109 protein-coding genes and 2 pseudogenes (1 of these 111 running past the window's edge) are annotated in these 111,806 nt (G+C 67.5%); 53 read left to right on the top strand and 58 right to left on the bottom strand.

Annotated elements, in window-relative coordinates:
- Positions 1-815: the 5' portion of a magnesium chelatase ATPase subunit I gene (gene bchI / locus VLK31_RS30540; protein ID WP_409172234.1), read on the bottom strand. It extends 208 nt beyond the left edge of the window; only the first 815 of its 1,023 coding nucleotides appear in the window; it begins with the start codon at positions 813-815; the stop codon falls past the left edge of the window.
- 121 nt (positions 816-936) lie between these two features.
- Between bchI and VLK31_RS30535 the strand changes: the two genes are divergently transcribed.
- Positions 937-1,248 carry a high-potential iron-sulfur protein gene (locus VLK31_RS30535; protein WP_409172233.1) on the top strand — a complete coding sequence of 104 codons (312 nt, stop codon included), beginning with the start codon at positions 937-939 and terminating at the stop codon, positions 1,246-1,248.
- Here VLK31_RS30535 and VLK31_RS30530 read toward each other — a convergent pair.
- Positions 1,235-2,209 (bottom strand): LysR family transcriptional regulator, encoded by a 975-nt coding sequence (locus VLK31_RS30530; protein WP_409172232.1) that lies wholly within the window; start codon positions 2,207-2,209, stop codon positions 1,235-1,237. The two genes, VLK31_RS30535 and VLK31_RS30530, sit on opposite strands and share 14 nt — an antisense overlap.
- A gap of 172 nt (positions 2,210-2,381) precedes the next feature.
- On the opposite strand from VLK31_RS30530, the gene VLK31_RS30525 reads away from it, so the two are divergent.
- A complete protein-coding gene (locus VLK31_RS30525; RefSeq protein WP_409172231.1) occupies positions 2,382-3,161 on the top strand; it encodes an HAD-IA family hydrolase in 780 nt (259 codons plus the stop codon).
- Positions 3,162-3,391: 230 nt separating this feature from the next.
- On the opposite strand, the gene VLK31_RS30520 is transcribed toward VLK31_RS30525, so the two are convergent.
- The 5 genes from VLK31_RS30520 to nikR form a co-directional block, all read right to left on the bottom strand.
- The gene (locus VLK31_RS30520) at positions 3,392-4,708 is read right to left on the bottom strand and encodes an Nramp family divalent metal transporter (RefSeq protein ID WP_409172230.1); all 1,317 of its coding nucleotides are present in this window, start codon (positions 4,706-4,708) and stop codon (positions 3,392-3,394) included.
- Between the two features lie 314 nt (positions 4,709-5,022).
- The gene (locus VLK31_RS30515) at positions 5,023-6,018 is read right to left on the bottom strand and encodes a ferritin-like domain-containing protein (RefSeq protein WP_409172229.1); all 996 of its coding nucleotides are present in this window, start codon (positions 6,016-6,018) and stop codon (positions 5,023-5,025) included.
- A gap of 354 nt (positions 6,019-6,372) precedes the next feature.
- Entirely contained in the window at positions 6,373-6,930 is a 558-nt protein-coding gene (locus VLK31_RS30510) for a fasciclin domain-containing protein (RefSeq protein ID WP_409172228.1), read from the bottom strand.
- A gap of 111 nt (positions 6,931-7,041) precedes the next feature.
- Entirely contained in the window at positions 7,042-9,120 is a 2,079-nt protein-coding gene (locus VLK31_RS30505; protein ID WP_409172227.1) for a TonB-dependent receptor, read from the bottom strand.
- Between the two features lie 91 nt (positions 9,121-9,211).
- On the bottom strand, positions 9,212-9,709 hold the full coding sequence (gene nikR, locus VLK31_RS30500) for a nickel-responsive transcriptional regulator NikR (RefSeq protein ID WP_409172226.1): 498 nt from the start codon (positions 9,707-9,709) through the stop codon (positions 9,212-9,214).
- A 128-nt stretch (positions 9,710-9,837) separates the two neighbouring features.
- On the opposite strand from nikR, the gene VLK31_RS30495 reads away from it, so the two are divergent.
- Complete coding sequence (locus VLK31_RS30495) at positions 9,838-10,818, top strand: hypothetical protein (RefSeq protein ID WP_409172225.1); 981 nt, start codon at positions 9,838-9,840, stop codon at positions 10,816-10,818.
- Here the strand turns inward: VLK31_RS30495 and VLK31_RS30490 are convergent.
- Complete coding sequence (locus VLK31_RS30490; RefSeq protein ID WP_409172224.1) at positions 10,809-11,105, bottom strand: transposase; 297 nt, start codon at positions 11,103-11,105, stop codon at positions 10,809-10,811. The genes VLK31_RS30495 and VLK31_RS30490 overlap by 10 nt on opposite strands.
- A 229-nt stretch (positions 11,106-11,334) precedes the next feature.
- On the opposite strand from VLK31_RS30490, the gene VLK31_RS30485 reads away from it, so the two are divergent.
- A complete protein-coding gene (locus VLK31_RS30485) occupies positions 11,335-12,912 on the top strand; it encodes a c-type cytochrome (protein ID WP_409172223.1) in 1,578 nt (525 codons plus the stop codon).
- On the opposite strand, the gene VLK31_RS30480 is transcribed toward VLK31_RS30485, so the two are convergent.
- From VLK31_RS30480 to VLK31_RS30450, 7 genes and pseudogenes are all read right to left on the bottom strand, one after another.
- Entirely contained in the window at positions 12,881-13,171 is a 291-nt protein-coding gene (locus tag VLK31_RS30480) for a hypothetical protein (RefSeq protein ID WP_409172222.1), read from the bottom strand. The two genes, VLK31_RS30485 and VLK31_RS30480, sit on opposite strands and share 32 nt — an antisense overlap.
- Positions 13,172-13,181: 10 nt before the next feature.
- Positions 13,182-13,676: a TspO/MBR family protein gene (locus tag VLK31_RS30475; RefSeq protein ID WP_409172221.1), complete on the bottom strand. Its 495-nt coding sequence runs from the start codon at positions 13,674-13,676 to the stop codon at positions 13,182-13,184.
- A complete protein-coding gene (locus VLK31_RS30470; RefSeq protein WP_409172220.1) occupies positions 13,673-14,890 on the bottom strand; it encodes a geranylgeranyl diphosphate reductase in 1,218 nt (405 codons plus the stop codon). The genes VLK31_RS30475 and VLK31_RS30470 overlap by 4 nt, the downstream gene beginning before the upstream one ends.
- Positions 14,891-14,894: 4 nt before the next feature.
- Positions 14,895-16,277: pseudogene (locus VLK31_RS30465) on the bottom strand (BCD family MFS transporter).
- Positions 16,274-17,158, bottom strand: coding sequence for a chlorophyll synthase ChlG (gene chlG, locus VLK31_RS30460; RefSeq protein ID WP_409172219.1), 885 nt, complete (start codon positions 17,156-17,158; stop codon positions 16,274-16,276). The pseudogene VLK31_RS30465 and the gene chlG overlap by 4 nt, the downstream one beginning before the upstream one ends.
- Positions 17,159-17,223: 65 nt before the next feature.
- A complete protein-coding gene (gene ppsR, locus VLK31_RS30455) occupies positions 17,224-18,663 on the bottom strand; it encodes a transcriptional regulator PpsR (RefSeq protein ID WP_409172218.1) in 1,440 nt (479 codons plus the stop codon).
- A gap of 60 nt (positions 18,664-18,723) precedes the next feature.
- Positions 18,724-19,515: a B12-binding domain-containing protein gene (locus VLK31_RS30450; RefSeq protein WP_409172217.1), complete on the bottom strand. Its 792-nt coding sequence runs from the start codon at positions 19,513-19,515 to the stop codon at positions 18,724-18,726.
- Between the two features lie 494 nt (positions 19,516-20,009).
- On the opposite strand from VLK31_RS30450, the gene bchF reads away from it, so the two are divergent.
- The 14 genes from bchF (at position 20,010) to VLK31_RS30380 (ending at position 37,865) form a co-directional block, all read left to right on the top strand.
- Positions 20,010-20,546 (top strand): 2-vinyl bacteriochlorophyllide hydratase, encoded by a 537-nt coding sequence (gene bchF / locus VLK31_RS30445; protein ID WP_409172216.1) that lies wholly within the window; start codon positions 20,010-20,012, stop codon positions 20,544-20,546.
- Positions 20,543-21,787 carry a ferredoxin:protochlorophyllide reductase (ATP-dependent) subunit N gene (locus tag VLK31_RS30440; RefSeq protein WP_409172215.1) on the top strand — a complete coding sequence of 415 codons (1,245 nt, stop codon included), beginning with the start codon at positions 20,543-20,545 and terminating at the stop codon, positions 21,785-21,787. Before bchF ends, VLK31_RS30440 begins: the two co-directional genes overlap by 4 nt.
- A gap of 21 nt (positions 21,788-21,808) precedes the next feature.
- Positions 21,809-23,362: a ferredoxin:protochlorophyllide reductase (ATP-dependent) subunit B gene (gene bchB / locus VLK31_RS30435; RefSeq protein ID WP_409172214.1), complete on the top strand. Its 1,554-nt coding sequence runs from the start codon at positions 21,809-21,811 to the stop codon at positions 23,360-23,362.
- Between the two features lie 22 nt (positions 23,363-23,384).
- Positions 23,385-27,131, top strand: a complete 3,747-nt coding sequence (locus VLK31_RS30430) for a magnesium chelatase subunit H (RefSeq protein WP_409172213.1) — start codon at positions 23,385-23,387, stop codon at positions 27,129-27,131.
- On the top strand, positions 27,128-28,045 hold the full coding sequence (bchL, locus tag VLK31_RS30425; RefSeq protein WP_409172212.1) for a ferredoxin:protochlorophyllide reductase (ATP-dependent) iron-sulfur ATP-binding protein: 918 nt from the start codon (positions 27,128-27,130) through the stop codon (positions 28,043-28,045). Before VLK31_RS30430 ends, bchL begins: the two co-directional genes overlap by 4 nt.
- 19 nt (positions 28,046-28,064) lie before the next feature.
- Positions 28,065-28,793 carry a magnesium protoporphyrin IX methyltransferase gene (gene bchM / locus VLK31_RS30420; RefSeq protein WP_409172211.1) on the top strand — a complete coding sequence of 243 codons (729 nt, stop codon included), beginning with the start codon at positions 28,065-28,067 and terminating at the stop codon, positions 28,791-28,793.
- Positions 28,790-30,286, top strand: coding sequence for a PucC family protein (locus tag VLK31_RS30415; protein WP_409172210.1), 1,497 nt, complete (start codon positions 28,790-28,792; stop codon positions 30,284-30,286). Before bchM ends, VLK31_RS30415 begins: the two co-directional genes overlap by 4 nt.
- A gap of 46 nt (positions 30,287-30,332) precedes the next feature.
- Positions 30,333-31,103: a photosynthetic reaction center subunit H gene (gene puhA, locus VLK31_RS30410; protein WP_409172209.1), complete on the top strand. Its 771-nt coding sequence runs from the start codon at positions 30,333-30,335 to the stop codon at positions 31,101-31,103.
- Entirely contained in the window at positions 31,100-31,792 is a 693-nt protein-coding gene (gene puhB, locus VLK31_RS30405) for a photosynthetic complex putative assembly protein PuhB (RefSeq protein WP_409172208.1), read from the top strand. The genes puhA and puhB overlap by 4 nt, the downstream gene beginning before the upstream one ends.
- Before the next feature lie 9 nt (positions 31,793-31,801).
- A complete protein-coding gene (puhC, locus tag VLK31_RS30400) occupies positions 31,802-32,302 on the top strand; it encodes a photosynthetic complex assembly protein PuhC (protein WP_409172207.1) in 501 nt (166 codons plus the stop codon).
- Between the two features lie 10 nt (positions 32,303-32,312).
- The gene (acsF, locus tag VLK31_RS30395) at positions 32,313-33,383 is read left to right on the top strand and encodes a magnesium-protoporphyrin IX monomethyl ester (oxidative) cyclase (RefSeq protein WP_409172206.1); all 1,071 of its coding nucleotides are present in this window, start codon (positions 32,313-32,315) and stop codon (positions 33,381-33,383) included.
- A gap of 16 nt (positions 33,384-33,399) precedes the next feature.
- The gene (gene puhE / locus VLK31_RS30390; protein WP_409172205.1) at positions 33,400-34,197 is read left to right on the top strand and encodes a putative photosynthetic complex assembly protein PuhE; all 798 of its coding nucleotides are present in this window, start codon (positions 33,400-33,402) and stop codon (positions 34,195-34,197) included.
- Between the two features lie 75 nt (positions 34,198-34,272).
- A complete protein-coding gene (gene ppsR / locus VLK31_RS30385) occupies positions 34,273-35,691 on the top strand; it encodes a transcriptional regulator PpsR (RefSeq protein ID WP_409172204.1) in 1,419 nt (472 codons plus the stop codon).
- Entirely contained in the window at positions 35,691-37,865 is a 2,175-nt protein-coding gene (locus tag VLK31_RS30380) for a GAF domain-containing protein (RefSeq protein ID WP_409172203.1), read from the top strand. Before ppsR (VLK31_RS30385) ends, VLK31_RS30380 begins: the two co-directional genes overlap by 1 nt.
- Before the next feature lie 39 nt (positions 37,866-37,904).
- Here the strand turns inward: VLK31_RS30380 and VLK31_RS30375 are convergent, their stop codons facing one another.
- From VLK31_RS30375 to VLK31_RS30315, 13 genes are all read right to left on the bottom strand, one after another.
- A complete protein-coding gene (locus VLK31_RS30375) occupies positions 37,905-38,297 on the bottom strand; it encodes a DUF86 domain-containing protein (RefSeq protein WP_409172202.1) in 393 nt (130 codons plus the stop codon).
- Positions 38,294-38,584: a nucleotidyltransferase family protein gene (locus VLK31_RS30370; protein ID WP_409172201.1), complete on the bottom strand. Its 291-nt coding sequence runs from the start codon at positions 38,582-38,584 to the stop codon at positions 38,294-38,296. Before VLK31_RS30370 ends, VLK31_RS30375 begins: the two co-directional genes overlap by 4 nt.
- Before the next feature lie 71 nt (positions 38,585-38,655).
- Positions 38,656-40,080, bottom strand: a complete 1,425-nt coding sequence (gene pufC, locus VLK31_RS30365; protein WP_409172200.1) for a photosynthetic reaction center cytochrome PufC — start codon at positions 40,078-40,080, stop codon at positions 38,656-38,658.
- A complete protein-coding gene (gene pufM / locus VLK31_RS30360; protein WP_409172199.1) occupies positions 40,077-41,111 on the bottom strand; it encodes a photosynthetic reaction center subunit M in 1,035 nt (344 codons plus the stop codon). The genes pufC and pufM overlap by 4 nt, the downstream gene beginning before the upstream one ends.
- On the bottom strand, positions 41,084-41,908 hold the full coding sequence (gene pufL / locus VLK31_RS30355) for a photosynthetic reaction center subunit L (RefSeq protein ID WP_409172198.1): 825 nt from the start codon (positions 41,906-41,908) through the stop codon (positions 41,084-41,086). Before pufL ends, pufM begins: the two co-directional genes overlap by 28 nt.
- 103 nt (positions 41,909-42,011) lie before the next feature.
- Positions 42,012-42,215: a light-harvesting antenna LH1, alpha subunit gene (pufA, locus tag VLK31_RS30350; protein ID WP_409172197.1), complete on the bottom strand. Its 204-nt coding sequence runs from the start codon at positions 42,213-42,215 to the stop codon at positions 42,012-42,014.
- Between the two features lie 12 nt (positions 42,216-42,227).
- Positions 42,228-42,461 (bottom strand): light-harvesting antenna LH1, beta subunit, encoded by a 234-nt coding sequence (gene pufB / locus VLK31_RS30345; RefSeq protein WP_409172196.1) that lies wholly within the window; start codon positions 42,459-42,461, stop codon positions 42,228-42,230.
- Between the two features lie 141 nt (positions 42,462-42,602).
- On the bottom strand, positions 42,603-44,084 hold the full coding sequence (gene bchZ / locus VLK31_RS30340; protein WP_409172195.1) for a chlorophyllide a reductase subunit Z: 1,482 nt from the start codon (positions 44,082-44,084) through the stop codon (positions 42,603-42,605).
- The gene (gene bchY, locus VLK31_RS30335) at positions 44,084-45,637 is read right to left on the bottom strand and encodes a chlorophyllide a reductase subunit Y (RefSeq protein ID WP_409172194.1); all 1,554 of its coding nucleotides are present in this window, start codon (positions 45,635-45,637) and stop codon (positions 44,084-44,086) included. Before bchY ends, bchZ begins: the two co-directional genes overlap by 1 nt.
- 13 nt (positions 45,638-45,650) lie before the next feature.
- The gene (locus VLK31_RS30330; RefSeq protein ID WP_409172193.1) at positions 45,651-46,670 is read right to left on the bottom strand and encodes a chlorophyllide a reductase iron protein subunit X; all 1,020 of its coding nucleotides are present in this window, start codon (positions 46,668-46,670) and stop codon (positions 45,651-45,653) included.
- Positions 46,667-47,614, bottom strand: coding sequence for a chlorophyll synthesis pathway protein BchC (gene bchC, locus VLK31_RS30325; RefSeq protein ID WP_409172192.1), 948 nt, complete (start codon positions 47,612-47,614; stop codon positions 46,667-46,669). The genes VLK31_RS30330 and bchC overlap by 4 nt, the downstream gene beginning before the upstream one ends.
- A gap of 72 nt (positions 47,615-47,686) precedes the next feature.
- A complete protein-coding gene (locus tag VLK31_RS30320; protein ID WP_409172191.1) occupies positions 47,687-48,844 on the bottom strand; it encodes a methyltransferase in 1,158 nt (385 codons plus the stop codon).
- Positions 48,845-48,887: 43 nt separating this feature from the next.
- Positions 48,888-49,769 (bottom strand): polyprenyl synthetase family protein, encoded by an 882-nt coding sequence (locus tag VLK31_RS30315; protein ID WP_409172190.1) that lies wholly within the window; start codon positions 49,767-49,769, stop codon positions 48,888-48,890.
- 84 nt (positions 49,770-49,853) lie between these two features.
- On the opposite strand from VLK31_RS30315, the gene crtD reads away from it, so the two are divergent.
- From crtD to VLK31_RS30295, 4 genes are read left to right on the top strand one after another with little or no spacing between them, the layout of a single operon-like run.
- The gene (gene crtD, locus VLK31_RS30310) at positions 49,854-51,395 is read left to right on the top strand and encodes a 1-hydroxycarotenoid 3,4-desaturase CrtD (RefSeq protein ID WP_409172189.1); all 1,542 of its coding nucleotides are present in this window, start codon (positions 49,854-49,856) and stop codon (positions 51,393-51,395) included.
- 47 nt (positions 51,396-51,442) lie between these two features.
- Complete coding sequence (locus tag VLK31_RS30305) at positions 51,443-52,276, top strand: carotenoid 1,2-hydratase (protein WP_409172188.1); 834 nt, start codon at positions 51,443-51,445, stop codon at positions 52,274-52,276.
- A gap of 11 nt (positions 52,277-52,287) precedes the next feature.
- On the top strand, positions 52,288-52,641 hold the full coding sequence (locus VLK31_RS30300; RefSeq protein WP_409172187.1) for a hypothetical protein: 354 nt from the start codon (positions 52,288-52,290) through the stop codon (positions 52,639-52,641).
- Positions 52,638-53,627: an NAD(P)H-binding protein gene (locus tag VLK31_RS30295; RefSeq protein WP_409172186.1), complete on the top strand. Its 990-nt coding sequence runs from the start codon at positions 52,638-52,640 to the stop codon at positions 53,625-53,627. The genes VLK31_RS30300 and VLK31_RS30295 overlap by 4 nt, the downstream gene beginning before the upstream one ends.
- 10 nt (positions 53,628-53,637) lie before the next feature.
- Here VLK31_RS30295 and VLK31_RS30290 read toward each other — a convergent pair whose 3' ends face one another.
- The 3 genes from VLK31_RS30290 to VLK31_RS30280 are packed head-to-tail and all read right to left on the bottom strand — an operon-like array spanning position 53,638 to position 56,427.
- Positions 53,638-53,766 carry a hypothetical protein gene (locus VLK31_RS30290; RefSeq protein WP_409172185.1) on the bottom strand — a complete coding sequence of 43 codons (129 nt, stop codon included), beginning with the start codon at positions 53,764-53,766 and terminating at the stop codon, positions 53,638-53,640.
- An 11-nt stretch (positions 53,767-53,777) separates the two neighbouring features.
- Entirely contained in the window at positions 53,778-54,893 is a 1,116-nt protein-coding gene (locus VLK31_RS30285; RefSeq protein ID WP_409172184.1) for a phytoene/squalene synthase family protein, read from the bottom strand.
- Positions 54,859-56,427, bottom strand: coding sequence for a phytoene desaturase (locus tag VLK31_RS30280; RefSeq protein ID WP_409172183.1), 1,569 nt, complete (start codon positions 56,425-56,427; stop codon positions 54,859-54,861). The genes VLK31_RS30285 and VLK31_RS30280 overlap by 35 nt, the downstream gene beginning before the upstream one ends.
- Before the next feature lie 37 nt (positions 56,428-56,464).
- Here VLK31_RS30280 and ccmA point away from each other — a divergent pair, with 37 nt between their 5' ends.
- From ccmA to VLK31_RS30220, 12 genes are all read left to right on the top strand, one after another.
- Positions 56,465-57,097, top strand: coding sequence for a cytochrome c biogenesis heme-transporting ATPase CcmA (gene ccmA / locus VLK31_RS30275; RefSeq protein WP_409172182.1), 633 nt, complete (start codon positions 56,465-56,467; stop codon positions 57,095-57,097).
- Entirely contained in the window at positions 57,094-57,807 is a 714-nt protein-coding gene (gene ccmB, locus VLK31_RS30270) for a heme exporter protein CcmB (protein WP_409172181.1), read from the top strand. Before ccmA ends, ccmB begins: the two co-directional genes overlap by 4 nt.
- An 11-nt stretch (positions 57,808-57,818) precedes the next feature.
- On the top strand, positions 57,819-58,592 hold the full coding sequence (locus VLK31_RS30265; protein ID WP_409172180.1) for a heme ABC transporter permease: 774 nt from the start codon (positions 57,819-57,821) through the stop codon (positions 58,590-58,592).
- The gene (ccmD, locus tag VLK31_RS30260; RefSeq protein ID WP_409172179.1) at positions 58,589-58,750 is read left to right on the top strand and encodes a heme exporter protein CcmD; all 162 of its coding nucleotides are present in this window, start codon (positions 58,589-58,591) and stop codon (positions 58,748-58,750) included. The genes VLK31_RS30265 and ccmD overlap by 4 nt, the downstream gene beginning before the upstream one ends.
- The gene (gene ccmE, locus VLK31_RS30255; RefSeq protein ID WP_409172178.1) at positions 58,747-59,196 is read left to right on the top strand and encodes a cytochrome c maturation protein CcmE; all 450 of its coding nucleotides are present in this window, start codon (positions 58,747-58,749) and stop codon (positions 59,194-59,196) included. Before ccmD ends, ccmE begins: the two co-directional genes overlap by 4 nt.
- Positions 59,193-61,220 carry a heme lyase CcmF/NrfE family subunit gene (locus VLK31_RS30250; protein ID WP_409172177.1) on the top strand — a complete coding sequence of 676 codons (2,028 nt, stop codon included), beginning with the start codon at positions 59,193-59,195 and terminating at the stop codon, positions 61,218-61,220. Before ccmE ends, VLK31_RS30250 begins: the two co-directional genes overlap by 4 nt.
- On the top strand, positions 61,217-61,741 hold the full coding sequence (locus VLK31_RS30245; protein ID WP_409172176.1) for a DsbE family thiol:disulfide interchange protein: 525 nt from the start codon (positions 61,217-61,219) through the stop codon (positions 61,739-61,741). The genes VLK31_RS30250 and VLK31_RS30245 overlap by 4 nt, the downstream gene beginning before the upstream one ends.
- Before the next feature lie 61 nt (positions 61,742-61,802).
- On the top strand, positions 61,803-62,216 hold the full coding sequence (locus VLK31_RS30240) for a cytochrome c-type biogenesis protein (RefSeq protein ID WP_409172248.1): 414 nt from the start codon (positions 61,803-61,805) through the stop codon (positions 62,214-62,216).
- Positions 62,213-63,076, top strand: a complete 864-nt coding sequence (locus VLK31_RS30235) for a tetratricopeptide repeat protein (RefSeq protein WP_409172175.1) — start codon at positions 62,213-62,215, stop codon at positions 63,074-63,076. Before VLK31_RS30240 ends, VLK31_RS30235 begins: the two co-directional genes overlap by 4 nt.
- Positions 63,077-63,285: 209 nt before the next feature.
- The gene (locus tag VLK31_RS30230; RefSeq protein ID WP_409172174.1) at positions 63,286-64,311 is read left to right on the top strand and encodes a tyrosine-type recombinase/integrase; all 1,026 of its coding nucleotides are present in this window, start codon (positions 63,286-63,288) and stop codon (positions 64,309-64,311) included.
- Positions 64,312-64,519: 208 nt separating this feature from the next.
- Positions 64,520-64,924 (top strand): hypothetical protein, encoded by a 405-nt coding sequence (locus VLK31_RS30225; protein ID WP_409172173.1) that lies wholly within the window; start codon positions 64,520-64,522, stop codon positions 64,922-64,924.
- 156 nt (positions 64,925-65,080) lie between these two features.
- Positions 65,081-65,245 (top strand): hypothetical protein, encoded by a 165-nt coding sequence (locus tag VLK31_RS30220; protein WP_409172172.1) that lies wholly within the window; start codon positions 65,081-65,083, stop codon positions 65,243-65,245.
- Positions 65,246-65,262: 17 nt separating this feature from the next.
- Here VLK31_RS30220 and VLK31_RS30215 read toward each other — a convergent pair whose 3' ends face one another.
- The 4 genes from VLK31_RS30215 to VLK31_RS30200 all read right to left on the bottom strand — a co-directional run bounded on the left by VLK31_RS30215 (position 65,263) and on the right by VLK31_RS30200 (position 66,697).
- Positions 65,263-65,910 (bottom strand): AAA family ATPase, encoded by a 648-nt coding sequence (locus tag VLK31_RS30215; RefSeq protein ID WP_409172171.1) that lies wholly within the window; start codon positions 65,908-65,910, stop codon positions 65,263-65,265.
- Positions 65,911-65,936: 26 nt separating this feature from the next.
- On the bottom strand, positions 65,937-66,284 hold the full coding sequence (locus tag VLK31_RS30210) for a type II toxin-antitoxin system prevent-host-death family antitoxin (protein ID WP_409172170.1): 348 nt from the start codon (positions 66,282-66,284) through the stop codon (positions 65,937-65,939).
- A gap of 81 nt (positions 66,285-66,365) precedes the next feature.
- Positions 66,366-66,560: a hypothetical protein gene (locus VLK31_RS30205; protein WP_409172169.1), complete on the bottom strand. Its 195-nt coding sequence runs from the start codon at positions 66,558-66,560 to the stop codon at positions 66,366-66,368.
- Between the two features lie 11 nt (positions 66,561-66,571).
- Positions 66,572-66,697 carry a hypothetical protein gene (locus tag VLK31_RS30200; protein ID WP_409172168.1) on the bottom strand — a complete coding sequence of 42 codons (126 nt, stop codon included), beginning with the start codon at positions 66,695-66,697 and terminating at the stop codon, positions 66,572-66,574.
- Positions 66,698-66,748: 51 nt separating this feature from the next.
- Here VLK31_RS30200 and VLK31_RS30195 point away from each other — a divergent pair, with 51 nt between their 5' ends.
- The gene (locus VLK31_RS30195; protein ID WP_409172167.1) at positions 66,749-67,123 is read left to right on the top strand and encodes a glutathione S-transferase C-terminal domain-containing protein; all 375 of its coding nucleotides are present in this window, start codon (positions 66,749-66,751) and stop codon (positions 67,121-67,123) included.
- A gap of 116 nt (positions 67,124-67,239) precedes the next feature.
- Positions 67,240-67,476, top strand: coding sequence for a hypothetical protein (locus VLK31_RS30190; protein ID WP_409172166.1), 237 nt, complete (start codon positions 67,240-67,242; stop codon positions 67,474-67,476).
- A 16-nt stretch (positions 67,477-67,492) separates the two neighbouring features.
- Here VLK31_RS30190 and VLK31_RS30185 read toward each other — a convergent pair whose 3' ends face one another.
- The 7 genes from VLK31_RS30185 to VLK31_RS30155 all read right to left on the bottom strand — a co-directional run bounded on the left by VLK31_RS30185 (position 67,493) and on the right by VLK31_RS30155 (position 76,689).
- The gene (locus VLK31_RS30185) at positions 67,493-68,284 is read right to left on the bottom strand and encodes an ABC transporter permease (RefSeq protein WP_409172165.1); all 792 of its coding nucleotides are present in this window, start codon (positions 68,282-68,284) and stop codon (positions 67,493-67,495) included.
- The gene (locus VLK31_RS30180; RefSeq protein WP_409172164.1) at positions 68,281-68,922 is read right to left on the bottom strand and encodes an ATP-binding cassette domain-containing protein; all 642 of its coding nucleotides are present in this window, start codon (positions 68,920-68,922) and stop codon (positions 68,281-68,283) included. The genes VLK31_RS30185 and VLK31_RS30180 overlap by 4 nt, the downstream gene beginning before the upstream one ends.
- Before the next feature lie 109 nt (positions 68,923-69,031).
- Complete coding sequence (locus tag VLK31_RS30175; RefSeq protein ID WP_409172163.1) at positions 69,032-71,485, bottom strand: PepSY domain-containing protein; 2,454 nt, start codon at positions 71,483-71,485, stop codon at positions 69,032-69,034.
- A gap of 17 nt (positions 71,486-71,502) precedes the next feature.
- Positions 71,503-72,207, bottom strand: coding sequence for a hypothetical protein (locus tag VLK31_RS30170; RefSeq protein ID WP_409172162.1), 705 nt, complete (start codon positions 72,205-72,207; stop codon positions 71,503-71,505).
- 324 nt (positions 72,208-72,531) lie between these two features.
- Entirely contained in the window at positions 72,532-75,021 is a 2,490-nt protein-coding gene (locus tag VLK31_RS30165; protein WP_409172161.1) for a TonB-dependent siderophore receptor, read from the bottom strand.
- Positions 75,022-75,154: 133 nt separating this feature from the next.
- Positions 75,155-76,186, bottom strand: a complete 1,032-nt coding sequence (locus tag VLK31_RS30160) for a FecR domain-containing protein (RefSeq protein WP_409172160.1) — start codon at positions 76,184-76,186, stop codon at positions 75,155-75,157.
- Positions 76,183-76,689 carry a sigma-70 family RNA polymerase sigma factor gene (locus VLK31_RS30155; protein WP_409172159.1) on the bottom strand — a complete coding sequence of 169 codons (507 nt, stop codon included), beginning with the start codon at positions 76,687-76,689 and terminating at the stop codon, positions 76,183-76,185. Before VLK31_RS30155 ends, VLK31_RS30160 begins: the two co-directional genes overlap by 4 nt.
- 265 nt (positions 76,690-76,954) lie before the next feature.
- Here VLK31_RS30155 and VLK31_RS30150 point away from each other — a divergent pair.
- A pseudogene (locus VLK31_RS30150) lies at positions 76,955-77,257 on the top strand (hypothetical protein); the annotation flags it as partial.
- 101 nt (positions 77,258-77,358) lie between these two features.
- Complete coding sequence (locus VLK31_RS30145) at positions 77,359-77,580, top strand: hypothetical protein (RefSeq protein ID WP_409172158.1); 222 nt, start codon at positions 77,359-77,361, stop codon at positions 77,578-77,580.
- Between the two features lie 13 nt (positions 77,581-77,593).
- On the opposite strand, the gene VLK31_RS30140 is transcribed toward VLK31_RS30145, so the two are convergent.
- Complete coding sequence (locus tag VLK31_RS30140; protein WP_409172157.1) at positions 77,594-78,034, bottom strand: hypothetical protein; 441 nt, start codon at positions 78,032-78,034, stop codon at positions 77,594-77,596.
- A gap of 184 nt (positions 78,035-78,218) precedes the next feature.
- Between VLK31_RS30140 and VLK31_RS30135 the strand changes: the two genes are divergently transcribed.
- Positions 78,219-78,872 carry a nucleoside/nucleotide kinase family protein gene (locus tag VLK31_RS30135; protein ID WP_409172156.1) on the top strand — a complete coding sequence of 218 codons (654 nt, stop codon included), beginning with the start codon at positions 78,219-78,221 and terminating at the stop codon, positions 78,870-78,872.
- 24 nt (positions 78,873-78,896) lie between these two features.
- On the opposite strand, the gene VLK31_RS30130 is transcribed toward VLK31_RS30135, so the two are convergent.
- Both VLK31_RS30130 and VLK31_RS30125 read right to left on the bottom strand, forming a co-directional pair.
- Positions 78,897-79,847: an AraC family transcriptional regulator gene (locus tag VLK31_RS30130; protein ID WP_409172155.1), complete on the bottom strand. Its 951-nt coding sequence runs from the start codon at positions 79,845-79,847 to the stop codon at positions 78,897-78,899.
- Between the two features lie 43 nt (positions 79,848-79,890).
- Positions 79,891-81,219 carry an ABC transporter substrate-binding protein gene (locus VLK31_RS30125; protein ID WP_409172154.1) on the bottom strand — a complete coding sequence of 443 codons (1,329 nt, stop codon included), beginning with the start codon at positions 81,217-81,219 and terminating at the stop codon, positions 79,891-79,893.
- A 197-nt stretch (positions 81,220-81,416) separates the two neighbouring features.
- On the opposite strand from VLK31_RS30125, the gene VLK31_RS30120 reads away from it, so the two are divergent.
- Positions 81,417-82,346, top strand: coding sequence for an SMP-30/gluconolactonase/LRE family protein (locus VLK31_RS30120; RefSeq protein ID WP_409172153.1), 930 nt, complete (start codon positions 81,417-81,419; stop codon positions 82,344-82,346).
- Between the two features lie 70 nt (positions 82,347-82,416).
- On the opposite strand, the gene VLK31_RS30115 is transcribed toward VLK31_RS30120, so the two are convergent.
- The 6 genes from VLK31_RS30115 to VLK31_RS30090 all read right to left on the bottom strand — a co-directional run bounded on the left by VLK31_RS30115 (position 82,417) and on the right by VLK31_RS30090 (position 87,361).
- On the bottom strand, positions 82,417-83,421 hold the full coding sequence (locus VLK31_RS30115; protein WP_409172152.1) for a zinc-dependent alcohol dehydrogenase family protein: 1,005 nt from the start codon (positions 83,419-83,421) through the stop codon (positions 82,417-82,419).
- Between the two features lie 10 nt (positions 83,422-83,431).
- Positions 83,432-84,010, bottom strand: coding sequence for an amino acid synthesis family protein (locus VLK31_RS30110; RefSeq protein WP_409172151.1), 579 nt, complete (start codon positions 84,008-84,010; stop codon positions 83,432-83,434).
- Between the two features lie 15 nt (positions 84,011-84,025).
- Positions 84,026-85,000: a tripartite tricarboxylate transporter substrate binding protein gene (locus tag VLK31_RS30105; protein ID WP_409172150.1), complete on the bottom strand. Its 975-nt coding sequence runs from the start codon at positions 84,998-85,000 to the stop codon at positions 84,026-84,028.
- A gap of 90 nt (positions 85,001-85,090) precedes the next feature.
- On the bottom strand, positions 85,091-85,957 hold the full coding sequence (locus VLK31_RS30100) for a fumarylacetoacetate hydrolase family protein (protein ID WP_409172149.1): 867 nt from the start codon (positions 85,955-85,957) through the stop codon (positions 85,091-85,093).
- 46 nt (positions 85,958-86,003) lie between these two features.
- Entirely contained in the window at positions 86,004-86,585 is a 582-nt protein-coding gene (locus VLK31_RS30095; RefSeq protein ID WP_409172148.1) for a VOC family protein, read from the bottom strand.
- A 62-nt stretch (positions 86,586-86,647) separates the two neighbouring features.
- Positions 86,648-87,361 carry a GntR family transcriptional regulator gene (locus VLK31_RS30090; protein ID WP_409172147.1) on the bottom strand — a complete coding sequence of 238 codons (714 nt, stop codon included), beginning with the start codon at positions 87,359-87,361 and terminating at the stop codon, positions 86,648-86,650.
- Positions 87,362-87,386: 25 nt separating this feature from the next.
- On the opposite strand from VLK31_RS30090, the gene VLK31_RS30085 reads away from it, so the two are divergent.
- Positions 87,387-87,998 (top strand): NADPH-dependent FMN reductase, encoded by a 612-nt coding sequence (locus VLK31_RS30085; protein ID WP_409172146.1) that lies wholly within the window; start codon positions 87,387-87,389, stop codon positions 87,996-87,998.
- A gap of 36 nt (positions 87,999-88,034) precedes the next feature.
- On the opposite strand, the gene VLK31_RS30080 is transcribed toward VLK31_RS30085, so the two are convergent.
- Positions 88,035-88,580 (bottom strand): cupin domain-containing protein, encoded by a 546-nt coding sequence (locus tag VLK31_RS30080; RefSeq protein ID WP_409172145.1) that lies wholly within the window; start codon positions 88,578-88,580, stop codon positions 88,035-88,037.
- Positions 88,581-88,591: 11 nt separating this feature from the next.
- Positions 88,592-89,701 carry an alcohol dehydrogenase catalytic domain-containing protein gene (locus tag VLK31_RS30075; RefSeq protein ID WP_409172144.1) on the bottom strand — a complete coding sequence of 370 codons (1,110 nt, stop codon included), beginning with the start codon at positions 89,699-89,701 and terminating at the stop codon, positions 88,592-88,594.
- 141 nt (positions 89,702-89,842) lie between these two features.
- Between VLK31_RS30075 and VLK31_RS30070 the strand changes: the two genes are divergently transcribed.
- Both VLK31_RS30070 and VLK31_RS30065 read left to right on the top strand, forming a co-directional pair.
- Positions 89,843-91,465, top strand: a complete 1,623-nt coding sequence (locus tag VLK31_RS30070; protein WP_409172143.1) for a bifunctional 3-(3-hydroxy-phenyl)propionate/3-hydroxycinnamic acid hydroxylase — start codon at positions 89,843-89,845, stop codon at positions 91,463-91,465.
- 37 nt (positions 91,466-91,502) lie between these two features.
- A complete protein-coding gene (locus VLK31_RS30065; RefSeq protein WP_409172142.1) occupies positions 91,503-91,928 on the top strand; it encodes a nuclear transport factor 2 family protein in 426 nt (141 codons plus the stop codon).
- A 428-nt stretch (positions 91,929-92,356) separates the two neighbouring features.
- Here VLK31_RS30065 and VLK31_RS30060 read toward each other — a convergent pair whose 3' ends face one another.
- From VLK31_RS30060 to VLK31_RS30050, 3 genes are all read right to left on the bottom strand, one after another.
- Positions 92,357-93,289, bottom strand: a complete 933-nt coding sequence (locus VLK31_RS30060) for a dimethyl sulfoxide reductase anchor subunit family protein (RefSeq protein ID WP_409172141.1) — start codon at positions 93,287-93,289, stop codon at positions 92,357-92,359.
- Positions 93,290-93,293: 4 nt separating this feature from the next.
- On the bottom strand, positions 93,294-94,022 hold the full coding sequence (locus VLK31_RS30055; protein WP_409172140.1) for a 4Fe-4S dicluster domain-containing protein: 729 nt from the start codon (positions 94,020-94,022) through the stop codon (positions 93,294-93,296).
- Between the two features lie 334 nt (positions 94,023-94,356).
- On the bottom strand, positions 94,357-97,299 hold the full coding sequence (locus VLK31_RS30050) for a molybdopterin-dependent oxidoreductase (protein ID WP_409172139.1): 2,943 nt from the start codon (positions 97,297-97,299) through the stop codon (positions 94,357-94,359).
- Positions 97,300-97,381: 82 nt separating this feature from the next.
- Between VLK31_RS30050 and VLK31_RS30045 the strand changes: the two genes are divergently transcribed.
- A complete protein-coding gene (locus VLK31_RS30045) occupies positions 97,382-98,314 on the top strand; it encodes a LysR family transcriptional regulator (RefSeq protein ID WP_409172138.1) in 933 nt (310 codons plus the stop codon).
- Between the two features lie 47 nt (positions 98,315-98,361).
- Here the strand turns inward: VLK31_RS30045 and VLK31_RS30040 are convergent, their stop codons facing one another.
- Positions 98,362-99,573, bottom strand: coding sequence for an acetate/propionate family kinase (locus VLK31_RS30040; RefSeq protein ID WP_409172137.1), 1,212 nt, complete (start codon positions 99,571-99,573; stop codon positions 98,362-98,364).
- A 4-nt stretch (positions 99,574-99,577) separates the two neighbouring features.
- The gene (xsc, locus tag VLK31_RS30035; RefSeq protein ID WP_409172136.1) at positions 99,578-101,410 is read right to left on the bottom strand and encodes a sulfoacetaldehyde acetyltransferase; all 1,833 of its coding nucleotides are present in this window, start codon (positions 101,408-101,410) and stop codon (positions 99,578-99,580) included.
- Positions 101,411-101,582: 172 nt separating this feature from the next.
- On the opposite strand from xsc, the gene VLK31_RS30030 reads away from it, so the two are divergent.
- From VLK31_RS30030 to VLK31_RS29990, 9 genes are all read left to right on the top strand, one after another.
- Positions 101,583-102,413: an IclR family transcriptional regulator gene (locus VLK31_RS30030; RefSeq protein WP_409172135.1), complete on the top strand. Its 831-nt coding sequence runs from the start codon at positions 101,583-101,585 to the stop codon at positions 102,411-102,413.
- Positions 102,414-102,441: 28 nt separating this feature from the next.
- Positions 102,442-103,449 (top strand): AAA family ATPase, encoded by a 1,008-nt coding sequence (locus VLK31_RS30025; RefSeq protein ID WP_409172134.1) that lies wholly within the window; start codon positions 102,442-102,444, stop codon positions 103,447-103,449.
- Positions 103,446-105,185: a cobaltochelatase CobT-related protein gene (locus VLK31_RS30020; protein WP_409172133.1), complete on the top strand. Its 1,740-nt coding sequence runs from the start codon at positions 103,446-103,448 to the stop codon at positions 105,183-105,185. Before VLK31_RS30025 ends, VLK31_RS30020 begins: the two co-directional genes overlap by 4 nt.
- Before the next feature lie 452 nt (positions 105,186-105,637).
- A complete protein-coding gene (locus tag VLK31_RS30015) occupies positions 105,638-106,483 on the top strand; it encodes an IclR family transcriptional regulator (protein ID WP_409172132.1) in 846 nt (281 codons plus the stop codon).
- A complete protein-coding gene (locus VLK31_RS30010; protein ID WP_409172131.1) occupies positions 106,480-107,475 on the top strand; it encodes a tripartite tricarboxylate transporter substrate binding protein in 996 nt (331 codons plus the stop codon). The genes VLK31_RS30015 and VLK31_RS30010 overlap by 4 nt, the downstream gene beginning before the upstream one ends.
- A gap of 16 nt (positions 107,476-107,491) precedes the next feature.
- Complete coding sequence (gene sauS, locus VLK31_RS30005; RefSeq protein WP_409172130.1) at positions 107,492-108,943, top strand: acylating sulfoacetaldehyde dehydrogenase; 1,452 nt, start codon at positions 107,492-107,494, stop codon at positions 108,941-108,943.
- 8 nt (positions 108,944-108,951) lie between these two features.
- Positions 108,952-110,472 (top strand): AMP-binding protein, encoded by a 1,521-nt coding sequence (locus VLK31_RS30000; RefSeq protein ID WP_409172247.1) that lies wholly within the window; start codon positions 108,952-108,954, stop codon positions 110,470-110,472.
- The gene (locus VLK31_RS29995; protein WP_409172129.1) at positions 110,469-111,266 is read left to right on the top strand and encodes a sulfite exporter TauE/SafE family protein; all 798 of its coding nucleotides are present in this window, start codon (positions 110,469-110,471) and stop codon (positions 111,264-111,266) included. Before VLK31_RS30000 ends, VLK31_RS29995 begins: the two co-directional genes overlap by 4 nt.
- A 205-nt stretch (positions 111,267-111,471) precedes the next feature.
- Positions 111,472-111,806, top strand: a 335-nt coding sequence (locus tag VLK31_RS29990; protein WP_409172128.1) for a cysteine peptidase family C39 domain-containing protein, incomplete at its 3' end; no start/stop codon positions are given.

Genomic DNA, 111,806 nt, shown 5'->3' with positions numbered 1-111,806 from the left:
AGGCTGATGCACAGGCGCGCCGCACATTCGAGCAACGCATCGGGCACCTGCACGCGGGCGAGACATGCCTTGGCCGCGACGATGCGACGGCGCACCTTCGCGTCCTGCGGCGACCAGTGCCGCAGAAATGCAGCCTCGTCGCGGTCGAAGGCGTCGCGCCGGCGGATCACCTCCACGCGCACGGCCAGGTCGCGCGGCGTGGTCACTTCGACCGACAGGCCGAATCGGTCGAGCAGTTGCGGGCGCAGTTCGCCCTCCTCCGGATTGCCGCTGCCGACCAGCACAAAACGCGCGGGGTGCCGCACGCTGAGCCCTTCGCGCTCCAGCACGTTCTCGCCCGACGATGCGACGTCGATCAGCAGGTCGACGAGGTGGTCTTCGAGCAGGTTCACTTCGTCGATGTAGAGAAAGCCGCGATGCGCGCGCGCCAGCAGGCCGGGCTCGAAGGCCTTCACGCCTCGCGACAGCGCGCGCTCCAGGTCGAGCGCGCCGACCACCCGGTCTTCGGTCGCGCCCAGGGGCAGGTCGACCACGGGCACGGGCACGCGCTCGGTGCGCCTTGCGCCGTTCAGTTTTTTCTGTGCGGCGCAATGCGCGCACGACGTGTTCGCCGAGGCGGGGTCGCAGTGATAGGGGCAGCCGACCACCGCGCGCATTGGCGGCAACAACGCGGCCAGTGCACGCACGGCGGTCGATTTTCCGGTGCCCCGGTCGCCGAACACGAGCACTCCGCCTACAGACGGATCGACCGCCGCGATCAGGATCGCAGTCTTCATCTCGTCCTGGCCGACGATGGCCGAGAAAGGAAAAACCATGACTGGGCTCCAAACCTGAATCAATTGCTCCAGTACCCGATGTGTCAATATTAATTGACATCAATACGTGTCAGACTATACAACGGTTCATCTTTAACTGGTCGACAAAAAAGGAAACCCCATGAGCAACCCAAGTCGAAGGACATTCGTGATCGGCGTGGTCGCAGGCAGCGCTGGCCTCGTCGCGTCGCACGCCTCGGCCCAGGCAGCTACCTTGACCGAAACCGACCCGCAGGCCGCCGCCCTTGGCTACAAAGCCGACGCGACCAAGGTCGACGCGGCCAAGTACCCGCAGCACCAGGCCTCGCAGGTGTGCAGCGGCTGCCAGCTTTTTCAGGGCAAGGCCACCGACGCCACGGGGCCGTGCCAGCTCTATGCGGGCAAGACCGTGTCGGCCAAGGGCTGGTGCAGCGCCTGGGTCAAGAAGGCTTGACGGCGCGCCTTGGCGGCCGCACAGAGCCGGGCGTGATGCGGGTGATGCGCGCGTCCACCTGGCGCTGACCGTCGGCGCACAGGAAGGCCTCGAAGGCGTTTGCCACCTGCGACAGCTGGCAGGTGGTCAGGTGCATCACATGCCAGTCGCGCTCGATCGGGTTGTTGTCGATCGGCAGCAGCGCGAGCAACCCGGCTTTCATCTCCAGCACGCAGGTGTGCAGCGACACGAAGGCAATGCCGAAGCCGGCGGCGCACATCTGCTTGATGGCCTCGTTGCTCGACAGCTCGGAGCCGATACGCAACGGCAGCCCGGCGTCCTTGAACAAGCGCTCGACCGTGGCCCGCGTGCCGGAGCCGCGCTCGCGCACGAGCAGGCGTTCGTCGGCCAGGCGTTCGATGCCGCGCCGCCTGTCCTTCATGAGCGGATGCGCCGGGGCGGCCACGAAGGCCATCGGATGCTTGGCGAAGGGTTGCGAGACGGTCTTCAACTCGGCCGGTGGCCGGCCCATGATCGCAAGATCGACCTCCTGCGCAGCCAGCATACGCACGATGGCGTCGCGGTTGCCCACCTGCAGCTTCACCTTGACCTTCGGGTTGGCATTCGCAAAGTCGACCAGCAGCGGCGGCAACAGGTACTCGGCGGTGGTCACGGCGCCCACGCGCAAGGTGCCTGAAAACACACCCTGCAAGGTCGCCATCTCGTCGCCCGCCTCCTGCCACAGTGCGAGCAGGCGCGCCGCGTAATGGGCCAGCAGCTCGCCCGCCTCGGTGAGCCGAATGCCGCGCCCAGAGCGCTGCACCAGCGGCGTGCCGGCCGAGGCTTCGAGCCCGCCGATCTGGATGGACACCGCGGGCGAGGTGAGATGCATCTCGGCGGCGGCCAGAGACACGCTGCCCAGCCGCGCCACCGCATCGAATGTGGCCAGCTGGCGAAACGTGGCATTGCGTGCAAGCGTCATCGATTCATATTAGTAAAAGCTTATGGGTTCGTAAATAGATTTAACTTTTCGTGATGGGTTCGCTTGCCTACATTGGCTTCTCTTTTCCAAGGAGCAGCCGGATGGGTCACATGAAAGAGCCGACGCATGTCACCGACGCTGTCAAAAACGCGACCCGCTCCGGGAGCCCGACATGCGGATCGATGCCTTGATCTTCGACGTGGACGGCACCCTTGCCGATACCGAGGAGGCGCACCGTGTCGCCTTCAACCTGGCCTTCGAATGGCATGGGCTGGCCTGGCACTGGCAGGCGGCCGAATACCGCGAGTTGCTGAAAGTGGGCGGCGGCAAGGAGCGCATCCGCAGCTACATCGACACGCTGACCGTGGCCGGTGCCGAGCGCGAGCGCCTGAATTTGATGGTGCGCGACATCCACTTCGACAAGATGCGGCTCTACAGCTCGGTGCTGCGCAACGGCACGGTGCCGTTGCGCGCAGGCGTCGCGCGCCTGCTCGACGAGGCGCTGGCGCAGGGCTGCAAGCTCGCCATTGCGAGCACCACCACGGCGGTCAACATCGACCTGCTGCTGCGCTCGACACTCGGGCCGCGGGGACTCGACATGTTCACGGTGATCGCCTGCGGCGACCATGTGGCGCACAAGAAACCTGCGCCTGACATCTACCAGCTTGCGCTGCGTGAGCTCGACATGCTGCCTGCGCACGCGGTCGCCTTCGAAGACTCGGCCAGCGGCTTGCACGCCGCCACGGCGGCCGGTCTGTGCACCATCGTCACGCCCAACTTCTGGACCGAGGACCACGATTTCAGCGACGCGGCCCTGGTGCTGCCCCACCTCGGCAGCCCCGACGTGCCGTTGCCCCGCGAGCCGGGCCGGCGCCTGCAGGCCGCCGCGTGGCTCACCTGCCAGGACATCGAGCGCGTTGCGGCGCGACACGCCAATTTCGCGACGCAATGAGCATTTGCGCTTCATGCCATCAGGCGCGCCCATGTCGACCGGCGGCAGGCTGTCCCTGGTGATGAAGCTGATCTTCACCCCGACGACCATGCGGCTGGTCTAGCGGCGGCGCAAACAGCTGGAGAGGGTAATAGTCCGGCCAATCCCATCGTTGTCATGAAGCTCGTGATCGTAGGGCAGTGATACCTGGCAAGCCCATCGCAGGCAGCGAGCAAGCACATGAGGCCCGCTCATGATGCCCACAGTCGCCATAGGAGCACGCCATTCAGCGCGATGATGAAGCTTGCAATAGCAATGGCGAGTGCAAGCACCGCAGGCCTGTTGGCAAAGCGGCCCATGACCTTGCGGCTGCTGGTGAACCGGATGAGCGGCACCATCGCAAACGGCAACTGCAAGCTCAGGACGACCTGACTGAGCAACAACAGCTTGGTGACTCCCGCCTCCCCGTACAAAAGGGCTACGAAGAAGGCTGGCACGATCGCGAGCGAGCGCGTGAGCAACCGCCGCGCCCAAGGCGGCATCCGCAAGCGAACGAAGCCTTCCATCACGATCTGTCCAGCCAGGGTAGCCGTGACCGCGGAGCTGAGTCCTGATGCAAGCAACGCGATGCCGAATACCGTACTCGCCAGCGCCACGCCCGTAATCGGTCCAAGCAGTTCGCTCGCATCCTGCAGGTCGGCAACGTCATGATGGCCGTTGACATGAAAGATCGCTGCGGCCGAAATCAGGATGGCTGCATTGATGAAGAAGGCGATCACCAGCGCGCCCACGATGTCGACCGTGGCGAATCCCATGGCCTGGCGCTTGCCCGCGTCGTCACGCACGTAGTCGCGCGACTGGACGATGGATGAGTGCAGATACAGGTTGTGCGGCATCACCGTGGCGCCCACGATCCCGATGGCCACGTAGAGCATGCCCGGGTTGGTGATCGTCTCCTTCGACGGCACGAAGCCGGCCAGCACACCGGCCAGTTGCGGCTGGGCGACCACAAGGCTCAGCCCGAAGCATGCGGTGACCACGGCCAGCAGGCTCACGATGACGCACTCCAGGTAACGAAAGCCTCGCCGCTGCAGCCAGAGCACCAGGAAAACGTCCAGCACCGTCAACGCCACACCCCAGGTCAATGGGATGCCGAACAGCAGCTTGAAAGCAATGGCGGTGCCGATGACTTCCGCCAGGTCGCATGCACAGATAGCGACTTCGCAAAGTAGCCACTGTGGCACCACCGTGCGAGGCGCGGAGTGGGCGCGGCACGCCTGCGCAAGATCGAGTCCGGATGCGATGCCGAGTCGCGCCGCGAGCACCTGCAGAAATATTGCCATGACGCTCGATAGCGCCACGATCCAGAGCAGCGTGTAGCCGTAAGCCGAGCCACCTGCCAGATCGGTCGCCCAGTTGCCGGGGTCCATGTAGCCGACGGCCACCAGGTACCCCGGTCCCGCGAAGCGAAGCATGCGTTTGAGCCACGAGCTGCGCGATAACGGCACTGCGCTTGGGGCAGCGTGCGAGACGGGGAAGGACTCCTGAACTGCGGAGGGCGGTGGCATATATCTTCTCCAGAACTGTCTTGAGCTCGTGCCCGGTCCGCAGGGCCGCAGGCGGCCCTGCGGTGCTTCGTCTATCTGGAAATTCCCTCGACGACATGGGCATACGCGACGACCATGCCCAGGAAGACGATGGCGAACCCTGTCCATCGCCGGGCCTGGCGCCGTCCGAGATGCCACGCAACGTTCGCGCGAGCAGCAGCAGCGGGTGTGCTCTTGAATTGCATCGTGCTTACCTCTTGGAAAATGATTTCAAAGGAGGTCCGAAGCTGCGACGCGACAGATCGATGCCGCGTCGCAAGACGGATCAAGAGCGATCAGGCAAATGCGCTGCTCATGCTCAGCACGCCATTGACCCCGGCGGGAAAGAAGCCGCCCTTGTTCACTGCGTCCTTGGTGAGGTAGACGATGTTGAGCACATCGCCCGGCGAACGACTGAAGGCAATGCCGTTGCTGTCCAGCGGAACGATGTTCGACGTGTCGGCCGTACCGGTGATTCCCTGGTCGTCGTCGGCGGAGTTGTCGAGGCTGTCGCGTGCATCGGAGATCGCGTCCGCGCTCGTGCGCAGCGAAGGCGTCTGGATGCCCTTGGCGTACAGCACCGTGCGAACCAGCCCCGCGTGATAGGCCTCGGCCGCCAGAATGCCAGCTGCTGCCTCCAGATAGGCCTTGCTGGTGATCAGCGGCGCGGCGCCCTTGTAGGCGGTCACGCCTACGTCTTCGAAGATGAACGCGCCCAACAGGAAGGCCTCGTCGCTCGCATACGGATCGAAGGACTCGCCCGCCTTGATCAGGCCCGCCGCGCGCGCTGCGGTCGAGAACGCACCGTTCGGGTCGGTGCCCACATCGATCTGCGGCTGCGCGACCGCCGAGGCGCCCAGCGCAGCGCGCAAGAAGCGCACGTGATCCGCTTCATCCTTGGCGATCTCGCGTGCGTACTGCGCAACCACCGGGTCCTTGAACGGAACCTGGTGGCCGCCAATCACATTGCCGCGCGTGCCGGTGCCACCGAGCTGGTCGTCGCTAAGGCCCTTGCCGAAAACAGCGTACTGGTAGAACTGCGCCTCCAGGTACTCGAGGTTCAGCGCGAAGTTGAGGATGTCGCCGTCGGAGAGCGTTGACGCGGGCGGCGTGACAGGAGGAGGGATGCCTTGCCCGATGGCGTTGCCGCCACCGCCGCCGCAGGCCGCAAGGATCGTGCCGCCGGCCACGCCGACTGCGAAGCCGGTGCTCTTGCGAAAGAAGTTTCGTCGCTCCGCACGCTTCTCACCGTGCTTCTGCAACATGTCCAAAGTCAGGATATTACCGAGCATGAGTTTCTCCTTGGCTGGGCGCATGTCCCTCGGGCAACGCGCCTTCACCGGTGCCGAAGATCGCCGCACGCCAACACCCCGGCCGCGCGACACGATGGACTTCATTCGCAAACTCAGACCCGCTCGGGGCAAGAGCCCAACATTCGATGTCCGCGGCAAGTACGTCGAAGAACGTTCATCTGGATTGACTTAAGACGTCCTTAATTTATTTCTTACATCTCTGTCGTAGATCTACCTTCCGACATCAATGCGCATTCACAGAGCGTGAGGGACAACGACGAAATGAGCCCGGGCGTTTGCCGGGGCTCACAGTGATGCGATGGTGACGCGCGCCCAAGGCGCGCGGGTGCAGGTTTACTTGGGCAGCAGCACCTTGTCGACCACGTGGATCACGCCGTTCGATTGATAGACGTCAGCGATGGTGACCGTGGCCGTACCGCCCTTTTCGTCAGTGATCATGACCTTGCCGCCACTCGACTTTGCCGTGAGGCTGCCGCCGGCCACCGTCTTGAGCGACGCCATGCCGTTGCCGTCCTTGATCATCTTGGTGAGGGCTGCGGCATCGACCTTGCCCGGCACCACGTGATAGGTGAGCACACCGGTCAGCGCGGCCTTGTTCTCGGGCTTGAGCAGCGTGTCCACCGTGCCGGCCGGCAACGCCGCGAAGGCCTCGTTGGTCGGCGCAAAGACCGTGAAGGGGCCGGGGCCCTTGAGCGTGTCGACCAGGCCCGCGGCCTTCACTGCGGCCACGAGCGTCGTGTGGTCCTTCGAGTTCACTGCGTTGTCGATGATGTCCTTGGTCGGATACATCGGCGCACCACCCACGGTGACCTGCGCAATGGCTGCGAAAGAGCCCGCGGTGAGGGCCACGGCCAGTGCTGCGGTGGCAAGGCGGTTGAGTCTGCTTTTCATGTCGAGAGTCTCCAGGTGTGAATGCCGGCGCAGGATGTGCATCGACTGCAACCAATACGCCCGCACCCGGTGCCTGGATTCGAACTTCTCGCAACGACGGCAATGCGACGCTCAGAACGTCCAGCGCGCGCTGACCCGCGCGGTGCGCGGCTCCATCGGGTGCACATGCCGGTCGTCCACCCCGCCGTTGCAGGCGCCGCTCACCACTTCGCCCGCCGTGCATGAAGCGTAGTAGTACTCGATGTCGTTGCCCTTCTTGCCCGCGAGGTTGAACACGTCCAGGCCCAAGGTCAGGTTCTTGTTCACGGCATAGCGCGTGCCGAAGTTCAGCAAGGTGGTCGAGCGCGAACGCACGGTGTTGGTCGTGTCCAGCGCACGTGGCCCCAGGTAGCGCAGCCGCAGCGACGTGGTCCATGGCCCGTCGATGTAGGTGAGCCCGGCTGCGAACACGCGCTCGACCGCGTTGTCGACGTAGTTGCCTTCGCCTTCGGGCGCCAGGCCGCGAAAGCGGGCGCGCGACAGCGCGGCGTCGGCTTCGAGTCGCCAGGCGCGGTCGATCTTCCAGCGCAGCGTGGCCTCGAAGCCGCGCCGGCTGCTCGCCCGCCCCGGCTCGGTGGAGCCCGCATCGCCCACGTAGACCAGCTCGGAGTCGAGCTTGAGTTGCCACAGCGCGGCTGTGACCGTGAGGTTTTCGTTGGGCTGAAAGCGCCAGCCGATCTCCGCGCCGCGCCCCTTCACCAGCGCGGGCACGCGGTCGGCCGGCAGGCCGCTCTGCGGGTCGAGCGTGATGGCGGCGCCACGCACGTCGTTGCTGTGAAAGCCCACGCCCGCGTTCAGGTACAGCTCGTGGGCCGGCGTGACGGTGAAGGCCAGCCCGGCCTTCGGGCTCGCGATGGCGTCATGCCCCTTGCCGCTGTTGACGGGGCCGTACACCGGCTCGCGGCCCTGAACGTCGTAGCGCAGCATGTCGCCGCGCACGCCCACATAACCGCGCCAACGCTCGCTGAAGTTCAGCAACTGCTGGCCATACACCGAGAACAGGTCTTGCGTAACCTTGTCGTTGCGAACAGTAGAAAGCCGCTGGCGCGCCTCGGTCTGGTAGAGCCCGACCTCGCCAATGCGGTCGCCGCGCCATTGCGCGCCGAAGCTCAACAGGCCGTCCAGCCCGCCGATCTTGTTGACCATCGAGCGCGAGGCCTGCGCGCCGAACACACGGCGGCGGTCTGTCTGCTCGAACTGGTCGCCGTTCACCGGGTTGTTCAGAAAGTAGGTGAAGTCGGAGAACAGGTCGAAGCGGTAGTCGATGGCGTAGGCGCTGATCTGCGTGTCGCCGTCGGCGCTCTTGTCGAACCATTTGCCCGACAGGCTGATGCGTTGGGTCTTGCCGCCATCGGTGGGGTTGAGGCTGCCGAAGCGACGCAGCTCGCCGCTGTCGATGGCGCGCTCGGGCACCTGGTCGGTCGAGGTCCAGCTGCTCTTGTAGGCCATGCCGGTGATGCTGAAGCCGCGCGTGGGCGAGCCCTGTGAATAGCGCAGCACGGCATTGACCTTCTTGAGGTGCTCGGGCACGTCCCACGGCCCGTTGTTACCCTCGACTTCGATGGCACCCAGCCAGGTCTGGTCCTGCACGGTGCGCGAGCCGGCGGCCAGCAGGCGCTTGAAGCCGTGGCCACCGAGCGTGACCTCGGCAAAGGGCGCGTCGAGCACACCGAAGTAGTCGAGCGACGCACTGCCCGCGAGCGAAAAGTCGCCCGACTCCGCAAAGTAGGGTCCCTTGCGGTAGCGCACCCCGGACACCAGTTCGGGAATCAGGAAGTTCAGGTCGGCATACCCCTGGCCATGGCCGTGCGTGGGCATGTTGACGGGCATGCCGTCGACCGTCACCGCAAAGTCGGTGCCGTGGTCCAGGTTGAAGCCACGCAGAAAGTACTGGTTGGCCTTGCCGTCGCCCGAATGCTGCGTGGCCACCACGCCCGGCACGGCTTCGACGATGTCGCCCGGCCGCAGCTTGGGCCTGGACTGGAAGGACTCACGCTCGGCAGCACCTTCGCTGGCACTGTCTGCGGAGCCGATGGCCGCGTCACGCGGGCCCCTGACCTGCACTTCTGGAAGGTGGTAGTCCTGGGCGTAAACGGCGGTGCTGCCCAACAAGGCGGTGTAAAGAAGTCGATGGCGGATTCGGATGGGCATAGGGCCTCCAGTTCTTTTTTGTAGGAACAAATTGATATTGTTCTTACATCGAACGAAACTGGCCATACGCCAATCGGCGAAGCGTTGTTTTTCAGTTTCGCGGCTTCAAGTGGGTGTGGACGTCGCCGGCGCCATGCGCATGGCTGTGGCTGTGCCCCCCGGCATCCAACGGGACCAAGTGCACGCTGCCGTGGCGCACACCGCGCAATGCCACCAGGTGCTCTGCGCATGTGCGTACCGCCTCGGTCGGACCCCGGAGCACCACGGTTTCCATGCAGTTGTCGTGGTCCAGGTGGGTGTGCAGACTCGTGATCACCAAGTCGTGATGGTCGTGCTGCAGGCCCAGCACCCGGGAGGCGACGGTTTGCTCGTGGTGGTTGTACACGTAGCTGACGCTCGCAACGCACCAGGGTTTTTCCTTTGCGCGCTTCTTTGAGGGGGCCTCGTCCTGCCCCAGGGTTGCGCTGCCAAGGCTAGAGCGGATCAGGTCTCGTACCGCTTCAGAGCGGTTGACGTAGCCCTTGTTGGCGATGAATTCATCGAACTGGAGCGCCAGATCGTCGTCGAGCGAAATCGTAAAGCGTTGCATGAGCCTGGTTTCCTGAGAGAGCTTCGCGCCATCATAGGCAGCCAGCGGGCCGCGTTCCTTGAGGCGTAGTACAGGACCGCCCCGCGTGCGTTTGCTTTATTAAGAGCAATCCGGCAGAGTTCATACACATGAGCACCGCGGCGGCCCTAAAACATCAAGCGTTAACCAGCGTCGAGGCTGCTTGCAGTGCGCTGACGCAGGAGGAAGCTCAGGAGATTGGCAGGTGCCTGGGTCATGACTTGGCGAAGCACGGAGTACGAGACCATTCGGCAGCTTGGCCACCCAGCGTCATGGAGGGCTATGCGGCAGCGAAAGCAGTCGCCCCAAAGCGTCTGTCTGACCGGTTCGTGCGCAAGTGGCTTCAGTTGCGGCTGAACGCCTTCACACGCGGTCGTGCGGTGGATGAGGCCGTGACGCCCGAGTTTCTGACGAAGATTGATACGCCGTTTTGCCCAGTCACCCGCCAAGCTCTCACGCACGCGGAATTGCTGCCGACTGACTGGTCCATCGACCGGCTGAACAACGATGGCGCCTATGCGCAGAGCAATTTGGTCGTGATGAGCACAGCTGCCAACCGCAGCAAGGGCGACCTCAGTCATGCGCAGGTCATGGCGCTGGCTCGAGGAGAAGAGGTGCAATTTGGCTTGTCGCCTGGCGACTGGCTTCGCCTTGCGGCGTTGATGCTCGGTCCTTGCCATGCGATGGACCCGAAGAGTGCGCCGTTCGTGCCTATGGTTGTAGCGGCGCCGCCTTATGTTCCGATGCTGGTGATGCAGCAAGTCCAGCATGTGCTGGCACAAAATTCCAGAAGCAATGCTGTAAGGAATGCCCTCTTGAAAGATCTACGTGTTGCCTGCAAGAGCGAGCGGGCGCAGAACCTCTTGGCACTGCTGTCCGAGCGGGTGTATTTCGGCGTCAAGGGATTGGAGTTTTCTTCCGACGTATGGCTGCAATCGGGCGCGGTATCCGCATTGCACGCTTGGCGCGAGTCTCTCGACGACCCGTCCTGGGGCGCTGTCGGAGAGATCACACGCCACTGGGCGGGTGGGCATAAAGTAGGAAACGCGCAATTGGAAAAGTGGAAACTGGAGAGATTCGGCTACTTTTGACTCGTCTTTCTTCTCTTGTCGCGCGAGAAGTCTGTTTGGGGAAAACGCAACGAGATTCCATTCCACTGATGTTGACCAAAGCGCAGCTCGCGTTCTGCAGCCGTTGCCGCACAGTGACAGCCTTTTGACTCCCTGCGCCACTTGAACAGCATGTTGGCGTTGACCCCCGTGCGCAGCGCTATTGCCGACAAGGACGCTTCCGGCTTCAAGCTTTGCCGTACCGGCTCCTGTTTGAACGCCCGGTCGTGATTTCGTCGGCTGGCCTTCAAGGCTTGCTCACTGTTCATGGTGTGCACCATCTCCTTCAGCGCACACCTCAAACCGGATCTGCGACCGAGGTCAGATGCTTCCTGCAGACCTCGCTTCAGGCAAGGACGGCCTTTGTCGGACTATTGCGGTAGGGCCGACACGCGGCTGCGCCTGCGTGTGCATTCCTACCCGGCGGCAGGAAAACGGCGTACAGCGGGCGCGGTCCGCCGGGCGAAAAATCGTGCATCGAGACATTCCGGAGCCACGATGTCAAACGCCCCCAAGACCCCGCAACCACCCCGGTGGGCGCTGCTTGCGGGCGTTGTGCTCGCTGCCTTTTCGGCGTTGGTTCCGCCGCCCGCCGCTGCCGCCGGCAACCCGGTGACGGACCAGGTCCAGCGCGGCGCCTACCTCACCAACGCCGGCGACTGCATGGCGTGCCACACCAGCAAGGGTGGTCAACCCTTTGCGGGCGGGCTCTACATGAACACGCCCTTCGGCCAGATCTCCACACCCAACATCACGCCGGACAAGCAGACCGGCATCGGCAACTGGAGCGACGACGAGTTCTACCGCGTCATGCATGAAGGCATCGGCCGTCACGCGGAGTACCTCTACCCCGTCATGCCCTTCCCCTGGTACACCACGGTCACCCGCGACGACGTACTGGCCATCAAGGCTTTTCTGATGACGCAACCTGCGGTGAACAAGGCGCGACCGCCCAACAAGCTCTCGTTTCCGTTCAGCGTACGCGAGTCATTGCTCGCATGGCGCGAGGTGTTCTTCAAGCCCGGTACCTTCGTGCCCGACCCTGCGGCCACCGACGAAGTGAACCGCGGCCGCTACCTGGCCGAAGGGCTGGCCCACTGCGGCGAATGCCACAACGCGCAGCCGGTGGCCGGTACGTCGAAGTTCAAAGGATCGCTGCAGGGCGGCGTCATCGATTCCTGGTACGCGCCCAACATCACTTCCGATGCACGCGACGGCATCGGCAGCTGGAGCAACACCGACATCGCGACCTATCTGAAAACCGGCGTCGCCCCCGGCAAGAGCATTGCGCTCGGGCCAATGGCGCAAACCGTGCACAGCCTGAGCAAGCTCAGCGACGCGGACCTCTCAGCCCTGGCCGCCTACCTCAAGGCCACGCCGCCGTCGGCAGTCAAGGGCAACGACCAGAAGCTGGCCTTGTTCAAGGGCCGCGACGCGCGCGGCGGCCAGACCTATCTCAACTTCTGCGCGTCATGCCACGCCATCGACGGCAAGGGTCTGAAGGGCGTGATACCCCCGCTGGACGGCAACGGTGCCGTTACCTCCAAAGGGCCGCAGAACGTGATCAACGTCATCGTCGGCGGCCTGGAGGCACGCGAAAGATATGCGCCGATGCCGGCCATCGGCGCCGGGATGACCGACCAGGAGATTGCCGACGTCACCAACTACGTGCGCCAGACCTGGGCCAACGGTGCGCCCGCCACGGCGCAGGCCGGCATGGCCGCCGAGGCGCGCCGCAAGGCCGACACGCTGATGAGCGCAGGCGCGTTGAGCGGCTGTCCGAAGATCGACACGCCGACGCTCGGCAAGGCCTTCGACAGCCAGCGCGCGAGCATCGACGCGCAGCTTGCGGGCATGACGGACGAGACCATGCCGGACAAGGCCCAGCGGCTGGTAGCGCAGTTGCGCGCGCGTGCGCCAAAAGCCGCCAATGCGGAGCTGATCAACGGCTTGTCGGGCGCCTACTGCAACGTGGTGCGCAACGACGCGAAGATCGAGCCCAACGAGAAATCGCTGCGCCTGGGTCGCTTCAGCCAACTTGTGTTCATGGCCGCGGATGGGCAGCGGCTGCACTAGCAAAGCGCTTGCTGATGTCGGCACCATGCGCGATGCCGGCGGCGAGCAGCCACGCTGCGACCCACAGCGCACCTGTGTCGTGAACCGCGCATCGCAGCGCCGCCATCAGGCACAACCCCGAGACCATGTTGAGCAGGTAGGCACCCGGCCTCGGCCCGTTGCCGGTAAGGCGGTGATGCACCACGAGCGCGATGCCTTCGACAACGGTGAACGCGATCACGCCGTCGACCAGCCAGGGAAGGTTCAGGTTCGCGTCCACGGTGCCCCGTTCAGCCGAACGGACCATTGAGCCGCACGGTTTCCCAGTTCAGCACTGCAGCAATGGTGACCCACACCAGGTACGGCAACATCAAGGCCGATGCCAACCTTGCGATGGGCCGCAGAACCGCCACCAGCGCCAGCACCGAGAGCCAGAGAAACGGCACTTCGATCAACGACCAGTCCGGCCGGTGCAGCCGAAAATACAGCAGGCTCCACAGCACGTTGAGAAAGCCGTTGAGCGCAAACAGCACGAGCATGCGTTCGCGCCCGATGCGGGTAGCCGCGCGGCGCCAGCCAATCACGCCCGCCGCCGCCGCCAGCGCGAAGATCGTGGTCCAGATCAGGCCGAAGGCCGCGTCCGGCGGTTTCCAGGAGGGCTGCGCGAGGTTGCGATACCACGGGCCCAGGTCGGTCATCAACGCACCCAGCATCGCCACCAGCAAGGCCGCGAGCGCGGCCACCGCCACCGGCTTCCACAGGCGGGCGCGGTGCAACGCCGTCATACACGTGCCAACCCCAGCAGATGCGCAACGTCCTTGAAGAAGATGCGCACATGGGCCATGGGTTTCTTGCGCGCCAGTGACTTGTTCATGTACGACTCGAAGGTCAACTGCTGCACGTCGCGGTCTTCGCAGATCTTCACGAAGCGCTCGCGGCGCCGGTCGGTGCTGTACCAGAACCACTGCATCACGCCAAGCACGCGAAAGACCGTGCCGTGCGCCTTCATGAAACGGCGGCGCGCCTGCTTCAGGCAACGTGCGTCGCCGCTGTCCAGCAACAGATGCACCGCCTCGGCCGCAAAACGCCCACCGGCCATCGCGTAGTAGATGCCTTCGCCCGACGCCGGTGCGACCACGCCCGCCGCATCGCCCGCTAGCACCACATCGCGCCCGTTGTCCCAGCGCGCCAAGGGCTTCATTGGCAGCGGCGCGCCTTCGCGGCGCAGCGTGGCGGCGTCGGCCAGGCCGGCGTCGGCACGCAGCCGGCCGACCGCGCCGCGCAGAGAGAAGCCCTTGTCGGCGCTGCCGGTGCCGATGCTCAGCGTGTCGCCGTGCGGGAACACCCAGCCGTAGAAGTCGGGCGACAGCTGGCCCTGGTAGTAGACGTCGCAGCGCTGTCCGTCGTAGCCCTCGGGCTTGACGGCCGGCGCCTGCACGATTTCGTGGTACGCGAACACATAGCGCACGGCGCGTGCGCGCGGCATGGCTGCCGCAGCCACGCGCGAGCAGGCACCGTCGGCACCGATCACGCTGCGCGCGCGCACGCAGCCGGGGTGCGCGTCGGCCTTGTGGCGGTCGGTGCGGGCGCCATAGTGCACCACGCTCACGCCGTCCGCATCGCGCGTGAGCCGCTCGAAGCTGCCGATGCGTCGCACCGCGCCGGCCTGCGCTGCCCGCTCGCGCAGCCATTCGTCGAACACCTCGCGGTCGACCATGCCGACGAAGCCGTTGTCGATGGGAATGTCGACGCACTTTCGGCTCGGCGCCACCATGCGCGCCGACCGCGCCCTGGCAACAAGCAAGGCATCGGGGATCTCGAAGTCCTGAATCAGGCGCGGCGGGATGGCGCCGCCGCACGGCTTCACGCGCCCGGCCCGGTCCAGCAGCAGCACCGAGCGGCCTTGTCGGGCAAGGTCGTGCGCCGCCGTGGCACCGGCCGGGCCGCCGCCGACGACCACCACGTCGAAGGTCTCTATCGTCGCCTGCGTGTCGTTCATGGCATCACCTCGCTTTCAGGCCGGCATCGCCGACGTTCAGGGACAGGGGGCGGGGAACGGGAACGGGAACGGGCACCGGCGCGGGAACGGGCACCGCCGCATGGGCGACTTTTCCCGCCAGTGCGGCCGCAACGACGAACAGCGCCGCTTCAGCCGCGAACACGGCCGCGTAGGCCAGGCCGGGTGAGCCGATCAGCGCGCGCGCCAGGTCGCTGGCGGCCGTGCCGAGCAAGCCGCCGAGCCCGAAGGCGACGGCCTGTGCCGCCCCCCACAGCCCCATGCGCACGCCTTCGCGCGACGCGCGCCCTTCACTGGCCAGCGCCATCATCGCGGCGATGGCGGCGATCGAGAATGCGCCGTTGGCCACGCCCAGCACGAACACATTGGCCTTGAACGGCCACGCCGTGCCGACCACACCGGCCGCCACCAGGCCGAGCAACGCGACGGCCTACACCAGGCAGCCGCCGACCTGCCACGCACGCAGCGAACCGAAGCGCTGCCCATTGCGGCCACGGCCCGCGAACGCCGCCACCAGCATGCCGACCAGCACACCGCCGTGCTGCGTGCCCGACAGCCGTGTGGATTCGCCCGGCGTGAAGCCCAGCGCCGAGCCCGCGAAGGGTTCGAGGATGAGGTCTTGCGCGCTGTACGCGAGCATCGAGATGAAGACGAACAGCGTGAAGCGCCGCGCCGCCGGTTCGGCCCACACCTGCGCCAGCGCCTCGCGAAACCGGATGGCCGCCGCCGCAGGCTTCGGCGCCGCCGCATCGTCGTTGCGCGACGGCACGGCCCGACCTTCGATGCCGAACATCGCGATGCACGTCAGCAGCAGAGCCGCAACCGATACCGCCGCGCTGACCGCCACCAGACGCGCGGGCGAAAACGGATCGAGCAACGACCCCGCCGCCCCGGCCGTGACCGCGAAGCCCGCGATCATCATGAGCCAGACGACCGTGGCCGCCGACGCGCGTTGCGACGCCTGCACGCGCTGCGCCAACAGCACCAGCAACGACGTTCCCGCCGCGCTCACGCCCACGCCGAGCACTGCAAAGGCCAGCACCGCGGCAACGATGCCTGCGACCGGATGCGTCGCCATCAGCGCCGTGGCGCAGGCCGCGCCAAAACCGCCGGCCGCCAGCATCGCCATGCCGCCGACGATCCACGGCGTGCGCCGCCGCCCGCTGTCCGAACCATGGCCCATGCGCGGGCGCAACACCTGCACCAGGTAATGCATTGCGACCAGGCAGCCGGGCAGCAGCGCGGGCAAGGCCAGCTCGACCACCATCACGCGGTTCAGCGTGGAGGTGGTCAGCACGACCACCGCGCCCAGCGAAGCCTGCACGAGCCCGAGCCGCACGATGGCCGGCCAGCCGAAGTCTGCTTTCATAGGGTGCTCCCTGCGCCGCGCAACGCGAAGGCGCTGATCATCATGCCGCTCACGAACACCGGCACGCCGAAGCCGCTGTACCAGAGCGCCCGCCCGATCACGTCCTGCATGAAGCGGTCCATCAACACGATCTGCAGCAGGATCAGCAATCCGATTGCCACCGCGTGCCCCGGCCGCTGCCAGTGCACCAGCAGCAGCACCACCGCCCATTGCGGCAGTGCCATGAACCAGCACGCCACGCGGCCCGCGCGCTGCGCGCCGAGCTGCACCGGCAGCGAACGCACGCCCATCTGGCGGTCGCCCTCAATGGACTTGAAGTCGTTGAGCGTCATGATGCCGTGCGCGCCGATGCTGTACAGCAGCGCCAGCCACAACGAGCGGCCGTTGGGCATCGCACCACCGGCCATCACCGCGGCGCCCGTGATCCAGGCCAGGCCTTCGTAGCAAAGGCCGCAGGCGGCGTTGCCCCACCAGCCGTTCTCCTTGAGGCGCAACGGCGGCGCGCTGTAGGCCCACGCCAGCACCAGCCCGACGACCGCCGCCAGGAAGGCCCAGCGGCCGAGCAACGAGGCCCATGCCAGCGACAGCAGCGTCCAGCCGATGGCCACGTACAGGCCCCATCGGCCCGGCATGCGGCCCGACGGAATGGGCCGTTGCGGCTCGTTGATCGCGTCCACGTGCCGGTCGAACCAGTCGTTGACCGCCTGGCTGCTGGCGCACACCAGCGGGCCGGCCAGCACGATGCCCATGACCGCGACCATCCAGCGCCCGTTCAGGCTCACGCCCGAGCCGACCACCCCGCAGGCAAAGGCCCACATCGGCGGGAACCACGTGATTGGCTTGAGCAACTCGGTGACCGCTGACAGCGCTGGGCGGGGCATGCCGGCAAGTTTCCAGCCTGACGCCCTGCACTGTCAATCAAGATTTACACTTGCGCGGTCAACGGCTACTGTTTTTCGCTTTCGGCCACAGCTTCTCCGAGGCCGTAGCGACGCAGCTTGACGTACAGGCTCTGGCGCGAAACGCCGAGCAGTTCGGCCGCCGCGGCGCGGTTGTCGCGCGTGAGGTCGAGCGCGGCTTCGATGCACAGTTGCTCGATCAGGTCGGTGGTCTCGCCCACGATGTCCTTCATGGGCATGCGGCCGACCAGCTCCGACATCTGGCCCGCCGAATGCGGCAGCTCCTTGACCACGCGCACGTCGCCGCCCTGGCGACGGCTCACGTCGCGGATCGTGAAGCCCAGGTAAGCCTCGTCGCTGTCGCGCACGAGGGTGGCGGAGATTTCGACGTTGGACACCAGGCCGTGCTCGCAGCGCAGGCTGGTGGGAAAGAGCCGCAGCGAACCACGCTGGCGCAGGGTCGAGATCAGCACGCTCAGCTCGACGCCGGTGCGCCCGATCCAGCGGCCGAGCGACTCACCGCGCACCTGCTCCTCATTGGCCAGTTGCACCAGTGCGACAAAAGCTTCATTGGCGGAGATGATCTGGCCGTTGATGTCGGTGACGACGATGCCGTCCGGCGCGCTCTGCACGATCTTGAGCAACACGTTGTTGGCGTTGGCCCGATCGGGTGCAACGGCCTGAACGGCCACGCGCGACAGGCGTATGACCATCAGCACGCCGTTCTCCTGCCGGAACACCGAGCCCGACACCGTGACTTCCCCGCCGCCTTCGGCCACGTGGGCCTGCATGTCCTCGGCCCGGCCCGTGGTGCGCAGTGCGGCCACCAGCGACTGCACCTCGGCGTGGCTGCGCGGGTCGAGCCCGGCCGGAAAATTGGCGCCGACGAGGCGCCGCACGCTGTCGCCGAACAGCTGCACCGCCGCCGGATTGGCCTCGACGATCTTCTGCGTGGCGGCGTCGACGATGAGCACCGCGTCCGACACCGTCATGAACAGTTGGCGGTAACGCGATTGCGCGTCGCGCAGCTTCCAGTGGTCGTGCAAGTTCTCTTGCTGGGCATCGACCACGCTCTGCTGCAATGCGGTCATGCCGCGGAGGTCGCGGCCGAAGATCACGGTGCGCCCCACATTGCGCAGTCGCGCGGAGCCGCGCAACTGGAGGGCCGCGCAACTCAGATGCAGGTCGCCGTGGTTGCCGTTGCGCACGACCAGCTGGCGCCACGCAAGCGGCTCGGCGGCGTCCGCATTGCGCAGCATGGATTCGGCATGGGGGCGTGAGTCGCGCGCTAGGCTGTCGAGCCAGGATTTGCCGATCCAGTCGCCGCAGCCCTGGTCATCGAGGCTGGAGCCTCCGAGCGCCAGGTCGCGCACGATGCCGTCGGCATCGAGGATCAGCACCACATCGGAAGAGGCGGCAATGAGCTGCCCCATCGGGCCGGGCTGCAGGTCGCCCAGGTGCTTGGCGGGAGCCGCAAAACTCTTCATGGCTGAAAAGCAGTTCTCGCATCGTTCTTCAAGGATGACCTTCTGGTTCCGGCGCGTTTGTCAATGGTTTCGCAGGCGCAATGCAATCAGTCGTTCGGCATGGACAGGGGCCTTTTTCCCGTCGAGCCCGCATGCATCGGCGCCGACGAACTTTACACGCTCGGGATGCCCCGCAAAGATCGGGCCACCCACCATCACGCGCACCTCCTTGTTGCGCGACAGGCGCCGTATGTCGAGGATGCTGCGCCGCAGCGGCTCCAGCCGCGTCTCGCTGCCGGCCGCCAGGCCAATGACGTCGAACCATTCGGACTGGGCGAACTCGACGGCCTGGGTGTCGAGCGGACCGTGGCCGCGGTCGACCTCCCAGCCCGCGTGATGAAAGAACTCGGCCACCATCGACAGGCCGAAGGTCTGCTTCTCGCCGCAGGCAGGCAGCAGCAGCACGCGCCGGGCGTTGCCGCGAAACGGCCGCTGGCCGCCGCCGCCAAGCGACGGGCTCAGCTCGTGCAGCAGGCGCTGCAGCCGCGCCAGGCCGAGCGTGACCTGCGTGAACTCGCACAGGTCTTGCGCCCACAGGTAGTTCAGGTGCTGGGCTGCCGGTGCCAGCAGGTCGAGGTAGATGGTTTCGACCGACATGCCGCGCTGGCCCAGCGCATCCACGAAGGCTTGGGCTGGCAGGTGCTCGCGCGCCAGCACGAGCTGAACGAAGTCTTCGACATCGCGGGTGCTGGGCCGGTGGTCGGTGCTGCCGAGTGCGTCTTCGACGTCGGCGTGGGGGTGGCCCGGTGGAAACGGCGCGCGATGCACGTCGACCAGGCGCGGAATGATGTCGAACTCAAGCGTGCGGCTCAAGCGGGTCTGTCGATCCGCCGCGGCGACCCGGTCATTCGGCGCGCGATTCCAGTCGGGCCGCGACGCTGCGGCCGGTTCCCAGTCGCTGGCTGCATCGGGCAGCCGGCTCGAACCTTCGAGATCCAGAGCTTGTCTAGCCAATCGGGGCATGGCTTGTCTCCTGGTGGGTTTGTCTCTTCGCTGTGTTGTTCTGGCCTGCACCTGCGCTTGCGGCGACGAATCATGGCGCACGTTCCCCTCGCTGTCGACCTTTGGAAACAGTGCAAGCACATTGCTGCGGCGCAGCACCTCGCCCTCTGGGCGGCCGGGTCGGCCGGGTCGGCCGGGGCGGAGGCGGGGTCGGGGACGTTGTTGCGGGTGTCCGTCATGGTGGGCGCGCGTGGTGCTTCAGGCTTGGCTTCGGCGCGATGATTCCGCTGCGCGGCGCATCTGTCAATTTATATTTACGTCCAATTTAGTTGACACTTTTTGAAGCGCGATCTAGATTGCCGGTCATGCGCAATTCACGTCCCCTGCAAAGCGCCCCCCGGCCCCCCCTCTACACGCCGCATCAGCGGCAGCGCCGCGACGCATCGGGCTGGACGCTGGTACAGGGGGTGCTGGCGCCGGTTCAGTTTTTGATCTTCGCGGTGAGCCTGTGCCTTGTGCTGCGCTACCTGTGGCGCGGTGAGGGGCACGAGGCCGCGGTCGTCTCGGTGGTGGTGAAGACGCTGGCGCTGTACGCCATCATGGTGACGGGCGCCATCTGGGAGAAGGTGGTGTTCGGCCGCTACCTCTTCGCGCCGGCCTTTTTCTGGGAAGACGTGTTCAGCATGGCCGTGCTCGCGCTGCACACCGCCTACCTTGCGGCGCTGGCGACCGGCGCACTGGGCGACAGGCCGCTCATGTACCTCGCGCTTGCGGCCTATGCGAGCTACGTGGTCAACGCGACGCAGTTCATCCTGAAGCTGCGTGCGGCACGGCTGGACATGGCGCGGTTGGACATGGCGCGGCAGGCCCCCCCCGCACGGGCCGACGGAGCGGTGGCATGAGCACGGTGATCCCCATCCGCGAACGCGGCCAGCGCGAAGTGTTCTGCGGGCTCACCGGCATCATCTGGCTGCATCGCAAAGTGCAGGATGCGTTCTTCCTCGTGGTGGGCTCGCGCACCTGTGCGCATCTGATCCAGTCGGCGGCGGGCGTGATGATCTTTGCCGAGCCGCGCTTTGCGACGGCCATCATCGACGAGCGCGACCTGTCGGGCCTGGCCGACGTGAACGACGAACTCGACCGCGTGGTCTCGCGGCTGCTGGAGCGCCGACCCGACATTCGGCTGCTGTTTCTGGTGGGCTCGTGCCCGTCTGAAGTGATCAAGCTCGACCTGTCGCGCGCGGCGTTGCGGCTGTCGAAGGCCTACACATCGCGTGTGCGCGTGCTGAACTATTCGGGCAGCGGCATCGAGACCACATTCACGCAGGGCGAGGACGCCTGCCTCGCGTCGATGGTGCCCGTGTTGCCGGCCCGCCCCGCGCCGGCCCCGGCCGAACTGCTGGTGGTCGGCACGCTGGCCGACGTGGTCGAAGACCAGTTCGCGCGCCTGTTCGCGCAGCTTGGCATTGCGGCGCGCTTTTTTCCGCCCAGGCGCGCGGATGCCATGCCACCCATCGGGCCGGGAACGCGCTTCTTGCTGGCCCAGCCTTTTCTTGCCGACACGGCGCGCGCGCTCGAAGAACGCGGCGCCCAGCGCATCGCGGCGCCCTTCCCTCTCGGCGTGGAAGGCACCACGCGGTGGCTCGGCGCGGCGGCCGAGGCCTTTGGCGTCGATCGCGCCGCTTTCGATCGCATCACCGCACCGGCGTGCGAGCGCGCCACGCAGGCGCTGTCGCGGCATCGTGCGCAGCTCAGCGGCAAGCGCGTGTTCTTCTTCCCCGATTCGCAGCTCGAAATTCCCATTGCCCGCTTTCTGTCGCGCGAGCTGGGCATGGTGCTGACCGAGGTCGGCACGCCCTACCTGCATCGCCAGCACCTCGCGCAGGAACTCGCGCTGCTGCCAGACGGCGTGACCCTGTCCGAAGGCCAGCACGTCGATCGCCAGCTCGACCGTTGCCGCGCTCTGCGCCCCGACATCGTGGTCTGCGGGCTCGGGCTGGCCAATCCGCTGGAGGCCGAGGGTCTGACCACCAAGTGGTCGATCGAGCTGGTCTTCACGCCCATCCAGGGCTACGAACAGGCCGCCGACCTGGCCGAACTCTTCACGCGTCCGCTGGTCCGCCGCCTGCGGCTGGCCGCATAGAGAAAGAGAACGGAACCCGCCATGCAGCTCACGCTCTGGACTTACGAAGGACCGCCGCACGTGGGCGCCATGCGCATAGCCACCGCGATGAAAGACGTGCACTACGTGTTGCACGCACCGCAGGGCGACACCTACGCGGACCTGCTCTTCACGATGATCGAGCGCCTGCCGCGCCGCCCACCCGTCACCTACACGACCTTCCAGGCGCGCGACCTGGGCGGCGACACCGCCGAGCTTTTCAAGCGCGCCGCCAGCGAAGCCTTCGAACGCTTCAAGCCGGCCGCGATGATGGTCGGCGCGTCGTGCACGGCGGAACTGATTCAGGACGACCCGGGCGGCCTCGCCCGCGCGCTGAACCTGCCGATTCCCGTCGTCGCGCTCGAACTGCCGTCCTACCAGCGCAAGGAAAACTGGGGCGCCTCGGAAACGCTCTACCAGATGGTGCGCGCCCTGGCCGGCCCGCAGGTGCCACCGCCCGGCACTGAACGCGCGCCACGGCCTGCACACCAGCGCCCGAGCTGCAACCTGCTCGGCGCCACGGCGCTGGGGTTTCGCCACCGCGACGATGTGCATGAAATCAGCGGCCTGCTCGACAGCCTGGGCATCGACATCCGCGTGACCGCGCCGCTGCAGGCCAGCGCCGCAGACCTGTCGCGCCTGGGCGAGGCCGATTTCAACATCGTGCTCTACCCCGAGATAGCGACGCTCACGGCGCAGTGGCTGCAACGCAGCTTCGGCCAGCCCTGCACGAAGACCGTGCCCATCGGTGCGGGGGCGACACGCGACTTCATCGCCGAGGTGGCGCAGCTTGCCGGCATCGACCCCGCCAAGGCCCTGGCCGACGCCACATCCCGCGCACCCTGGTATGCACGCTCGGTCGATTCGACCTACCTCACGGGCAAGCGCGTCTTCATCTTCGGCGACGCCACGCATGCGGTGGCTGCGGCGCGCATTGCGGCCACCGAACTCGGCTTTACCGTGGTGGGCCTGGGCACCTACAGCCGCGAGTTCGCGCGCGAAGTGCGCGAGGCGGCCAAGCTCTACGACGTCGTGCCGCTCATCAGCGACGACTACCTGGAGATCGAGGCCGCCATTGCAGCGCTGCAACCCGAGCTGGTGCTCGGCACGCAGATGGAGCGCCACATCGCCAAGCGGCTCGGCGTGCCCTGCGCGGTGATCTCCGCGCCCGTGCATGTGCAGGACTACCCGGCGCGATATTCGCCGCAGATGGGTTTCGAAGGCGCCAACGTGCTGTTCGACACCTGGGTCCATCCGTTGATGATGGGCCTCGAAGAACACCTCATCGGCATGTTCCGTGGTGACTTCGAATTCCATGAAGACGCCGCACCTTCGCACCTCGGTCACGCCACCGCTGCCGCACAGGTCGTTGCCGAATCCGCCGCCGCGGAGGCCGTCGCCGCCTGGGCGTCGGACGCGGAAAAGGAGCTGCGCAAGATTCCGTTTTTCGTGCGCGGCAAGGCGCGTCGGAACACCGAGCGCTATGCGCTCGATCGCGGTGTGCCGCTCATCACCATCGAGACCCTCTATGACGCCAAAGCCCATTTCAGTCGCTGAGCGCGGCGGCACGAAGCAAACGATGCGCGTCGTCATCGTGACCATGGACAGTCATCTGGCCAGCGCCACCGAGCGCGCCTGGCTCGGCCTGCGCAAGAGCCTGCCGGACCTGCGCCTGAGTGTGCATGCCGCGGCCGAATGGGGTGACCGGCCCGAGGCGCTGGCGCGTTGCCAGGCCGACATTGCGCAGGGCGACATCGTTATCGCGACCATGCTGTTCATGGAAGACCATTTCCTGCCGGTGCTGCCCGCGCTGCAGGCGCGGCGCGACCATTGCGACGCCATGGTCTGCGCCATGTCCGCCGCCGAGGTGACCAAGCTCACGCGCATGGGCAAGTTCGACATGTCCGCGCCCAGCACCGGCCCGCTGGCCTTCCTCAAGCGCCTGCGCGGCAAGCCGGCCGACGGTGCCGACGCGGCCGCCCGCACCAGCGCCGGCGCGCGCCAGATGAAGACGCTGCGCCGTCTGCCGAAGATCCTGCGCTTCATTCCCGGCACCGCGCAGGACGTGCGTGCCTATTTCCTCACGCTGCAGTACTGGCTCGCGGGCTCCGAGGACAACATCGCGAACATGGTCCACTTTCTCGTGGACCGCTACGCCGAAGGCCCTCGGCGTGCGCTGCGCGGCATTGCAAAGACCCACGAGCCCGTCGACTACCCCGAGGTCGGCGTCTACCACCCGCGCATGAAGCCGCGCCTGGCCGACCACATCGACAGCCTGCCGCGCGTCGCCCAGAGCGGGCAGCGTGGCACCGTCGGTCTGCTGCTCATGCGCTCCTATCTGCTGGCCGGCAACACCGACCACTACGACGGCGTGATCACCGCGCTGGAGGCACGCGGCCTGCGCGTGATTCCGGCCTTTGCGACCGGACTCGATGCGCGCCCGGCCATAGAGGCATTCTTCCGCCGCGAGGGCCGCAGCACCATCGATGCGCTGGTGTCGCTCACGGGCTTCTCGCTGGTCGGCGGGCCCGCGTACAACGACGCCAAGGCGGCCGAAGACATGCTGGCGGAACTCGACGTGCCGTACATCGCCGTCACGCCGGTGGAGTTTCAGTCGCTCGACCAGTGGGGCGAATCGTCGCGCGGCCTGTTGCCTGTCGAGGCCACGATGATGGTCGCGATTCCCGAGCTCGACGGCGCCACCGGCTCGATGGTGTTCGGCGGGCGCGGCAGCGCAACCCACATCGCCTGCACCGGCTGCGCGCATGGCTGCACCTTCAGGAACGAGACCGGCGTGCACGACATGCACAGCTGCATCGAGCGTGCCGACATGCTGGCCGCGCGCGTGGGCAAGCTGGTGGACCTGCGCCGCAGCGAGCGCGCAGAGCGCAAGGTGGCGGCGGTCATCTTCAACTTTCCGCCCAACGCGGGAAACACCGGAACGGCCGCGTTCCTGGCGGTGTTCGAGTCGCTGTTCAACACCATGAAGGCCATGCGCGACGCGGGCTACGACGTGGCGATGCCGGCCAGCGTCGATGCGTTGCGCCAGCGCGTGATAGAGGGCAACGCCACCAACTTTGGCGCCATGGCCAACGTGCACGCCCGCATTGCCACCGACGACCATGTGCGGCGCGAAAAGCACCTGCAGGAGATCGAGGCGCAGTGGGGTCCCGCGCCTGGCAAGCAGCAGAGCGACGGCGCCAGCCTCTTCGTGCTGGGCGAGCGCTTCGGCAAGCTGTTCGTCGGCATCCAGCCGGCCTTCGGCTATGAGGGCGACCCGATGCGGCTGCTGTTCGAAAAGGGCTTCGCGCCCACGCATGCCTTCTCGGCCTTCTACCGCTGGCTGCGCGAAGACTTCGGCGCGCATGCGGTGCTGCATTTCGGCACGCACGGCGCGCTCGAATTCATGCCCGGCAAGCAGAACGGCATGTCAGCCAGGTGCTGGCCCGACCGGCTCATCGGCGACCTGCCCAACTTCTACCTCTATGCATCGAACAACCCGTCCGAAGGCACCATCGCCAAGCGGCGCGCGGCCGCCACGTTGATCAGCTACCTGACGCCGCCGGTCGCGGCGGCCGGCCTCTACAAGGGACTGGTGGAACTGAAAAACATGCTGGAGCGCTATCGCAGCCTGGAGAGCGACGAGGGCGAGGGCAAGGAGCTGGCCCGCATGGTCCAGGCGCAGGCCGCTTTGCTCGACCTTGCCGCGCCGGAGCCGGCATGGGCCGACAGCACCCCCGCGCGCATCGTCGCGCTGAACAACGCGGTGCTCGAACTCGAATACACGCTCATTCCCTGCGGCCTGCATGTGGTGGGCGAGGCGCCGAACGCGGCCGAGCGCGCCGACCTGCTGATGTCCATGGCCGAGGCCTCGCACGGCCTGCGCCCGCCGCGCGCGATGGTCGAGGCCATCGTCGCCGGCCGCACGGCCGAAGAGGTTCTGGCCGGCCCCGACGGCCAGGCCGTGCCCGAGCCCTTGCTGCGCCAACTTGCAGCGCTGGCCCCGCTGCTGGCGGTCGACCATGAACTGGCCGCCATCGTGCGCGCGCTCGACGGCCGCTTTCTGCGCCCCGCGCCCGGCGGCGACCTGCTGCGCACGCCGGCCATTCTGCCCACGGGCCGCAACCTGCACGGCTTCGATCCCTTCCGCATCCCGAGCGCCTACGCGGTGAAGGACGGCGCACGCCAGGCCGCGCGCCTGCTGGAGCGCCACATGGCCGACGGTCATGCCTTCCCCGAATCGATCGCGCTCGTGCTCTGGGGCACCGACAACCTGAAGACCGAAGGCGGCCCCATCGGCCAGGCACTGGCGCTGATGGGCGCACGCCCGCGCTTCGACGGCTACGGCCGGCTGGCCGGCGCCGAGCTCATGACGCTGACGGAGCTCGGCCATCCCCGCATCGACGTGGTGATCACGCTGTCGGGCATCTTCCGGGATCTGTTGCCCTTGCAGATCAAGCTGCTGGCCGAGGCCGCGTTCATGGCCGCGAGTGCCGACGAAGCGCCCGACCAGAACTTCATTCGCAAGCATGCGCTGGCCTACCAGGCCGAGCATGGCGGCGACCTGGAGACCGCGTCGCTGCGCGTGTTCGGCAATGCCGAGGGTGCCTATGGCGCCAACGTCAACAGCCTGATCGACAACAGCCGCTGGGACGATGGCGACGAAATTGCCGAAACCTACAGCCGGCGCAAGGGCTTTGCCTACGGCCGCGCGGGCCGGCCGGTGCAGCAGGCACAGCTGCTGCGCAGCGTGCTGTCCGGCGTGGAGCTGGCCTACCAGAACCTCGACTCGGTGGAGTTGGGCGTGACCACCATCGACACCTATTTCGACACGCTCGGCGGCGTGAGCCGCGCCATCAAGCGGGCCAAGGGCGCCGATGCCGCCATGGCACCGGTCTACATCGGCGACCAGACGCAGGACGGCGGCAGCGGCATCGTGCGCACGCTGAGCGAACAGGTCGCGCTTGAAACGCGCACGCGCATGCTCAACCCGAAATGGTACGAGGGCATGCTCAAGCACGGCTACGAAGGCGTGCGGCAGCTGGAGGTGCACGTGACCAACACGATGGGCTGGTCGGCCACCACCAGCCAGGTTCAGCCGTGGGTCTACCAGCAGCTCAGCGAGACCTTCGTGCTCGACCCTGCGATGCGCGAGCGCCTCTCGGGGCTCAATCCGAGTGCTTCAGCGCGCGTGGCCAGCCGCTTGCTCGAAGCCTCGGACCGAAATTTCTGGAAGCCGGACGACGCCATGCTCGAGGCGCTGCGGCGCGCGGGCGAGGAACTCGAAGACCGGCTTGAAGGTGTGTACGAAGGAGCCCTCGCATGAACGCCGTTACCGTGCCTTTTCCCAACATCAAGACGCCCGGCATTCGCTCGCGCGCCGACGGCGAGGGCAGCGTGCAGGTGCAGCTCGACCCCGACCTGAAGATCGGCAACGCCAAGGTGTTCGCCATCTACGGCAAGGGCGGCATCGGCAAGAGCACCACGTCGAGCAACCTGTCGGTCGCGTTCTCCAGGCTCGGCAAACGCGTGCTGCAGATCGGCTGCGACCCCAAGCACGACTCGACCTTCACGCTCACCAAGAAGCTCATGCCGACCGTGATCGACGTGCTGGAAACGGTCGACTTCCACGCCGAGGAACTGCGCGTGGAGGACTTCGTCTTTCCGGGCTACAACGGCGTGATGTGCGTGGAGGCCGGCGGCCCGCCCGCGGGCACCGGTTGCGGCGGCTATGTGGTCGGGCAGACGGTAAAGCTGTTGAAGGAACACCACCTGCTCGAAGAGACCGACGTCGTGATCTTCGATGTGCTCGGCGACGTGGTGTGCGGTGGCTTTGCGGCGCCGCTGCAGCATGCCGACCGCGCACTCATCGTCACGGCCAACGACTTCGATTCGATCTTCGCGATGAACCGCATCGTGCAAGCCATTGGCGCCAAAGCCAAGAACTACAACGTGCGCCTGGGCGGCGTCATAGCCAACCGCAGCGCGGAGACCGACCAGATCGACAAGTTCAACGCGCAGATAGGCCTGAAGCTCATGGCGCACTTTCCCGACCTTGACGTGATCCGCCGCAGCCGGCTGAAGAAGTCGACGCTGTTCGAGATGGAGCCTTCGCCCGAGCTCGAAGCGGTGCAGAACGAGTACATGCGCCTGGCGGCGGCACTGTGGCTTGGCGCGGAGCCGCTGCACGCGGTGGCCATGAAGGACCGCGACATCTTCGACCTGCTCGGCTTCGACTGAGCCCTTACCTGCACACACCATGGCACCCCTCAGCTACCTGCAAAGACGCGGCGAGATCGAAACGTATTTCGACCGCACAGCCGCGCAAGCCTGGGCACGGCTCACCTCGGACGCGCCCGTGGGCCGCATCCGCGCCAGCGTGCGCGCGGGGCGCGAGCGCATGCGCGCGACGCTGCTCGGCTGGCTGCCCGAAGACCTGCACGGCATGCGGCTGCTGGATGCCGGCTGCGGCACCGGCGCGCTCGCGGTGGAGGCTGCACGGCGCGGCGCGCAGGTGGTGGCCATCGACCTGTCGCCCACACTGATCGAACTCGCGCGCGAGCGTCAGCCGGCGGAACTGGGGCAACTGGCGCAACTGGGGCAGCTGGCCGGTGGGCGCATCGACTTTCGCGCGGGCGACATGCTCGACCCCGCGCTGGGCCGCTTCGACTACATCGTCGGCATGGACTCGCTGATTCACTACCGCACGCCCGATGCGGTGCGCGTGCTCGCGGGCCTGGCGCAGCGCGCCGACCGCTCGCTGCTGTTCACCTTCGCGCCGAGCAACCCGGCGCTGATCCTGTTCCGTGCGGCGGGGCGGCTGTTTCCGCGCGGCAACCGCGCACCGTGGATCGAGCCCGTGGCCGAGCGGTCGTTGCACCGCCATCTGGCGGCCGACCCGACGCTGGCCGGCTGGCAGCGCGGTCGCACGCAGCGCGTGTCCAGCGGCTTCTACACATCGCAAGCCCTGGAAATGGTGCGCCCATGAACACAGTCACCCGCCTCAACGACAGCATGGCCCGCAAGTGGGGGCTCATCGCCACGCGGTTCCTGCCTTTTGCCGACGTGGCCACGCGCGAGCTGCCGCTGTCGCGGCTGCTGCGGCTGTCGCTGTTTCAGGTGACGGTGGGCATGGCGCTCGCGCTGCTCAACGGCACGCTCAACCGCGTGATGATCGTCGAGCTGCATGTGCCCGCCTGGCTGGTGTCCAGCATGATCGCGCTGCCGCTGGTGTTTGCGCCGTTCCGGGCGCTGGTCGGCTTTCGCTCCGACCACCACCGCTCCGCGCTCGGCTGGAAACGCGTGCCCTACATCTGGATGGGCACGCTCATGCAGTTCGGCGGCCTGGCGATCATGCCGTTCGCGCTCATCGTGCTGTCGGGCGACACCAACGGGCCGGTGCTCTACGGGCAGATCGGCGCGGCCATTGCGTTCCTGCTCGTGGGTGCGGGCCTGCACACCACGCAGACCGGCGGCCTTGCGCTCGCGACCGACCTGGCCACGCCCGAGAACCGGCCGCGCGTGGTGGCGCTGCTCTACGTGATGCTGCTGGTGGGCACGATGGTGAGCGCGCTCGGCTTTGGCGCGCTGCTGGAAGAGTTCAAACAGGTCAAGCTGATCCAGGTGATTCAGGGTGCGGCGCTGCTGACCATGGTGCTGAACCTCATCGCGCTGTGGAAGCAGGAGGCGCGCAACCCCAGCCGAACCGCCGCCGCGCCCGGTGAAGCAAGGCCGTCGTTTCGCGAATCGTGGCGTGCCTTCATGCACGGCGGTCGCTCGGCGCGGCTGCTGGTCGCCGTGGGCCTTGGCAGCGCTGGCTTCAGCATGCAGGACGTGCTGCTCGAACCCTACGGCGGCGAGATCATGCACATGGCCGTGGCGTCGACCACGCAGCTCACCGCAATGATCGCCTGCGGCGCTCTGGCGGCCTTTGTGCTGGCGGCGCGCTGGTTTCTGCACGGCGGTGAACCGCACCGGCTGGCGGCCATCGGCGCGGTGATCGGCATCTTCGCCTTTGCGGCCGTGGTTTTTGCGGACCCGGTGGGCTCGCAACTGCTGTTTCGCGTTGGCGCGTTGTTGATCGGCTTTGGCGGCGGCCTGTTTTCGGTTGCCACGCTCACTGCGGCCATGGCCCATGACACGGGCGCGCGCAACGGCCTGGCGCTCGGCGCATGGGGGGCGGTGCAGGCCTCGGCCGGCGGCCTGGCCATCGGCCTGGGCGGTGCGCTGCGCGACGGCGTGGCGTACCTGGCAGCACACGGCACGCTGGGCGCCGTGGTGTCGGGGCCATCGGTCGGCTACAGCGTCGTTTACTACATCGAGATCGTGTTGCTGTTCGCCACGCTCATCGCCATTGGCCCGCTGGTGCGTACGCCGCGCGAGCGGCGCGGCGCAACGCTGGGCACGACACCGGGCATGACACCGGGCACGCGCCAGACAACCCTGCCCGGCAAGTTCGGGCTGACAGAGTTTCCGGGCTGAGGCCGCAAGCCCGCCCCACGCACCCTCATATCCAAGGAGACCCGCCATGGGAAACGGAGCCATCACCAGCTACATCGACGTGGCGCAGGTCGTGCTGTACCTGTTCTGGGCCTTCTTTGCAGGGCTCATCTACTACCTGCACCGCGAGAACAAACGAGAGGGGTACCCGCTCGAAAGCGACCGGTCGGGGCGCATCGAGGTGCAGGGCTTTCCGGCGATTCCCAGCCCAAAGACCTACCTGCTGCGCGACGGCCGCCAGGTGCAGGCGCCCAACCGTCTGCGCGAGGAACGCGAGATTGCCGCCGAGCCCAGCGGCGGCTGGCTCGGTGCACCGCTCGAACCCACGGGAGATCCGATGCGCGACGGCGTCGGCCCCGGTGCCTGGGCGCAACGTGCGGACATTGCAGACACCACCATCGACGGTGAACTGCGCATCGTGCCGCTTCGCCAGGCGCCCGGCTTCGGGCTGTCGAAGAAAGACCCGAACCCGATCGGCATGCCGGTGTTCGGTGCCGACAACCTGGTGGGCGGCGATGTGGTCGACCTCTGGGTGGACCGCGCCGAAGCCGTGTTCCGCTACCTCGAACTCGAGGTGCGCACCGAAGCCGGACCGCGCCGGGTGCTGCTGCCGATGAACTTCTCCAAGGTCGACAGGCACCGCGTGCATGTGCGCTCCATTCTCAGCACGCAGTTTGCTTTTGTGCCGGCCACGCGGCTGCCCGAACAGATCACGCTGCTCGAAGAGGACATGGTGATGGCCTACTACGGCGGCGGCACGCTCTACGCGACGCCGCAGCGCCAGGAGCCGCTGCTGTGAAGGCCGCCAACTTCACCCCGGCCGGCGACGACCACGACTTCGAGGCGGCCTGGGGCCTGCCTGAAAAGCTGCCGGCTGCCGAGCGCCTGCTGTGGCAGGGCTCGCCCGATTGGCAACGCCTTACGCGCAGCGCGCTGCATGTGCGCGGGCTGGCGGCCTACTTTGCGGTGCTCATCGTCTGGCGCGGCGCCAACGCGCTGGCAAGCGGCGGGCATGCCGTGGATGCGCTGGTCGCCATGGCCTGGCTGCTGCCGCTCGCGGTGATGGCCATTGCCACGCTCGTCGGGCTGGGCTGGCTGTCGGCACGCACCAGCGTCTACACCATCACCGACCGGCGCATCGTGATGCGTGTGGGCATCGTGCTGACCGTGACTTTCAACCTGCCCTACAGCGCCATCGACTCGGCCTCTCTGCATGCCAACGCCGACGGCACCGGCGACGTGGCGCTGGCCCTGCGCGACGACGCACAGATTGCGTATGTGCACCTGTGGCCGCACGCGCGGCCATGGCATGTCAAGCGTACCCAGCCCATGCTGCGCGCCTTGCCCAACGCGCGCGAAGTGGCGGCGCTGCTGGCCGGTGCGCTGGCGGCATCGGCCGGCATTCCGCGGCGCGGTCTGCATGCGGTGGCGCCTGCCGTTGGCACGCGCGAACGCGGCGATGCGGCACCTGAAGCTCTCACGGCCTGAGCGCACGCCATGAACACCGTCAACGCCCCGCATCGCTCGCCCGATGCCATTCCGCGCGGCATGCTGATCGCCCTGGGCGCCGTGGTGCTCAGCACGCTTGTCGGCGTGAGCTTTGTGCGCTTCACCGGCATCGGCGTGGTGCATGTGCCGCAGGCGCGGGCCGTGAGCGTGCGCGAGTTTCGCTTCGAGGATCTGGCCAGCGGCGGCATCGAAGTGCGCGACGCACGCACCGGCCGCGTGGTGCACGAGGTGGCGCCAGAAACCAACGGCTTTCTGCGCGGCACCATGCGCGGCCTGGCGCGCGAGCGGCATCGGCGCGGCATTGGGCCGGAGACGCCGTTTGTCATGACCGGGCACGCCGACGGCAAGCTCACGCTCGAAGACCCGACCACCGGCCGCTCGGTCGACCTGGGTTCTTTCGGCCCCACCAACGCAGCCGCGTTTGCCGCGCTGATGACCAGCGGCCAGCCCGGCCAGTCCAGCGACATGGCCGCACCGGTCACCCGATAAGGATTCCCCCATGTCCACCCCGGCCTCCGCGGCGCTGCACGCGCCCAACACCTCGACCGAAACGGCGCTGCGCGACACCATGCTCACGCCGCGCTTCTACACCACCGACTTCAAGGCGATGGACCGCATCGACGTCGAGCCAATTCGCGCGCAATGGAACGCGCTCATGCAGGAATTTCAGGCCGACATCAATACCGACCATTTCCAGCGGCCGGCCGACATGGCGGGCAATTACTCGCAATTGCCGGCACCGCTGTACAAGGAGTTTTCGGACTTTCTGATCAGCTCGATCACGTCGGAATTCTCGGGCTGCGTGCTCTACGCAGAAATCAGAAAGCGCGTGACCAACCCCGACATGAAGGAGCTGTTCGGCTACATGGCACGCGACGAAAGCCGGCATGCGGGCTTCATCAACCAGTGGCTGAAAGACTTCGGCATTGGCGTCGACCTGGGCTTTCTGGCGCGGGCCAAGAAGTACACCTACTTCAGGCCGAAGTTCATCTTCTATGCCACCTACCTGTCGGAGAAGATCGGCTATGCGCGCTACATCGCGATCTACCGTCAGGTAGAGCGCCATCCCGAGCTGTGCTTTCATCCGATATTCCAGTGGTTCGAACGCTGGTGCAACGACGAGTTCAGGCACGGCGAGGCGTTTGCGCTGCTGCTGCGCGCCAACCCCCAACTGCTCAAGGGCGTGAACAAGCTGTGGATCCGCTTCTTCGTGCTGGCGGTGTTCGCGACCATGTACGTGCGCGACCATCAGCGCCCTGAAATGCACGCGGCCATGGGCCTCGACCCCACGGCCTACGACTTCACGGTGTTCCGCATCACCTCCGACATCACACGCCAGGTGTTTCCGCTGACGCTCGACATCGAAGCGCCGGCCTTTCGCACCGGGCTCGAAACGCTGCGGCGCATTTCGCTCGCGACCGAGGCCGCGAAAGCGCGCGGCGGCCTGGTCGGCACGCTGCAACGCGTGGGTCTGGCCGCGCAGGGCGCCGTTGCGTTCGGGCGGCTCTTTCTGATGCGCGCACACCCCAATGCCTTGCCGGACAACCCGCGCATGGCGCCGACCTGGTGAACAGGTAAAAAAAGCCATGTCCCAATACCTGCTGCCCATGCTCTACACGGTCTTCGTGTGGTGGTTCAGCACGGGCGTGATCCTCTACCTGAACGGCCTGCCCCGCTGGACCTTCGGCTGGACGCTGGGCGGCGCCACCGTGCTGCTGGCGCTGGCGCTCATCGGCCTGCACGTCACGCGCAACGACATGCGCGTGAGCGGTGCCTATGTGTCGTTCACCTGCGCGTTGCTGGTCTGGGGCTGGCAGGAAATTGCCTTTCTGCTGGGCTTTGTGACGGGCCCGCGCCGCACGCCCTGCCCGCCCGGCGCACGGCGCTGGCGCCGCGCGGGCTATGCGTTGCAGACGCTGCTGCACCATGAATTCGCGCTCATCGTGCTGGGCGTTGCGGTGGTGGCCACCACGTGGAACGGCAGCAACCCGACGGGCCTCTTCACCTTTGCCATCCTGTGGGTCATGCGCCAGAGCGCCAAGCTCAACGTGTTTCTGGGCGTGCGCAACCTCAACGAGGGCTTTCTCCCCGTGCATCTGAAGTACCTGCAGACCTACTTCACCCGCAAGCCGATGAACTCGCTGTTCCCGGTGTCCGTGGCGGTGTCGACCTGGCTGGCCGTGCTGGTCTGGCAGGCGGCGCTGGCCGACGGCGTGCGCAGCTTCGACGCCACCGCGCTGACCTTTGCCGGCACGCTGCTGTCGCTGGCGATCCTGGAGCATTGGTTCCTGGTGCTGCCGCTGCCGTCCGAAGCGCTGTGGAGCTGGGGCCGCAGTTCACGCGCGCTGACACCCGGCGAAGGGGCTGGCCCTGATCGTTTGTAAGGATGGCGCTGCGCATGAAGACGTGTCTAGAATCCGCCCGTTGACGGCCCCCACCCGCCGTTCAGGAGATGCGACGTGAGTTCCAGTGCCGGCGAACCACCCGATCTGGCTGCCCTGGCAGCCTGGGCGCCTGAACTCGCCAGAACGCTGGTCTCGCTGTCCAGCGACATCGCCCTGGTGATCGACAAGGGCGGCGTGATCCGCAACGTTGCGCAGGGCGAGATCGATCCGATGGCGCCACAGGCACACGACTGGGTCGGCCGCGCGTGGGTCGACACGGTGAGCGGCGACACCCGCGCCAAGATCGAGAACCTGCTGCACGAAGTCACCACCACCGGCATCGCTCGCCGGAGAGAAGTAACCCATCCGTTCCAGCAAGGCGGCAGCATTCCGGTCGCCTACTGCGCGATCCGCTTCGGCAGCGATGGCCCGGTGCTGGCCACGGGCCGAGACCTGCGCACCATCGCCGCCATCCAGCAACGCTTTCTGGATTCGCAGCAGGAGCTGGAGCGCGGCTACTGGCAGGCACGCCAGGCCGAAACGCGTTACCGCCTGCTGTTCCAGGTTGCGACCGATGCCGTGCTGGTGGTCGACGGCCACACGCTCGCCATTCTCGAAGTCAACCAGGCCGCCTCGCAGATGTTCGACATCGCGGGCGAACAGATGGTCGGGCGCGCGGTAACCACGGGGTTCGAGGAGCGCTCGCGCATCGGCGTGGAGGAGCTGCTGCTGACGGCACGTGCGTCGGGCTGCAGCGGAGAAATACGCGCGCGGCTGCTGGGCAAGATGGCGCTCACCAGCGTGGCCGCCACGCCGTTCAGGGCCGAAGACGCCATGCGTCTGCTGGTGCGCGTGCGCGCGGTCGACGCCACCAATCCGTTGCCCGCACTCAGCGAGTCGCTGGCGCGGCTGGTCGACGAAACCACGGACGGCGTGGTCGTGACCGATGCCAGCGGCCGCGTGATGATGGCCAACACGGCCTTCCTCAAGCTGGTGCGGCTCACCGACGAGGCCCAGCTGCGGGGCCGGCCCATCGTCGACTGGCTGGGCACGCCCGATCACCCGATGGCCACGCTGTTGCCGCAGGTGCGGCGCGACGGCGTGGCGCACCGCGTGCCGTCGTGGATCAAGGGGCTGAATGCGCCCGCCGTACAGGCCGAGGTGTCGGCCGCGCTGCTGACCGAAGGCGACCAGGAATGCATCGGCTTCACGATTCATCTGCTGCCTTCGAACGACGACGCCCAACACGCACGCCATGCGCTCGACCAAGGCATGCAGCAGGTCACCGGCCGGCTTGGCCAGGTGCCCGTGGAGCAGCTGATGGCCGAGGCCGCCGCGCTCTCGGAGCGCCATTTCGTGGCGGCAGCGCTGGCGCAGGCCGACAACGACGCGCCCGGCGCGGCGCGCTTGCTGGGCCTGAGTGACGAGGCCTTCGCTTCGATGCGCCGGCGCGCCGAAGGCACCCCCGTGCCACCTGCCGCGGAAAGCACCTGATGCTCGGCAGCCCCGCCTTCGGCAAGGCCGACCTCACCAACTGCGAGCGCGAACTGATTCACCTGGCAGGTTCCGTGCAGCCGCACGGGGTGCTTCTGGCGCTGCAGGAACCCGGGCTGCGCGTGCTGCAATGCAGCGCGAACGTGCACACGCTGCTCGGCATGCCGGCGCAGCAACTGCTCGAAGCGCCGGTGGATCGCCTGGGCGGCGACATCGAACGCTGCGTGCGGCGTATCGCGTCGCAGGGCCGGCTGGCCGACCCCGAGGCACTGCGTTGCCGCGTGTCGGTGGGCGGCGTCGAGCGCGAATTCGAGGGAACCCTGCACCGCATTCCCGGCGACGTGCTGCTGGTCGAGATCGAGCCCGTAGGCCATGGCAGCACGATCGACACGGTCAACGTGCCGAGCCCGCAGCTGTTGAGCCTGCTGGGCGAAGCGGTGAACCGCATCAGCAGCGCGTCGAACATCAACGCGCTGTCGGACACCGTGGTCAAGTGCTGCCGCGACATGCTCGGCTACGACCGCGTGATGGTCTACAAGTTCGACCCCGACGGCCACGGCAAGATCATCGCCGAGGCGCGCGACCCGCGGCTCGACTCGCTGCTGGGCCATCACTACCCGGCCACCGACATTCCGCAGCGCGCGCGCGAACTGTACCTGCGCACCCGGCTGCGCGTGCTGGCCGATGTGCACTACGAGGCCTCCCCGCTGATACCGCAACGCCTGCCGGGGCGGGAGGAAGAACTCGACATGTCGCTGTGCTATCTGCGCAGCATGTCGCCGTTGCATCTGCAGTACCTGAAGAACATGGGCGTCACGGCCACGCTGGTGGTGTCGCTGGTGCGCGAGGGGCGGCTGTGGGGCCTCATCGCCTGCCACCACTACTCAGCACGCAACCTGCGCTTTGCGATGCGCGCCGCGGCCGATCTGCTGGCCGAGGTGGTGTCCACGCGCATTGCGGCCATCGAAAACTACGCCTATGCGCAGGTCGCGATCCAGGTGCGCCGCCTGGAGCAACGGCTGGTCGAGGCCACGTCGACCGAGGGCGACTGGCGCCTGGCGCTGTTCCGCAATCCGCGCACATTGCTGCAGCCGCTGGATGCCACGGGCGCCGCGCTGTTCCAGGACGGCGAAGTGCTCACGGCCGGCGAAACGCCCAGCCACGCAGAGCTGCGCGAGCTGATGCAATGGATCGACGGCCAACGCTTCGAGGGCCTGTTCAGCTGCGCATCGGTGGAGCGTGCCAACCCGTTGCTCGCCTCGCTCACGCCCACCGCCAGCGGCGTGGCGGCGGTGCGGCTTTCGTCGTCACGGCCCGACTACCTGATGTGGTTCCGCAAGGAGCAACTCACCAGCGTGACCTGGGCCGGCGACCCGTCCAAGCCGTTGCTGAACAACGACCCGCTGACCTTGTCGCCGCGACGCTCTTTCGCCGCCTGGTCGGAGATCGTGCGTGGCACGGCGCTGCCGTGGTCGGTGACTGAACTGGCGCTTGCCCGGGCCTTTGGCGCGGCGCTGATCGACATCATCGTGCAGGTGAATGCGGTGCGCTTTCTGATTGCCGAGCACCAGCTCGCACAGATCCGCGCCACCGTATCGAACGCCAACGAGCCGGTGATGATCGCCGACCCGCAGGGACGCGCACTGTTTGCCAACCGCTGCTTCTTCGAGATGATTGGCCGCGCGGACCCCGGCACGGCCGACGCGGGCGGGCTGGGTGATGCGGCGCAATGGTTCCAGGACCCCGGCCGCATGCGCGACATGCTGCGCAGCGTGGGGCAAGACCGCCAGTCATGGCGCGGAGAGGCGTTGCTCGACCTGGGCAATGGCGCCAGCCTGCCGGCAGCCCTGCGTGCCGAGCCAGTGGCCGCGCGCGATGGATCGGTGCTGGGTTTCTTCTTGATCTTCACCGACCTGAGCGACAGCCGCCGCGCGGCTGCGGCGCGCGAACAACTGGAGAAGTCGCTGTCGAACGCCGTGCGAGAAGAAGCGCTGTCGCGCCAGGCCGATGCCGCCGACGTGATCGGCGCCATCGTCTCGAACGCGAGCCTGGCCGCCATGGACATCGCCGACGGCAACATGGGGCCGACGGTGGTGCCGCTGCTTGAAGAGCTGGAGGCTTCTACGCGCCGCGCGGCTGCGCTTTATGACCGGATGAAAGCGTTCGTCGGTTGAGCGGCTTGAATGAAACAGACAAGAGACGCTACCGGACTCTTACTTGGGTTGCGGGTCAGCCTCTGGGTCGCTGCGCTCGTCACCGGCACCACGGCGCACGGCAGGCAATTGCCCCAATAATTCCGGCAGGGCCGTCTGCACGGTGTCCCACACCATATCGAGGTTGATGGCGAAATAGCCATGCGCGATTCGATTGCGCATGCCGCGCATGCTGCGCCAGAGCACTTGGGGATGCGCCCCGACGAACTCGGGATATTCATCCATGACCTTCGTCGCCGCCTCACCAATGATGACAAGGCTCATGACGACGGCCTGCTGGGTACGCTTGTCTTCAAGGAAATCGGCTTTCTCCAAGCCTCCGATAAAGCTGCACGCATCGGTCGCGGCCTGCTGGATGTGGTCGAGATAGTCGGGAAGGCGGTTCTGCTTCATACCGGCTGCGCTTCTGCCAGCACCTGAGCCCGGAACTTCGGCGGCAGGTCGGCAGGGGTCAGCAGATCGACATGCACGCCGAGCAGCGCCTCCAATTCGACTTGCAGACCGCCCAGGTCGAACAGCGTTGCGCCTGGCAGCGCATCGACCAGCAGATCGAGGTCGCTGCCGTCTTGGTCGGTGCCGTGCAGCACCGAACCAAAAACGCGTGGGTTCGCCGTGCGAAAGCGGCTGGCCGCTTCACGGACGGCACCGCGTCTGAGATCGAGCACGACGGAGGGTCGCATGGTTTCCTTCTTACCGAAATTCCTTGAAATGGTAAGCGATCCAACGAAACACCCTACGGCGGGCAGCCTGACTACTTCATCACCGCCAACTGCACACGCCGTGCCTTCGGGTCTTCACCCGCCACATTCGCCTCCGCCGATTGCGGCTTGTCCAGCACGATGCGATCGGTGGCAATGCCGGCGGCCACCAGCGCGTCACGCACGGCCATTGCGCGCTGCTTGGCCAGTTCTTCGTTCTGCGCCGCATCGCCGCTGGCGGAGTGGAAGCCCGACAGGCTCACCTTGGCGGTGGCATCGGCCTTGAGCGCGTCGATGGTCGGCATGAGCGCCTGCGTGGCCTCTGGTGTGAGCGCGCTCGAGCCGACGGCGAAGAGCACATCGACGCCGGCTGCGGGCGCACCGGCGGCCGCGGCCGGCGTGGCGGTGGCCGCTTCTGCCGCAGGGGCCGATGCGCTTTGAATCACCGCACGCACCTTGGCCAGCTCCGGATGGTTGGGCAACATGCTCGCGCCATACAGCGGCTTGAACGCACCCTGATGGCAGGTGGCGCAGTTGACCTTGGGCCCGTCGCCCATCGGCCCGAGCCGCGCCGCCGGAAACACCGGTGTGAGCGGATCGAGGTACTGCGTGTTCAGGTCGCGCACCATGCGAATGCCGTACCACGCCACGGCCCGCGGCGGCGCGCTGGTTTCCCAGTCGGCGAACGAGCGCGTGTTGTGGCAATAGGTGCAGTTCACGCCCAGCGATTGCGACATGTGCATCATGAGACCGTAGGTCCATTCGGCCTGCTTGATCGATTGCCGGTTGCCGGTCTGCAAGGCCGTGGGGCCGACCACGCGGATGTTGTTGCCCTGCTCCAGGAAGGGCGAGAACGGGTCGTTGGGCAATGACGCCATCGCCACGCTGGGCGCGGGCGCATTCTGGCCGGCCTTGTTGCCCGCATAGCCCGGCCTCTGCGCTGGCGCCATCGTCCATGTGTTGAGCGGCACCGGGTTGCCGCGATGGCAGGTGTAGCAGGTGACGCCGGTGTCGGCGACGTGCGTCTTCCAGTCGGCGTTGAGATGCTGCGTCATCTGCAGCATGCGCCGCGCGACCACCTTGGAATACAGCGCATCGGACGCCATGTTGTCGCCCTGGTGGCAATAGGTGCAGCCCTGCTGCGGCGCGACCCACGCGGTCATCGACACCATGAGCCGCGTGAACTCGCCCACGCTCAGGTCGTTGAGCACCTTGACGTTCTGGAACACCTGGCCGGCCGTGCGCCCGACGGCGGGTGCGGGCGGCGTGTCGGGCGGCAGCGCGTTCTTCACGGCCTGCGCGCCGACACTGCGAGGGTTGTAGACCTGCTCCATGCCGGTGCCGCGATAGCCGCGTTGCACCACATCGACGGGCGGCCGCTCGCAGCCTGCGAGCAGCATCGACGCAATGGCCGCAATGCAAACGGCGATGCCCGCGCGGGCCCTGCGTGCGGCGTGTGCGGCGCGTGCGGCGCTCATGGCCGTACCCCGGAAGGCAGCGTCGACGGATCGATCACGGGCGCGAACACCGCCGGATAGATCGGCGCCACATGGTGCTTGACCGCCCACAGGTACCAGTTGTCGACCACCGTGCCGGTCAGCAGAATGCCGATGCCGCCCACCAGCGGGCACAGCACCGCGAACCACCAGGCCCAGCGATGGATCGATTCCATCGTCGCGTTGAAGCCCATGCACCAGCGCCAGAACAAGGCCGCGCGCTCGGAGGCCGTGCCGCGATCGACGATCTGCTCGATCTCGCGCTCACCCCCGAAGCGGCTCACCGCAAGAATGGTGGCGCCGTGCATCGCAAACAGCAGCGTCGAACCGTAGAGGAACGCGATCGACAGCATGTGGAACGGGTTGTAGAACAGGTTGCCATAGCGGATCGAGAAGGCCGCCGTCCAGTCCAGGTGCGGAAAGATGCCGAACGGCACCGCCTCGCCCCAGCTGCCCATGAGCAACGGCCGGATGAAGCCCAGCACCAGCATCAACCAGATTGCCGACGCGAAGGCCCAGGCCACGTGCGTGCCGATCTTCAGCGCGCGTGCGCGGCGGTACATGCGCGCCCACCACAGCAGCACCGAGCTGGTCATGAAGAAGCCCGCCATTAACCACCAGCCGCCCTCGTTCAGCGGTGGAAAGAGTTTCAGCCCGATGGCCGGCGACGGCGGCTCCAGCGCCAGCCAGGGCAACTGGCGCACGAACTGCACCGGGTCCCAGTTGACCGACGCGAGCATGTTGAGCCCGACGATCTCGAACGCGATGAAGCCGCACAGCAGCGACGCCAGCCCGAACCAGCCGAGGTAGATGGGCCCGACCTGCGCATCGCCGATGCGACCGAGCAGGTGCACGTGCAGGGGCGGCCCTTCGCGCTCCTTGTTGCCGCGTTCCAGCGGCACGCCCGCATACGACGGTGCAACGGCCTGCACGCGGGTGAAGATGTTCTGGTATTCGGCCATCGATGTCTCCTCGTGGATCTTCTTCAGCGCCAGATGGGCAGGTTGAGCCACCACGTCCACCATTCAGGCCAGCCACGGGTCCAGAAGGGGCCGCTGATGACGATGCATACGGCGCTCCAGAACGCGGCCGACAGCGCCAGGAACAGACCCAGGCGGTGAATGCCCAGCGTGCCGATCGAGTAGCCGATGGTGTCGCGGAAAAAGGTGTTCTCGTGCTCTGCGGTCTTCACCGTTTCACCCGCGCCGGGGTTGGTTGCGGCCAGCACCAGGCCGCCATGCATCGACAGCGCGAGCACGGTCGTGAAGAAGAAACTCACGGCCAGCATGTGGGCCGGGTTGTAGTGAAAGTGCAGGTACTGGTAGCCGGTGTTCGACACCCAGTCCAGGTGGCTCATGATCCCGTACGGAAAGCCGTTGCCCCAGGCACCCATGAGCACCGGGCGCACGATCTCCAGCGTGACGTACGCCAGAATCGCGAACGAGAACGCGAAGGGCACGTGATACCCGATGCCCAGCTTGCGGCATATCTCCACCTGCCGCAGCGCCCACGACACGAAGGCGCCGGTGGCAAACACCGTGATGAGCTGCCACAGCCCGCCCTCTTTCAGCGGCGCCAGGCGCAGCCCGTATTTGAGATCGGGCGGCGCGATGTTGATTTGCCAGAGGTTCCAGGTCGGCCCCTGTGAGGCGCCCCACACGATGAGCAGCGTGCCCACCAGCGAGCAGAAGATCGTGGTGACGCCGAAGAAGCCGACGTAGAACGGCCCGACCCAGAAGTCGAACAGATCCCCGCCGGTGAGGGTGCCCCCGCGGATGCGGTACTTTCGCTCGAAGCTCAGCATGGCCATGACAGTCCCCTGGTCAGAACGCGACGGCACACGGCCGCCCCGAATGGCGATCGGTGCGCGGGCTGCAAGCCCGCGCGCCAACCGCACGTGGACAACGAGCGGGCTACTTGCCCGCCGGTGCCGTCGCGGGCGCAGGCATGGGTGCCATCTGCGCCGCCACCGCCACGCTCTTGCGCGGACCTTCGAGCCAGTTGAACCGGTCGGTGCTCAGCAGAATGAAATGAATCACCAGTGCCAGCACGAACAGGAACGTGAACAGCGCGATCAGCGTCCTGCGCGGGTCGAACAACATCCAGATTCGCCACATGTCGTGTCTCCTCTAGGCGTTGAAGCCGATGGACAGCGCGGCAAGCGCGACATCCTTGGCGTCGTTGAAGATCGACGCATAACCGCCGGCACCCGGAAGCCAGGGCCTCCATTGCCATGCCAGGAAATGGGCGACCACGGCAATCAACGTGAAGATGATGAAGCTCGTCATGAAGATGCCGTGAAACTCTTTCGCTTCCTGCTCGGTCAGACCGGACAGTGAGCCGTCTCTTTCTCTAGGAACCATGGTAGTTACTCCGTATCGGCCTGTTGGCCACGCACCGCGCACTTCCCCCGCGGCGGGGATTGAAGCGGCCATGGGCCGCCACAAGTTCTGTGGCGGACCGCTGGGCCCGCCGGGTTCTTGCCAGAACGATCGGCAGACGTTTCATGCCGGCTCTCCCTGGCGCAACGCGTCGCGCGACTGCACGACGCGCGCAACGGTGATGCGCGCTTCTCCGGCACGCCGCGCGTCGCGCTCGACGCGGTCGCGCAGGCGCTTGGCCGCGGAGATCTGCACCAGCACCGGCTGCGCCTGCACGAAGTCATCGAGCAGTTGCCTTGCGTCGTCGTTCCATGGACTGTCGGCCTGCGGCGCATCGGTGCGCGCGGGCGTGGCGTCGACGCGGTCGAGCTCGGTGCCCAGCGGCAGGATGTGGAACAGCGCATCGAACAGCGCGTTGCACAGCTCCTGCATCAGATAGGTTGCGCCCGCATAGCCCATGAAGGGCGTGCCGGTGTGGCGCCGGATGATCGGCAGCGGAAACGAGGCGGGAATGAAGGTCGACTTCATCATGCCGCCGCCGCCACACTCGGCCAGGTACATGCGCTCGTTGTAGCTGCCGTACAGCACGAGCGGCGTCTTCTCGTGCACGAGCCGGCGCGTCTCTACGTTGTCGGTCTTCGCGCCCGCCACGCGCGCTACCGCGAAGTGGCACGGCAGCCCCATTTCGTCTTCGAGAAAATGCCGGATGCCGCGCGTGTAGGTCTCGTTGGCCACCACGCCGAAGCTCGCGGTGCCGAAAAAGTCCTGCGTCACCGAACGCCACAGGTCCCACACGGGCTTGAGCGTGCTGTGCTTCTCGCGCTCGATGAAGGGCTCGGGGTCGAGCTGCAGCAAGGCGCCGAGCGTGCGCAGAAAGCTGGTGGTGCTGTGCAGGCCGATGGGCGCCTGCAGATAGGGCCGCTCCAGCGCCTCGCACAGCATGCGGCCGAACTCGCGGTACATGCAGATGTTGACGTCGGCTTCGTCCAGCCGCGACACATCGGCCAGGTGGCTGCCGAGCGGAAACACAAGGTTCACCTCGGCGCCTATGCCTTGCACGAGCCGCCTTATCTCGGCCAGGTCGCTGGGCGCATTGAACGTGCCGTAGCTCGGGCCGATGATGTTCACGCGCGGCTTTTCGCCCGCGGGGCGTTGGTCGAAGGGCTTGCGCACCGACGGCTTTTTCAGTCCGTACTCGGACCACAGCCAGTACATTGCGCGGTTGGCGCATTGCCATTGGTCTTCGTCGATGGTGCGCGGCAGAAATCGCTGGATCGTCGTGCCAGAAGGCGTGACGCCGCCACCGATCATCTCGGCGATGGAGCCGGTCACCACCACCGACGGCAGGTCGGGGTCGAGCGCGGCGTGCGCACGGCGCATCGAGGCCTCGGTGCCTTCGCGGCCCAGCTGTTCTTCGGCCAGGCCGGTGACAACGATGGGCAGCTCGTGCGGCGGCAGCGCGTCGGTGTAGTGCAGCACCGACGTGACCGGCAGGTTCTCGCAGCCCACCGGGCCGTCGATCACCACCTGCAGGCCCTTGATGGCGGTGAACACGTACACGGCACCCCAGTAGCCGCCCGCACGATCGTGGTCGAGCACAAGCATCAGATCATCTCCTCGGCCTTGCGCTTCTTCGCGGCCTTCAGGGCCTGGCGGCGCGTGTCGGCCTTGAAGTCGGGGCGGTCCTGCGGCACGCCGGCGGCGCTTTCCCACACGCCCGCCGCATGACCGGTTCCGGCATTGCCGAAGAACGCTTTCATCTGTTCGAAGCGTGCCTTGTTGCCGATGGCCGCGTTGATGACGGTCGCGAGCGAGCCGGCACCGGCCGGCCCCATCAAGGGCCGCGCCGAAATCAGGTTGGTGAAATACAGCGCCGGTGTGCATTGCTCCTTGGCCGCCTGCACGACGGGCGTGGTGCCGATGGCCAGGTCGGGCTGCCATTCGTGCATTGCCGCCAGGTCTTGTTCGAGCGAGGCGCGGAACTGCACATGCACGCCCTTGGCTTCGAGCCACTGACGGTCGGCGTCGCTCCATGCGGTGCGCGGGCAGGCGGTGCCCACATAGCGCAGGTCGGCGCCGCTTTCGACCAGCAGGCGCCCCACCAGCAGCTCCGAGCCCTCGTAGCCGCTGAGCGTGATGCGGCCCCGGATCGGCATCTTCGACAGCGCGCCGCGGATCGCCGGCAGCATCATGTTCTTGACCGCATCGACCTGGGCCTGCGGCACGTTGGCCGCCAGGCCGATGGCCTGCAACCACGCCTCGGTGCCGTCATGGCCGACCGGCGCGGAGCCCACGATGGGGCGGCCCGCTGCCTCGAACTCGCGCAGGCTCGCGGTGTAGAACGGATGGATTGCGGCCACGGCCACGCAGTCAAGTGCTGCATACAGCTCGCGCCATTCGCGCGTCGGCACGGCCGGCCCGGCCACGAGGCCCATGGGCTCCAGCATGCGGCCGATGATCATTGGGTCGGCCGGGAACATCTCGCCCATCAACGCGATAGCGGGCTTGTCGGCCCTGCCCGTGCGCGGCGCCTGCACGGGCCCGGCCAGCACCTCGGTGCGTGCGTACTTCAGCATGGCGCCGGCCAGCACGTCCTTGGCCTCGGCATGCGTGGGCACGCCGAAGCCGGGCACGTCGATGCCGATGATGCGCACGCCGTTGATCTCCTTCGGCAGGATCTGCAGCGGCACGCCGCTGGCCGTCGGCACGCAGAGGTTGATGATGACGATGGCGTCGTACAGCGCCGGGTCGGCCTGTCCGTGCACGGCCTCGCGGATGTCCTCGAACAGCTTGCCCGTGACCAGCGTCTCGGAGTTGAACGGCACATAACCCACGCTGCGCCGCGCACCGTAGAAATGCGAGGTGAAGGTGAGCCCGTAGACGCAGCAGGCCGAGCCGGAAAGAATGGTCGACGTGCGCCGCATGCGCAGCCCCACGCGCAACGCACCAAAGGCCGGACACATGCTCTGCGGCTGGTCGTGCGGGCCGGCCTGGGGCGCGCGCGGATAGTCCTTCGCGTACTGGTCGAGCGTGTCCGACTTGCCCGCCGCGCGCGCTGCCTCGCGCATGGCATCGGCGCCCGAATGGCAACCCATGCCGTCGCCTTCGGTGGCCTTCGGCACCGGCAGCGCAACAATGGGAATGATGGTCGAGGTCATGGCGCGTGTCGTCTCAGACTTCGTCGTAGACGACTTCGAGCGACGGCTTCACCACATCGCGCTTGCCGCACATGTCGAACTGCGTCGCGGGTTCGAGCACCACATGGCGCCCCACCGACTCGGCCGAGAAAAGACCCAGCAGCTGGTCCTGCGTCATGGGGCGCGGCCGCATGGGTTGCGAGCTGCCGACGTTCTCGGCCAGTTGCTCGAACAGCGGGCCCCAGGTGGTGCCGGGCACGCCGATGATTTCGTAGCTCGCGCTCTTGCGCCGGATGTCGTCGTTGGCCGGAATGACCGACAGCACCGGAATGCCGACCTGCTGCGCGAAGGCCGTGGCCTCGCCCGTGCCGTCGTCGCGGTTGATCACCATGCCGGCCACGCCGACGTTGCCGCCCAGCTTGCGGAAATACTCGACCGCCGAGCACACGTTGTTGGCCACGTAGAGAGACTGCAGGTCGTTGCTTGCGACCACGATCACCTTCTGGCACATGTCGCGCGCAATCGGCAGGCCAAAGCCGCCGCACACCACGTCGCCCAGAAAGTCGAGCAGCACGTAGTCGAAACCCCAGTCGTGGAAGCCGAGCTTTTCGAGCAGCTCGAAGCCGTGGATGATGCCGCGCCCGCCGCAGCCGCGGCCAACCTCCGGGCCGCCGAGTTCCATCGCATACACGCCGTCGCGCTTGAAGCACACGTCGCCGATGGCCACGGCCTCGCCGGCCAGCTTTTTCCTGGAGGAGGTTTCGATGATGGTCGGGCAGGCGCGTCCGCCGAACAGCAGCGACGTGGTGTCGCTCTTCGGGTCGCACCCGATGAGCAGCACCTTCTTGCCCTGCTGCGCCAGCATGTAGCTGAGGTTGGCGAGCGTGAAGCTCTTGCCGATGCCGCCCTTGCCGTAGATGGCGATGATCTGCGTTTCCTTGGTGGCGGGTGCGCTCGACACCGCGTCGGGCTCGATGGCGGCCTCGGCGCGCAGGGCCTGCTGCTGCATGAAGCGCACCGGCGTGCCCTCGGCAATGGCGTGGGTGGATGTCATTTGCAGCTTCTCCAGTCGAGCACCATCTTCAGGCAGGCGGCGTCGCCGAATGCGGTGCGGTAGGCGCTGTCGGCCTCGGTGGCCTCGGCGCGGTGGGTGATGAGGCCGTCGAGCGACAGCCGATGCGTCTGCATGAGCGTTCTCACGGCGGCCAGGTCGTGCGGCTGCCATTGCGCCGCCACGCGGATGCGGGCCTCGCGCATGAAGGCCGGCGGGAAGGCGAAAGACAGCTGCTGGTCGTAAAAGCCCGCCAGCACAATCTCGCCGCCCGGCCCCAGGCGGCCGATGAGCGCGTCGAGCAGCGACGCGTCGCCGCTCACGTCGCAAATGCTGCGGTAGTCGCGGCGCGTGTCGGTGGCGGGGTCGATCACGTCATAGCCGGTGGCGCCCTCGCGGCGCTGCGCATTCGTTTCCCAGACCACGGGCGCGGCGCCCGCGGCCACCGCGATGCGCGCCACCATGCGGCCAAGCACGCCGTGGCCCACGATCAGGTCGGGCTGCACACCGCCGCCGGCCGAACTGACGTGATGCGCCGTAGCCGCCAGCGCAAGCAGCACGCCCTGCTCCGCGCTCGCGTCGTCCGCCGCGTCGAAAGCCAGCGTGCGCGCACCCGGCAGCACGACCGTGGATGCCGCACCGCCGAACAGGCCGCGCACGTCGCCAAAGCACTTGGCGCCCGGCACGAACACGCGCGCCCCGACCGTGCCGCCCGAGTGCCTGCCTGCGCTGCGCACAACGCCGACCGATTCATAGCCCGGCACCAGCGGATAGCCCATGCCCGGAAAGTCGGGCATGCGGCCCGACCACAGCAGGCGCTCTGTACCGGTGCTGATGCCGCTCCATTCGATGTCGACCACCACGTCTTCGTCGGTCGGCTCGCTCAGGGCCAGCCGGGTCAGCGCCAGTTGGCGGGGCTGTTGCAGCACCACGGCCAGGGTGTTCATGGGACGGGCTGAATGTGTCATTGTTTTAAGACTACTTGTGGTGTCTAGTTTGTATTACACATCTCGAAGGTGTCATGGCGCAAGCGTTGTTCGCGCCACCAGCAGGCCGACCTGCAGCGGCATGCGGGTTCGCACCTCACGCACCGCCTCGAAGCCTGCCATTTGCAGCAAGGCCTGCAGGCCCGCGGCGCTGCGCGGCTTGCCCTTGCCCATGGCCAGCAGGTAGAAGCCGAAATAGGCGTCGCCCATGGCCTCGGCGCCCGGTGTGACGGCCATCGGCTCGGCCAGCAGCAAGGTGCCGCCCGGCGGCAGCGCCTGGCGCACGGCGCGCAGGATGCACAGCGCCGACGCATCGTCATGGTCGTGAATCACGCGCACGAGCGACGCGATGTCGGCGCCGCGCGGCAATGCGTCCGTCAGAAAGCTGCCGCCTTCGAGGCGCAACCGCTCTTCACCGATGCCCGCCGCCGCGCAACGCAGGCGCGCACGTTCGACGACGGCGGGCAGGTCGAACAGCATGAGCCGCAACGAAGGCACGCGCGACGCCGCGCTGATAAGGAACCCGCCCTCGCCGCCGCCCACGTCGAGCAGGCAGTGGTGCTTGTGCAGGGGATAGGCATCGAGGATCTCTTCGCAGACCAGCGGCTGAGACGCGGCCATGAGGGCCGAATAGCCAGCGACGCTGTCGCCGCGCAGACCGTCGGGTTGCGATGCGCCCGCATAGGGCCAGAACTTCGCCAAGGCCGCGCTACGCGCTTCTCCGCGCAGCAGCGCCACGGGATCGGCCAGGTCGGCATAGAGCGCGCCGTGATGCGCCACCATTGCCGCGACCGCCGTGTTGCCAACCATCGGTGCGCCCAGTTCGCCGAGCCCGAAGCGCTCGCCGCTGCGCACTTCGACCAGGCGCAAGGCGACTGCGGCAGCCAGCAGCCGATCAGCGGACGCAACCGGCAGGGCCATGCGAGTCGCCAACTCGTTCAAGGCCAACGGCCCTTGCGACAGCATGTCGAAGAGCCGCAACTGCACGCACGCCAGCAACACCTGCGAATAGACAAACCCCGCCACCAGGTCGAACAGCGCGCCGGCGCGTTGCCGCGCGATGGGCCGCGTCGGCGCGAAAGCCGCCGCGCGCCGCTGGAACGTCGGGCTCGCGAGCAAACGGTCGCGCAGCGCCAGCCAGCGGTCGCTCCATGCCGCACGCCACGCAGGCGGCGGGTTGCGAGGGGACACGGGCAAGGTCTGCACGTTGCGAGCATTCGATGGATGAACGCGCTCAGGCCGCGGCGCGCAGGCGTTCGGCCAGCTCGGCCTTCGGCACCAGGCGCTCGGCTTCGTGGCGCACCAGCGCGCGCAGGCTCTCCGCGCCCGCGCAATCGGGAACGGACTCGATCGCGCGTGCGACCAGCTGGTCGAAGTACTGGGCGGCGCCTTCCAGCCCGAGTTCGGTCGCGGCGCTGGGGCGCAGCAACGCCAGGTCGCGCCCCGTCGGCTTGCCCAGCACGCTGGGGTCGCCCGTGACATCGCGGATGTCGTCGGCCGCCTGGTAGGCCTCGCCGAGCCAGTCGCCAAAGGCGCGCCAGATTTCCGGATCGCTGCCTGCGGCCTGCGCGCCGCCCATGGTGGCGGCGGCAAACAGCGCGCCCGTCTTGGCGCGCTGGTAGTCGCGCAGGTTGACGCGCGGCTCCGACTCCCACGCCTGCCCCGCAACGGCGCCGAAGGGCATGCCCACACTGCTCGCCACCATCGTGAGCAACGCCGGCAGGCGCAGCGGCGACTTCACCGCGCCCAGCGTCAGCGTTTGAAAGGCCAGGATGATCAAGGCGTCGCCGGCCAGCACGGCCAGGCTTTGCCCATAGGCGTAATGCACCGAGGCGCGCCCGCGCCGCGTGGGCGCGTTGTCGAAGCAAGGCAGGTCGTCGTGCACCAGCGATGCGCAGTGCAGCAGCTCGATGGCGCTCGCCGTCGCACTCGACAGTTCGGGGTCGTCGTCGCCGCAGGCGGCGGCCACCGCCAGGCACAGCTGGGGGCGCACGCGCGCGCCGCCGGGAAACACCGCGTGCCGTATGGCGCCGGCCAGCTTGGAGGGGCAACCGGGCGCCTCGCCCTGCGAGACGGCCATGGCCAGCGAATGTTCGATGCGTGTGAGCGGCTTCATCGGGCACCTCTGTAATTTTATTTGGTCACTATGGAGTGTCACGTAGAATAGACACATGTGCACGTACCGTCAACAGAGCAAGCGATGAGCGGCAGCCCCGTGGTCGTTGTCGGGGCGGGTGTGGGCGGCTTGTGCGCCGCGCTGGACCTGGCATCGCGCGGGCTGGAGGTGCTGGTGCTCGAACGCGGGCCGGCGCCGGGCGGCAAGATGCGCGAGGTCGAAATAGACGGCGCGCGAATGGACGCCGGCCCGACCGTCTTCACGATGCGCTGGGTGTTCGACGAACTGCTGGCGCAGGCCGGTACGCAGCTCGAAGACCACCTCACGCTGAAGCGCGCCGAGGTGCTGGCGCGGCACGCATGGGACGACGGATCGCGGCTCGACCTGTTCGCCGACATAGAGCGCAGCGCCGACGCCATCGGCGTCTTCGCGGGTGCCGACGCGGCCCGGGGCTACCGCGCGTTCTGCCTGCGCGCGCAACAGATCCACGACACGCTGGAGGGGCCCTTCCTGCGCAGCACGCGCCCCACGCCACTGTCGCTGGTCGCGCGGGCCGGGCTGCGCGGCATGCCCGCGCTTGCGCGCATCTCGCCGTTCGGCAACCTCTGGAAAGAGCTTGGCCCCTACTTCCGCGACGCGCGCCTGCACCAGCTCTTTGGCCGCTATGCCACCTATTGCGGTTCGTCGCCTTGGCTGGCGCCGGCCACGCTCATGCTCGTGGCCCATGTGGAACAGCAAGGCGTGTGGCTGGTCGAGGGCGGCATGCACCGCATCGCGCAGATGCTGGCGCGGCTGGCCGCCGAACGCGGGGCGCGTCTGCGGTACGGTGCGCACGTTGCAGACATCGTGGTGTCGGCGGGCCGCGCGAGCGGTGTGCGGCTGTCCAGCGGCGAGTTGATAGAGGCGCAGGCCGTGGTCTTCAACGGCGACGTTGCGGCGCTCGGGCGCGGCCTGCTCGGGCACCACGGCGCGCGCGCACAACCTTCAAAGACGAATGCCGGGCGATCGCTCTCCGCGCTCACCTTCAACCTGCGGGCCGAAGCCAGCGGCTTTCCCTTGCTGCGCCATTCGGTTTTTTTCTCACCCGACTACGCCGGCGAATTCGACGACATCCTGCGCCGCGACCGCCTGCCGCGCGAGCCGACCGTGTATGTCTGCGCGCAGGACCGCCCGGCCCACGATGCGCCCGCGCCGGGCGGTGCGGAGCGCCTGCTGTGCATCGTCAACGCGCCGCCCTCGGGCGATGCCCGCAGCTTCACCCCCGAGGAGATTCATGCATGCCAGCAGAGCACTTTCGAACGGCTGTCCCGCAGCGGCCTGCGGCTGGACTGCCAGGCCACGTCGATGCGGGTGACCACGCCGCATCATTTCGAGCAGATGTTTCCGGGAACCGGGGGCGCACTCTACGGCCAGGCATCGCACGGATGGGCGGCGAGCTTCTCGCGCCCCGGTGCGCGCAGCCGCCTGCCGGGCCTGTACCTGGCGGGCGGCAGCACGCACCCGGGGCCGGGCGTGCCGATGGCGGCGCTGTCGGGCCGGCTGGCCGCGCAGAGCCTGCTGGCCGACCGCGCTTCGACGCCAAGGTCGAGCCCGGCGGCTATGCGTGGTGGTATGTCGATGCGCTGAGCGACGACGGCTGCTTCGGCCTCACGCTGATCGGTTTCGTCGGCAGCGTGTTCTCGCCCTACTACGCGTGGGCGCGGGGGCGCAACGGCGGCGCCGCGGCGGCGCTGGAGCATTGCGCGATCAACGTGGCGCTTTACAGCAGCGCGCGCGGCGAAGGCCGCTGGGCCATGACGGAGCGCGGCCGTGCAAGCGTGCATTGCGAGGCGACGGCGCTGAGCATCGGTCCGAGCCGAATGCGCTGGGACGGCGATGCGCTGGTCGTCGACATCGATGAAGTCACGGTGCCCATGCCTTCGCGCCTGCGCGGCCGGGTGCGGCTGCATCCGCAGTCGTTGGCCGACCGCTCGTTCGCACTCGACGCGGCGGGCCTGCACCGCTGGCGGCCGATTGCGCCGCGCGCGCGCGTGGAGGTGGAATTCGACAAGCCCGCGGTGCATTGGAAAGGCACCGGCTACATGGACACCAACGCGGGCGCGCGCCCGCTGGGGGCGGACTTCGCGCATTGGTCCTGGTCACGCGGCGCGCGCTCGCAGGGCCGTTGCGCGGTGCTTTACGACGTGACGCGCCGCGACGGCAGCACCGCGGCGCTTGCGCTCGACTTCGATGCCAACGGCGAGGCCACGGCGTTCGACGCGCCGCCGCCGGCCGCGCTGTCACGCAGCGGCTGGGGGGTCGATCGCATCACGCGCTGCGATGCCGGCACATTGCCGGTGCTTCGCCGCGGCTTTGAAAACGCCCCGTTCTACGCACGCAGCCTGCTCGACACCACGCTGCTCGGCGAACGCATGACGTGCATGCACGAGAGCCTGTCGCTCGAACGCTTCGACACCGCGTGGTGCCGCGCGATGCTGCCATTTCGCATGCCGCGCGCGCTGCGCTGAAGGCTTGGGCCATGCGCTTCTTCAAGCTCCTGCATCTGCTTGGCCTCGCGGGCTTTGCGGGCGGCCTGGCCGCGCAGTTGCTGCTGGCGCGGCTCGACCCGCCCGCGCCGGCCGCCGCCGATCTGGTGGCGCGCTGGTTGAGCGGGCCTGCGCTGTTGCTGCTGGTCGGCAGCGGGCTTCTGGGCATCGCCGTGCGTCCTGCGTGGCTCGAAGAGCGCTGGATCTGGGCCAAGCTGCTGCTGACGATGGTCATCGCGCCGGCGGCATGGTTCGGCTCGGGCCGCGCGGCGCTGGCGGCGGCCTTGGCCCTCTCCGTCGCCGCAGCGGCCTTCGGCGTGTGGCGGCCTTGGCGGCGCCTGCCATGACGCATCGCGTCTTCATGCTCGGTGCCACGGGCACTATCGGCCGCGCAACCGTGCAGGCGTTGGTCGCGCGTGGTCATGAGGTGGTGTGCTTCGTGCGGCCGCGCGCGGGCGTCGGCGGACGGCTCGCGGCGCAGGACACCGCGCGGCTGCTGCCCGGCGCGACGCTGCGATTCGGCGATGCGACCGATGCGGTGTCGCTCGCGCGTGACGGCTTTCGCGGCGAGCGCTTCGATGCGCTCGTGTCATGCATGGCCTCACGCAGCGGCGCGCCCGCGGACGCATGGGCCGTCGATCATCTGGCGCAGCGGCACGCGCTGCACGCGGCGCGGCAAGCGGGCGTGTCGCACGTCGTGCTGCTGTCCGCCATCTGCGTGCAGAAGCCTTTGCTGGCCTTCCAGCAGGCCAAGCTGGCTTTCGAGCAGGCGCTGATCCACAGCGGCATCTGCTATTCGATCGTGCGGCCCACTGCCTTCTTCAAATCGCTGTCGGGGCAGGTTGGGCGCGTGCGGCAGGGCAAGCCGTTTCTGGTGTTCGGCGACGGCACCCTGACGGCCAGCAAACCCTTGAGCGATGCCGACCTGGCCGCGTACCTGGCCGGCTGCCTGAGCGACCCGCAGCGCCGCAACCGCGTGCTGCCCATCGGCGGGCCGGGCGATGCGGTGACGCCGCGCGAACAGGGCGAAGAACTTTTTCGTTTGCTGGGCCGGCCGGCGCGGTTCAGGCAGGTGCCGGTGGCGATGCTCGACGCCATCATCGCCGGGCTGGGTGCATGCGGGCGTGTGATTCCGCCGTTGGCGGCCAAGGCGGAACTGGCGCGCATCGGGCGCTACTACGCGACCGAATCGATGCTGGTGCTGGACCCGCGCACGGGGCGCTACGACGCGGCCGCCACGCCGTCCACGGGGCGGGAGACGCTATTCGATTTCTATGCGCGCTTGATCGGCGGTGCGGAGATGCCGGAACGGGGAGACCACGCGGTGTTCTGAGCGATGCAGGTCAAGGCTCGTCGCGGGGCTTCGACCGCTTTTTGTCCCGCCGCAACGCATACAGCTCCCAGAAGCCGAACCCCACCAGCACGCCCAACACCCCGAGCATTTCAAGCGTGATGATGAGGCTGGAGCTCACTGCCACAGCCCTCAGACAGGCGAAGCCGGACGCATCGATTTGTCGCGCTCGCGCCGCTCCAGGCGGTCGAACAGTTCGATGACCCACACGATGCGGTCTTTGGCGCTGCGCTGGTCCACTGACGCCGTTGCGCGCGGCACGGTGGCGATCACCGCATCGACCAGGAACGCGTTGGCTTCGAGCACCGGCCATGCCTGCGCGGCCCGGGCCGGCCGCACGGCGAGCAGCCCGCGCATCAGCAGACGCAGCTTGCGCGAAGCGGGCACCACTGCGCGCCGGCTCACCGAATCGCAGCCCGCGCGTTGCACCTCGCGCCCGATGTCGGCATACAGAAACCGCGCCGCATTGATGCCCGGCCGGCAGGCCATGGGCAGCTGCGCCACGCCGCTGCCCACGCGTTCGTACAGCGCATCCGCGGCATCCAGCAGGCGTTGCACCACCGACCCCAACGCGGGCGTGAACACCGGCCTGGCCAACCAGGCCTGCGGATCGAGGCCGGCCTCGCGCATCCATTCGCGCGGCAGGTAGAGCCGGCCCATGGCCGCGTCTTCGCCCACATCGCGCGCAATGTTCGACAACTGCATCGCCACGCCGAGATCGCAGGCGCGCGCCACGGCGTCCGCGCCGCGCACCCGCATGAGCAGGGCCATCATGGCGCCGACGGTGCCGGCCACGCGTGCCGCGTAGGCGTGCAGTTGTTCCAGCGTTTCGTAGCTGCGGCCTTCGGCGTCCCATTCGAACCCTTCGATCAACGCGTCGGGCAAGGCACGCGGAATGTCGAATTGCGCGGCCACGCCGGCCAGCGCGCGGTCGGCGGGCAGCGCCAGCGCCGACGCCGGCATGCCCGGGTCGTAGATGCGCGCGAGCCGCGCACGCAGCATGGCAACGGCGGCGGCTTCGTCGGTGCCCTCGTCCACCGCATCGTCGGCCATGCGGCAGAACGCGTAGAGCGCGCAGGCGGCGTCGCGCACCTCGCGCGGCAGCAGCAAGGAGGCGGCTAGAAACGTGCGTGAGCCCTGCCGCAGCGACGCGCGACAGGCGGCGATGTCCGACGGCGCGATCTGCGCGCGCTGTGCGCCGCCCTCGCGCGTGTCAGCCGGCGTGGCGAAGAGCGAGCGAGTCTGCATGAGGCACCACCGTGTCGAGAATGCGAGCCGATGAAAGAACGCCGGGCAGGCCGGCGCCGGGATGGGTGCCCGCACCCACGAGGTACAGGCGGTCGATGTCTTCGCTGCGGTTGTGCGGGCGAAACCACGCGCTTTGCGTGAGCACCGGCTCCAGCCCGAAAGCGGCGCCGCGAAACGACGACAGCCGGTCCTGAAAGTCTTGCGGCGTGAGCAGGCGCGATGTGACGATCTGGCGGCCGAGGTCGGGCAGCAACGTTGCTTCGAGTTTTTTCTGGATCGCCAGCCGGTAGGGCTCGGCCTCGCGCTGCCAGTCGGTGCCGCTTTGCAGGTGCGGCACCGGCGACAGCACGTAGAACGCATCGCAACCCGCCGGCGCGAGCGACGGGTCGGTGGCGGTCGGGCGGTGCAGGTAGAGGCTGAAATCGTCGGCCAGGTGCCGGCGCTCGAAGATGTCCGCAAGCAGCCCCTGGTAGCGCGGGCCGAGCGAAATGGTGTGGTGCGCCACGTCGGGGTACTGCCGGCGCGTGCCGAAGTACCACACGAACAGGCTCATCGAATAACGCGCCTTCTCGATGCGTCGGTCGGTCCAGCGCTTGCGGTGTTCGGGTGCGACCAGGTAGCGGTAGGTCGAGGCGGAGTCGGCGTTGGAGACGACCACGTCGGCGCGCAAGGTTTGCCCGTCGGCCAGTCGCACACCGGTGGCCGTGCCGTGTTTCACGGTGATCTGCGCCACCGACTGGTTGCAACGCACACTGCCGCCCTGCCCTTCGATCAGCGACACCAGCCCTTTCACGAGGCTGCCGGTGCCGCCCATCGCAAAGTGCACGCCCCAGCGCCTTTCGAGAAACGCGATGAGGCAATACACGGAGGTGGTCGCAAAGGGGTTGCCGCCGACCAGCAGCGACTGAAAGGTCAGCACCACGCGCAGCCGCTCGTCGCGCACATGCTTGCTGGCCAGCGAATACACCGTGCGATAGCCCTCCAGCTTCACCAGCTGCGGCAACGCGCGCGCCATGTCGCTCCAGCTGTCGAAGGGCACGTCGCCCAGTTGCTCGAAGCCGACCTTGTAGATCGCCTCGCTGGCTTTCAGGAAATTCTCGTAGCCGCCCACGTCCCCGGGCGCGAGGCGCGCCACCTCCGCGCGCATGGCCTGCGCATCGCCCGAGTAGTCGAACACCGTGCCGTCGTCGAAGCGAATGCGATAGAACGGCGACACCGGGCGCAGCTCGACATGGTCGGCCATGCGCTTGCCGCACAGGGCCCACAGCTCTTCGAACAGGAACGGCGCCGTGATCACGGTCGGCCCTGCGTCGAAGGTGAAGCCGTCTTGCCGATAGACATACGCACGGCCGCCGGGCGCGTCGAGCTTCTCCAGCACCGTCACCCGATAACCGCGCGCACCCAACCGCACGGCGGCCGCCAACCCGCCGAAGCCGCTTCCGATGACGATGGCCTCCGGCGCCCCTTTCGCCGGCGTGACGCCCGTGCGCACGGCCGGAACCGGGGGGGCGGCGAAGACTGTAGTTGTCAACATCTTGCGCATGTTATGAGTGTCAGGTTAAATTGACAACATGGTCTGCCCGACTCTGGAACTTCGCGAACTCGCGTGCGTGCGCGGCGGACGGGCGTTGTTCCGCGAATTGAACATTTCAGCGCGTGCCGGCTCGCTGCTGCGCGTGACGGGCGCGAACGGCGCGGGCAAGACGAGCCTGCTGCGCATGGTCTGCGGGCTGCTGCGGCCGCAGGGCGGCGAAGTGCTGTGGCAGGGCACGGGCATCGGGCGGCTGCGCGAAGAGTTTCATCGCCAGCTCATCTATATCGGCCACGCGGCTGCACTGAAGGACGACCTGAGCGCGAGCGAAAACCTGCGCATCGCGGTGCGGCTGTCGGGCGGCGATGCGAGCGTGCACGACGCATGCGCCGCACTGGGCGCCGTCGGCCTTCAGGGCAACGAAGGCGCGCTAGTGCGCAGCCTGTCGCAGGGCCAGCGACGTCGCGTGGCGCTGGCGCGGCTGGTGCTCGGCACGCAGGCGCCGCTGTGGGTGCTCGACGAACCCTTCACCGCGCTCGACGCATCGGCGGCGGCATGGCTGCTGCACTGCATCGCCTCGCAGGTGCAGCGCGGCGGGCTGGTGCTGCTCACGAGCCATGCCTCTGCGCTGGCGCTGCCCGACGGCGTGCCGCAATCGGAGCTGGCGCTGTGAACACCATCGCGCTGGCGGCCACGCCCGCCAACGAGCCCGGGCTGCTGCGCGGCGTCACCTGCCTGGTCGAGCGCGACCTGCGCCTTGCGTGGCGGCGCCCTGTCGACACCTTCGCGGTGCTGTTCTTCTTCGTCATCGTGGTGAGCCTTTTTCCGCTGGGCATCGGGCCCGAGCCCGAGCTGCTGCGCCGCATGGCGCCGGGCATCGTATGGGTCGCCGCGCTGCTCGCGTCGATGCTCTCGCTCGGCCGCATGTTTGCAGACGACCTGCAGGACGGCACGCTCGAGTCGCAACTGCTGTCGGCCACGCCGCTCGCGCTGCTGGTGGCGGGAAAGGCGTTGGCGCACTGGCTCTGCTCGGGCTTGCCGCTGGCGCTGGTGTCGCCGCTGCTGGCGCTGCAATTCGGCCTGGCGCCCGACGCAATGGGCGTGCTGGCCGCGTCGCTGCTGCTGGGCACGCCGGTGCTCAGCCTGGTCGGCGCGATTGGCGCGGCGCTGACCGTGGGCGTGCGCGGTGCGGGCATGTTGCTGTCGCTGCTGGTGCTGCCGCTGGTGGTGCCGGTGTTGATCTTCGGTGCCAACGCGGTCGATGCAGCAAGCACGGGGGCCGGTGTGACCGGCCATTTTTCGCTGCTGGGCGCCCTCCTTGTGCTGGCGCTGGCCGGCGCGCCGCCGGCCGCTGCGGCGGCGCTTCGCATTGCGCTCGAATGAAGGGACTCGCCATGTCGCTCATTACCCTTTCGCCGCCGCGCCGTGCGCCGTCGTTCGGCTTTTTTGCGTTCGCATCGCCGCAACGCTTCTATCCACTGGCGGGCCGCATCGCCATGGCCTCCGCGGTCGCGGCGACCGTGCTGGCGGTGGCCGGATTGTTCATCGGGCTGGGCATCGCACCCACCGACGCGCAGCAGGGAGAGGCCTACCGCATCATCTTCGTGCACGTGCCGGCCGCATGGATGTCGATGCTCATCTATGTGGCGATGGCGTTCTGGGCCGGCATCGGGCTGGCCTTCAACGCGCGGCTGGCCGCGATGTTCGCGCGCGCGCTGGCGCCCACCGGGGCGCTCATGACCTTCATCGCGCTGTGTACAGGCGCGTTCTGGGGCAAGCCGACCTGGGGCGCGTGGTGGGTATGGGACGCGCGGCTCACGTCGGAGCTGATCCTGCTGTTTCTCTACCTCGGCTTTCTGGCGCTGCACGGCGCCATCGACGACGTGCGGCGCGCCGACCGCTCTGCCGCCGTGCTGGCGCTGGTGGGCGTGGTCAATGTGCCGATCATCTATTTCTCGGTGAAGTGGTGGAACACCCTGCACCAGGGCGCATCGATCAGTCTGTCGAAGGCGCCGAGCATGGCCACGCCCATGCTCACCGGCCTGCTGGTGATGGTGGCGGCCGTGTGGCTCTACTGCATTGCAGTCACGCTGATGCGTGTTCGCGTGCTGATCCTCGAACGGGAGCGCGATGCGGCGTGGACGCGGCGCGCACTGGAGGCCGCATGAACTGGCACAGCTGGCAAGACTTTGTCGCGATGGGTGGCTACGGCCTCTATGTGTGGGGCGCCTTCGGCATGACGGCGCTTGTGGTGGCGCTCGAGGCGACGCAACTGCGGGCGCGGCGTCGCGGCCTGCGCCGCAGGCTGGCGGGAGACGCACCGTGAAGGCCCGGGCCCGGCGCGGCCTTGCGATCCTCGGCGGCCTGGCGGCGCTGGGCATTGCGAGCGCGCTGGTGCTCAACGCGTTTCGCAGCAACCTCGTTTTCTTCTTCAGCCCTTCGCAGATTGCAGCCAAGGAGGCGCCGCTGGAGCGCGGCTTCCGCCTTGGCGGGCTGGTCGAGCAAGGCAGCGTACAGCGCAGCGGGCAAGGGCTCACGGTGCATTTTGTGGTGACCGACCTAGCGCGCACGGTGCCCGTGGTCTACACGGGCCTGCTGCCCGACCTGTTCCGCGAAGGCAAGGGCGTGGTGGCGCAAGGCCGGCTGGGTGCAGACGGCGTGTTCCGCGCTGACCAGGTGCTGGCCAAGCACGACGAAAACTACATGCCGCCCGAAGCCGCCGAAGCGCTGGAGAAAGCGCGGCGCGGCAAGCTCGAGGTGGCCGAGCCATGAGCGTCGAACTCGGTCACTTCGCGCTGGTGATGGCGCTTGCGATGGCGCTGGTGCAGGCAACGTTGCCGCTGGTCGGCGCAACGCGCGGCAACGCCGCATGGATGGCGCTTGCCCAACCGGCGGCGCGCGCGCAGTTCGTGTTCATCGCCATCGCCTACGCGGTGCTTACGCGGGCATTTGTGCTCAACGATTTCTCGGTGCTCTACGTAGCCCAGCATTCGAATTCGGCATTGCCCATGGTCTATCGCATCACGGCCGTCTGGGGCGGGCACGAAGGCTCGATCCTGCTGTGGACGCTGATCCTTGCGGGCTGGACGCTGGCCGTGACGCTGTTCGCGCGAAGCACCGACGACGTAATGCGCGCCCGTGTGCTGGGCGTGATGGGCCTCGTGAGCTGCGGCTTCCTGCTGTTCACGCTGTTCACGTCCAACCCCTTCGCTCGCCTGCTGCCCGCCGCCGCCGAAGGCGAAGACCTCACGCCGCTGCTGCAGGACCCGGGCATGGTGATCCATCCGCCGATGCTTTACATGGGCTATGTCGGCTTTGTCGTTGCGTTTGCCTTCGCGGTGGCGGCGCTGCTGTCGGGCCGGCTCGATGCGGCCTGGGCGCGCGCGTCGCGTTCTTGGACCACGGTGGCCTGGTGCTTTCTCACCTGCGGCATCGCGCTCGGCAGCTTCTGGGCCTATTACGAACTGGGCTGGGGCGGCTGGTGGTTCTGGGATCCGGTGGAGAACGCGTCGCTGATGCCGTGGCTGGCCGGCACCGCGCTCATCCATTCGCTGGCCGTGACGGAAAAGCGCGGCGCCTTCCGCGCCTGGACCGCGCTGCTGGCAATACTCGCGTTCTCGCTCTCGCTGCTCGGCACCTTCCTCGTGCGCTCGGGCGTGCTGAGTTCGGTACATGCGTTTGCTTCGGACCCGACACGCGGCGTTTTCATCCTGATTTTTCTCGCGCTTGTGATGGGCGGCTCGCTTTCTGTGTTCGCTTGGCGCGCGCCCCGGCTCGAAGCCTCTGCGCGTTTTGCGCTGGTCTCGCGCGAGACGATGCTGCTGGCCAACAACGCGCTGCTGCTGGTCGCCTGCGCAGCGGTGGCGCTGGGCACGCTGTACCCGCTGGTGATCGACGCGCTCGGCCTCGGCAAGCTGTCGGTGGGGCCGCCGTATTTTGAATCGGTGTTCGTGCCGCTGATGGCGCCTGCGCTCTTTTTGATGGGCGTCGGGCCGATGGCGCGCTGGCGGCAGGCGCGCGTCGGCGAACTGGCGCGGCGGCTGCGTTGGGCCCTGGGCGTGAGCGCGGCCAGCGCCGTGGTCGGGCCGCTCGCCCTGGGCCGCTGGACACCGATGATCGGCTTCGGCCTGCTGCTGGCCGCATGGATCGCCAGCACCTGTGCGATCAACCTCGCGGGCCGGTTGCGCGGCCATGCGCCCGGCACGTGGGGCGCGCGGCTTGCGGCGCAGGGCGGCAGCTACTACGGCATGCTGTGTGCGCACTTCGGCGTGGCGGTGTTCATCGTCGGCGTGACGATCGTGGGTGGCTATTCGGTGGAGCGCGATGTGCGCGTGGGGCCGGGCGACACGGTGACGCTAGGCGCCTACAGCTTCCGTCTGCAGGGCATCAGCGAGCAGCGCGGGCCCAACTACATTGCCGCGCGCGCCACGCTCGCGGTCACGCGCGACGGCGAGCCGCTCACCACGATGTCGCCCGAGCGGCGGCTCTACATCGCCAACAGCACGCCGATGACCGAGACCGCCATCTATCGCCATTTCACGCGCGACCTGTATGTGTCGCTCGGCGAGCCCATCGGCCCGATGCAATGGAGCATGCGCATCCACTACAAACCCTTCGTCGGCTGGATCTGGGGCGGCTGTTTGTTGATGGCCCTGGGCGGTCTGACGGCGGCGCTCGACCGTCGGCGCCGCGCGCAACGCGAAACAGCGGCGCCACAGGCCGCGACATTGCCGGCACAGCGCTTGCCGTCGATGGAACCGCTGGCCGCTTTTCACGGCGAGGCGAGGTCTCCATGAAACGAACCGCCCTTCCGCTTCTGGGCGCTGGCGTGCTGGTCGCCTTCATGGCGGCCGGCCTGACACGGAATCCGCGCGAGGTGCCTTCGCCGCTGATCGGCAAGGCGGCGCCGGCCTTCACGCTCCCCGTGCTCGACCAGCCGGGCCGCACGCTGTCGGTGCAGGACATGCGGGGCAAGGTCTGGCTGTTGAACGTCTGGGCCTCCTGGTGCGTTGCCTGCCGGCTGGAGCACCCGGTGGTGCTGGACGCGGCCCGCACGGGCGCGGTGCCGATCTACGGGCTCAACTACAAGGACGCGCCCGCCGACGCGCAGCGCTGGCTGGCACGCTTCGGCAACCCCTATGCGTTGTCGCTGTCCGACCGCGACGGGCTGGTGGGCATCGACTTTGGCGTCTACGGCGTGCCGGAGACCTTCGTCATCGACAAGCAGGGCGTGATCCGCCACAAGGTGATCGGCCCGCTCACGCCAGAGACCCTGCGCGACACCGTGATGCCGCTCGTGAGGAAGCTCGATGGCTAGGGCCTGTTCACGCAATTCAGCGGCGCCGGAAACGGCGTCGACAGGCGCCAGCCGCTTGCGCATGGGCTGGCTGATGGGCTGGCTCATGGGCTGGCTCTGCGCGCTGGCCGCCTGCACGGCGCTGGCCGGCGAGGCGCCGCCGCTGGCCGCCGATCCGCTGCTCGACGCGCGCGTGCAGGCCATTGCCATGGAGCTGCGCTGCCTGGTCTGCCAGAACGAGACGCTGGCCGCATCGCAATCCGCGCTGGCCGCCGACCTGCGCGGCCAGATTGGCACGCAGTTGCTGGCGGGCCGCACGGACGCGCAGATCAGGGACTACATGGTCGCGCGGTATGGCGAGTTCGTGCTGTACCGGCCGGCTTTCAATGCGCGTACGGCGCTGTTGTGGGTCGGGCCGTTTCTGCTGCTGGGCGTCGCCTTGCTCGTGCTGGTTCGTACCGTGCTGCGACATGCGCGCGAGGGGGCCGTGTCATGACGGCTTTCTGGATCGCCGCTGCCGCGCTTGCTGCGCTGGGCTGGCTGATGCTGGCCGCGCCTGGGCCGGTGCAGCAAGCGACCGGCGCAACGCGCGCTCCTGCACGCCGGCTGCGCGCCTGGCTCGGCGTGGCCGCGGCGGTGTTCTCGTTCGGCGTCTATGGCTTTCTAGGCAACATGGACGCGCTCAAGATCGAAGCGATGCAAACGCCGGCGATGGGCCCCGCGAGCGCGCAGCCGACCCCGCCCGGAACAGCCGCCGCCGATCCCCCCGCCGAAGCCGTGCAGACGATGCTCGACGCCATGGTGAGCCGCATGCAGGCGCAGCCGGCGGGCAGCATCGATGCGGCTGGCTGGACGATGGTGGCGCGTTCGTATGCATCCATACGGCGCTACGACGACGCAAGCCGGGCCTATGCACTGGCCATGGCGCTGACGCCGGACGACGCAGCCTTGCAGGCCGAACAGGCGCAGGTGCTGAAGGCCGCGCAGGCCGGCGATGGTGCGACGCGCTTTGGCGATGTCGTCAGCGGCACGGTCGCGCTGTCACCCGAGCTGGCCGCTGCCGTGCGGCCGACCGACACCGTGTTCGTGTTCGCCCGGGAAGCCGGCGGCACGGGCATGCCGATCGCCGCCGCCCGCTACAGCGGTGCGCAATGGCCGCTGTCTTTCAGGCTCGACGGAACGACCCCGATGAACGGTGGCAGGAAGCTGTCGGAAGTGGCGCGCCTGGTTGTCACCGCGCGCGTTTCGCGCAGCGGCGACGCGATGCCGCAGCCCGGGGACCTGCGCGGCGAATCGCTGCCGGTCGAACGCGCGCGCGACAACGTGCAGGTTTCTATTTCGTCGACACAGCCGTAGCAGTCCCGCCGGGCTGGCTCTTCTGTTCCTGATGCGGCAACTGTTGTCAAAACGGGAAGCAAATCTCGTTCTCGCACGACAGTACTTGAGCGACATGAAAGCTGGCCAGCAAAGACCATCGTAAATACACTAACGGGAGCAGTTGCCTCTTCGTGCAAGGCCAAACCCGAGCCAACCAAAGCACAATCGTTGGCCGTTAGTGTATTTTCATGAACACCCTTCCCCTCTTCGCCCCGCACAGCCACGAAAACCATCGCCTCGCATTCGACCGCTGGCTTGCGGACCAACGGGCCGCGGGGTCGTTGCGGCAAACGGGGTCGATCGCGGTGTACCGCGACATGTGGGGCAGCTTTGTCGCGTGGTGCCTGGGCCAGTCGCCGGCGGTGGACCTCGACACGCTCGACATGCGCGACCTCGAGGCCTTTCAGGCCGCGCGCTTCGGCATGAAGGCCGCCGACCAGTCGCTGTCGCCGCGCCACGCGCTGCGCCTGCTGCGGCTCATCGACCGGGTGCTGCGCCACCACGCGGCGGAAACCGGCAGCGCGCCCAACACCGCGGCCGCCGACTGGCTCGCGGTGCATCCGGACATCCGCTACGCCGAAGCAGCGCAGTCCGACCCGCTGCCTGATTTCCTCTCGGTGACCGAGGCGCGCCGGCTGATCACCTTTCTGTCGGAGGCGCGCCCCCGGCCCGCGTTGTCAGGACCGCGGCGCGATGCCTACAGCGCGTTCAGCTGGCAGCAGTTGCGCAACCGCACGGCCGTGGCGCTGCAACTGGGCGGCGGGCTCGCCCCCGGCGACGTGCGGGCGCTGACCACGTTCGCGCCCGTGTCCGCGGGTGGTCGTGTGCGCGACCGGCCCTGGAAGGTGGCGGTGCCCGGCAACGGCAACCTGCCGCCACGCGAGACGCCCATCGCGCCCTGGGCCGGCGAGCTGCTGCAGCACTGGCTGCAGGTTCGCGCGCAGGCGAACATCCTCGGCAACCACCTGCTGCCCTCCACGCTCAGCGGCAAGCCTTGGAGCAAGGAAGCGCACTACAAGGCGGCCCGCGCCGTGCTCGAAGAAGCGGGGCTCGACGCCACCGACGGTGGCTCGTTCAGGTTGCGCCACACCTTCGCGCTGCGCCAGTTGCGCCGCGGCACGCCGGTGGAGCAGGTGGCGCGCTGGCTGGGCATCGACCCGGAGGCGATGCTCAAGTACAGCCGGGTGGTGGTCGCCCCGGCGGACGTGATCTGAACCTGCCGTGCCCCCGTCGTGCCCGCTCGGTGCCCACCTCGCGCACGGCGGCCACGACCCTTTGCGTCGCTCTCCTACGGCGTGAACGTCGTGCGTCGCTAAGGTGAAGTTCTCAGCAACTGAACGCTTGCCCTCGGCACCGACCCATGAAATTTTCTGTCTCGCTTTCCCGCACCCTCTTGATCGCCAGCGCTGTCGCACTCGGTGCATGCGCCAGCAACGCGCCCACGTCGAGCACCGCAACAGGGATCGACAACCAGCCCGACCCGACCATCCTGCTGGTGCCCGTGCGCATCCAGGACCCGGCGTTGGCGTCTGGCTGCTGGCTGCTGGCTGCTGGGCGCAGTTCTATTCGAAGCGTGACTTCCAGGGCGACTTTGTCACGCTGGTCGGCCCGGCCCAGGTGCAGAGCATGGACAAGGGCACGGCCAAGCAGCTCAAGCGCGACATCGGCAGCGTGAGCGTCGGCCCGCGCGCCACCCTGGAGGTGTACGAGCACGCCATGTTCAAGGACCGCACGGTGAGCTTTGCGCCCAACAGCCGCGAAGGTGGACTGGTGCGCAAGCTGGGCTTTGGCGGCCGCATCGAAGCAATGAAGCTGAGCTGCAGCTGATGCCCCGGGAGGGGTCGAAAAAGCTGGCACGAAGATCGCAATACCCTCTTCATGCTCACACCCCTCCAAAAAGCCAGCATCCTGCGAAAGAACGGCTTCGCGGTGCCTGAAGCCCCGCCAGAACCGCCCGAGCCGCCTTCTGAAGAGGGCTTGGCAATGCAGACATGGCACCGGGCGATCGAATCGCTGTTTGTTATTTATGCCGCAGCCCGTGCCGCAAAAAGCCTGCGAGACGCGCAGGAAAAAAGCCAGCTCGAACGCCTGCGCCAGATGGCGCACGGCAGCCCCACCCTCCCGGCCTTTCGAACGCAACGCGCCTGAGCGTGAACAGACCGCCTTCAGGCCTGCAGCTCGATGGCAGCCTGAACGATAGGGCGCGCCCAGCCGGGCGTGGCAGCCAGCGCCGCAAGGTCGTCGGGCTGCGGAAAAACGAGTGCGCCGCCGGCCATCTCGAGCACCAGAACCGGGTCTTCGATGTCGCCACCCAGGGGCGCCTCCGCACTGTTGTCGAAGACCTGCAGCCGCGCCAGCGTCGGCAGCAGCTGAATGAGGTTGGCACGCGAAGCTACCCAGCGCTCGTGAATCTTCTTTTCCGGAATGTCATGGCCACCCCGCGCCACCCGGGCTCGCACGCGCGCCATGTGCTGCTCCGGCGACGACAGGCCGCAGAAGATCATGACCACGTCGTGCGTGGCAGAAGCGGCGGCCAGCATCGCGGGAATGGTGTTCGCGCCCAGCGTGGTCTCGAATGCATGGCTCTTGCCCTGCGCGATGGCCGCTTCGAGCTGATCGCGCCCGTGCTTCCATGCGCGTCCGTTGGCGTCTTCCGGCGTCAGCCCGAGCTGCGCCACGAGCTCACGGGCGAAGGTGTCGGGGTTGAACCAGGTCAGCCCGTGCTCGGCCAGCAGGGCACCGCCCACCGAGCTCTTGCCGGCGCCGTTGACACCGGCCAGCACCAGGATGAACGGGCGCACGGGCTGTGGCACGGCAGCAGCATCAGAAGAGGCCGCCATCAGAAAGTGTCACCCGCCTTGGGGCGGCGCCCCAGCTTGCCCTTGGCCGCGAACAGCTGGCCCACCTGCTGCGCCGCGCCGGGCTGCTGCAGCACGCCCAGCCGCGCGTCGAAGCGGCGGCCGAGTTCGTCGAGCACCGACTGCTCGCGCGCCTTGAGCGCCTGAGCGTCTTCCACCAGTTGGGTGTAGGTGGCCGCGGTGAGCAGCACCATTTCCACGGTCGAGTGGTTGGTAACGGCCACGCTGCCGGACTCCTGCACCTGGCGCACCACGTCGCCCCAGCGGTTCTTGACGTGGGATGCGTTCTGACGCGGCAGTTGGTCGAGGCTGGGCAGTACGGCGGCCATGGGGTGCTCCTTTTCAGGCCATTATGGCAAGAATAGCCAAAATGACCAGAGTGCGGCAATAACAGCCTTTTTCAGCCGGGCTCAGCGCAGCGCGGCCAGCCGTTCTTCGAGCCGCTGAATCAGCCGCCCCAGCTCCGCCATGTCCGTCGCGTTCAGCACCGGGCCGGGCCGGCGCACATAGGCCGAGCGAATGGCACCGCGCCGCTTCAGCGTTTCCTTGCGCAGCGCCAGCCCAATGCCGTACTGAAACTCGTGGCGCAGCAGCGGGAGGTACACGTTGAACAGGTCTAGAAGCCGGTCAGGCTGTCGGCGCTGGCCAGGTCGAGCTCGCCATCGTCGGTGAACGGTTTCGTGGCAATGATGTAGACGTTCTTCGACGTCTCGCTGATGTGGGTGGGCTTGCTGGGGGTCACGAGAATTACTTTGAATGAGAGAGAGTTTTTTGTTGCGCGCCGTGCGCGCAAGTGCAGCGGTGCCATTCGCCCACGGGCGCGGGCGAACGCATTGCCGCGCTGCGCCAGCAGGCGCTGGCCGACGGCCTGCTCGACGCGGCGCTGCTGCAGGTGTACGAACGGCGCTTCAGGCCCGAGACCCACCAGCTGGCCTCCTGGGTCGACAACCAGCAGGGCAAGGTCGAGCGCGCACTCGACGCTTTTGCAGCGCAAGGGCCCGTGCAGCGCGACGCGGGTCCGCACATCGGCGAGATCGCACTGGCGGCGGCGCTGGGCTACCTGGACTTCCGGTTCGACGGCCGGTGGCGCGCCACGCACCCGACCCTTGCGCTGTGGCTGAATGACTTCGCCGGGCGCGTGCCAGCCTTCGAACGCACGGCCCCCTAGAGACATTCCCGGACAGCGATGTCCCACGCCGCATCGCGGCTGTGGCGCACACTCGACGCATGCCGCTCCCTCCAAGGTTTTCCATGGAAACGGAGAGAGCGCTATATGCGAACGACATGCCTATCGAATACCTGCTGGAAATCGAGAACGCGCCATTTCCTCTTCGCGTTCGGGAGCCGAGCGCCATCCGGCACATTGCGGTGCTGATGGCGGTCGGGCTGGTGGAGGCGGAGATCTATCCGCCGCTGGACCTGTGCGCCCGCTTCGGCGAGTACCAGCTGGCCGTGGTGGCCGGCATCACCGTGCAGGGGCGCGAGGAGCTGGCGCGGGAGTGGGCGGCTGCCGGGGCTTGAGCGCAGCCCGGCAGGCTCAGCTCAAACGGTCCGAGCGCAGGCGCTGCCGGTCGTCCGTCATCGACCTGGCCGCCATGTACACCGCCCCGGCCGCCGCCAGCCCGCCCGCGCCGGTCAGCAGAAACAGCAAAAGAATCTGGTACTTCGCGGCCTCTATCGGGTCCATGCCGGCCAGCAGCTGGCCGGTCATGATGCCCGGCAGCGTGATGATGCCGGCGGCCGACATCTGGTTGATGATGGGGATCATCCCGCGCCGAATCGACGAGCGAACCAGCTCCGCCAGCGCCTGGTGAATGGTCGCGCCCAGCGACAGCTGCGCCTCGATGCGCGCGCGCCCCGTCGTCACGCCTTCAAAAAAACTGTCGAGCCCCAGGCTCGCTGAATTCAGCACGCTCCCCAGCACGATGCCCATGAGCGGAATGGCGTAGCGCGGGTCGTACCAGGGGTGGGGTTGGATGGCCGTCATCAGCGCCAGCACCACGGTCGCCACGCTGGAGATGCCCACCGCCGCCGCGCCAATTGCAAAGTTGCGCCCGCCCTGCAGCCGGTGCGAAGGGCGCACCGCCACCTCGCGCGCCGCCGCCAGGATCATCAGGATGACGATGGTGAGCGTCGCGGCCGGCGAGGCCGCGGCAAACACGAAGCGCAGCACCAGGCCCACGAGCAACAGCTGCACCACCATGCGCGCCGCGGCCCACAGCACCTGCCGGTGCAGCCGCAGATGCAGCAGCAGCGAGGCGCCGGCGTTCAGCAGCACCAGCAAGGTGGCCAGCACCAGGTCGGTGGCGTCGAGGTGAATGGTGGTCATGCGGGGTGCAGGGCGTTCGCGGGGTGCATGGGCTGCAAGTGCCCTTCGGCCATTTCGAAGCAACGCTGCCCGATGCGCCGCGCCTGCTCGGCCGAGTGCGTGACCATCAAGATCACCAGGCCCGCGGCCAGCTCGCGCGCCAGCAGGGCTTCGACCGCCAGCGTGGTGGCGGGGTCGAGCGAGGCCGTGGGTTCGTCCAGCAGCAGCACCGCCGGCTTGCGCGCGAGCGAACGCAGCAGCGCCAGCCGCTGGCGCTCGCCGGTCGACAGGCGGGTGATGTCGGCCTGCAGCACGTCGCCTGGCAGGCCCACGTCGACCAGCCAGCCAGCGAGCAGCGCGCGCGTGTCGTCGGGAAAATGCTCGGCGACCGTCGCGCCCCACCACGCGGGCTCCGCCGCCTGGTACACGACCCGCCGGCGCCATGCCGGGCCGCTGCCGCTGTTGCGGTCCACGCCGTCGAGCAGCACGGTGCCGTCGCCCGGGTCGAGGTCGGCCACCAGCCGCAGCAGCACGCTCTTGCCCGAGCCGGACTTGCCGAGGATGCAGACGCACTCCCCGCGCTGGGCCTGCAGGTCGACCGGCGGCCGGCCGCGCGTGCGGAGCTGGCGAATTTCGAGAAAGGGCCGCGGGTCGGTCATCGAAGGGTGCCGCGGGTTGCGGCTGGGTGGCTGGGTGGCTGGGTCGCTGGATGGGCGCGCCCGATGCTACCCACCCCCGCCAATCCGAGCGAGCCGCTGAGGTACTTGCCTAGTAAACGTCGCGGCGGTAGCGGCCTTCGGCAATCAGGTCGTCGAGGGCGGCGTGCCCCAGCACCTGCTGCAGCACCGCGTCCACCCCGCCGGCCATGCCGTTCAGGCTGCCGCAGACGAAGACCACCGCGCCTTCGCCGACCCAGCGCCGCAGCTCGGCCGCGGCTTCGCGCAGCAGGTCCTGCACGTAGATACGTTCGGGCTGGTCGCGCGAGAACGCGAGGTCCACGCGCTCGATGCGGCCTTGCGCCTGCCACTGCGCGACCTCTTGCGCAAAGAAGGCATCGTGCGCGCGCTGCCGCTCCCCGAACAGCAGCCAGTTGCGCCGGTGCCCCCGCTCCACGCGCGCACGCAAGTGGCCGCGCAGGCCCGCATAGCCCGAGCCGTTGCCGATGAAGATGCACGGGCGCGCGTCTTCCACCAGCGCGAAGGAGGGGTTGGGCAGCAGGCGCAGTTGCACATCCGCCGCCAGCGGTGCCTGCGCGGTGAGCCAGCCAGACACCAGGCCCAGGCCTTCTTTCCCACCTGCCGCATGCCGCGCCTGCCGCACCAGCAGCCGCAAGTGCCCCTCGGTCTGCACGGAGGCCACCGAGTAGCGCCGGGCCGCCACATCGGGGCCCGGCCGCAGTTCGACCAGCGCACCCGGTTGCCAGACCGGCAGGTCGCCCTGCCTGGCAGTCAGTTCGATCTCGTACAGCGGGTGGCCCTGGCTGCCCGGGTTCAGCAGCCGCCGTGCGTGCAGCGTCCATGCCTGGAACGCATCCGCATCGGCAGGCGCAGCGAACGCCACATCGTCCGCCACCGCGCGCGCACCGCGCAGCGCACCGAGTTGCTTGCGCCACAGCGCCAGAGCGCCCGCGTCGCCGTTGTCCACCTCGACCATCGGAAACAGCGACTGCGCACCGGCCGCCACCAGCGCATGGTCGAGCGTGTGGCCGAAGCCGCAGAAGCGCTCGTAGTGCCGGTCGCCCAGCGCCAGCATGCCGTAGCGCAGGTGCGACAGCGCCTCGCCGCCCACCTGCGCCAGCCGCTGCGCAAAGCGCCGCGCGGCATCGGGCGGACCGCCTTCGCCGAAGCTGCTGGCCACGATCAGCAGGCGCTCGTGGTCGCGCAGTTGCGCGGGGTCGAGCCGCGCCATCGAAGCCACGGTCACGGGCAGGCCGGCCGACGCCAGCGCGGCGGCGCTGCGCATCGCGATGCCTTCGGCCGTGCCGGACTGGCTTGCAAAGGCGACCAGCACGCGTTCGGGGGCTGGGCCGTCGTGCGCATCGCCCGGCCGCTGTGTGCGTGCCAGTGCGACGCGCTCGGCGCGCACCGCGCGCTTCTTGCGCCGACGGTCGAGGTACAGCAGCCACCCCGTCACCGCGAACACCGGCAGCATCAGCGCCGCCAGCGTCATCACGATGCGCCCCGGCAGGCCGAAGTAGGTGCCCATGTGCAGCGGGTAGATGGCCGCCAAAAAGAGCCCGCCCGCCGACTTGTCCGCATGCCGCTCGTCCTGCGCCACGTCGCCGCCGGGCAGGCGCACCGTCATGCGGTTGCGCGCGCGTTCGTGCGCGGGCGCCACGTCGAGCCATGTGAACAGCACCGAAGGCGCCGCGCCCGAGGGCACGCGCAGGATGACTTCGCTCCAGCCGCCCGTCTGCCCGGCCTGGCGCTCGAAGGCGGCCCACGCCGGCGCAATGTCGACCGCCGCGGCATCGTCGCGCGCCATGTTGCGCTCGCGCGGCGCGGGGCGTGGCTGCTGTGTCGCGGCCACGCGGGGGTGACCCGCCATGGCGTCCACCCGGTCGCGCAACGCATCGAAGGCCCAGTAGAGCCCGCTGGTCGTGAACACCAGGTACATCAGCAGCGCGCAGGTGCCCATCACCGAATGCAGACCCCACAGAAAAGAGCGCCCCTTGAGCGCGGGATCGAAGGTGAGCCAGGCGCGCCAGTCGAGCACGCGGCGCGGCCATCGCAGGTACAGCCCCGAGAGCGACAGCAGCAGCAGCCCGATGGCCAGCACCCCGGTCGCGACGCGGCCTGGTTCGCGCGGCAGCAGCAGCCAGCGATGCAGTGCCTCCACCCACTCGAAAAACTCCGCGCCGGCCAGCGGCGCCAGCGCAGTGCCGGTGTAAGGGTCGAGGTAGACCGCCTCGCCGCGCCGTTGCCCCTTGGGCGGCGCAAAGATCACGCGCGCTGCCGCGCCCGGCTCGGCGAACAACGCGAGCGTGCCGACCTGGCGTTCGGGCCACGCCTGGCGCACGGTCGCCAGCAGTTGCGGCGGGGTGAGCGGCTGCAGGGCCTGCACGGCAACGTGGCGCCCGTGCGGGTTCAGCGCATCGATGATTTCCTCGCGAAACGACAGCACCGCCCCGCTCAGGCCGATGACGATGAGCACCGTGCCGGCGGTGATGCCGACGAACCAGTGCAGTTGAAACCAGAGCTGGCGCAGCGAGGGAAATTTCATCGGTGGTTGTTTTTTCTTCAGCGGATGCCCACGGCCCAATCGACCGCCGCATCGAACAGCAGCCGGCCTGACGGTGCCAGGTTGTCGAAGGTTTCGTTGCCGAGGAAGAACATGACGCGGCGCGCGGGCGCGAGGGACTCGTAGTCCATGGTGGCGCCTTTCTCGTAGCCGAAGATGGCGGCCTTTTCGGGTTGGCCGTAGAGGGTGGCGATGGTGGTGGCGCCCAGGCCGGGTTTGCCCCAGCTCATGCCGGCCTGTTTCACGTAGACGTTGGTCACTCCGGCCGGGAGGCCAGCGGCCATGGGATGCGGAGCATTGACGAGCCAGACGTAGCGTTCTTTGGTGGCCTCGCCGAAGTCGGTGTCGTGCCGTTTGCCGGTCATGGCCAGGTCGTCCAGCAGGTCGTTTTCCCACGTCATCAGCGGCACGGGAAGTTGACGCCACGCGGCGCTCACGTCCTTGGCCGCGACGGTGGACGAAATGACGACGAGGCTCGCGCCGGCGGCCACGGTGGGTGCTACGGACTGGTCCTGCAACGTCACAGCGAAGCCGCGCGACTCAAGGTGCTGTTTGATCTTTTCGTCGACTTGTTTGCTGGGGCTGTCGCGCTGTACCAGCAGTACGACTTTGCGTGCCTGGGTTGCTGGCTCGGCTGCGTGAATGCCGTTACTCAGGCCGCACGCGAGCACCAGGACTGTTGCGATTCGACGGAGGTAGTTCATGTTGGGTTTTTCTGTTGTTCAGAGTGCTGCTGTTCAGGGCGTGTGCACAGGCCGCCGGGTGCTCCCCTCCGCGAATGTCCCCCGCCTTCGGCTCCTCCTTTATTTCGCTGCGGGGAGCACCCGACGCCCTGTGCACTTGGACGCGCTGCTGGTGTTCCGCTGATCAACGACTGCTCCGCATAACGCTCGTGAGGGTGGGGTGCCTTGCGCAGCGAAATAAAGGAGGAGGGGCGAAGCCCCGGGGGACATTCGCGGAGCAAGGTACCCCGCCCTCGCGAGCGCGCCCTGAACCGCGAAGCGCCCCAATCAAAGAAATCATCGAGCTCAAAACTCGAACGTAGTCAAAAGAGAAACCTGCCGCGCATCACCCACCGAGATGAAGTACGTATTCGCCGCCGACGGGTAGTAAGTCTTGTCGAACAGGTTCTTCACGTTCACCTGAAACTTGACCTTCTTGCCATACATGCGCGTGTCGTAAGTTGCGAACGCATCGACAGTCGTATAGCTGGGCAACTCGAAGGTGTTAGCCGAATCCCCCGCTCGCTTGCCGACGTAATGCGCACCCGCACCCACACGCAGTCGACCCTCAGCGCCCAACACCTGCCCGAAGTCGTACACCGCCGACAACGACGCCGTCTGACGCGCCACATTCCACAGACGGTTGCCCGCATACAGCGGGTCTTCCGTCGTCTTCGCGTCGATGTAGGCATAGCTGGCGATGGCGCTCCAGTTCTTGCTCAACTGCCCCGCCACATCCACCTCCAGCCCCCGCGAACGCGCCGCGCCCGACGTGCGCCAGTCCGTCAGCTTGGTCACGTCGTTGAACTGCGACACGAGCACATTGCGCTTGTGAATGTCGAACAGCGCCACCGTGCCCGTCACGCCCCCGGGCATGTCGACCTTGGCGCCTACCTCCCACGACTTGGCCTCCTCCGGCTTCACCGATGCGTCGAGCACATAGCCGCTGGACAAGGGCGCAATCGTCGAAGCCGGCCGCAAAGACTGCGTGTAGCTGCCATACAAAGACACCGTGTCGCTCCACTTGTAGATCAGCCCCACGCGCGGCAGCACCTTGGAACCGTCGGTGTCGGTGTTCACCTTGAACGGACGCCCGCGCCCCGCCAACTGCGACCACGCCTGGTAGCGCAACGCGGCCACTGCAATCCAGCGGTCGCTCAGGTGAATCGAGTCCTGCAAAAAGAGCGACTGGTTGTGCAAGCGGTCGGTCTGGTCGCTGTCGCTGGCCGATACGGTGCTCGACGGCGCCTCCAGTCCGTACACCGGAAACAGGTAGCTGAAGGTGCGCGTGGTGGCCTGGCGCAGCAGGTCGGCGCGGTAGATCTTGCGGTACTCCGCGTCCGCGCCAAATTGCAGGTCGTGGCGCATGCCGCCCAGCTCGACGGTGCCGTCGAAATAGGCGGTGGCATAGCTGTCGGTGCTCAGCGCGCCGCGTGTGCCGTCGTTGCTGCGCGTGAGCGTGCCGCGCGTGGTGTTGATACCGTTCACGCGCAACTGGTTGGCGTCGTAGGTCTCGCGGTTGTAGCTCAGGTTCAGGTGGCCGGCCCAGCCGCCGCCGAACTGGTGGTCGACCGACAGCTGCGCCAGGTGCGTCTCACCGGTCATCTCGTTGGTGGGCTCGTCCAGGCGCCGCGTCTTGGGCAGGTCGAGCGGGCGCTGGGTGCGCGGGTCGAGCGCGGTGCCGCGGTCGAACGGCGTCACGTACTTGCGGTATTCGTACCAGAGCACGGCCTGCGTGTCGTCGCCGTACCAGGCCAGCGAGGGCGCGATCAGCGTCTCGCGGTGCTTGCCGAAGTTGCGCCAGTAGTCTTCGTCCACATGGTCGGCAACGAGCCGGTAGGCCAGGCCGTTCTCCCCGATGGGGCCGGTGGTGTCCAGCGTGGCGCCGCTGCCGTTGCGCCCGCCGGCGTAGCCCGAACCCAGCAGCGACAGAGAGGTGCGCTGGCGCAGTTGCGGCTTCTTGCTGACGACGTTGATCACGCCGCCCGGGTCCATCAGGCCGTACAGCAGCGACGACGGGCCCTTCAGCACCTCCACGCTTTCCGCTGCCGCGTTCATGCCCCGGCCCTGCACCAGCGGCATGCCGTTGTGCATGATGGAACCGTCACGGTTGCCGCCGAAGCCGCGCTTCATGATGGTGTCTTGCGTGCTGGCCAGGGTGTTGCCCTGGTTGATGCCGCTCACGTTGGCCAGCGCATCGTCGATGTTGCGCGGGCGCTGATCGCGAATGACCTGCGCCGGCACCACGTTCACCACCTGCGGAATCTCCAGCACCGGCGCGGTGGTGCGCAGGGTCGATGCGTCGGGCGTGGGCTGGTAGCGGTCGTCGGCATCGGTGGGCGCGGGCGCCGCGCGGGCCACCACGCGCACGGCGGGCAGGGTGCCGTCGGCGTCTTCCATGTCGGCAGTGGACGCAGCCGCGAACGGCGTTGCCTTGCGCAGCGTGAATTCGCTCGCGCCGCCCTCCACCGCCTCCAGCCCGGTGCCCGCGAGCAGCGCGGCAAAGCCGGCGCGCACTGTGTAGCTGCCCTGCAGCCCGCCGGACTTCAGCTCGCGCGTGCTCGCGGGGTCGAACGACAGCGCCACGCCCGATGCCGCGGCAAAGCGGCCGAGCACGGCGGCGAGCGGTCCGGCGTCGATGCGGTAGGCCCGGGCGGCGGCATGCGGCGCGGGAACGCCAGCGGCGGGAACGCCGACAGCGGGCTCAGCGGCCGTGGCCGCCAGGGGCATTGCGAGAACGGCCGCCAGCAGGCACAGCGCCTTGCAAACGGGGGTGGGAGACAGGTGCACGGGCATTCGGGATTCCTTCGGCATGGAGAGCAAGCAATCCATGGCGCTCGCCATGGTTCTTATGGGTAGGCCGAACGAAATCGAAAAAGATGAAAAAGAAACTGAAAGAAATTTCAAATGCCGCAGGGCGGCAGCGGAATCAGGCCGGCACCAGCGACACCCAGTAGCGCGTGACGCCCGACGCGCGCACCGGAAACGCCCGCGTCAGCACGGCCAGCGCCTTGTCGGTGTCGTCCAGTGGAAACGCGCCCGACACCTTGATGTGCGCCACCGCCGGGTCGCACACGAGGCGCCCGCGCCGGTAGCGCGACAGCTCGGCCACCACGTCTTCGAGCTGCCAGTCGTTCACCACCAGGCTGCCCTGCGTCCAGTCGGCCGCACCGGCATCGGCCTCGCGCGGCGCACCGATGCCGTCGCCGCCAAAGCTCACCTGCTGGCCCGCGTGCAGCGTCACGACCTGGCCGGGGCGTTGCGCGGCGCGCAGCTCCACGGCGTCTTGCAGCACCGTCACCACTGTGCGGTCGCCCAGCGTGCGCACCGTGAAGCGTGTGCCCAGCGCCAGGACGCGGCCCTGCGCCGTTTCCACCGTGAAGGGGCGCGCGTCCCTGGCGGCCGGGGCCTGCGGCTTGGCGGTCTCGATGAGGATCTCGCCCTCGCGCAGCGTCACGCGGCGGCGCAAGGCGTCCATGGCCACGTCGGCCGAGGTGCGCGTGTTCAGCATCAACCGCGACCCGTCGGCGAGCAGCACTTCGCGTTGCTCGCCGGTGCCGGTGCGGTAGTCCGCCATCCACGAGCGCCAGCCGCCCTGCGTATCGGTTGTCGCCTGCCACGACAGATACGCCAGCGACCCGCCAGAGGCCAGCACCGCCAGCCCGCGCAGCACGCGGCGTCGCTCGGGCTGCGCGGCGCGCAGCGTGGGTGCGGCAATGTGCGCCGGCACGCGCTGGAGCGTCGTCTGCATCGCGGCCAGCCGCTGCCAGGCGCGCTCGTGCGAGGGGTGCGCGCCATGCCAGCGCTGCCAGGCTTCGCGGTCGGCCTCGGTCGCCTCGCCGGAGCACAGGCGCGCATACCAGGCAACGGCGTGCTTGCGCACCTGGGCTTCGTCGGGCGACTGCAGGGCCATGTGGGCCATGTGGGAGTTACCCACGGGCATGTCGAACAAGGGCTTCACGGCGCCAGCAGGTAGCAGTGCTCCAGCGCCTTGAGCATGTAGTTGTTCACCGAGCGCACCGTCACGCCGAGCCGCGCGGCAATCTCTTTGTAGGTCAGCCCGTCGAGCTGCGACAGGATGAAGGCCTGACGAATCGGCGGCTTCATGCCGTCGAGCATCGCGTCGATGGCTGTGAGCGCCTCCAGCACCAGGGCGCGTTCTTCGGGCGATGGCGTCTGCGGCTCGGGTAGCGCGGCCAGGGTGTCGAGGTAGGCGCGTTCGAGCGCGCGGCGACGGTGAAAGTCGACCACCAGGCCGTGCGCGATGGTGGCCAGGTAGGCGCGCGGCTCGGTGGCCGCTACGGGGCCGGTCTTGCTCAGCACCCGCACGAAGGTGTCGTGCGCCAGGTCGGCGGCATTGTGCGTGCAGCCCAGCTTTTTGCGCAGCCAGCCGTGCAGCCACCCATGGTGGTTGCTGTAAAGCGTCTGCACTTCGCGCTGCAACACGAACTCGGCGGCCGGCATGGGTTCTCCACGCAGCGGGGGCGCTGCGCTCTCTGATTAATACGAATGGTTCTCATTGTAGCGAATCAGCAAGGCCCTCGGCGCGGGATGCCCCCAAGGCTGTCTGCATCGACAACCGTGAAATACGTCGCGCCCGGAAACACTCGTCACCGAAATGTCTCTCAGCCGGTCAACCCGATCGCGCGGGCGCCGTTGGCAGCACATGCACGTGCTTTCGTGTGACCCTTGAGGTGCTCCCTTGAAAAAAGCCCTGGTTCTTCTGGCCGTCGGTACCGTCTTCGCCGCCTCCGTCTTCGCGCAAAAACCGGCCCCTGCCGCGGCACCGGCAGCAGCCGCGCCTGCCGCCCAGATGGCACCCGCTGCACCCGCTGCCGCTCCTGCCGCCAAGCCCGCCGCCACCACCATGGCAGCCGCTCCGGGCGCCGCGCCGGGCCAGGTCTGGGTCAACGGCAAGGTCTACCACTGCGCCAGCGACAAGTTCTTCGGCAAGACCAAGAAGGGCACTTACATGTCGGAAGCCGACGCCAAGGCCAAGGGCGCGCACGTTGCCCACGGCAAGGCCTGCTGAGCTTTCCACCGCAAAAAATGTAGCGCCATGTAATTCTTCGCACGCGCGCACGACCCTTGCGCCTACAAGGGCGCGCGTGCCCACATGGAAAACTCACCGCCATGGTGGAGCTACAAAACCCCGATTCGAACGGCCTGGCAGCCCTGGCTGCCGAATGGCGCCGACGCGCGCTGCGAGGCGACGAAAACGCCCGCGGTATCGCGCATGCGCTGGAGGTCGAAGTCCGGCGCCTCACGGGGGGACGCCCTCAACCTGCGTACGACCTCGACACTCGCCACCTGGCGTTGCGGGAGGCGCGCAGCCCATGGTGGAAGCGCTGGTAGGCGCTTTTTTTGCTCAGTCGTCCACGCCTTCCAGAGAACGCGTGTACAGCGCGGCTTCCGAAGGCGTCATCGCGTCTTCGAGCGCGGCAAGTTCGAGCCGTTCGAAGTCGTGAGAAATCCATTCGAGAAGATGCGACGCGGGCATGCGGTCCAGTGACTCGCCGTCGCACCACGGCTGCAGCCGCCGGGGTGCACTACTCAACAGAAAGCGCAGGAACAGCGCACGCGCCATGCGAACCGCCGCAGCCTGCCGCGCATCTTTCAGCGTGGCGCCAATGGCCGCCAACTGCCGCTCGCAGTCGGCCAAACGCGCTTGCGCCTGCGCCCCACCTTGCAAACCCACATCCACCGCACGGCAACGGGCCTCCTGCATGCGATGAAACTCGCACAGCACGCGCGCATAGGCATGCTTCTGAAGAAGCAGCAGCGTGCGGTCAAGGAAGCTCTGTTGCATGGTGAATGCAATCTGAATATTTGCGGCACCGCGCGTGCGTAGGACTTCGCGCAACGAAAGCGCGCGCCGATGCCCACGGCGTCTGCGGGCCGCCTGCCAAAGCGCCACACGCCATGAACGAATGCGCAAAGAAGGCGCGCATCAAAGCGCAAGCTGCGCGCCTAGTGCGCGCTACGCTCGAACCATGAACGCCACCCCCCTGCCCCCGCTCCCCCTCATTCCCGAGGACAGCCTTGCCCGGCTGCAGACGCTCATGGCCGGCGGTCAACGCAGGCTGCTGGGTTTGGTCGGCGCACCGGGCGCGGGCAAGTCCACGCTGGCGGTGGCGCTGCTGAAGGCTGTGGGCGCGCAGCACGTCCAGGTCGTGCCGATGGACGGCTTTCACCTTGCCAATGTCGAGCTGCAACGGCTCGGCCGCGCCGGCCGCAAGGGCGCCCCCGACACCTTCGACAGCGCCGGCTACGTCGCCTTGCTGCAGCGCCTGCGCGAGCAGCACCCCGACGGCGACATCGTCTACGCCCCCGAGTTCCGCCGCGAGATCGAAGAGCCGGTGGCCGGCGCCATCGCCGTGCTGCCCGGCACGCAACTCGTCATTACCGAAGGCAACTACCTGCTGCACGACGTCGGCCCCTGGGCCGGCGCTGCATCGATGCTCGACGAGGTCTGGTACGTGGACATCGACGACGCCCTGCGCGAAGAGCGCCTGGTGCTTCGCCATCAGCAGTTCGGCCGCAGTGCCGAAGAAGCGCGCGCCTGGGTGGCGAGCACCGACGCGCCCAATGCGCGGCTGATTGCGGCAACGAGGGTGCGTGCCCACCATGTGCTGGCCTGGTCCTGAACGCCCCGCGCGGTGGTCGGGCCGCTACACCCTTTGCATGGCGGCCATGGCCGTGGTGCCGCCTCTCGCATCCCACGCCTCGCCGCCAAACTGTCTACGAAAAGCGGAAGGCGTCATACCCTTCACGTCGAGAAAGCGGCGGTTGAAATTGGCCACGTTGTTGAATCCAACGTCGTAGCAGATGGCCGATACGGCATCGCTCGACTGCAGGAGCAACTGGCACGCGCGGGAAATTCGCAGCCGAATCAAAAAGTCGGTGAAGGTGTTGCCCGTGCGGCGGTGAAAGACGCGCGAGAACTGGCTCTTGCTCATGTCGAAGTGCTTCGCTACCCGGGCCATCGACAGCGCATCGGTGTGGTGGTCGTTGATGAAGCCGATGATCGAATCGATGCGCGCCATCGACGCGGCATCTTCCTGCCCCACCACCCAGGGGTTGGACAGCAGCCGGTAGTCCTTCCAGTCGCCCAGCACACCCAGAAACTCGATGAAGACCGCCAGCCGCGACAGGTTCTGACTCGCGCGAATGCGCCCGAAGTAGCCCTGCGCCACCTCCGACAGGCCGAAGAACTCGATGCCGCGGCCCGCGCGGTCGAGCAGCGGCAGCAGCTCTTTCAGCTCGGGTATCGGTTCGCTGGCGCGCTCTATCGGGCTGCGGTCGAACACGATGCAGTGGTCGCGCAGCGCAACCCCTTCGGCGGGCGCGTCGGTGGAAATCCAGTTGTGCGGCAGCCGGGGGCCTGTCATGACCAGGTTGCCCGGCTCGAAGGTGCCGATGTAGTCGCCCACGAACATCTTTCCGCAGGTCGCCACCACCAGATGAATCTCGTAGTCCTCGTGGTAGTGCCATCGAATGAGCGGCGACGGCGTGCCGTGGCTGACACAGCGCACCAGCCGATCGAAATCTGCCGGCGGGCTGTAGCCGAGCTGCGAGTTCCGGCATAGCGGATCTTCTCTGGACGGGGGCGACGTTCCCATGCTTTCGGGGGGTGAGGGGTTGGACCTGCCGATGGCGAACCTGCTACTTGTAGTAGCCCGCTTTCTTCATCTCGCGCTCGGCAATATTCTGCGAGGTCTTCAGCGCCTGGTCGACCGTGACCTTGCCGGACAGTGCCGCGCTCATCTGCTGGCCCACGGCCGTGCCGATGGCCTGAAACTCCGGAATGGCCGCGTACTGCACGCCCACGTAAGGCGACTTGGGCAATGTGCTGTCGGTGAGGTTGGCGCTGTCGATGGCCTTCTTCTCGGCCGCGGCAAACTTGGCCACCTTCTGGAACTCGGGGTTCGCATAGGTCGACTTGCGCGTGCCGGTGGGCACGGCGCCCCAGCCCTGCTCCTTGGCGACAAGGTCGATGTAGGCCTTGGAGGTGGCCCACTTCACGAAGGTCTGCGCCGCGGCGCCCTTGGTGGAGCTGGCCGGAATGGCCAGGTTCCAGGTCCACAGCCAGTTCGCCCCCTTGGGCGTGAGCGCCACCGGCGCCTGCGCGAAGGCCACCTTGTCCGCCACCTTCGACTGCTTGGGGTCGCTGATGAACGATGCCGCAATGGTCGCGTCCACCCACATGCCGCACTTGCCTTCGTTGAACAGCGCCAGGTTCTCGTTGAAGCTGTTGGCCGACGCGCCGGGCGGGCCATAGGCCTTCATCAGGTCCACATAGAAGGTGATGGCGTCCTTCCACGGCTTGGTGTCAATCTGCGGCTTCCACTGCATGTCGAACCACTGGCCGCCGTAGGTGTTGACCAGCGTGGTCAGCGGCCCCATGTTGTCGCCCCAGCCCGGCTTGCCACGCAGGCAGATGCCGTACACGCCGGCCTTGGGGTCGTTGATCTTGCCGGCCAGCTCCTTCACCTGCGCCCAGGTGGGCTGCTCGGGCATCTGAAAGCCGACCTTGTCGGCCAGGTCCTTGCGGTACATGAGCATCGAGCTCTCGCCGTAGAACGGTGCCGCATACAGCTTTCCGTCGTAGGAGAGCCCGGCGCGAATGGCGGGCAGCAGGTCGTCCACGTCGTAGGCGGCGTCGGTGTCGATGGGCTGGAGCCAGCCTTTCTTCGACCAGATCGGTGCCTCGTACAGGCCGATGGTCATCACGTCGAACTGGCCGCCCTTGGTGGCGATGTCGGTGGTCACGCGCTGGCGCAGCGTGCCTTCTTCGAGCGTGACCCACTTCAGCTTGATGTCGGGGTTGGCTTTTTCGAAGAAGGGGGTGAGCTTCTGCATCTCGATCATGTGGCCGTTGTTCACGGTCGCAATGACCAGGTCCGTGGCCGAGGCAGAGGCAGAGGTGGAGGTGGAGGCAGCAAGGGCAAGCGCCGAGCAGGCGAGGCCCAAAAGTATCTTCGTGTGGTCCATCATGTCTCCGGTCAGGGGTGATAGCGGCAGCTCCGCCCTTAGAAGGATCGGCACTTGGCGCCTTTTTGCATAACGCCCCCGGCGCGCGACTTGATACTTTGGTGCTTTCCGGCCTAGCGATTTTCCCTAGGAAGCAGCCGCGGCTGCGGCACCAGCGGGCAAACTGCGGCTCGCCCCATCCGCTGAAGGAGCCCCGTATGCGCATCCGCGAACTCGCCACCGGCCTGCAGTTTCCAGAAGGCCCCATCGCCATGGACGACGGCTCCGTGCTGCTGGTCGAAATTGCCCGCGGCACCCTCACCCGCGTGCGCGCCGACGGCCTGGTGCAGGTGGTGGCCCACCTGGGCGGTGGCCCGAACGGCGCGGCCATCGGACCCGACGGCGCGGTCTATGTGTGCAACAACGGCGGCTTCAAATGGCACACCGAGGCCGACGGTTGCCTGCGCCCCGTGGGCCAGGCCGACGACTACTCGGGCGGACGCATCGAGCGCGTCGACCTGGCCACCGGGCACGCCGAGCGGCTGTACGACACGGTCGAAGGCGGCGCGCTGTGCGGGCCCAACGACATCGTGTTCGACGCGCACGGCGGCTTCTACTTCACCGACCTGGGCAAGACGCGCGAGCGCGACATGGACCGCGGCGGCCTCTTCTACGGCCATGCAAATGGCGCCGCGCCCCACGCCATCGCACGCCCGGTGATGACGCCCAACGGCATCGCCCTGTCGCCCGACGGCCGCACGCTGTACTACGCCGAAACCGAAGGCGCGCGCGTGTGGGCCTTCGACATCACCGCGCCGGGCCGCGTGCGCAAGGACGCATGGCCGTCGCCGCACGGCGGTCGCATGCTCTGCGCCTCGCCCGGCGGCCACTACCAGCGCTTCGACTCGATGGCGGTCGACGCGCTGGGCAACCTGTGCGTGGCCACGCTGCTGCACGGCGGCATCAGCATCGTGGCACCCGACGGCGGCAGCGTGCAGCACGTGCCGCTGCCCGACCGCTACACCACCAACATCTGCTTTGGCGGGCGCGACCTGCGCACGGCCTACGTGACGCTGTCGGGCAGCGGGCGGTTGATTGCCATCGACGACTGGCCGACGCCAGGGCTGGCGCTGAACTGCCTGGCCTGAGGCGCGCCCTGCACCATCTGCACCATCAGCACCATCTGCGAAGGCCGCGCGGCCCGCTCCCCGCGTCTGTTCAGGGCGCCAACACCAACTTGCCAAGCGACTGTCCGCCGTCGAGCATCTCGTGCACGCTGCGCACTTCCGACAGCGGGAACACCCGCGTCGGCGGCGCCTTGACCGCGCCGCTGCGCATGAGCTCGATGGCTTTTTCCATCAGCCCGCGGCGTTGCTCGCGGTCCTGGTCGAAGGTGTGGATGGAGAAGGTGCGCACCGCCAGGCTCTTGCTCAGCAGCGCACGCAGTTCCAGGAACACATCGCTCGACGGCGGACCGCCGGCAATGTTGTACGAAATGGCCGTGCCCAGCGGTGCCAGCGAGCGGATGCAGGCGATCAGCAGGTCGCCCCCCACATGGTCGAACGCCAGGTCGACACCGCGCCCCCCGGTGGCGGCCAGCACGCGCGACTCCAGGCCCGCGGCCTGCCCATCCACCAGCGTGGTGACGCCATGCGCCAAGGCATGCGCGCGCTTCGCGGGCGTGGACGCGGTGCCGATCACCGTCATGCCAAGGTGTGCCGCCAGCTGCGCCATCGCGGTGGCCACGCCGCCCGCCGCACCCAGCAACAGCACCGAGCGCACCGGCAGGCCGCCATTGCTGCCCAGCAACATCGCCTGCGCGAGCTGAATGTTCCCCAGGCTCACGGCCTCCTCGAAGCTGATGCTGTCCGGCAGCACGAAAGGCGCCTGCGCAGGCACCGCGATGTACTGCGCATAGCAGCCGCCGCGCTCCGGCAGTTCGCGCGAGCTGACCAGCACGCGCTGGCCCACGCGCAGCGCCGTCACGCCCTCGCCCACCTCGGCCACGGTGCCCGCCATTTCGTTGCCGGGAATCACCGGCAACGGCGGCATCCATTTGTAGGTGCCATTGCGAATCAGCACGTCGGGCCCGCCCGCGCCAATGGCGCCGGCGCGCACCAGCACCTGGCCGGGGCCGCAGGCAGGCACGGGCAGCTCGACCTGCTCCAGCGCCTCGGGGCCGCCGGGGGTGCGCACCAGCACCGCGCGCATTGTTCTTGTCATGGTCGGTCTTTCAGCGTTGGCCGTCATGCACCGACACCTTGTCCTTGGTGAGCCCACCCAGGCGTTCATGGATGCGCCCGCCGGTGCCCATCACCAGCGCAAACAGAATCTCGTTGGGGCGGGGCGCGTCCTGAATGCCCACTTCCATGCTGTTGTAGTGGCTGCGCACGTAAGAGGCGTGGATGTAATGCAGTGGCACCATCAGCCGGTAACCAGTGGCGGCCACGGCCTTGGCGGCGGGCACCATGGCCTTGGGCTCGCCGAGCACCTCGCGCATGGCCCAGCCGCCGGCCTCGTGCCACACGGCCGCGTGCTCCAGCTCTCCGTTGACGCCCACGATCGCGGCCTTGCTGTAGACCTCGACCTTGTCGCGCCCCAGCAGCTCGACCAGCTCCGTCGCCAGCAGCGTGCCTAGCGAACGCAGCTGCGCCATGAAGGGCAGCAGGTCGGGCTCGTAGTGCCCCGCGTAGGGGTTGCGAACAACGGCGCAGGCCGCCGCAAGCTTCAAGGGCACCGCCGCCACGGGCCCGCCTTCGTGATAGATGGTCTCGACGTTGAGACTGCGCTTTCGAATTTCGATCAGGGACATGGCTTCTCGCTCTGGTTACTGTTTGGGAATGTGCGCGTCGTTGACCACGGTGGTCCATTTGTTCAGCTCGCCGCCGACCATCGCCGTCATCTCCTCGGGCGTGCTGCCGCGGGCCTCGCCGCCCATGTCTTCCAGCCGAGCGCGCACACCCGGCGCCTGCAGGGCCTTGAGGGTTGCCGCGCGCAGTTGGTCGACGATGGGTCGCGGCGTGCCCGCGGGCGCCATCAGGCCGGCCCACGATGTCACCTCGTAGCCCGCAACGCCCTGCTCCGCCACCGTGGGCAGGTCGGGCATGGCGCTCCAGCGTTGCGCGCCCGTGGTGGCCAATGCGCGCAGCTTGCCGGCCTTGATGGTCTGCAGCACGGCGGTGGGCGGCGCGATGATGAACGGCACCTCGCCGCCCAGCAGCGCCGTGAGCGACGCCGCATCGCCGCGGTACGGAATGTGCAGCAGGTTCACGTTGGCGGTCTTCGTCAGCAGCTCGCCGGCCAGGTGGTGCGTGGAGCCGATGCCGGCCGAGCCATACGACAGCCCGCGCGGGTCGGCCTTGGCGGCCGCCAGCAACTCCTGCAGGTTGCGGTAAGGCGCGTCGGCGCGCACCACCACCAGAAAGGGAAAGTACGTGACGGTCGACACCATCTGAAAGTCAGCCACGGTCTGGTAGTTGAGCTTGTTGTACAGCGCACCGGCCACCGCATGGCCGCCGGTGGCCAGCAGCAGCGTGTAGCCGTCCGGCTTGGCGCGCGCCACGGTGCTCGCGGCAATGGTGCCGCCAGCACCGGTCTGCGCTTCGATCACGAAAGACTGGCCCAGCGACTTGGTCATTTCCGCGCTCACCACGCGTGCGATGGTGTCGGCATTGCCGCCGGCGGCAAAGCCTTGGTAGATCTTGATCGGCTTGTCAGGGTAGGCATGGGACTCGGCCAGGGCCGAGAACGAAAAAGTGCAGGCAAGGCTCAGCCCTGCAGCGAGAAAAGCTCTGCGCCACATGTTTGTCTCCAATCGGTTTTTTATGTATTTGCCGACCGCCGTTCGCCGCGGTCAGGGGCCCCGGCTCAAACCGGGGCAGCGCACCAGCGGCTACTGCTGCTGCTGAACGATCGGGTTGCGCAGCGTGCCGATGCCTTCGATCTCCACCTCGCACACGTCGCCGGGCTTCATGAACTGCGGCGGCTTCTTGCTCCAGCCCACGCCCGCGGGCGTGCCGGTGGCAATCACGTCACCCGGGGTGAGCGTGAAGATGGTCGAGGCGTAGGCAATGAGCTTCGGAATGCTGAAGATCATGTGGCCGGTGTGGCTGGACTGAACCACGTTGCCGTTCAGGCGGGTCTCCAGCTTGAGCTGACGGCCCGGCGCAATTTCGTCGGCCGTCACCATCCACGGGCCGAAGCCGCCGGTCGACTCGAAGTTTTTTCCGGAGGCGATCTGCTTGGCATGGAACTGCCATTCGCGCACGCTGCCGTCGTTGTAGCAGGCGTAGCCGGCCACATGGTCGAAGGCGTCGGCCTCGGCAATGTTGCGCCCGCCCTTGCCGATGATGACCGCCAGCTCGCCTTCCCAGTCGAGCGACTCCGACACATTGGGCCGCACGATCGGCTGGTTGTGCGCGCACTGCGAGCGCCACACGCGCAGAAAGATCGGCGGCTGCTCCGACAGCTCGCGGTGCATGCCCGCGGCCAGCACCTCCTGGTGGTGGTCCATGTAGTTGCGCACCGCGCAAATGATTTTCTCGGGCCGGGGAATGACCGGCAGGTAGGTGATGTCGGCCAGCTTCGCGGCCACGGGCAGGCCCTCGATGTGCTGGGCGGCACGGGTGTAGTCGCCGGAAGCGATGTAGTCGGCCAGCGTGGGTTGCTGCGGGCGCGCCGCGCCCAGGTCGACAACGCCGTCCCCGACGACCGCCCCCCAGGTTTCACGGCCTTGATGAACGAACGACAACAGTTTCATGTGAACTCCAGAGGGAAAAGAGAAAAGAGATTGGTGGGGTGCGGGCTCATCCCGCGAAAGGCGCTGCCTGGGAGGCTGCCAACGCGGCTGGGTGCTTGGCTTCGAACTGCGCCCGCCATTGCGCCAATGGCATGAAGCTGGGGTCGGCGCGGCACGCGGCCTCGGTGTCGCGCATCAGCGTTTCGTCGTCCTTCGACAGGTCCAGCGGGTCGCCGTGCGGCTGCGCCACGTAGTACGGCGTGTCGATGTAGATCTCGACCGTGTTGCCTTCGGGGTCGAGCATGTAGACCGACAGCGCGTTGCCGTGGTTGAGCCCGCGAATCTGCGTGGCGCCGCGCGCCGCTGCCCGCGCGGAAATGTCTCGCAGGTGCTGGATGCTGGGCACCACGAAAGAGATCTGCATCACCGTGCTGAACTTGGCTTCGGCCGGCCGGCCCGACGCCAGCACCAGCTGGTGATGCTGGTCCGGGCTGGCGCTGGTGAAGACCAGCTGGTTCTTGAAGGTGCGGCCTTCGCCGCGGTCGGTGACCGTCAGCTCGAAGGTCTCCGTGTAGAAGGCCACCATCCGTTCGAGGTCGGTGACGAAAATCCCGAAGTGGGACGGTGTGGGCCTGTGGACCTTGAGCATGTTGTCTCCGGAAAAGTGGGCTTTTCTTGGGCCGCGCATGCGCTGTGCATGCGCCTTTTTTTCTATGCGGCTTGTGCGGCCGCCTTGAGCGCGGCCGTCACGTTGCGCTGGGTGCTGAGGATGTGTTCCTCGAGCATGGCGCACGCGGTGTCGGCGTCGCGCCGCAGGGTGGCGTCCATGATCTTGCGGTGCTCGTTCGACTTGCGGCGCGCCGTCTTGCGGTGCCTTGCGGAAAAACGCCGGTAGCGCTCCGCCTGGTCGAACAGGCTCGCGCCCCAGAGGCGCTGGCGCTCCGAAGGGCACGCGGCCAGCAGCGCCAGGTGAAAGGCGCGGTGCAACTCAGACCATGCGTCGTCCAGCACCACAGGGCCGTCGCCCAGGCGGGACTCGACCTTGTCCAGCCGGTGGAAGGCCGCGACCACGGCGCCCTCCCAGGCATCGTCGCCGTGCGCAATGGCCTCGCGCAGCGCAGACACGTCCAGCATCAGCCGCATGCGGGTGATGTCGGCCAGGTCTTGCTCGGAGATGGGCGCCACGCGAAAGCCACGGCGCTCGTCGGCGCGAATCAGGCCCTCTTGTGCGAGCCGGCTCAGCGCTTCGCGCAGCGGGCTGCTCGACAGGCCGTAAGCGGCTTGCAGCTCGTCGACCTTCAGCTTCGCGCCGGCGCCGAAGGTGCCGTCGAGCACGTCGCGGCGCAATTGAACAAAGGCCTGTTCGACCAATGGCGGGGAACGCAGGGGATTTTCTTCTTTGTGCATGACGTCGATTTTATGCATAAACTCGCGTTTTTTTAAGGTCCGCATGAGTCCAACCACCGACATTCGCCAAGCCGCAACGCCGAGCCCAACGCCAACCACAACGCGCCTTCTGGCCATCTCCGGCAGCCTGCGCCGCGAGTCCCATTGCACCGCCGTGCTGCGCAGCCTTGCGCCGCTGCTGCCGGCCACGGCCACCATCGAGCTGTTCGCGCTGAACGACATCCCGATGTACAACGCCGACCTCGACGGCGATTCCCCGCCCGCGGCCGTGGTGCAGCTGAAGCACGCCATTGCGCAGGCCGACGGCCTGGTGATCTGCTCGCCCGAATACAACTACGGCATGCCCGGCGTGCTGAAGAACGCGATCGACTGGGCGTCGCGCCCCGGCTTCGCGTCGCCGCTCAAGGGCAAGCCCGCGCTGGTGATGACGGCATCGCCGGGCACCGCTGGCGGCGTGCGCGCACAGGCGCAGATTCGCGATGCGCTGGCAGCCACCCTGGCGCGACCCGTGGTTCGCCAGCATGTCGCCATTGCCGGCGTGGCCACGCGCATGCGCGACGGCCGGCTGGTCGACGAGGCCACGCTCGGCTTCGTGCAGGCGGCGCTGGTCGACCTGCTCGAAGAAATCCGGCTGCTGGCGCTCGCAAAGGCCTAGCAAAACAAAGGTGGCTGCGGTGGTCATGGCCTCAACTCAACCGTTGCGCGCCGCACCCATCAGCACGAACAGCATCTTGGCCGGCTGGTCGCTCGGGTTGCGCCAGGCGTGCCGGTTGCCGTGCTGCACGGCCACGTCGTGCTTGCCCAGTTGCACCTGTGCGCCGTCGTCCAGCTCCAGCACGATCTCGCCTTCCAGCACCACGTCGTAATCGACGCTGTCGGTCGTGTGCATGCCGGGGTGCGCGGGCTCGAAAGTTTCCGCCAGGCCCGGCACTTCGCGTGCGAACTCCGCTCCGAAAGCCGCCGCATCGAAGTCGGCACGCATCATGACGCTGTCTGGCGGAAAGGTGACGAACAGCAGGCGCGTTTCGCCCGGTGCCGGCACAAAGCCGACACGGCCCGTGGCATCGGACGGCGCGTCGTGACCAAGGCGCGCGCCGGCGGGCGTCGACCACAGCAACGCGGCGGCAAAGCCCGGCACCGTCGCAAACTCCACATGGCGTAAAGCCACTTCGTCCGACACCACACGGGCCTTGCCGTCCGCGCCCGTTGCGGCCACCACTCTGCGAATCTTGTTCATGGGGCGGCCTCTCAGGGGTTGATGACGAAGTTGCTGAAGCCGCCGTTGCGGCTGGCGATGCCGGAGATGGCCTCGTTCACGCGCTCCAGCGGATAGCACACATGCTCGAACACCGACAGGTCGAGCGTGCCGGCCTCGGCCATGTCGGCCATGTCCTGCCCCTCGCCGGCGGTGAACCAGGCCGAGCCTTCGATGCTTTGCTGCTCGTCCATCATGGTGTGCAGGTCCATGCCCACCATGCCCGCGATGGCGCCGATGTTGAAAGCGCGCCCGCCCCGCTTGAGCGCACGCACGCCCTGCTGAAACGATTCGTGCGCCGCCCCCGGGCCGAGCGCGTCGATGAAGGTGTCCACGCCCAGCCCGCCGGTGCGCGCCTTGACCCAGGCATCGATCGACCCGCCGCCCTCCGTGGAAAACACCTCGATGCGATCAGGCGCCAGCGCCTTCACGCGGTCCAGCAGCGCCTGGTTGCGCCCCGTGCCCAGGATGCGGGTGGCGCCCATCGCCAGGCCGAACAGCGCACCGCCCAGCCCCAGCGTGCCGCTGATGCCGTTGATCAACACGCTGCGCCCCGGCGCCACGCGCGCCTTGCGCATGGCCGAGTACATGGTGCCCAGGTAACCGAAGCGCGCCGCCTGGTTGAAGCTCACGTTGTCGGGCAGCTTCACCAGCGCGTACTGCGGCGCGATCATGTACTCGCACAGGCCGCCATAGGGGTAGTTCTTGTAGAGCTTCAGCGAGTCCTGCGAAAAGCCGAAGTAGCCGCTGAACGCGTAGTGCGTGCAGTTGACGAGGTCGCCGTTGCGGCAGGCGCGGCAACCGCCGCAATACAGGCTGGGGTTGACGTACACGCGGTCGCCGGGCTTCCACGTGTGCACATGCGAGCCCACCGCGGTGACCTCGCCCGCCGGGTCCAGCCCGAAGATGGCCGGCAGCGGGGGCAGCGGCAGCTCCGGAAACCAGGTCGTCCAGTTGGCCAGGATGTTGCCCAGGTTAGGCACGATGCCGCAGGCGTGCACACGCACCTGCACGTCGTTGGCCGCAGGTTGCGGGATCGGCAGTTGCTCGATTTCCATCGGGGACCCGACCTGATGCAGGCGAGCGGCTTTCATCATCGACATGCTGTCTCCTTCGTTGAAATGTGCATAACGCGGTTTTTATGCATTTTTCAACGCGGCGGCAAAAAGGCGAATCGGTAGCAACCCGAAGTGCATGAAATTATGTTTTGTGCATAATTTTTGGTTTCCAAACCAGGTACGGGCATGCAACAGAACCACGAACCCTTCGACGTAGCCATCATCGGTTTCGGCCCCGTTGGCGCCTCGCTGGCCGCACTGCTGGGCCGGCGTGGGCGGCGCGTGGCGGTGTTCGACAAGAGCGAGCACATCTACCCGCTGCCACGCGCGTTCGCGCTGGACCACGAGGCCATGCGCACCTTTCAAGAGATCGGCATTGCCGGCTCGCTTGCCGCGCACATGACCCCCTACCGCCCCACCATCTACCAGGGCAGCGACGGCCAACCCATTCAGCATTTCGACATGGGCCCCGCGCCCTACCCGCTGGCCTGGGCACCGTCGTACACCTTCAACCAACCGGCGCTGGAGGCCTCGCTGCGCCGCGCGGTCGGGGAGCTGCCCGACGTGCGCGTGCACCTGGCGCACGAGGTCGTCGACGTGCAGGAAGACGCGGGCGGCGCGGTGCTCTCGGTGCGCACGCCCGACGGCGCAGCAATGCAGGTCGGCGCGCGCTACGTCGTTGCCTGCGACGGCGGCACCAGCCCCACGCGCAAGCGGCTCGGCCTGCCGCTCAAGAGCCTGGCGTTCGACCAGCCGTGGATCGTGGTCGACATGCACGTGGAGGAAAGCAAGCTCTCGCAACTGCCGGCTACCAACGTGCAGTACTGCAAACCCTCGCGGCCCTGCACCTACGTGGTCGGCCCGGGCACGCACCGGCGCTGGGAGTTTCTGCTGCTGCCCGACGAGGCGGAGCAGCGCGACATGCCGCACGAAGCCATCTGGCAGCTGCTGTCGCCCTGGCTAGCGCCCCACGAGGCACGCATCTGGCGCGCGGCCACCTACCGCTTTCATGCGGTCGTGCTCGAGCAATGGCGCAGGGGGCCGGTGCTGCTGGCCGGCGACAGCGCGCACCAGATGCCGCCCTTTCTGGCCCAGGGCATGTGCCAGGGCTTGCGCGACGCCACCAACCTGGCCTGGAAGCTCGACTGGGTGCTGGCGGGCCGAGCTGCCGATGCGCTGCTCGACAGCTACGGCGCCGAGCGCGGCCCGCAGGTGGAGGCGATCACCGCCACCGTCAAGCGACTGGGCCAGATCATCGGAGAGCGCGACCCCGTGCGCGCGGCCGAGCGCGACCGCGGCTTGCGCGCCGCCCAGGGCGGCCAGGTACATGTGCAACTGCGCCAGAGCCTGTTCCCCGGCGTGCACCACGGACTGATCGACCGCGATGCCGCGCCGAACGGCACGCCGTTTCCGCAGCCCGTGTGCAGGACGCAGGCGCAGACGCAGACGCAAGACGATGCGCAGATGCTCGACGACTTGCTGGAGGGCGGCTTTCTGCTGGTGCTGCGCGATGCGCCGGATGCGCCCACGTTCAGCGCCTGGGCGCAGGCGCTGGAGGCACTGCATGCGCGCGCCGTCAGCATCGGCGCGGCGGAGCCGGTCAACCCGTTAGCGAGCGGCGTGACAAGGCTCATCGAAAGCGACGGCATCGTGGCGCGCTGGTTCGCGCAGCACGCGTGCTCGGCCGCGCTCGTGCGCCCGGACCACATCGTCTATGGCGTTGCGCAGGACGCCGCACAAACAACCGCCTTGCTGCAACGCGCATGCCGGAGCCTCGGCCTGCTGCTGGCCGAGACCGCGCCGGAATAGCTCCGCCGCACCGCAATTTCAAACCTCAAGGATCAAGATGACCGACACGCCAACGACCCCATCGAACCCATCGACCCCAGCGGAAACCCGCGCACTGCTCCTCGACCTGGAGGCACAGCGCTGCGACGCGATGAAGCGTGCGGACTTCGCGCGGCTGCGAGACATCCTTCACCCTGCCCTGACGCATGTGCACGCCAAGGGCCAGACCGACGACTACGACAGCTACTTCCGCACGGGCGGCGTGCATGTCGACTACCAGCAGATCGATCGCTCTGAACTCGAAGTGCGCTTGCTCGACACCACGGCCCTCATGACCGGCCGGCAAATGCTCGTTGCGGTGCGCAAGGACGGCAGCGGCACCGTGCGGATCGACTCGCGCGTGATGCAAGTGTGGACGCAACTCGATGGCCGTTGGCGGCAGCTGGCGTTTCAGACCACGCCGTTGGCCATGAGCATCACTTGAGGGGCGGTTGAGGACTCACGCTTGTACTGCCTAGAACGTCGACGTATCGCTTGGCTTCAGGGCGACGCTCACGCCGACGGGGTGCCTTGCTCCGCGAATGTCCCCCGCTTCGCTCCTCCTTTATTTCGCTGCGCAAGGCACCCCATCGACGTGAGCGTTGGACGAAGCAGTTGTTGATCGTGCGATCACCGCAGAGCGTGCCCTGGTGCCCAGGGCGTCGGGTGCTCCCCGCAGCGAAATAAAGGAGGAGGGCGAAGCCCGGGGGACATTCGCGGAGGGGAGTACCCGGCGGCCTGTGCACGCGCCCTGAAGAAAGCGGCCTGAACAACTACAGCAGCACACCAGGTCCCAGCCCAACGATCTTTAGCTGATGTCTGCTGGAGGCTGTATTCGACAACCGGTCCTCATGCGTAACAGCAGCGAAAAACCTACGACACCACCTGGTAGTACAGATTCTGCGGATGCTTCGCCTGCGCAAAAAAGAACCAGCGCTCGGCCAGCAACCCCGGCGCCTGCACCAGCACCGCCAGCAGCCACGGCCATGCGACCGCGCTGACGACGCCCCACAGCGCCAGCGCCGCTGGCAACGCGAAGGCCATCACCAGAAACCCGAACTTCATGTTCTTGAGCGCCACCAGAGACGCCCCATGAAAGAACTCGCGCGTGTTGAACGAACCCGCCGACATGCCCATCGACTTCTGCACCAGCTTGTCCGCCCGAATACCGGTCGCAGATTGCAACGTCGACTTGTGCCGCAGCCCCGCGTTGCGCCGCAAGGCACTGCCGCGCGCGGCCCACGCAGCCAGCGTGGCGGCCAACGCCCATGGCCCGAACACGTGCACAAAGCGCGCCTCGCCGGCAAGCGCGGCCATCGCGCAGGCCAGCATCAGCCCTGACGACAACCCGATCAGCGTGAAGTTGATGACGGTGAGCGGGTGCGCCCATTCCTCGATGAAGCGCAGGCAGGCGTAGATCATCGCGGTGCAGTACCAGAGCAACGCCGCGCCATACAGCACCAGCACCGGCATCGCCCACGACCAGGGCGCGCCGATGCCCAGCCGCAGCGACACCGCCCACAGCGCGACCAGCGCAATGAACGCCGGCAGCACGATGACCTCGCGCGACATCCATGAGGTGCGCCACATCAGCACGGCGCGCCAGGCCCGCGTCTTGCGGCCCAGGTGCATGAACGACGCGGCCAGGCCCGCCACGAGCAACACCTCGGCCACGCCCAACGCAATGCCGATGAAGCCCGGCGACAGCTCCAGGCCGAACAGCACGGCCAGCGCCAGCGTGAACACCAGGCCCTGCGCCGCGCCAGCCAGCGTGGTGAAGAAAAGAATGGAGAACGCGGGATGCATGCGTCTAGTCCTGTGCGTTCGTTGGGTGCGTGATGTGCCGCGGAAGGTACTGGTTGGCGGGCTGTGTTTCCCATTCGGGCATGAGCTGGTAGCCGCCGCGCTCGCGGATCGCCTTCGACACCTCGGAGTTCGGGTCTTTCACATCGCCGAAGATGCGCGCGCCGGTGGGGCAGGCCTTCACGCAGGCCGGCTTGCGGTCTTCCTTCGGTAGATGCTCGTCGTAGATGCGGTCGACGCACAGCGTGCACTTGGTCATGACCTGGCGTTCTTCGTCGAGCTCGCGTGCGCCGTAGGGGCAGGCCCATGCGCAGTACTTGCAGCCGATGCACTTGTCATAGTCGACCAGCACGATGCCGTCTTCCTTGCGCTTGTAGCTGGCGCCGGTGGGGCAAACGGGCACGCAGGGCGGGTCTTCGCAGTGCAGGCAGCCGTTGGGGAAGTGGATGGTTTCGGTGACGGGGAACGCGCCGGCCTCGTAGGTCTGCACGCGGTTGAAGAAGGTGCCGGTGGGGTTGGCGCCGTAGGGGCGCTCATCGGCAAGCGGGCCTGCGCTGCCGGAGGTGTTCCATTGCTTGCACGAGGTGACGCAGGCGTGGCAGCCGACGCAGACGTTGAGGTCGATGACGAGGGCGAGTTGCTTGGCCAGCGTCTCGCCCTGCTCGGCGCGTTTGCTTGTCTTTCCCCCTCTCCCGCTTGCGGGAGAGGGTTGGGGTGAGGGTGCAGCGGCCTTCATCACGGCGAGGCTTCCAGTTCCAGCGCCGTTGCCCTCACCCCAGCCCTCTCCCGCAGGCGGGAGAGGGAGCAATACCGGGGCCATCAGGTCCTTGAGCCACTGCATCATTTCTTCCCCCTCCCCGCAAAGTACGTCGACACACACACCGCATTCCCCTGCCCGGCGTTTCTTGTCTTGCCCCCTCTCCCGCTTGCGGGAGAGGGTTGGGGTGAGGGTGCAGCGGCCTTCATCACGGCGAGGCTTCCAGTTCCTGCGCCGTTGCCCTCACCCCAGCCCTCTCCCGCAAGCGGGAGAGGGGGCAAGACAGGGGACAACAAGTCCTTCAGCCACTGCATCATTTCCGTCGCCCCGCAAAGTACGTCAACACACTCACCGCCTTCCCCAGCACCCCAGGCACCGCCGGCATGCTCGCAATCTGCGGAAAGCTCTCCTCAGGCTCCCCTGGTTCCGCCGGCCGAATGCGCACCCGCACGTCGTACCACCCGGCCTGCCCCGTGATCGGGTCGGAGTTGCTGATGGTTCCGCCCGCCGTGCCCGCGCAGGGCAGTTCCTCGGTGATCAGGTGGTTCAGCAAGAAGCCCTTGCGCGCCTCGTCGGCCCCGGGCGCGAGCTGCCATGCACCGTCCGCCTTGCCGATCGCGTTCCACGTCCACACCGTGCCCGGCTCCACCGCCTCGCTGTAGCGCAGCATGCAGCGCACCTGGCCCCAGCGGCTTTCCACCCAACACCAGCCGCCGTCTGCGATGCCCGCGGCCTGCGCCGTCAGCGGATTCACATGCAGGTAGTTGTGGCTGTGAATCTGCCGCAGCCATGCGTTCTGCGAGTCCCACGAGTGGTACATCGCCATGGGCCGTTGCGTGAGCGCATTGAGCGGGTACGCCGCCAGGTCGGTCGCGGCCTCTTCCAACGGCGGATACCAGAACGGCAAGGGGTCGAAATATGTGTCGATGCGTTCGCGCAGCGCATCGGGTGGTTGCCGCCCCGCACTCTTGCCTTGCGCCGCGAGCCTGAAGCTCTGCAGCGTGTCCGAGTACAGCGCCAGTTGCACCGGGTCGTTGCGTTGGCGCCAGCCCTTGTCCTTTGCAAAGTCCAGGTACTCGCGGTTCCAGTTGCGCATGTAGTGCATGGTCTCGGGCAGGTGGTACTGAAACACGCAGTTGTTCTGCGCATAGGCCTCCCACTGCTTGGGGTTGGGCGCGCCGCGCAGGTGCTCGGTGCCGTCCTTGCCGCGCCAGCCCATCAGGAAGCCGATACCCGGCTGCGGCTCGAAGTTGACGACGAAGTCCGGGTAGCCGGTGTACTTGCGCCCGCCCTCGGGTGTGGTGAAGGCCGGAAACTTCAGGCGTGAGGCCAGCTCGATCAGCACCTCCTGAAACGGCCGGCACTCGCCCGTGGGCGGCACCACCGGCACGCGCACCGAATCCACCGGCCCGTCGAACTCCGAGATGGGCCGGTCGAGCATGCCCATCACGTCGTGCCGCTCCAGGTAGGTGGTGTCGGGCAGCACCAGGTCGGCAAAGGCCACGGTCTCGCTCTGGAAGGCGTCGCACACCACCAGAAACGGAATCATGTGCTCGCCCTTCTCGTCCTTGCGGTTGAGCATCTCGCGTACCGCCATGGTGTTCATGCTGGAGTTCCACGCCATGTTGGCCATGAAGATCAGCAGCGTGTCGATGCGGTACGGGTCGCCCTTCACCGCGTTGGTGATCACGTTGTGCATGAGCCCGTGCGCCGACAGCGGGTGCTCCCACGAGAACGCATGGTCGATGCGAATCGGCGACCCGTCGGGGTTGATGGCCAGCTCTTCCGGGCTGGCCGGAAAACCCAGCGGCGCCGCATTGAGCGGCGTGTTCGGCTGGATCATGCCGGGGTCGTTGAACGCGCGGTAGTTGGGCACGATGTGGCGCGGGTACGGCGCCTTGTGGCGAAAGCCCCCGGGCGCGTCGATGGTGCCCAGCACGCTCATCAGAATGGCCAGCGCCCGCACCGTCTGAAAGCCGTTGGAGTGCGCCGCCAGCCCGCGCATTGCATGAAAGGCCACCGGCCGCGCCTGCGTGGTCGGGTGCTTCTTGCCCCACGCGTCGGTCCACGCAATGGGCAGCTCGAAGGCCTGCTTCAGCGCGGTGTCGCCCATCTCGCGCGCCAGCTTGCGGATGCGCTGCGCATCGATGCCGGTGATGGCCTGCGCCCACTCGGGCGTGCAGCTTGCCACGCGCTCGCGCAGCAGCTGAAACGACGGCGCCACGCGCGTGCCGTCGGCCAGGGTGTAGTGGCCTTCGAGCGCGGGGTTGCAACCGTCGGCAATGCCTTCGGGGTAGGCGTTTTTCACCGTGCCATCGGCCAGGTCCCACACCAGCTTGTTGTGCGGGTTGCGGCCGTCGCCCGGCGGGCCGCGCGCGGGGTCGGGGTCGAAGGCGAACAGGCCTTGCCGCTCGCAGTCGTCGAGCACCACCAGTTGCGGCGCGTTGGTGAAGCGCTTGAGGAACGCATGGTCGATCAGGTCGCTGGCGATCAGCTCGTGCAGCAGCGCCATCAGCAGCGCGCCGTCGGTGCCCGGCTTGATCGGGATCCACTCGTCCGCAATGGCCGAGTAGCCCGTGCGCACCGGGTTGATCGATATGAAGCGCCCGCCGTCTCGCTTGAACTTGGCCAGCGCGATCTTCATCGGGTTGCTGTGGTGGTCTTCGGCCGTGCCGATCATCACGAACAGCTTGGCGCGGTCCAGGTCGGGCCCGCCGAATTCCCAGAAGCTGCCGCCGATGGTGTAGATCATTCCCGCGGCCATGTTCACCGAACAGAAGCCGCCGTGCGCCGCATAGTTGGGCGTGCCGAACTGGCGCGCGAACAGGCCGGTGAGCGCCTGCATCTGGTCGCGCCCGGTGAACAGCGCAAATTTCTTGGGGTCGGTTGCCCGGATCTTGCCGAGCCGCTCGGTCAGCATGTCGTAGGCACGCTCCCAGCTGATGGGCTCGAACTCCCCTGCCCCGCGCTCGCTGCCGGCCTTGCGCAGCAGCGGCTGCGTGATGCGCGCGGGCGACACCTGTTTCATGATGCCCGACGAGCCCTTGGCGCAGATCACGCCCTGGTTCAGCGGGTGGTTGGGGTTGCCGTCGATGTAGCGCACCTCCGGGCCCTTTTCGCCCTCGCGCAGGTGCACGCGAATGCCGCAGCGGCAGGCGCACATGTAGCAGGTGGTGGTCTTGACCGTGGTATCGGCAGTGGGCGTGGGCGCGGCAAGGGGGTCGTGCACCGGCTCGCGAGACAGGAAACTGAACACTGTCGGTCCTTTGTTTTCATGCGTGGCAAGGCCGATGTTAGGGGCGCGTCATCGATCGGAAAAGCGCAGAATATCTTTCACCATGACCGGAAAAACAGATCAACTTTCGGCGCAGAGACTGCGCCTGAACCTGCGCCAGCTGGAGGTGTTCGTGGCCACCGCGCGCGGCGGCAGCACCCGCGCCGCGGCCGAGCGCATCGCGCGCTCGCAGTCCGCCGCCAGCAGCGCGCTGGCCGACCTGGAAGAGTCTGTCGGCGTGCTGCTGTTCGACCGCATCGGCCGCCGGCTGGTGCTCAACGAGAACGGCCGCGCCCTGCTGCCCAAAGCGCAGGCGCTGCTGGACCAGGCCGGCGAAGTGCAGGCGCTGTTCAGCGGCGAGCATGCAGCACCACTGCGCGTGGCGGCGAGCTTCACCATCGGTGAGTACCTGCTGCCGGAGCGCATGACGCAGTGGACCGCGCTGCATCCGCAGAGCCAGGTGCGCCTGCACATCGCCAACACGCGCGACGTGATCGAGGCGGTGGCGGGCTTCGACGTCGATGTGGGTTTCATCGAAGGCCCGCAGACCCACCCCGACCTGGTGGTGCGCGCCTGGCGCAGCGACGAACTGGTGATCGTGGCCGCCCCCGGCCATGCGCTGGCGGGGCGCGTGGCCACGCACAAGCAGCTGTCGCAGGCCACCTGGGTGTTGCGCGAGCATGGCTCGGGCACGCGCCAGGTCACCGATGCGTGGCTGATCCAGAACCTGGAGCAGGTGAAGGTGGGCTTCGAGCTGGGCAGCACCGAGGCCATCAAGCGCGTGGTGGCTTCGGGCACCGCGCTGGCTTGCCTGTCGCGCTACACGGTGGCGCAGGCGCTGGAAGACGGGCACCTGGTCGAGCTGCGCACGCGGCTGCCGGCGGGGGTGCGCAAGCTCGCGACGGTGATGCACCGCGACAAGTTGCTGGGCGGCGCCACGGCGGATTTCTTGCGCCATTGCGGCGCGATCGTGCCGCGCGCGGCCGCGTTGCGCTGAGCGTTCGGCCGCGCTGCCCGGTCTGCCCGGTCTGTCCGGTCTGCCCTTCAGGCTGCGTGCAGCACGCGCGCCGTGTGCCGCGCGATCACAGCCTCTTCGTCTGTACGCAGCACCCACGCGCTCACCGGGCTGTCGGCAGTGGTGAGCCTTGCCGCACCGCCGCGGTTGGCATCCGCATCCACCTTCACGCCCATCCACGCGCAGCATTCCAGGATGCGTTCGCGCAGCGGCGCCGCGTTCTCGCCGATGCCGCCGGTGAACACGATGGCGTCGACACCGCGCAAGGCGCCCGCAAGGCTACCCATCTGCTGAACAACCTGCTCGGTGAAATGCGCAATCGCTTCCGCAGCCGCAGGTTCGTTAGACGCCTCCAACGCGCGCATATCGCTCGACACACCCGACATGCCAAGCAAGCCCGATTCACGAAACAGCAGCTTCTCGACATCGTCGGCCGACATGCCGCGCGAGCGCAGCAGGTACAGCACCACGGCCGCGTCAATGTGGCCGCAGCGCGTGCCCATGGTCAGGCCGTCGAGCGGCGAAAAAGTCATCGTCGTCGCGACCGAGCGCCCCTGCACCATGCCGCACATCGACGCACCATTGCCCAGGTGCGCGACGATCACCCGCTTCTGCGCCAGCGCAGGTTCGATGGCGCCGAAGCGCGCCACGATCGATTCATAAGACAAGCCATGAAAACCGTAGCGCCGCACACCCGCGTCATGCAGCGCACGCGGCAATGCGAACCGGCGGTTGACCTGCGGCTGCACCGCATGAAACGCCGTGTCGAAACACGCCACCTGCGGCACGCCTTCGAACGCCGCCATGGCCGCGCGCACGCCCGCCAGGTTGTGCGGCTGGTGCAGCGGCGCCAGCGGTTCGAGCTTGGCCAGCGCATCGAGCAAGGACGCATCCACACGCATCGGCGCCACGAAGTCCGTGCCGCCATGCACGATGCGGTGGCCCACCGCCGCGATGCGCCCGCCCTCTCCTTTCTTGGCATGCCATTCGAGCAAGGCCGCAAGCGCCCCCTGGTGCGAGGCCTTGTGCGCATGTGCCCCATCCAGCACCTCGTCCAGCAGCGGCTGCCCCTGCGCATCGTGCACGCGCAGCCGCGCCTTCAGCCCCGCGCCCAGGCCATCGGCCTGGCCCGACCAGCGTGCCGACGGCAACGCATCGCTGCCGCCCGGTGGCGCCGCATCGAACAATGCAACCTTGATGGACGAGGAGCCCGCGTTGAGCGTCAGCAGCGAATCGGTCATGGGGTCAGACGTAGTCCTTGTATTTGTCCAGGAAGCGTACCGGCTTGGCCAGCGCATCACGGCGGAACGGGTCGCCCAGCTCGCGGGTGCACATGATCTCGATGACGCAGGTCTTGCCTTCGTTCATCTGCATGTCGATGGCTTTCTTCAGCGCCGGGCCCACGTCTTCCAGCTTGTCGACCACGATGCCTTCGGCGCCCATGGCCTTGGCGATGCCCGCGAAGCTCTCGCTCTCAAGCTCACCCGCCACAAAGCGGCGGTTGTAGAAGTCGACCTGGTTCTTCTTCTCCGCGCCCCACTGCCGGTTGTGAAAGACCACGGCGGTCACCGGAATGTCGTGGCGCACGGCGGTCATGATTTCCACCATGCTCATGCCCCAGGCGCCGTCGCCGGCATAGGCCACGGCCGGGCGGTCGGGCGCGGCGCACTTGGCGCCGATCATGGTGGGCAGCGAGTAGCCGCAGTTGCCGAAGCTCATCGGCGCGAAGAAGCTGCGCGGCTCCTCGAAGCGCAGGTAGCTGTTGGCAATGGCGTTGATGTTGCCGATGTCAGTGGAGACCATCACGCGCGGCGGCATGGCTTTTTCCAGCTCGCGCAGCACCTGTCGCGGGTGCAGGTAGCTGCCACCGGTGGGTGTCTTCTCGCCCTTGGCTTCCTCGATGGCGTCCAGGCTGAACTGGTCGCGCTCATGGGTCCACTCGTCGAGCTCTTTTTCCCAGGCGGCCTTCTCGGCCTTGATCTTCTCGGCGCGCTCGGCCTTGCTGGCGTCGCAGGCCAGCGTCTTGCCCTGCAGGCGCTTGAGCAGTTCCTTGGCCGTGGCCTTGGCGTCGCCGTGGATGCCCACGGTGATCTTCTTCACCAGCCCGAGGTTGGTGTGGTCGGCCTCGACCTGGATGATCTTCGCGTCCTTGGGCCAGTAGTCCATGCCGTGCTGCGGCAGCGTGCCGAAGGGGCCCATGCGCGAGCCGAGCGCGAGCACCACGTCGGCCTGCGCAATCAGCTTCATCGCGGCCTTGGAGCCCTGGTAGCCCAGCGGGCCGGCGGCCAGTGGATGGCTCGCGGGGAACGAGTCGTTGCGCAGATACCCGTTGGCCACCGGCGCGCCCAGGCGCTCGGCCAGCGCCTTGCACTCTTCGACCGCATCGCCCATCACGACGCCGCCGCCCGACAGAATCACCGGGAACCGGGCCGAGGCCAGCAGCTCGACGGCCGCGTCCAGGCTATTCTCGCCACCCGCGCCGCGCTCCACGCGCATGGGCTTGGGGATCTCGGTGGTGAGCTCGCCGTAGAAGTAGTCGCGTGGAATGTTGAGCTGCGTCGGGCCCATCTCGGAGATGGCGCGGTCGAAGCAGCGCGCCGTGTACTCGGCCATGCGCTTGGGGTTGTTCACATGGCCCTGGTACTTGGTGAACTCCTGGAACATCGGCAGCTGGTTGGCCTCCTGAAAGCCGCCCAGGCCCATGCCCATGGTGCCGGTCTCCGGCGTGATCATCACCACCGGGCTGTGCGCCCAGTAGGCCGCGGCAATGGCCGTCACGCAGTTGCTGATGCCGGGGCCGTTCTGCCCGATCACCACGCCGTGGCGGCCCGACACCCGCGCATAGCCGTCAGCCATGTGAGCGCCGCCCTGCTCGTGCACCACCGGCACCAGGCGGATGCCGGCGGGCGCGAAGATGTCCATCGCGTCCATGAAGGCCGAGCCCATGATGCCGAAGATGTCGGTCACGCCGTTGGCGACCATGGTCTCGACGAAGGCCTCGGAGGGCGTCATCTTCTGCACACCGGTGACGGCTTCGCGCCAAGGCTGTGCGGGTGCGGCGGGTTGCTTCTGGCTCATGGAAGGCGTCTCCTGAAGGATGTGGCGGTCGGTTGCCGGTGGGCCGGCGCTTTGAAAACTTCGGAACTCCTTGTTCCGAAATCCATTCCGGCGGAATATAGGACGGCATCCCGCCCGCGTCAAACAATTTACAAAAAACGGTACGCCATGTCTCTTTTTTTGTAAAACACCTATGATCCGCCCCATGAAGATCGTCAAAGGGCCCCCCATGGACACTGCCGAACCCGCTGGCGACACGCCCACCATGCGCCTGTTCGGGTTGCTCGAAGTCATGGCCGCCAAAGACCAGCGCTACTCGCTGCAGGGCCTGGTGGAAGAAACCGGCCTGCCCAAGCCCACGCTGCACCGCATGCTGCAGCAGCTCGAAGGCTCGGGGCTGTTGCAGCGCGAAGGCGACGGTCGGCACTACGGCATCGGCACACGGCTGCGGCGCCTGGCCGAGAACCTGCTGCTCAACGACAGCCTGCACGGTGCGCGCCATACGGTGCTGCGTCAACTGGTCGAGGAAATTGGCGAGAGCTGCAACCTCACCGCGCTCTCCGGCAGCGAGGTGGTGTACCTCGACCGCGTGGAAACCGCCGCGCCGCTGCGCTTCTACCTGCACTCCGGCTCGCGCGTGCCGGTGCATTGCTCGGCCAGCGGCAAGATCTTTCTGTCGCAGATGAGCACGGCGCAGCGCCGCCGCCTGCTGTCGAACGCGCCGCTGGAGGCCTGCACGCCCCAGACCCTGACCGACCCCGACGCGCTCGAAAAAGAAGTGCAGCGCGTGCGCAAGAACGGCTACGCCATCGACCATGAAGAGTTTCTGCCCGGCCTGCTGTGCATTGCCACGCTGGTGCCTTCCGGCGACGGCGCGCCTTCGAACCTGTGCATTGCCGTGCAGGCGCCGGTGATGCGGCTCGACACGGCCAAGGCCAAAGCGCTGCTGCCTGCCTTGCAACGCGCCGCGCAGTCGCTGAGCCGCATCGACGCCAGCGCCACCACCGACCGAGCGCAGGCCTGACCCCTTCTTCAAAAGAAAGCATTTCATCGTGACCGATACAGCACAACGCCGCCCCGACCGGTTGCTCAGCGTGCGCGAGGTGTTCGGCATCGACACCGACCTGCAGGTGCCCGCCTTCAGCCCCAGCGAGGCGCTGGACGACCACGTGCCCGAGGTCGACGCCGTCTACCGCTTCAACCCCGACGTGACGCTGGCCATCCTCGCGGGCTTCATGCGCGACCGGCGCGTGATGGTGCAGGGGCTGCACGGCACCGGCAAGTCGACCCACATCGAGCAGGTGGCCGCGCGGCTGAACTGGCCCTGCGTGCGGCTGAACCTCGACGGCCACATCAGCCGCCTCGACCTGGTCGGGAAAGACGCTGTGGTGCTGCGCGAAGGCCAGCAGGTCACCGAGTTTCAGGAGGGCATCGTGCCCTGGGCACTGCAGCGGCCCGTGGCGCTGATCTTCGACGAGTACGACGCGGGCCGGCCCGACGTGATGTTCGTCATTCAGCGCATCCTGGAGCGCGACGGCAAGTTCACGCTGATGGACCAGAACAGGGTGCTGCGCCCGCACCCTTTCTTCAGGCTCTTCGCGACCGCCAACACCGTGGGCCTGGGCAATCTGAATGGCCTGTACCACGGTGCGCAGCGGCTCAACCATGCGCAGATCGACCGCTGGAACATCGTGGCCTCGCTCAACTACCTGCCGGCCGCGGAAGAAATTGCCATCGTGCAGGCGCGCGTGCCTGCGCTGGCCGACGCCGCGGGCACGCAGCTGGTCACGTCGATGGTGGCCGTGGCCGACCTCACGCGCAAGGGCTTTGCGGCGGGCGACCTGTCGACGCTGATGTCGCCACGCACCGTCATCACCTGGGCCGAGAACATCGAGATCTTCAAGGATCCGGCGCTGGCGTTTCGGCTGTCGTTCGTCAACAAGTGCGACGACGCCGAGCGGCCCTTGGTGGCCGAATACTTCCAGCGTTGCTTCGACCGCGAGCTGCAGGAGTCGCATCAGTTGTCGGCAGGGCAGCAACAACAAGGCCCGCGCGAATGACCGACACCCCTGCTTCGGCCAGCGCCATGCAGCGCCGGGTGCGGCAGGAGGAGCAGGTGGCCGAACTGTGCGCGGGCGTGGTGCGCGCCGTCAGCGGCGAGCGGGACCTGCACTTTCGCGGACGGCGGCTGCACCGCGGCCGCATCGCGTTGCCGTGGTTCGCGCCGCACCTGCATCCCTCGCCCGACACCGACGACTTCGCGTCCTTCCGCGGCGTGGCCGACGGGTTGGCGCTGCGGCTGTCGCAGTCCGACGCCGCGCTGCACGAGAGCCTGCGGCCTGAAGAGCCTGTCGAACGCATGCTGTTCGAAATGCTGGAGCAGTTCCGTGCCGAGGCGATGGCGCCAGAGGCCATGCCCGGCATGCGGCACAACCTGCGCCACCGTCACGAACAGTGGTCGCTGGCCTTCCACGACTCGGGCTTGACCGACACCGCGCGCGGCCTGTTGCTGTACACCGTGGCCCAAATCTGCCGCGCCCGCGTCAACGGCCAGCAGGTGGTGGAAGCCACAGAAGACATGCTCGAGGCCACCCGCTTCGCACTGGCCCCGCTCATCGGCCATGCGCTGGCAGGCCTTCGCCGCGACCGTGCAAACCAGGCCGCCTACGCGGTGCATGCGCTGGCCATCGCGCGCACCGTGGCCGCGATGCTGCACGAGGCCGGCGAAGAAGCCAGCGCCGCGCGCGACCCGCATGTGGACGACAAGCGCAGCGTGTTCAGCCTGATTGCGGACATGGACCGCGAGATCATCGAGCGCTTCACCACTGCCGAGTCGGGCCGCAGCGCGGTGCTGGACGGCGCGGGCGGCGCCTACCGCGTTTTCACCACCGCCTACGACCGCGAGCAGGACGCCGCCACGCTAGCGCGCAAGGAGGTGCTGGCAGAGCACCGCGAAAAGCTAGACCGCCGCATTGCAGCGCAGGGCGTGAACATCGCGCGCCTTTCGCGCGAGCTGCGCGCCTTGCTGGCCGAGCCCGAGCGCGACGGCTGGAGCGGGGGGCAGGAAGAAGGCCTGATCGACGGCCGCCGGCTCGCGCAGTTGGTCGCATCACCGACCGAACGCCGTCTGTTCCGTACCGAGCGAATGGAGCCGGTGGCCGATTGCATCGTCACCTTTCTGATCGACTGCTCGGGCTCGATGAAGGAGCATGCCGAATCGGTCGCGATGATGGTGGACGTGTTCACGCGCGCGCTGGAGCAGGCCGGCGTGGCGAGCGAGGTGTTGGGTTTCACGACCGGCGCATGGAACGGCGGGCGTGCCCAGCGCGAGTGGATACGCGCGGGCCGGCCGCCGCACCCGGGTCGCTTGAACGAGCGCAGTCACCTGGTCTTCAAGGCCGCGGCCACGCCGTGGCGTCGTGCCCGACCGGCCATGGCCGCCTTGCTGAAGGCCGACCTGTTCCGTGAGGGTATCGACGGTGAGGCGGTCGATTGGGCCTGTGCGCGGCTGCGGCAACGCGACGAGGCACGCAAGCTGTTGTTGGTGATGTCCGACGGTTCCCCGATGGACAGTGCCACCCATCTGGCCAACGACGCGCATTACCTGGACCATCATTTGCGCGATGTGGTGGCACGTCAGGAGCAACGGGGGGACATTGCGATTGCGGGCATTGGCGTGGGGCTGGACTTGAGTCCGTACTACAGCCGCAGTCATGTGTTGGACCTGGCTGCGTCCAGTGGCAATGCGGTCTTTCGCGAGGTCATCGAACTGATGGCTGGTGGGTACAGGCGCTGAGTGTTTGATTGCGCGCTGGCGTTCTGTTCAGCGTTGCGTTGTTCAGGGCGGCGTTGTTCAGGGCGGCGCTCACGCCGACGGGGTACCTTGCTCCGCGAATGTCCCCCGGGGCTGCGCCCCTCCTCCTTTATTTCGCTGCGCAAGGCACCCCATCGACGTGAGCGTCTTCAGAGCAGTGGTTGATCGTGCGATCACTCAGAGCGTGCCCAAGTGCACAGGGCGTCGGGTGCTCCCCGCAGCGAAATAAAGGAGGAGGGGCGAAGCCCCGGGGGACATTCGCGGAGGGGAGTACCCGGCGGCCTGTGCACACGCCCTGAACAAAACCAAAAAACCAATGAGACGTTACGCACTACATCCATTTTCCCGATTGACAAAGGCGCGCCACAGTCCCTAAATGACGTCTCGAATAAAAGAACAGCGTTCCAACATTCGGAACACAAGAGACAACACCAATGGACTCAACACTTGCCAAAGGCCTGGCAGCCCTCGAGTGGATGACACGCCAACAACGCGACTGCCGTGTCACCGACCTGGCCCTGGCCTTCGGCATGGCGCGCAGCAACGCGCATCGAACACTGCAAACACTCGTTGAATGCGGCTGGGCCGTGCAAGACCCCGGCACCAGCGCCTACCGGCCCAGCCTCAAACTCTTCGAACTGGGCGCACTGGTGGGCGAAGCCGCCGACGTAGGCGCACTGCTTCGGCCACACCTGGCCGCGCTTGCACACACCACCGGCGAAACCATTCACCTGGCCGTGCTCGACGGCGCTGAGATCGTCTACCTCGACAAATTCGACAGCCCCCTGCCCGTGGCTGCGTACTCCCGCGTCGGCGGCAGGGCCGCTGCGTACTGCGTGGCCTCTGGCAAGGCGCTGCTGGCCGCAGCGTCGCTCGACACCAACGCGCTGCGCCAACGCCTGGGCACCCTGGTGGCCCACACCAAGAACAGCATCACCGACTTCGATGCACTCTCTCTTGAACTCGCACGCACCCGCACCCGCGGCCATGCCGAGAACCGCGAGGAATGGCGCCTTGGCGTCTGCGGGCTCGGCGTGCCGGTGTTCGACGCACGCGGCAACGCGGTAGCGGCCGTGGGCATGAGCGTGCCCTCGATCCGCTTCGCGCGCACACAAGCCCGCATGCTGGCCGGCCACATCACGGCCTGCGCGCGCGACGCCAGCGCAACGCTCGGCTACCGCGTCAGCATGAACGTGAACGTCAACGCAAGCGCTACAGCAGCCGCATCAGCGCCCGCAGGCACCAGCGCGACCCCATCCAAGAGAAGGAGACTCGAATGAAGCCGTTCCTCGTTCCGTGGTTGCGCGCCGGGCTGATGGTGCTTGTTGCGCTGCCCGCGCTTGTCACCACCGCCGTGCACGCCGACACCGGTGCCGACTACCCCACCAAACCGATTCGCCTCATCGTGCCCTACCCGCCCGGCGGCGGCACCGATGTCATTGCGCGCATCGTGCAGGAGCGCTTTCAAACGCTGCTGGGCCAGCCCGTGCTCATCGACAACCGCGGCGGCGCGGCCGGCTCCATCGGCACCGAGATGGTCGCCAAGTCGGCCCCCGACGGCTACACGGTGCTGTTCACGCTGTCGTCGCACACCATCAACCCGGCCATCTACAACAAACTGGGCTTCGACACCGCCAAAGACTTCGCGCCGGTCGGCATGGTTGCGTCGCTGCCGCAGATTCTGGTGGCCAACCCGCAGTTTCCGGCGAACACCGTGGCCGAGCTGGTGGCCATGGCCAAGGCCAAGCCAGACACCATCGCCTTCGCCTCCGTGGGCAACGGCTCGCCCGGGCACCTGGCGGGCGAGCTGCTGAAGCTGCGCACCGGCACACACATGACGCACATTCCCTACCGCGGCGGCGGCCCTGCCGTCACCGACGTGATGGGCGGGCAGGTGCCGCTGCTGTGGGTGTCGATTCCGGCCGCAGCGCAGTTCGTGAAGGCCGGCAAGCTCAAGGCGCTGGCGGTGTCGACCACCAAACGCAGCGCGGCTTTTCCTGATGTGCCGACGATGCAGGAGGCCGGCATTGCCGACTTCGACGTCGACTCCTGGTACGCCGTGTTCGTGCCCGCAAAAACACCGCAGCCCGCCATCGACAAACTCAACCGCGTGCTCAACACCGTGGTGAAAGAGCCCGACATTCGCGACAAGCTGCTGGCGCAAGGCAGCGAAGGCGTGGGCGGCACGCCGGAGCAGCTGGGCAAGGTAGTAACGACCGAACTCGTGCGCTGGCAAAAGCTCGCCAAAGAGGCCAGCATCAAAGTCGACTGACCGACACAGAGACCCCATGGAACATTCATCCCCAATCTCGTCCGCGCCCTCCTCCCCTGTTGCCGAACTCGTCGCCCGCGCGCGCGCCGCGCAGCGCGTCTACCAGACCTGGTCGCAGGCCCAGGTCGACACCGCCGTGGTCGCGGCCGGCTGGGCCATCATCGAACCCGCACGCAACCGCGAGCTGGCCGAGCTGGCCGTGGCCGACACCGGCGTGGGCAACGTCGAAGACAAGGTGCGCAAGAACCACCGAAAGACCTTCGGCCTGCTGCGCGATCTGCACGGTGCGCGCTCGGTCGGCGTCATCGGCGAAGACGCCGCGCGCGGCATCGTCGAAATCGCACGGCCCGTGGGCGTGGTGTGCGCCGTCACGCCGTCCACCAACCCGGGCGCCACGCCGGCCAACAAGATCATCAATGCGCTGAAGGGCCGCAACGCGGTCATCGTGGCGCCCTCGCCCAAGGGCTGGTCGACCGCCGCGCGGCTCATCGAATTCATCCACCAGCAGTTCGATCGCATCGGCGCGCCGCGCGATTTGGTGCAGTTGCTGCCCTCGCCCATCAACAAGCAATCGACCGCGGAGCTAATGCGCCTGTGCGACCTGGTGGTGGCCACCGGCTCGCAGGCCAACGTGCGCGCGGCCTACGCGAGCGGCACGCCGGCCTTTGGCGTGGGCGCGGGCAACGTGGCGGGCATCGTGGACGAAACGGCGGACGTCGCTGCCGCGGCCGATCGCATCGTGCGCTCCAAGACCTTCGACAACGCGACCAGTTGCTCGTCGGAGAACAGCCTGGTCATCGTCGATGCGGTGCGCGCGCGGATGCTCGCCGCGCTCAAGGACCGTGGCGCCCTCATGCTCGCGGCCGGCCAGAAGGCCACGCTGCAGGCGCTGATGTGGCCCGAAGGCAAGCTCTCACCCGCCGTCATCGGCCAGTCGGCACGCACCATCGCCGAACGCGCAGGCGCGCTGGACGGCGCCAACCGCGCCGCATGGCAAGCCATTGCAGACGCCGACCCGCGCATCCTGATGGTCGCGGAAGACGGCGTGGGCCACGACCACCCGTTCTCCGGAGAAAAGCTCAGCCCCGTGCTGGCCGTGTACGCGGCGCGCGACTTCGACGAAGCGGCCGCCACGGTCGAGCGCATCTACGCCTACGAAGGCGCGGGCCATTCGGTGGGGCTGCACAGCAGCGTGCCCGAACGCGCGCTGGCGCTGGGCCTCACGCTGCCGGTGTCGCGCGTCATCGTCGACCAGGCGCACTGCATCGCCACCGGCGGCAGCTTCGACAACGGTCTGCCGTTTTCGCTGTCGATGGGCTGCGGCACCTGGGGCAAGAACAACTTCTCCGACAACATGAACTACCGCCACTACCTGAACATCACGCGCGTGTCGCGGCCGATACCCGAGGTGGTGCCGACCGAAGACGACATCTTCGGCGCCTTCTTCGCCACGCACGGCGCAAAGTGAACGCAGCGATGGAGGCGACCGAAGCCACCACCGTGCACGCGCTGATCGAGCAGCAGGCGCTGCGCCAGCCGCACGCGGTGTACGCGCGCGCCACCGAGTCGGCGCAGCACATCGCCTACGGCGAGCTCGCGCGCGGCTGCCGGCGCGTGGCCGCGGTGCTGCGCGCACAGGGCCTGCTGCCGGGCGACACCGTGTCGGTCGTCATGCCCAACGGCCTGCAGACCTTGCGCCTGCTGCTGGGCGCGATGCACGGCGGCTTTGTGGTGAACCCCGTCAACCTGCTGTCGCAGCGCGAGCAGATGCACCACGTGCTCTCGCATTCAGACTGCCGCCTTGTCTGCGTGGCGCCCGAGTGGGAGCTGCGCGTGCGCGAGATCGTCGAGACTTTCGAGCGACAGGTGAAGATGGTGGTGGTCGACCCCGAGGCCGACGCACTGCCGGGCGAAGAAGACATGGCCGCCGCCGAATCTGCCCCCTCGCCCGACGCCGTTGCGCTGCTCATGTACACCTCCGGCACCACCGGCATGCCCAAGGGCGTGATGCTCACGCAGCGCAACCTGGCGGCCAATGCGCGCGCCATCAGCGCGGAGCACCAGCTGCAGCCCTCGGACCGCGTGCTCGCAGTGCTGCCGCTGTACCACATCAACGCCTTTGCAGTGACCATGCTCGCGCCGCTGGCGCACGGCGGCAGCCTGGCGATGCCGCCGAAGTTTTCTGCCGGGCGCTTCTGGGAACAGGCCACGCAAACGCAGTGCAGCTGGATCAACGTGGTGCCCACCATGATCTCTTACCTGCTCGAAGGCGCGAAGCCGCCGCTGGCGCAAACGCTGGCCATTCGCTTCTGCCGCTCGGCCTCGGCCGCGCTGCCGCCGGAGCACCACCGCGCGTTCGAGCAGATGTTCGGCATCGGCATCGTGGAGACCATGGGCCTCACCGAAACGGCAGCGCCTGCGTTCTCCAACCCGATGGACCCGGCCGCGCGAAAGCTGGGCTCGGTCGGCCGCGCATCGGGCTGCATGGCCGGCGTGGTCGATGCCGCGCTGGCGGCCGTGCCCAACGGCGTGACCGGCGAGCTGGTCATTCGCGGCCCCAACGTGATGCTTGGCTACTACAAGAACGAAGAAGCCACGCGCGCCAGCTTCACGCCCGACGGCTGGCTGCGCACCGGCGACCTGGGCCACCGCGACGAAGACGGCTTTTTCTTTGTGACCGGCCGCATCAAGGAACTGATCATCAAGGGCGGCGAGAACATTGCGCCGCGCGAAATCGACGAGGCCCTGCTGCGCCACCCCGCCGTGCTGGAGGCCGCCGCCGTGGGCGTGCCCGACCGCCACTACGGCCAGGACATCGGCGTGTGCATCGTGCTGCGCGAAGGCTGCGCGTGTACCGAAGAAGAGCTGCGGGCATTCAGCACCGACCTGCTCGGGCGCTACAAGGCGCCGGCCCATTACCGCTTCGTGCAAGACCTGCCGCGCGGGCCTTCAGGAAAGGTGCAACGCCTGAAGCTGTTGCCGCTCTTCGAGGCATGACGGCGGCCGACTTGCTGGTGCCGCCACTGGCACCGGCCACGCTGGCGTACAGCCTGTGCGTGGTGTTTGCGGCCGGCATCGTGCGCGGCTTTGCGGGCTTCGGCTTTTCGGCCATCACAGTGGCCGGCATGTCGCTGGTGGTGTCGCCCGCGCTGGTGGTTCCCGCCATTTTCATGCTCGAAATTCTTGCGAGCCTCAGCCAGTTGCGCGGCATCGCGCGCCACATCGACATGCCCTGGCTCAGCTGGCTGATGCTAGGCAACCTGGTGTGCATTCCGATCGGTGTCGCGCTGCTCGCGTGGCTGCCGGAAACACCGCTGCGCTTGCTGATAGGCGCGCTGCTGATGGCGGCCGCATTGCTGCTGCGCGGCGGCGCGCACGTGACGCTGGTGCCCACGCGCGGCGTGCGGTTGGCGGCCGGGCTGGCCTCGGGTTTCATCAACGGCGTGGCGGCCATCGGCGGCATCGCCATCGCGGTGCTGCTGAGCAGCACGAACATGGCGCCGGCCGTGCTGCGCGCCACGCTGATTGCGCTGCTGCTGTTCAGCGACGTGGTGGCACTGATCTGCGCCGCGCTGATCCCTTCATCCGCGCACGCATCGGGCAACCTGATGGGCGCGGACACGCTCAAGTGGGCGCTGTGGCTGGCACCGGCGATGCTCGCGGGCATCTGGTACGGCCAACGCTCGTTCAAGGGCGTGTCGGCGGAGCAGTTCAGAAGACATGTGCTGAACCTGTTGATTGCGCTGGCGGCGGTGAGTGTGGTGCGGGCGGTGGCCAGCCTGGTGGGCTGAAAGCCTGAAAGACTGCATTGCCTCGAATTGACCAGACGCGGAGCGAATACATAGCGATTGAAAAACATTGAAGAGAGTGCTCTTAACAGTGCGTTGTTTTCAACCCTCTGCTTGGCCCTTTTTTCTGCTTCTTTTCAGCCAAATTTAACGATCACGCTATCTTCCAAAAACTTGAACCGAAGAGTTCAAGATAGGGAGCGAGCGAATGACGAGAGAGATGGCGGGGCCGCCTGCGGTGGCCCCAAATGCGAACACGCGCAACTTTTCAGAGGGCGAAGACCCGCCGACGGGCACACCGGCATCTCTTGTCGCGCTGTGCACCATTGCGCGATTTCATCAAGTAGCAGCCGATGCGTCTTTGCTGGCGCACCAACTGGGCCTGACGCCTTCCGAGCCCATAACGACTGCCACGCTGCTGCAAGCGGCCAGGCAACTCGGCCTGAAGGCCAAGGCCTCACGCACCACCCCTGAGCGTCTGTCGTTGACGCCGTTGCCCGCACTGGCCGTGCTGCGCAATGAAGACGGAAGCGAACGCGTCGT

The organism is Variovorax sp. H27-G14 (genome assembly GCF_046156345.1).
Taxonomy (GTDB): domain Bacteria; phylum Pseudomonadota; class Gammaproteobacteria; order Burkholderiales; family Burkholderiaceae_C; genus Variovorax.
This window is presented reverse-complemented; position numbering and strand designations above follow the sequence as displayed.

Excerpts from the sequence above, each read along its gene's own strand:
- VLK31_RS30285 (WP_409172184.1), bottom strand. The coding sequence starts at position 54,893 with ATGCAGACTCGCTCGCTCTTCGCCACGCCGGCTGACACGCGCGAGGGC.
- VLK31_RS30165 (WP_409172161.1), bottom strand. The coding sequence starts at position 75,021 with ATGCCCGTGCACCTGTCTCCCACCCCCGTTTGCAAGGCGCTGTGCCTG.
- VLK31_RS30110 (WP_409172151.1), bottom strand. The coding sequence starts at position 84,010 with ATGTCCCTGATCGAAATTCGAAAGCGCAGTCTCAACGTCGAGACCATC.
- VLK31_RS30300 (WP_409172187.1), top strand. The coding sequence starts at position 52,288 with ATGCGCTTCTTCAAGCTCCTGCATCTGCTTGGCCTCGCGGGCTTTGCG.
- VLK31_RS30505 (WP_409172227.1), bottom strand. The coding sequence starts at position 9,120 with ATGCCCATCCGAATCCGCCATCGACTTCTTTACACCGCCTTGTTGGGC.
- VLK31_RS30525 (WP_409172231.1), top strand. The coding sequence starts at position 2,382 with ATGCGGATCGATGCCTTGATCTTCGACGTGGACGGCACCCTTGCCGAT.
- sauS (WP_409172130.1), top strand. The coding sequence starts at position 107,492 with ATGGAACATTCATCCCCAATCTCGTCCGCGCCCTCCTCCCCTGTTGCC.
- VLK31_RS30055 (WP_409172140.1), bottom strand. The coding sequence starts at position 94,022 with ATGAAGGCCGCTGCACCCTCACCCCAACCCTCTCCCGCAAGCGGGAGA.
- VLK31_RS30060 (WP_409172141.1), bottom strand. The coding sequence starts at position 93,289 with ATGCATCCCGCGTTCTCCATTCTTTTCTTCACCACGCTGGCTGGCGCG.
- VLK31_RS30100 (WP_409172149.1), bottom strand. The coding sequence starts at position 85,957 with ATGAAACTGTTGTCGTTCGTTCATCAAGGCCGTGAAACCTGGGGGGCG.
- VLK31_RS30095 (WP_409172148.1), bottom strand. The coding sequence starts at position 86,585 with ATGCTCAAGGTCCACAGGCCCACACCGTCCCACTTCGGGATTTTCGTC.
- acsF (WP_409172206.1), top strand. The coding sequence starts at position 32,313 with ATGTCCACCCCGGCCTCCGCGGCGCTGCACGCGCCCAACACCTCGACC.
- VLK31_RS30470 (WP_409172220.1), bottom strand. The coding sequence starts at position 14,890 with ATGAACGACACGCAGGCGACGATAGAGACCTTCGACGTGGTGGTCGTC.
- puhC (WP_409172207.1), top strand. The coding sequence starts at position 31,802 with ATGAACACCGTCAACGCCCCGCATCGCTCGCCCGATGCCATTCCGCGC.
- VLK31_RS30515 (WP_409172229.1), bottom strand. The coding sequence starts at position 6,018 with ATGCTCGGTAATATCCTGACTTTGGACATGTTGCAGAAGCACGGTGAG.
- bchC (WP_409172192.1), bottom strand. The coding sequence starts at position 47,614 with ATGAACACCCTGGCCGTGGTGCTGCAACAGCCCCGCCAACTGGCGCTG.
- VLK31_RS30240 (WP_409172248.1), top strand. The coding sequence starts at position 61,803 with ATGGGCTGGCTGATGGGCTGGCTCATGGGCTGGCTCTGCGCGCTGGCC.
- VLK31_RS30380 (WP_409172203.1), top strand. The coding sequence starts at position 35,691 with ATGCTCGGCAGCCCCGCCTTCGGCAAGGCCGACCTCACCAACTGCGAG.
- VLK31_RS30000 (WP_409172247.1), top strand. The coding sequence starts at position 108,952 with ATGGAGGCGACCGAAGCCACCACCGTGCACGCGCTGATCGAGCAGCAG.
- VLK31_RS30225 (WP_409172173.1), top strand. The coding sequence starts at position 64,520 with ATGCGCCAGCAACGCGCCCACGTCGAGCACCGCAACAGGGATCGACAA.
- VLK31_RS30440 (WP_409172215.1), top strand. The coding sequence starts at position 20,543 with ATGAGCACGGTGATCCCCATCCGCGAACGCGGCCAGCGCGAAGTGTTC.
- VLK31_RS30180 (WP_409172164.1), bottom strand. The coding sequence starts at position 68,922 with ATGACCGACCCGCGGCCCTTTCTCGAAATTCGCCAGCTCCGCACGCGC.
- VLK31_RS30070 (WP_409172143.1), top strand. The coding sequence starts at position 89,843 with ATGCAACAGAACCACGAACCCTTCGACGTAGCCATCATCGGTTTCGGC.
- VLK31_RS30085 (WP_409172146.1), top strand. The coding sequence starts at position 87,387 with ATGAGTCCAACCACCGACATTCGCCAAGCCGCAACGCCGAGCCCAACG.
- VLK31_RS30430 (WP_409172213.1), top strand. The coding sequence starts at position 23,385 with ATGCGCGTCGTCATCGTGACCATGGACAGTCATCTGGCCAGCGCCACC.
- VLK31_RS30015 (WP_409172132.1), top strand. The coding sequence starts at position 105,638 with ATGGACTCAACACTTGCCAAAGGCCTGGCAGCCCTCGAGTGGATGACA.
- VLK31_RS30080 (WP_409172145.1), bottom strand. The coding sequence starts at position 88,580 with ATGAACAAGATTCGCAGAGTGGTGGCCGCAACGGGCGCGGACGGCAAG.
- VLK31_RS30010 (WP_409172131.1), top strand. The coding sequence starts at position 106,480 with ATGAAGCCGTTCCTCGTTCCGTGGTTGCGCGCCGGGCTGATGGTGCTT.
- bchB (WP_409172214.1), top strand. The coding sequence starts at position 21,809 with ATGCAGCTCACGCTCTGGACTTACGAAGGACCGCCGCACGTGGGCGCC.
- bchF (WP_409172216.1), top strand. The coding sequence starts at position 20,010 with ATGCGCAATTCACGTCCCCTGCAAAGCGCCCCCCGGCCCCCCCTCTAC.
- VLK31_RS30295 (WP_409172186.1), top strand. The coding sequence starts at position 52,638 with ATGACGCATCGCGTCTTCATGCTCGGTGCCACGGGCACTATCGGCCGC.
- VLK31_RS30495 (WP_409172225.1), top strand. The coding sequence starts at position 9,838 with ATGAGCACCGCGGCGGCCCTAAAACATCAAGCGTTAACCAGCGTCGAG.
- VLK31_RS30265 (WP_409172180.1), top strand. The coding sequence starts at position 57,819 with ATGTCGCTCATTACCCTTTCGCCGCCGCGCCGTGCGCCGTCGTTCGGC.
- VLK31_RS30190 (WP_409172166.1), top strand. The coding sequence starts at position 67,240 with ATGCCTATCGAATACCTGCTGGAAATCGAGAACGCGCCATTTCCTCTT.
- VLK31_RS30475 (WP_409172221.1), bottom strand. The coding sequence starts at position 13,676 with ATGACGGCGTTGCACCGCGCCCGCCTGTGGAAGCCGGTGGCGGTGGCC.
- VLK31_RS30510 (WP_409172228.1), bottom strand. The coding sequence starts at position 6,930 with ATGAAAAGCAGACTCAACCGCCTTGCCACCGCAGCACTGGCCGTGGCC.
- VLK31_RS30230 (WP_409172174.1), top strand. The coding sequence starts at position 63,286 with ATGAACACCCTTCCCCTCTTCGCCCCGCACAGCCACGAAAACCATCGC.
- VLK31_RS30020 (WP_409172133.1), top strand. The coding sequence starts at position 103,446 with ATGACCGACACCCCTGCTTCGGCCAGCGCCATGCAGCGCCGGGTGCGG.
- VLK31_RS30185 (WP_409172165.1), bottom strand. The coding sequence starts at position 68,284 with ATGACCACCATTCACCTCGACGCCACCGACCTGGTGCTGGCCACCTTG.
- VLK31_RS30175 (WP_409172163.1), bottom strand. The coding sequence starts at position 71,485 with ATGAAATTTCCCTCGCTGCGCCAGCTCTGGTTTCAACTGCACTGGTTC.
- pufC (WP_409172200.1), bottom strand. The coding sequence starts at position 40,080 with ATGAGCGCCGCACGCGCCGCACACGCCGCACGCAGGGCCCGCGCGGGC.
- VLK31_RS30045 (WP_409172138.1), top strand. The coding sequence starts at position 97,382 with ATGACCGGAAAAACAGATCAACTTTCGGCGCAGAGACTGCGCCTGAAC.
- VLK31_RS30145 (WP_409172158.1), top strand. The coding sequence starts at position 77,359 with ATGGTGGAGCTACAAAACCCCGATTCGAACGGCCTGGCAGCCCTGGCT.
- VLK31_RS30375 (WP_409172202.1), bottom strand. The coding sequence starts at position 38,297 with ATGAAGCAGAACCGCCTTCCCGACTATCTCGACCACATCCAGCAGGCC.
- VLK31_RS30415 (WP_409172210.1), top strand. The coding sequence starts at position 28,790 with ATGAACACAGTCACCCGCCTCAACGACAGCATGGCCCGCAAGTGGGGG.
- VLK31_RS30125 (WP_409172154.1), bottom strand. The coding sequence starts at position 81,219 with ATGGACCACACGAAGATACTTTTGGGCCTCGCCTGCTCGGCGCTTGCC.
- VLK31_RS30120 (WP_409172153.1), top strand. The coding sequence starts at position 81,417 with ATGCGCATCCGCGAACTCGCCACCGGCCTGCAGTTTCCAGAAGGCCCC.
- VLK31_RS30235 (WP_409172175.1), top strand. The coding sequence starts at position 62,213 with ATGACGGCTTTCTGGATCGCCGCTGCCGCGCTTGCTGCGCTGGGCTGG.
- puhA (WP_409172209.1), top strand. The coding sequence starts at position 30,333 with ATGGGAAACGGAGCCATCACCAGCTACATCGACGTGGCGCAGGTCGTG.
- VLK31_RS30210 (WP_409172170.1), bottom strand. The coding sequence starts at position 66,284 with ATGGCCGCCGTACTGCCCAGCCTCGACCAACTGCCGCGTCAGAACGCA.
- bchY (WP_409172194.1), bottom strand. The coding sequence starts at position 45,637 with ATGACCTCGACCATCATTCCCATTGTTGCGCTGCCGGTGCCGAAGGCC.
- VLK31_RS30115 (WP_409172152.1), bottom strand. The coding sequence starts at position 83,421 with ATGACAAGAACAATGCGCGCGGTGCTGGTGCGCACCCCCGGCGGCCCC.
- VLK31_RS30170 (WP_409172162.1), bottom strand. The coding sequence starts at position 72,207 with ATGAACTACCTCCGTCGAATCGCAACAGTCCTGGTGCTCGCGTGCGGC.
- VLK31_RS30250 (WP_409172177.1), top strand. The coding sequence starts at position 59,193 with ATGAGCGTCGAACTCGGTCACTTCGCGCTGGTGATGGCGCTTGCGATG.
- VLK31_RS30030 (WP_409172135.1), top strand. The coding sequence starts at position 101,583 with ATGATCCGCCCCATGAAGATCGTCAAAGGGCCCCCCATGGACACTGCC.
- VLK31_RS30530 (WP_409172232.1), bottom strand. The coding sequence starts at position 2,209 with ATGACGCTTGCACGCAATGCCACGTTTCGCCAGCTGGCCACATTCGAT.
- VLK31_RS30140 (WP_409172157.1), bottom strand. The coding sequence starts at position 78,034 with ATGCAACAGAGCTTCCTTGACCGCACGCTGCTGCTTCTTCAGAAGCAT.
- xsc (WP_409172136.1), bottom strand. The coding sequence starts at position 101,410 with ATGAGCCAGAAGCAACCCGCCGCACCCGCACAGCCTTGGCGCGAAGCC.
- VLK31_RS30065 (WP_409172142.1), top strand. The coding sequence starts at position 91,503 with ATGACCGACACGCCAACGACCCCATCGAACCCATCGACCCCAGCGGAA.
- VLK31_RS30330 (WP_409172193.1), bottom strand. The coding sequence starts at position 46,670 with ATGACATCCACCCACGCCATTGCCGAGGGCACGCCGGTGCGCTTCATG.
- ccmA (WP_409172182.1), top strand. The coding sequence starts at position 56,465 with ATGGTCTGCCCGACTCTGGAACTTCGCGAACTCGCGTGCGTGCGCGGC.
- VLK31_RS30535 (WP_409172233.1), top strand. The coding sequence starts at position 937 with ATGAGCAACCCAAGTCGAAGGACATTCGTGATCGGCGTGGTCGCAGGC.
- pufB (WP_409172196.1), bottom strand. The coding sequence starts at position 42,461 with ATGGTTCCTAGAGAAAGAGACGGCTCACTGTCCGGTCTGACCGAGCAG.
- pufA (WP_409172197.1), bottom strand. The coding sequence starts at position 42,215 with ATGTGGCGAATCTGGATGTTGTTCGACCCGCGCAGGACGCTGATCGCG.
- pufL (WP_409172198.1), bottom strand. The coding sequence starts at position 41,908 with ATGGCCATGCTGAGCTTCGAGCGAAAGTACCGCATCCGCGGGGGCACC.
- VLK31_RS30490 (WP_409172224.1), bottom strand. The coding sequence starts at position 11,105 with ATGAACAGTGAGCAAGCCTTGAAGGCCAGCCGACGAAATCACGACCGG.
- VLK31_RS30220 (WP_409172172.1), top strand. The coding sequence starts at position 65,081 with ATGCAGACATGGCACCGGGCGATCGAATCGCTGTTTGTTATTTATGCC.
- VLK31_RS30245 (WP_409172176.1), top strand. The coding sequence starts at position 61,217 with ATGAAACGAACCGCCCTTCCGCTTCTGGGCGCTGGCGTGCTGGTCGCC.
- VLK31_RS30315 (WP_409172190.1), bottom strand. The coding sequence starts at position 49,769 with ATGAAGCCGCTCACACGCATCGAACATTCGCTGGCCATGGCCGTCTCG.
- VLK31_RS30090 (WP_409172147.1), bottom strand. The coding sequence starts at position 87,361 with ATGCATAAAATCGACGTCATGCACAAAGAAGAAAATCCCCTGCGTTCC.
- bchL (WP_409172212.1), top strand. The coding sequence starts at position 27,128 with ATGAACGCCGTTACCGTGCCTTTTCCCAACATCAAGACGCCCGGCATT.
- VLK31_RS30075 (WP_409172144.1), bottom strand. The coding sequence starts at position 89,701 with ATGTCGATGATGAAAGCCGCTCGCCTGCATCAGGTCGGGTCCCCGATG.
- VLK31_RS30280 (WP_409172183.1), bottom strand. The coding sequence starts at position 56,427 with ATGTTGACAACTACAGTCTTCGCCGCCCCCCCGGTTCCGGCCGTGCGC.
- nikR (WP_409172226.1), bottom strand. The coding sequence starts at position 9,709 with ATGCAACGCTTTACGATTTCGCTCGACGACGATCTGGCGCTCCAGTTC.
- VLK31_RS30130 (WP_409172155.1), bottom strand. The coding sequence starts at position 79,847 with ATGGGAACGTCGCCCCCGTCCAGAGAAGATCCGCTATGCCGGAACTCG.
- VLK31_RS30370 (WP_409172201.1), bottom strand. The coding sequence starts at position 38,584 with ATGCGACCCTCCGTCGTGCTCGATCTCAGACGCGGTGCCGTCCGTGAA.
- ppsR (WP_409172218.1), bottom strand. The coding sequence starts at position 18,663 with ATGAAGAGTTTTGCGGCTCCCGCCAAGCACCTGGGCGACCTGCAGCCC.
- bchM (WP_409172211.1), top strand. The coding sequence starts at position 28,065 with ATGGCACCCCTCAGCTACCTGCAAAGACGCGGCGAGATCGAAACGTAT.
- VLK31_RS30520 (WP_409172230.1), bottom strand. The coding sequence starts at position 4,708 with ATGCCACCGCCCTCCGCAGTTCAGGAGTCCTTCCCCGTCTCGCACGCT.
- VLK31_RS30105 (WP_409172150.1), bottom strand. The coding sequence starts at position 85,000 with ATGTGGCGCAGAGCTTTTCTCGCTGCAGGGCTGAGCCTTGCCTGCACT.
- VLK31_RS30155 (WP_409172159.1), bottom strand. The coding sequence starts at position 76,689 with ATGCCGGCCGCCGAGTTCGTGTTGCAGCGCGAAGTGCAGACGCTTTAC.
- VLK31_RS30040 (WP_409172137.1), bottom strand. The coding sequence starts at position 99,573 with ATGACCGATTCGCTGCTGACGCTCAACGCGGGCTCCTCGTCCATCAAG.
- VLK31_RS29995 (WP_409172129.1), top strand. The coding sequence starts at position 110,469 with ATGACGGCGGCCGACTTGCTGGTGCCGCCACTGGCACCGGCCACGCTG.
- ccmD (WP_409172179.1), top strand. The coding sequence starts at position 58,589 with ATGAACTGGCACAGCTGGCAAGACTTTGTCGCGATGGGTGGCTACGGC.
- crtD (WP_409172189.1), top strand. The coding sequence starts at position 49,854 with ATGAGCGGCAGCCCCGTGGTCGTTGTCGGGGCGGGTGTGGGCGGCTTG.
- puhE (WP_409172205.1), top strand. The coding sequence starts at position 33,400 with ATGTCCCAATACCTGCTGCCCATGCTCTACACGGTCTTCGTGTGGTGG.
- VLK31_RS30485 (WP_409172223.1), top strand. The coding sequence starts at position 11,335 with ATGTCAAACGCCCCCAAGACCCCGCAACCACCCCGGTGGGCGCTGCTT.
- VLK31_RS30135 (WP_409172156.1), top strand. The coding sequence starts at position 78,219 with ATGAACGCCACCCCCCTGCCCCCGCTCCCCCTCATTCCCGAGGACAGC.
- bchZ (WP_409172195.1), bottom strand. The coding sequence starts at position 44,084 with ATGCTTGTGCTCGACCACGATCGTGCGGGCGGCTACTGGGGTGCCGTG.
- chlG (WP_409172219.1), bottom strand. The coding sequence starts at position 17,158 with ATGCCCCGCCCAGCGCTGTCAGCGGTCACCGAGTTGCTCAAGCCAATC.